This is a genomic window from Microvirga sp. CF3016, from assembly GCF_036314085.1.
Lineage (GTDB): Bacteria > Pseudomonadota > Alphaproteobacteria > Rhizobiales > Beijerinckiaceae > Microvirga.
In genome coordinates this window covers 1-114,516 of record NZ_JAYGGM010000012.1, presented here as the reverse complement: position 1 = coordinate 114,516, position 114,516 = coordinate 1, and the positions used below count along the sequence as shown (strand labels likewise).

108 protein-coding genes, 1 tRNA gene and 1 pseudogene (1 of these 110 only partly in view) are annotated in these 114,516 nt (G+C 63.3%); 25 read left to right on the top strand and 85 right to left on the bottom strand.

Annotated features, from left to right (window positions below; translation table 11 throughout):
• Both VB672_RS18255 and dusB read right to left on the bottom strand, forming a co-directional pair.
• Positions 1-8 carry the start of a two-component system sensor histidine kinase NtrB gene (locus tag VB672_RS18255; protein WP_329785708.1) on the bottom strand. It extends 1,090 nt beyond the left edge of the window, so the window shows 8 of its 1,098 coding nt (coding positions 1-8); it begins with the start codon at positions 6-8; its stop codon lies beyond the left edge, outside the window.
• A 2-nt stretch (positions 9-10) separates the two neighbouring features.
• Positions 11-1,030: a tRNA dihydrouridine synthase DusB gene (gene dusB, locus VB672_RS18250; protein WP_329785627.1), complete on the bottom strand. Its 1,020-nt coding sequence runs from the start codon at positions 1,028-1,030 to the stop codon at positions 11-13.
• 111 nt (positions 1,031-1,141) lie between these two features.
• Between dusB and VB672_RS18245 the strand changes: the two genes are divergently transcribed.
• Both VB672_RS18245 and VB672_RS18240 read left to right on the top strand, forming a co-directional pair.
• Positions 1,142-2,335: a bifunctional 2-C-methyl-D-erythritol 4-phosphate cytidylyltransferase/2-C-methyl-D-erythritol 2,4-cyclodiphosphate synthase gene (locus VB672_RS18245; RefSeq protein WP_329785626.1), complete on the top strand. Its 1,194-nt coding sequence runs from the start codon at positions 1,142-1,144 to the stop codon at positions 2,333-2,335.
• Positions 2,332-2,820, top strand: coding sequence for a CinA family protein (locus VB672_RS18240; protein ID WP_329785625.1), 489 nt, complete (start codon positions 2,332-2,334; stop codon positions 2,818-2,820). Before VB672_RS18245 ends, VB672_RS18240 begins: the two co-directional genes overlap by 4 nt.
• Here the strand turns inward: VB672_RS18240 and VB672_RS18235 are convergent, their stop codons facing one another.
• The 4 genes from VB672_RS18235 to VB672_RS18220 form a co-directional block, all read right to left on the bottom strand.
• On the bottom strand, positions 2,821-3,303 hold the full coding sequence (locus VB672_RS18235) for a type II toxin-antitoxin system RatA family toxin (RefSeq protein WP_329785624.1): 483 nt from the start codon (positions 3,301-3,303) through the stop codon (positions 2,821-2,823).
• A 2-nt stretch (positions 3,304-3,305) separates the two neighbouring features.
• The gene (locus VB672_RS18230; RefSeq protein ID WP_329785623.1) at positions 3,306-3,830 is read right to left on the bottom strand and encodes an AAA family ATPase; all 525 of its coding nucleotides are present in this window, start codon (positions 3,828-3,830) and stop codon (positions 3,306-3,308) included.
• Positions 3,831-3,858: 28 nt separating this feature from the next.
• Positions 3,859-4,818 carry a lipoyl synthase gene (gene lipA, locus VB672_RS18225; protein WP_329785622.1) on the bottom strand — a complete coding sequence of 320 codons (960 nt, stop codon included), beginning with the start codon at positions 4,816-4,818 and terminating at the stop codon, positions 3,859-3,861.
• Positions 4,819-5,094: 276 nt separating this feature from the next.
• Positions 5,095-6,372 (bottom strand): GNAT family N-acetyltransferase, encoded by a 1,278-nt coding sequence (locus tag VB672_RS18220; protein WP_329785621.1) that lies wholly within the window; start codon positions 6,370-6,372, stop codon positions 5,095-5,097.
• A 427-nt stretch (positions 6,373-6,799) separates the two neighbouring features.
• Between VB672_RS18220 and VB672_RS18215 the strand changes: the two genes are divergently transcribed.
• Positions 6,800-7,642: a calcium-binding protein gene (locus tag VB672_RS18215; RefSeq protein WP_329785620.1), complete on the top strand. Its 843-nt coding sequence runs from the start codon at positions 6,800-6,802 to the stop codon at positions 7,640-7,642.
• Between the two features lie 14 nt (positions 7,643-7,656).
• Here VB672_RS18215 and VB672_RS18210 read toward each other — a convergent pair whose 3' ends face one another.
• Both VB672_RS18210 and VB672_RS18205 read right to left on the bottom strand, forming a co-directional pair.
• Positions 7,657-8,112, bottom strand: a complete 456-nt coding sequence (locus VB672_RS18210; RefSeq protein WP_329785619.1) for a GFA family protein — start codon at positions 8,110-8,112, stop codon at positions 7,657-7,659.
• Between the two features lie 83 nt (positions 8,113-8,195).
• Positions 8,196-9,554 carry an aminotransferase-like domain-containing protein gene (locus VB672_RS18205; RefSeq protein ID WP_329785707.1) on the bottom strand — a complete coding sequence of 453 codons (1,359 nt, stop codon included), beginning with the start codon at positions 9,552-9,554 and terminating at the stop codon, positions 8,196-8,198.
• A 156-nt stretch (positions 9,555-9,710) separates the two neighbouring features.
• Here VB672_RS18205 and VB672_RS18200 point away from each other — a divergent pair, with 156 nt between their 5' ends.
• Positions 9,711-10,628 carry a DMT family transporter gene (locus tag VB672_RS18200; protein ID WP_329785618.1) on the top strand — a complete coding sequence of 306 codons (918 nt, stop codon included), beginning with the start codon at positions 9,711-9,713 and terminating at the stop codon, positions 10,626-10,628.
• A gap of 123 nt (positions 10,629-10,751) precedes the next feature.
• On the opposite strand, the gene lpdA is transcribed toward VB672_RS18200, so the two are convergent.
• The 9 genes from lpdA to eno all read right to left on the bottom strand — a co-directional run bounded on the left by lpdA (position 10,752) and on the right by eno (position 21,735).
• Entirely contained in the window at positions 10,752-12,191 is a 1,440-nt protein-coding gene (gene lpdA, locus VB672_RS18195) for a dihydrolipoyl dehydrogenase (RefSeq protein ID WP_329785617.1), read from the bottom strand.
• A gap of 4 nt (positions 12,192-12,195) precedes the next feature.
• Positions 12,196-12,585 (bottom strand): tautomerase family protein, encoded by a 390-nt coding sequence (locus VB672_RS18190; RefSeq protein ID WP_329785616.1) that lies wholly within the window; start codon positions 12,583-12,585, stop codon positions 12,196-12,198.
• 57 nt (positions 12,586-12,642) lie between these two features.
• Positions 12,643-14,070, bottom strand: coding sequence for a pyruvate dehydrogenase complex dihydrolipoamide acetyltransferase (locus VB672_RS18185; protein ID WP_329785615.1), 1,428 nt, complete (start codon positions 14,068-14,070; stop codon positions 12,643-12,645).
• A gap of 86 nt (positions 14,071-14,156) precedes the next feature.
• Complete coding sequence (locus tag VB672_RS18180) at positions 14,157-14,453, bottom strand: DUF5076 domain-containing protein (RefSeq protein ID WP_329785614.1); 297 nt, start codon at positions 14,451-14,453, stop codon at positions 14,157-14,159.
• A 4-nt stretch (positions 14,454-14,457) separates the two neighbouring features.
• The gene (locus VB672_RS18175; protein WP_329785613.1) at positions 14,458-15,912 is read right to left on the bottom strand and encodes a pyruvate dehydrogenase complex E1 component subunit beta; all 1,455 of its coding nucleotides are present in this window, start codon (positions 15,910-15,912) and stop codon (positions 14,458-14,460) included.
• Positions 15,913-15,975: 63 nt separating this feature from the next.
• Positions 15,976-16,983: a pyruvate dehydrogenase (acetyl-transferring) E1 component subunit alpha gene (gene pdhA / locus VB672_RS18170; protein ID WP_329785706.1), complete on the bottom strand. Its 1,008-nt coding sequence runs from the start codon at positions 16,981-16,983 to the stop codon at positions 15,976-15,978.
• A gap of 226 nt (positions 16,984-17,209) precedes the next feature.
• Positions 17,210-17,524, bottom strand: coding sequence for an FtsB family cell division protein (locus VB672_RS18165; RefSeq protein ID WP_329785612.1), 315 nt, complete (start codon positions 17,522-17,524; stop codon positions 17,210-17,212).
• Positions 17,525-17,704: 180 nt separating this feature from the next.
• Positions 17,705-20,239 (bottom strand): cadherin domain-containing protein, encoded by a 2,535-nt coding sequence (locus tag VB672_RS18160; RefSeq protein WP_329785611.1) that lies wholly within the window; start codon positions 20,237-20,239, stop codon positions 17,705-17,707.
• 212 nt (positions 20,240-20,451) lie between these two features.
• The gene (eno, locus tag VB672_RS18155) at positions 20,452-21,735 is read right to left on the bottom strand and encodes a phosphopyruvate hydratase (RefSeq protein WP_329785610.1); all 1,284 of its coding nucleotides are present in this window, start codon (positions 21,733-21,735) and stop codon (positions 20,452-20,454) included.
• A gap of 147 nt (positions 21,736-21,882) precedes the next feature.
• Between eno and queF the strand changes: the two genes are divergently transcribed.
• Entirely contained in the window at positions 21,883-22,332 is a 450-nt protein-coding gene (gene queF / locus VB672_RS18150) for a preQ(1) synthase (protein WP_329785609.1), read from the top strand.
• On the opposite strand, the gene VB672_RS18145 is transcribed toward queF, so the two are convergent.
• Positions 22,317-23,486, bottom strand: a complete 1,170-nt coding sequence (locus tag VB672_RS18145; protein WP_329785608.1) for an MFS transporter — start codon at positions 23,484-23,486, stop codon at positions 22,317-22,319. The two genes, queF and VB672_RS18145, sit on opposite strands and share 16 nt — an antisense overlap.
• 113 nt (positions 23,487-23,599) lie before the next feature.
• Positions 23,600-24,448 carry a 3-deoxy-8-phosphooctulonate synthase gene (gene kdsA / locus VB672_RS18140; RefSeq protein WP_329785607.1) on the bottom strand — a complete coding sequence of 283 codons (849 nt, stop codon included), beginning with the start codon at positions 24,446-24,448 and terminating at the stop codon, positions 23,600-23,602.
• Positions 24,449-24,784: 336 nt separating this feature from the next.
• On the opposite strand from kdsA, the gene VB672_RS18135 reads away from it, so the two are divergent.
• Entirely contained in the window at positions 24,785-24,985 is a 201-nt protein-coding gene (locus VB672_RS18135; RefSeq protein ID WP_329785606.1) for a transcriptional regulator, read from the top strand.
• A 36-nt stretch (positions 24,986-25,021) separates the two neighbouring features.
• On the opposite strand, the gene VB672_RS18130 is transcribed toward VB672_RS18135, so the two are convergent.
• From VB672_RS18130 to tpiA, 5 genes are all read right to left on the bottom strand, one after another.
• Positions 25,022-25,423 (bottom strand): DUF350 domain-containing protein, encoded by a 402-nt coding sequence (locus tag VB672_RS18130; protein WP_162003241.1) that lies wholly within the window; start codon positions 25,421-25,423, stop codon positions 25,022-25,024.
• Positions 25,424-25,477: 54 nt separating this feature from the next.
• Positions 25,478-26,338, bottom strand: a complete 861-nt coding sequence (locus tag VB672_RS18125; RefSeq protein ID WP_329785605.1) for a VOC family protein — start codon at positions 26,336-26,338, stop codon at positions 25,478-25,480.
• A 59-nt stretch (positions 26,339-26,397) separates the two neighbouring features.
• Positions 26,398-28,026 (bottom strand): CTP synthase, encoded by a 1,629-nt coding sequence (locus VB672_RS18120; protein ID WP_329785604.1) that lies wholly within the window; start codon positions 28,024-28,026, stop codon positions 26,398-26,400.
• A gap of 104 nt (positions 28,027-28,130) precedes the next feature.
• A complete protein-coding gene (gene secG / locus VB672_RS18115) occupies positions 28,131-28,529 on the bottom strand; it encodes a preprotein translocase subunit SecG (protein WP_329785603.1) in 399 nt (132 codons plus the stop codon).
• A gap of 120 nt (positions 28,530-28,649) precedes the next feature.
• Complete coding sequence (gene tpiA, locus VB672_RS18110; protein ID WP_329785602.1) at positions 28,650-29,417, bottom strand: triose-phosphate isomerase; 768 nt, start codon at positions 29,415-29,417, stop codon at positions 28,650-28,652.
• A gap of 147 nt (positions 29,418-29,564) precedes the next feature.
• Here tpiA and VB672_RS18105 point away from each other — a divergent pair, with 147 nt between their 5' ends.
• From VB672_RS18105 to lexA, 8 genes are all read left to right on the top strand, one after another.
• Entirely contained in the window at positions 29,565-31,448 is a 1,884-nt protein-coding gene (locus VB672_RS18105; RefSeq protein WP_329785601.1) for a SurA N-terminal domain-containing protein, read from the top strand.
• 4 nt (positions 31,449-31,452) lie between these two features.
• Positions 31,453-32,973: an anthranilate synthase component I gene (gene trpE / locus VB672_RS18100; RefSeq protein WP_329785600.1), complete on the top strand. Its 1,521-nt coding sequence runs from the start codon at positions 31,453-31,455 to the stop codon at positions 32,971-32,973.
• Positions 32,974-33,028: 55 nt separating this feature from the next.
• Positions 33,029-33,658, top strand: coding sequence for an anthranilate synthase component II (locus tag VB672_RS18095; RefSeq protein WP_329785599.1), 630 nt, complete (start codon positions 33,029-33,031; stop codon positions 33,656-33,658).
• Between the two features lie 5 nt (positions 33,659-33,663).
• On the top strand, positions 33,664-34,677 hold the full coding sequence (trpD, locus tag VB672_RS18090) for an anthranilate phosphoribosyltransferase (RefSeq protein ID WP_329785598.1): 1,014 nt from the start codon (positions 33,664-33,666) through the stop codon (positions 34,675-34,677).
• A gap of 11 nt (positions 34,678-34,688) precedes the next feature.
• Entirely contained in the window at positions 34,689-35,489 is an 801-nt protein-coding gene (trpC, locus tag VB672_RS18085; protein WP_329785597.1) for an indole-3-glycerol phosphate synthase TrpC, read from the top strand.
• Positions 35,486-35,962 carry a cyclic pyranopterin monophosphate synthase MoaC gene (moaC, locus tag VB672_RS18080; RefSeq protein ID WP_329785596.1) on the top strand — a complete coding sequence of 159 codons (477 nt, stop codon included), beginning with the start codon at positions 35,486-35,488 and terminating at the stop codon, positions 35,960-35,962. The genes trpC and moaC overlap by 4 nt, the downstream gene beginning before the upstream one ends.
• Positions 35,959-37,215 carry a molybdopterin molybdotransferase MoeA gene (locus VB672_RS18075; protein WP_329785595.1) on the top strand — a complete coding sequence of 419 codons (1,257 nt, stop codon included), beginning with the start codon at positions 35,959-35,961 and terminating at the stop codon, positions 37,213-37,215. The genes moaC and VB672_RS18075 overlap by 4 nt, the downstream gene beginning before the upstream one ends.
• 109 nt (positions 37,216-37,324) lie before the next feature.
• The gene (gene lexA, locus VB672_RS18070) at positions 37,325-38,029 is read left to right on the top strand and encodes a transcriptional repressor LexA (protein WP_329785594.1); all 705 of its coding nucleotides are present in this window, start codon (positions 37,325-37,327) and stop codon (positions 38,027-38,029) included.
• On the opposite strand, the gene VB672_RS18065 is transcribed toward lexA, so the two are convergent.
• On the bottom strand, positions 38,007-40,265 hold the full coding sequence (locus tag VB672_RS18065) for a ComEC/Rec2 family competence protein (protein ID WP_329785593.1): 2,259 nt from the start codon (positions 40,263-40,265) through the stop codon (positions 38,007-38,009). The two genes, lexA and VB672_RS18065, sit on opposite strands and share 23 nt — an antisense overlap.
• Positions 40,266-40,428: 163 nt before the next feature.
• Here VB672_RS18065 and gltX point away from each other — a divergent pair, with 163 nt between their 5' ends.
• Together gltX and gltA are read left to right on the top strand one after the other, a co-directional pair.
• A complete protein-coding gene (gene gltX / locus VB672_RS18060) occupies positions 40,429-41,859 on the top strand; it encodes a glutamate--tRNA ligase (protein ID WP_329785592.1) in 1,431 nt (476 codons plus the stop codon).
• 170 nt (positions 41,860-42,029) lie between these two features.
• Positions 42,030-43,322 carry a citrate synthase gene (gltA, locus tag VB672_RS18055; protein WP_329785591.1) on the top strand — a complete coding sequence of 431 codons (1,293 nt, stop codon included), beginning with the start codon at positions 42,030-42,032 and terminating at the stop codon, positions 43,320-43,322.
• A 202-nt stretch (positions 43,323-43,524) separates the two neighbouring features.
• Here the strand turns inward: gltA and lpxB are convergent, their stop codons facing one another.
• The 45 genes from lpxB to VB672_RS17830 form a co-directional block, all read right to left on the bottom strand.
• Entirely contained in the window at positions 43,525-44,703 is a 1,179-nt protein-coding gene (gene lpxB / locus VB672_RS18050; RefSeq protein WP_329785590.1) for a lipid-A-disaccharide synthase, read from the bottom strand.
• Positions 44,696-45,538 (bottom strand): LpxI family protein, encoded by an 843-nt coding sequence (locus VB672_RS18045; protein ID WP_329785705.1) that lies wholly within the window; start codon positions 45,536-45,538, stop codon positions 44,696-44,698. The genes lpxB and VB672_RS18045 overlap by 8 nt, the downstream gene beginning before the upstream one ends.
• A 135-nt stretch (positions 45,539-45,673) precedes the next feature.
• Positions 45,674-46,483: an acyl-ACP--UDP-N-acetylglucosamine O-acyltransferase gene (gene lpxA, locus VB672_RS18040; protein WP_329785589.1), complete on the bottom strand. Its 810-nt coding sequence runs from the start codon at positions 46,481-46,483 to the stop codon at positions 45,674-45,676.
• A complete protein-coding gene (fabZ, locus tag VB672_RS18035) occupies positions 46,483-46,947 on the bottom strand; it encodes a 3-hydroxyacyl-ACP dehydratase FabZ (RefSeq protein ID WP_329785588.1) in 465 nt (154 codons plus the stop codon). The genes lpxA and fabZ overlap by 1 nt, the downstream gene beginning before the upstream one ends.
• A gap of 40 nt (positions 46,948-46,987) precedes the next feature.
• Positions 46,988-48,052, bottom strand: coding sequence for a UDP-3-O-(3-hydroxymyristoyl)glucosamine N-acyltransferase (gene lpxD / locus VB672_RS18030; protein ID WP_329785587.1), 1,065 nt, complete (start codon positions 48,050-48,052; stop codon positions 46,988-46,990).
• 38 nt (positions 48,053-48,090) lie between these two features.
• A complete protein-coding gene (bamA, locus tag VB672_RS18025; RefSeq protein WP_329785586.1) occupies positions 48,091-50,472 on the bottom strand; it encodes an outer membrane protein assembly factor BamA in 2,382 nt (793 codons plus the stop codon).
• A gap of 166 nt (positions 50,473-50,638) precedes the next feature.
• Positions 50,639-51,802: an RIP metalloprotease RseP gene (gene rseP, locus VB672_RS18020; protein WP_329785585.1), complete on the bottom strand. Its 1,164-nt coding sequence runs from the start codon at positions 51,800-51,802 to the stop codon at positions 50,639-50,641.
• A gap of 20 nt (positions 51,803-51,822) precedes the next feature.
• Positions 51,823-53,004 carry a 1-deoxy-D-xylulose-5-phosphate reductoisomerase gene (gene dxr / locus VB672_RS18015; RefSeq protein ID WP_329785584.1) on the bottom strand — a complete coding sequence of 394 codons (1,182 nt, stop codon included), beginning with the start codon at positions 53,002-53,004 and terminating at the stop codon, positions 51,823-51,825.
• A gap of 6 nt (positions 53,005-53,010) precedes the next feature.
• A complete protein-coding gene (locus tag VB672_RS18010) occupies positions 53,011-53,793 on the bottom strand; it encodes a phosphatidate cytidylyltransferase (protein ID WP_329785583.1) in 783 nt (260 codons plus the stop codon).
• A 77-nt stretch (positions 53,794-53,870) separates the two neighbouring features.
• On the bottom strand, positions 53,871-54,578 hold the full coding sequence (locus VB672_RS18005; protein WP_329785582.1) for an isoprenyl transferase: 708 nt from the start codon (positions 54,576-54,578) through the stop codon (positions 53,871-53,873).
• A gap of 87 nt (positions 54,579-54,665) precedes the next feature.
• Positions 54,666-55,226: a ribosome recycling factor gene (frr, locus tag VB672_RS18000; RefSeq protein ID WP_329785581.1), complete on the bottom strand. Its 561-nt coding sequence runs from the start codon at positions 55,224-55,226 to the stop codon at positions 54,666-54,668.
• A 71-nt stretch (positions 55,227-55,297) separates the two neighbouring features.
• Positions 55,298-56,011, bottom strand: a complete 714-nt coding sequence (gene pyrH, locus VB672_RS17995; RefSeq protein ID WP_442932100.1) for a UMP kinase — start codon at positions 56,009-56,011, stop codon at positions 55,298-55,300.
• Between the two features lie 71 nt (positions 56,012-56,082).
• Complete coding sequence (gene tsf / locus VB672_RS17990) at positions 56,083-57,012, bottom strand: translation elongation factor Ts (RefSeq protein WP_329785580.1); 930 nt, start codon at positions 57,010-57,012, stop codon at positions 56,083-56,085.
• Between the two features lie 105 nt (positions 57,013-57,117).
• Positions 57,118-58,140, bottom strand: coding sequence for a 30S ribosomal protein S2 (locus VB672_RS17985; protein ID WP_329785579.1), 1,023 nt, complete (start codon positions 58,138-58,140; stop codon positions 57,118-57,120).
• 176 nt (positions 58,141-58,316) lie between these two features.
• On the bottom strand, positions 58,317-58,766 hold the full coding sequence (locus VB672_RS17980; RefSeq protein ID WP_329785578.1) for a GNAT family N-acetyltransferase: 450 nt from the start codon (positions 58,764-58,766) through the stop codon (positions 58,317-58,319).
• A 56-nt stretch (positions 58,767-58,822) separates the two neighbouring features.
• The gene (gene dnaE, locus VB672_RS17975) at positions 58,823-62,296 is read right to left on the bottom strand and encodes a DNA polymerase III subunit alpha (RefSeq protein WP_329785577.1); all 3,474 of its coding nucleotides are present in this window, start codon (positions 62,294-62,296) and stop codon (positions 58,823-58,825) included.
• Between the two features lie 392 nt (positions 62,297-62,688).
• A complete protein-coding gene (locus VB672_RS17970; RefSeq protein WP_329785576.1) occupies positions 62,689-63,384 on the bottom strand; it encodes an ABC transporter ATP-binding protein in 696 nt (231 codons plus the stop codon).
• 2 nt (positions 63,385-63,386) lie between these two features.
• Positions 63,387-64,676, bottom strand: a complete 1,290-nt coding sequence (locus VB672_RS17965) for a lipoprotein-releasing ABC transporter permease subunit (RefSeq protein WP_329785575.1) — start codon at positions 64,674-64,676, stop codon at positions 63,387-63,389.
• 6 nt (positions 64,677-64,682) lie between these two features.
• Positions 64,683-66,011, bottom strand: coding sequence for a proline--tRNA ligase (gene proS, locus VB672_RS17960; protein WP_329785574.1), 1,329 nt, complete (start codon positions 66,009-66,011; stop codon positions 64,683-64,685).
• Positions 66,012-66,402: 391 nt separating this feature from the next.
• Positions 66,403-66,726, bottom strand: a complete 324-nt coding sequence (locus tag VB672_RS17955; RefSeq protein WP_329785573.1) for a DUF1467 family protein — start codon at positions 66,724-66,726, stop codon at positions 66,403-66,405.
• A 22-nt stretch (positions 66,727-66,748) separates the two neighbouring features.
• On the bottom strand, positions 66,749-67,153 hold the full coding sequence (gene mce / locus VB672_RS17950; RefSeq protein ID WP_329785572.1) for a methylmalonyl-CoA epimerase: 405 nt from the start codon (positions 67,151-67,153) through the stop codon (positions 66,749-66,751).
• Between the two features lie 23 nt (positions 67,154-67,176).
• Entirely contained in the window at positions 67,177-68,850 is a 1,674-nt protein-coding gene (locus VB672_RS17945; RefSeq protein ID WP_329785571.1) for a ribonuclease J, read from the bottom strand.
• A gap of 5 nt (positions 68,851-68,855) precedes the next feature.
• Positions 68,856-69,680 carry a biotin--[acetyl-CoA-carboxylase] ligase gene (locus VB672_RS17940; protein WP_329785570.1) on the bottom strand — a complete coding sequence of 275 codons (825 nt, stop codon included), beginning with the start codon at positions 69,678-69,680 and terminating at the stop codon, positions 68,856-68,858.
• 2 nt (positions 69,681-69,682) lie between these two features.
• Positions 69,683-71,122, bottom strand: coding sequence for an NADH-quinone oxidoreductase subunit NuoN (gene nuoN / locus VB672_RS17935; protein WP_329785569.1), 1,440 nt, complete (start codon positions 71,120-71,122; stop codon positions 69,683-69,685).
• A gap of 7 nt (positions 71,123-71,129) precedes the next feature.
• Complete coding sequence (locus tag VB672_RS17930; RefSeq protein ID WP_329785568.1) at positions 71,130-72,641, bottom strand: NADH-quinone oxidoreductase subunit M; 1,512 nt, start codon at positions 72,639-72,641, stop codon at positions 71,130-71,132.
• Positions 72,641-74,683: an NADH-quinone oxidoreductase subunit L gene (gene nuoL / locus VB672_RS17925; protein WP_329785567.1), complete on the bottom strand. Its 2,043-nt coding sequence runs from the start codon at positions 74,681-74,683 to the stop codon at positions 72,641-72,643. The genes VB672_RS17930 and nuoL overlap by 1 nt, the downstream gene beginning before the upstream one ends.
• Positions 74,684-74,768: 85 nt before the next feature.
• Complete coding sequence (gene nuoK / locus VB672_RS17920; protein ID WP_114943804.1) at positions 74,769-75,077, bottom strand: NADH-quinone oxidoreductase subunit NuoK; 309 nt, start codon at positions 75,075-75,077, stop codon at positions 74,769-74,771.
• A gap of 11 nt (positions 75,078-75,088) precedes the next feature.
• Positions 75,089-75,703 carry an NADH-quinone oxidoreductase subunit J gene (locus VB672_RS17915; RefSeq protein WP_329785566.1) on the bottom strand — a complete coding sequence of 205 codons (615 nt, stop codon included), beginning with the start codon at positions 75,701-75,703 and terminating at the stop codon, positions 75,089-75,091.
• Positions 75,704-75,841: 138 nt separating this feature from the next.
• The gene (gene nuoI, locus VB672_RS17910; RefSeq protein ID WP_329785565.1) at positions 75,842-76,330 is read right to left on the bottom strand and encodes an NADH-quinone oxidoreductase subunit NuoI; all 489 of its coding nucleotides are present in this window, start codon (positions 76,328-76,330) and stop codon (positions 75,842-75,844) included.
• Between the two features lie 11 nt (positions 76,331-76,341).
• Positions 76,342-77,367, bottom strand: a complete 1,026-nt coding sequence (gene nuoH, locus VB672_RS17905; RefSeq protein ID WP_329785564.1) for an NADH-quinone oxidoreductase subunit NuoH — start codon at positions 77,365-77,367, stop codon at positions 76,342-76,344.
• A 12-nt stretch (positions 77,368-77,379) separates the two neighbouring features.
• Complete coding sequence (gene nuoG / locus VB672_RS17900; RefSeq protein WP_329785563.1) at positions 77,380-79,458, bottom strand: NADH-quinone oxidoreductase subunit NuoG; 2,079 nt, start codon at positions 79,456-79,458, stop codon at positions 77,380-77,382.
• 8 nt (positions 79,459-79,466) lie between these two features.
• Positions 79,467-80,768: an NADH-quinone oxidoreductase subunit NuoF gene (nuoF, locus tag VB672_RS17895; protein ID WP_329785562.1), complete on the bottom strand. Its 1,302-nt coding sequence runs from the start codon at positions 80,766-80,768 to the stop codon at positions 79,467-79,469.
• A gap of 14 nt (positions 80,769-80,782) precedes the next feature.
• The gene (nuoE, locus tag VB672_RS17890) at positions 80,783-81,841 is read right to left on the bottom strand and encodes an NADH-quinone oxidoreductase subunit NuoE (protein ID WP_329785561.1); all 1,059 of its coding nucleotides are present in this window, start codon (positions 81,839-81,841) and stop codon (positions 80,783-80,785) included.
• Between the two features lie 117 nt (positions 81,842-81,958).
• Positions 81,959-83,149, bottom strand: coding sequence for an NADH-quinone oxidoreductase subunit D (locus tag VB672_RS17885; RefSeq protein ID WP_329785560.1), 1,191 nt, complete (start codon positions 83,147-83,149; stop codon positions 81,959-81,961).
• A gap of 18 nt (positions 83,150-83,167) precedes the next feature.
• A complete protein-coding gene (locus tag VB672_RS17880; RefSeq protein WP_329785559.1) occupies positions 83,168-83,770 on the bottom strand; it encodes an NADH-quinone oxidoreductase subunit C in 603 nt (200 codons plus the stop codon).
• A gap of 14 nt (positions 83,771-83,784) precedes the next feature.
• The gene (locus tag VB672_RS17875) at positions 83,785-84,369 is read right to left on the bottom strand and encodes a NuoB/complex I 20 kDa subunit family protein (protein ID WP_181052763.1); all 585 of its coding nucleotides are present in this window, start codon (positions 84,367-84,369) and stop codon (positions 83,785-83,787) included.
• Positions 84,360-84,725, bottom strand: coding sequence for an NADH-quinone oxidoreductase subunit A (locus VB672_RS17870; RefSeq protein ID WP_036351452.1), 366 nt, complete (start codon positions 84,723-84,725; stop codon positions 84,360-84,362). The genes VB672_RS17875 and VB672_RS17870 overlap by 10 nt, the downstream gene beginning before the upstream one ends.
• A 173-nt stretch (positions 84,726-84,898) precedes the next feature.
• Positions 84,899-85,120: a hypothetical protein gene (locus VB672_RS17865; RefSeq protein WP_329785558.1), complete on the bottom strand. Its 222-nt coding sequence runs from the start codon at positions 85,118-85,120 to the stop codon at positions 84,899-84,901.
• A gap of 236 nt (positions 85,121-85,356) precedes the next feature.
• A tRNA-Asp gene (locus VB672_RS17860) sits at positions 85,357-85,433 on the bottom strand.
• Between the two features lie 150 nt (positions 85,434-85,583).
• Entirely contained in the window at positions 85,584-86,087 is a 504-nt protein-coding gene (locus VB672_RS17855) for a MerR family transcriptional regulator (RefSeq protein WP_329785557.1), read from the bottom strand.
• A gap of 22 nt (positions 86,088-86,109) precedes the next feature.
• Entirely contained in the window at positions 86,110-86,421 is a 312-nt protein-coding gene (locus VB672_RS17850; protein WP_009491113.1) for an integration host factor subunit alpha, read from the bottom strand.
• A 125-nt stretch (positions 86,422-86,546) separates the two neighbouring features.
• Positions 86,547-87,524, bottom strand: coding sequence for a beta-ketoacyl-ACP synthase III (locus tag VB672_RS17845; RefSeq protein ID WP_329785556.1), 978 nt, complete (start codon positions 87,522-87,524; stop codon positions 86,547-86,549).
• Positions 87,525-87,536: 12 nt separating this feature from the next.
• Positions 87,537-88,571: a phosphate acyltransferase PlsX gene (plsX, locus tag VB672_RS17840; protein ID WP_329785555.1), complete on the bottom strand. Its 1,035-nt coding sequence runs from the start codon at positions 88,569-88,571 to the stop codon at positions 87,537-87,539.
• A gap of 141 nt (positions 88,572-88,712) precedes the next feature.
• Complete coding sequence (locus VB672_RS17835) at positions 88,713-89,228, bottom strand: YceD family protein (protein ID WP_329785554.1); 516 nt, start codon at positions 89,226-89,228, stop codon at positions 88,713-88,715.
• Between the two features lie 12 nt (positions 89,229-89,240).
• Complete coding sequence (locus VB672_RS17830) at positions 89,241-89,771, bottom strand: ubiquinol-cytochrome C chaperone family protein (RefSeq protein ID WP_329785553.1); 531 nt, start codon at positions 89,769-89,771, stop codon at positions 89,241-89,243.
• Between the two features lie 102 nt (positions 89,772-89,873).
• Between VB672_RS17830 and VB672_RS17825 the strand changes: the two genes are divergently transcribed.
• A complete protein-coding gene (locus tag VB672_RS17825; RefSeq protein ID WP_329785552.1) occupies positions 89,874-90,326 on the top strand; it encodes an outer membrane protein assembly factor BamE in 453 nt (150 codons plus the stop codon).
• 120 nt (positions 90,327-90,446) lie between these two features.
• Here VB672_RS17825 and VB672_RS17820 read toward each other — a convergent pair whose 3' ends face one another.
• From VB672_RS17820 to glyA, 9 genes are all read right to left on the bottom strand, one after another.
• Positions 90,447-92,573, bottom strand: coding sequence for a sodium-translocating pyrophosphatase (locus tag VB672_RS17820; protein ID WP_329785551.1), 2,127 nt, complete (start codon positions 92,571-92,573; stop codon positions 90,447-90,449).
• 156 nt (positions 92,574-92,729) lie between these two features.
• Positions 92,730-93,959, bottom strand: a complete 1,230-nt coding sequence (locus tag VB672_RS17815; RefSeq protein ID WP_329785550.1) for an MFS transporter — start codon at positions 93,957-93,959, stop codon at positions 92,730-92,732.
• The gene (thiL, locus tag VB672_RS17810; protein WP_329785549.1) at positions 93,934-94,920 is read right to left on the bottom strand and encodes a thiamine-phosphate kinase; all 987 of its coding nucleotides are present in this window, start codon (positions 94,918-94,920) and stop codon (positions 93,934-93,936) included. The genes VB672_RS17815 and thiL overlap by 26 nt, the downstream gene beginning before the upstream one ends.
• A 150-nt stretch (positions 94,921-95,070) precedes the next feature.
• Positions 95,071-95,553: a transcription antitermination factor NusB gene (gene nusB / locus VB672_RS17805; protein WP_329785548.1), complete on the bottom strand. Its 483-nt coding sequence runs from the start codon at positions 95,551-95,553 to the stop codon at positions 95,071-95,073.
• Positions 95,554-95,555: 2 nt separating this feature from the next.
• Positions 95,556-96,044 carry a 6,7-dimethyl-8-ribityllumazine synthase gene (gene ribH, locus VB672_RS17800; protein ID WP_329785547.1) on the bottom strand — a complete coding sequence of 163 codons (489 nt, stop codon included), beginning with the start codon at positions 96,042-96,044 and terminating at the stop codon, positions 95,556-95,558.
• A 165-nt stretch (positions 96,045-96,209) separates the two neighbouring features.
• Positions 96,210-96,845: a riboflavin synthase gene (locus VB672_RS17795; RefSeq protein WP_329785546.1), complete on the bottom strand. Its 636-nt coding sequence runs from the start codon at positions 96,843-96,845 to the stop codon at positions 96,210-96,212.
• Positions 96,845-97,975, bottom strand: a complete 1,131-nt coding sequence (gene ribD / locus VB672_RS17790) for a bifunctional diaminohydroxyphosphoribosylaminopyrimidine deaminase/5-amino-6-(5-phosphoribosylamino)uracil reductase RibD (RefSeq protein WP_329785703.1) — start codon at positions 97,973-97,975, stop codon at positions 96,845-96,847. Before ribD ends, VB672_RS17795 begins: the two co-directional genes overlap by 1 nt.
• 182 nt (positions 97,976-98,157) lie before the next feature.
• The gene (gene nrdR / locus VB672_RS17785; protein WP_329785545.1) at positions 98,158-98,667 is read right to left on the bottom strand and encodes a transcriptional regulator NrdR; all 510 of its coding nucleotides are present in this window, start codon (positions 98,665-98,667) and stop codon (positions 98,158-98,160) included.
• Positions 98,668-98,682: 15 nt separating this feature from the next.
• The gene (gene glyA, locus VB672_RS17780) at positions 98,683-99,987 is read right to left on the bottom strand and encodes a serine hydroxymethyltransferase (RefSeq protein WP_329785544.1); all 1,305 of its coding nucleotides are present in this window, start codon (positions 99,985-99,987) and stop codon (positions 98,683-98,685) included.
• A 243-nt stretch (positions 99,988-100,230) separates the two neighbouring features.
• Here glyA and VB672_RS17775 point away from each other — a divergent pair, with 243 nt between their 5' ends.
• A complete protein-coding gene (locus VB672_RS17775) occupies positions 100,231-100,623 on the top strand; it encodes a GFA family protein (protein ID WP_329785543.1) in 393 nt (130 codons plus the stop codon).
• Between the two features lie 133 nt (positions 100,624-100,756).
• Here VB672_RS17775 and VB672_RS17770 read toward each other — a convergent pair whose 3' ends face one another.
• The 3 genes from VB672_RS17770 to VB672_RS17760 form a co-directional block, all read right to left on the bottom strand.
• Positions 100,757-102,028: a L,D-transpeptidase family protein gene (locus VB672_RS17770; RefSeq protein ID WP_329785542.1), complete on the bottom strand. Its 1,272-nt coding sequence runs from the start codon at positions 102,026-102,028 to the stop codon at positions 100,757-100,759.
• Between the two features lie 271 nt (positions 102,029-102,299).
• Positions 102,300-102,761 carry a DUF6163 family protein gene (locus VB672_RS17765; RefSeq protein WP_329785541.1) on the bottom strand — a complete coding sequence of 154 codons (462 nt, stop codon included), beginning with the start codon at positions 102,759-102,761 and terminating at the stop codon, positions 102,300-102,302.
• Positions 102,761-103,813: an enoyl-CoA hydratase/isomerase family protein gene (locus VB672_RS17760; RefSeq protein WP_329785540.1), complete on the bottom strand. Its 1,053-nt coding sequence runs from the start codon at positions 103,811-103,813 to the stop codon at positions 102,761-102,763. Before VB672_RS17760 ends, VB672_RS17765 begins: the two co-directional genes overlap by 1 nt.
• 316 nt (positions 103,814-104,129) lie before the next feature.
• On the opposite strand from VB672_RS17760, the gene hemB reads away from it, so the two are divergent.
• The 5 genes from hemB (at position 104,130) to VB672_RS17735 (ending at position 109,630) form a co-directional block, all read left to right on the top strand.
• Entirely contained in the window at positions 104,130-105,173 is a 1,044-nt protein-coding gene (gene hemB, locus VB672_RS17755) for a porphobilinogen synthase (protein WP_329785539.1), read from the top strand.
• A gap of 267 nt (positions 105,174-105,440) precedes the next feature.
• Complete coding sequence (locus VB672_RS17750) at positions 105,441-106,772, top strand: branched-chain amino acid ABC transporter permease (RefSeq protein WP_329785538.1); 1,332 nt, start codon at positions 105,441-105,443, stop codon at positions 106,770-106,772.
• A 29-nt stretch (positions 106,773-106,801) separates the two neighbouring features.
• The gene (locus tag VB672_RS17745) at positions 106,802-108,043 is read left to right on the top strand and encodes a threonine ammonia-lyase (protein WP_329785537.1); all 1,242 of its coding nucleotides are present in this window, start codon (positions 106,802-106,804) and stop codon (positions 108,041-108,043) included.
• A 10-nt stretch (positions 108,044-108,053) separates the two neighbouring features.
• Positions 108,054-108,536: an RDD family protein gene (locus VB672_RS17740; protein WP_329785536.1), complete on the top strand. Its 483-nt coding sequence runs from the start codon at positions 108,054-108,056 to the stop codon at positions 108,534-108,536.
• Between the two features lie 347 nt (positions 108,537-108,883).
• Positions 108,884-109,630: an arginyltransferase gene (locus VB672_RS17735; protein WP_329785535.1), complete on the top strand. Its 747-nt coding sequence runs from the start codon at positions 108,884-108,886 to the stop codon at positions 109,628-109,630.
• Between the two features lie 47 nt (positions 109,631-109,677).
• Here the strand turns inward: VB672_RS17735 and VB672_RS17730 are convergent, their stop codons facing one another.
• Positions 109,678-109,965, bottom strand: a complete 288-nt coding sequence (locus VB672_RS17730; protein WP_329785534.1) for a hypothetical protein — start codon at positions 109,963-109,965, stop codon at positions 109,678-109,680.
• A 160-nt stretch (positions 109,966-110,125) separates the two neighbouring features.
• Between VB672_RS17730 and wrbA the strand changes: the two genes are divergently transcribed.
• Complete coding sequence (gene wrbA / locus VB672_RS17725) at positions 110,126-110,806, top strand: NAD(P)H:quinone oxidoreductase (protein WP_329785533.1); 681 nt, start codon at positions 110,126-110,128, stop codon at positions 110,804-110,806.
• A gap of 131 nt (positions 110,807-110,937) precedes the next feature.
• Here the strand turns inward: wrbA and parC are convergent, their stop codons facing one another.
• Positions 110,938-113,184 (bottom strand): DNA topoisomerase IV subunit A, encoded by a 2,247-nt coding sequence (gene parC, locus VB672_RS17720; RefSeq protein ID WP_329785532.1) that lies wholly within the window; start codon positions 113,182-113,184, stop codon positions 110,938-110,940.
• A 66-nt stretch (positions 113,185-113,250) separates the two neighbouring features.
• Entirely contained in the window at positions 113,251-113,982 is a 732-nt protein-coding gene (recO, locus tag VB672_RS17715) for a DNA repair protein RecO (protein WP_329785531.1), read from the bottom strand.
• A 196-nt stretch (positions 113,983-114,178) separates the two neighbouring features.
• Between recO and VB672_RS17710 the strand changes: the two are divergent.
• Positions 114,179-114,516: pseudogene (locus tag VB672_RS17710) on the top strand (hypothetical protein); the annotation flags it as partial.

Genomic DNA, 114,516 nt, shown 5'->3' with positions numbered 1-114,516 from the left:
GACGCCATCGTCATGCCGCCTCCCGGTTCTGGCGGCTGTAGAGGGAGCGCAGCAAGGCCATCACCGTCTGGGGTTCCTCTGATGTCACGAGCGCTGTCCGGACGCTCGATGCGACCTGGAAACCCGAAGCGATGGCCGTATCCGCATAGGCCGCCAGGTGCTTGCGAGCATGGCGGATCCCAACGTTCTCGCCGTAGAGCGACAGGAGCCCGTCGTAATGCTCGATGGCAATCTCGGTCATCGCCTCCGGCGACGGATCGGGAATCGTCATACCCTGCAGGGCTGCCCCGATCTGGCCGACCAGCCAGGGCCTTCCAACGGCGGAGCGTCCGACCATCACGGCGGTGGCACCCGAGGCCGCCAGGCATCGCTTCGCATCGTCGAGCGTGGCGATGTCGCCGTTGGCAATGACAGGAATACCGACGTTTTGGACAACGGCCGCGATCGCCGTCCAGTCGGCCTGACCTTTGTAGAATTGCTGGCGGGTGCGGCCATGCACCGTAACGGCCTGCACGCCGAGGCTCTCGGCCCGGCGAGCCAGCTCCGGCGCGTTGATCGTGTCGTGATCCCAGCCGAGCCGCATCTTGACGGTCACCGGGACTTTGGCCGCTTTCACCGTCGCGGCGATGAGCCGGGCCGCATGATCGAGATTACGCATGAGCGCCGATCCGGCATAGCCGCCGATCACCCGCTTGGCCGGGCAGCCCATGTTGATGTCGATGATACGGGCCCCTGCCCCTTCGGCGACTCGGGCGGCCTCGGCCATCCAGTAGGGATCGCAGCCGGCGAGCTGAACCACATGCGGCTCGATCCCCGCCCCTTCAGCCCTCAGTTGTGCTTCCTCCGAGCCCTGGACCAGCTCGTCCGAAGCCACCATTTCGGATACGACGAGGCCAGCCCCCAGGCGCTTGGCAATGCGCCGGAAGGCGACATCCGTGACGCCGGAGAGAGGTGCGAGAATGGCTGTCGCTTCGACCTGTTCAGGCCCGATGCTGAAACCGCCACCGCCTAATTTTTGATCAAAACTCATTGTGCCTAATCAATAGCCAATTCGCTGTTCGGTGCAAGCCCCTCCCGCCGGGATTTGCCTTCTTCCTACCTCACGCTTAGGAGAGCGTCTGTCAGAGAGAGCTTGCCGCGAATGTCAGTTGCCGCCCTCATCGTTGCCGCAGGACGTGGATCAAGAGCGGGTGAAGGGATCCCGAAGCAGTACCGGGCGATCCAAGGGAAGCCGGTTCTGGCAAGAACCTTGTCGATTCTTCTCTCGCACCCTGGGATCAGCCACACCCTCGTGGTGATCCATCCGGACGACCGTAGATTCTATGAAGATACGATTCGGACGTTACCATCCCCCCCGTCGGCAATTCTGCCATGCATCCACGGCGGTACGACGAGGCAGGTTTCGGTGCGAAACGGACTTGAAGCGCTGGTCGATCTGAATCCGGAGATCGTTCTCGTTCAAGACGCAGCACGCCCTTTTACCGGCCCCGATCTCATCGACCGAGCCATCGAGGCAGGGCGGCGTTGGGGCGCGGCGGTTCCGGGAACGCCCGTCACGGACACGATCAAGGTGATCGGGGATCAATCCGAGGTGCTTTCCACGCCGGACCGTTCGAAGCTCAGGGCCGTGCAGACTCCGCAGGCCTTCAGCTTTTCCCTCCTCCTCGAGGCTCACCGGAGCGCGGCCGCTGCAAACCTGGACACGTTCACCGATGACGGGGCCTTGGCGGAATGGGCCGGTCTGCCGGTTCACGTATTCGAGGGTGAAACAGACAACATGAAGCTCACCCATCCGGCTGACTTTCGCAAAGCCGAGCGGCGTTTGAAGGGCGAAGAAATGACTTATGTGACCCGTCTCGGCACCGGATTCGACGTCCATGCCTTCGGCGAGGGCGATCATGTCTGGCTCGGCGGGATCAAGGTTCCGCATGACCGCGGGGTCGTCGCCCACTCGGACGGGGACGTGATTCTGCATGCCCTGACGGATGCGATTCTGGGTGCCCTCGCCGATGGCGACATCGGCACCCATTTCCCACCGAGCGATCCGCAATGGCTCGATGCCTCCTCTGACCGGTTCCTGGCTCATGCGGTGGACCTTGTGCGCAGCCGTGGCGGCATCGTCGATCATCTCGACACGACGCTCCTTTGCGAGAAGCCGCGGCTCGGACCGTACCGGGAGGCGATGCGGCAGAGGATTGCCGAGATCGCCGGGCTTCGCCTGGATCAGGTCTCGCTTAAGGCGACGACCACCGAAAAACTTGGCTTTACCGGCCGCCGTGAGGGCATCGCCGCCCAGGCCGCTGCAACGATCCGCCTGCCGGAGATGAGCGAATGATGACCGAGCTGACAAGCCGCGCCGCGGCGCTCCTCGACGCCTACAAGGAAAAGGGCTTGATGATCGCTACCGCCGAATCCTGCACCGGCGGGCTCGTGGCGGCGCTGCTGACGGATATTTCCGGCTCGTCGGCCGTGGTGGAGCGCGGATTCGTGACCTATTCCAACGAGGCCAAGACGGAGCTGATCGGCGTTCCGGCGGATCTGATCGCTGCCTTTGGGGCCGTGAGCGAGCCGGTGGCCCGCGCCATGGCCGAGGGAGCGCTGGCCCATTCCCGGGCGGATGTTGCAATCGGCATCACCGGCGTGGCCGGTCCGACCGGCGGGACCGACGTGAAGCCCGTCGGGCTGGTCCATTTCGGCTTGGTCCGGAAAGGCGCCGCGACGATCCACCTGGAACGGCGCTACGGGGATTTGGGTCGTGGGAATGTCCGCAGACGGGCGGTGGAGGATGCGCTGGCCCTGCTGGAGCAGGCGGCACGCTGATCAGGCGGTTCTCGCCCCGGCTTGCGCGTTCGAGGGCTCCCCATAGATCTCGTCGGCGCGCTCCTCGAAGGCTTCGGTGAATTTCCGGAAGGCCTTGTCGAAGACGCTGCCCATCAGAAGGCCGAGGGCGAAGCTCTTGAACTCGTAATTGATGTAGAATTCCACCTCGCAGCCGCCGGGCGCCTCCCGGAAGGTCCAGCGATTCTCGAGATACTTGAACGGGCCGTCCACGTATTCGACCGTAATCTTCAGGCGAGGGTCGTCGAGGGTCACGCGGGTGGTGAAGGTTTCGTTGATGGCCTTGTATCCCACGGACATGGTGGCCACGAGCGATTCGATACCCTCCCCGCTCTGGACCCGGCGCATGATCCGCAGATCCTCGCACAGGGGCAAGAACTCCGGATAGCGCTCCACATCGGCCACGAGGGCGAACATCTGGGCCGGCGTATGCTTGACGGAACGCGTGGTGCGGAAGGTCGGCATGCTCAGGCGGCCTCTTTGACGGTTGCGAGCGCGGCCTCCAGGGCCGGAATGTCGGAACGGCAGCGCAGTACGTAGACTCTCTGGTCGGGACGCAGGCGCTCCAGCATACGGATGGTCTTCGGCCGCATCGTTCGGGGATAGGACCAGATCCAGCGCATGAACGACCAGTCGAAGCGTTCCGGACCGGCGGAGCCCAGGTCCGGCCGCGGACGACCGTAGTTCTTCGCCACCCGCCAAAGCACCGCCAGCAGGCATTGCCAGCGCGGGAGGTCGAGCCAGACGATGACGGTGGAGCGCGGTACGCGGATGTCGAAGGTGCTGGCATAGTTGCCATCCATGACCCAGGCCGGTCTCGCTGCAAGCGTCCTCACCCGTTCACGCCATTCAGACCGGGAGGGCATGGTCCAGCCCGGCCCGAAATATTCCCCGTCGAGGTGGATGAGCGGCAGGCCGAGGCTTCCGGCGAGGCGACTCGCCAGGGTGCTCTTGCCCGCGCCCGGGCTGCCGATGACCAGTATCCGCTGCATGCCGCGTCCGAATGATGTCTGCCCGATTCTAGCCGAGCTTTGTCAGACGAGCCGCCTTCAGCTTGGCAAAATCCTCCCCTGCGTGATGCGAGGAGCGCGTCAGCGGGGTCGAGGAGACCAGGAGAAAACCCTTGGCATAGGCAGTGGTTTCAAAGGCCTTGAATTCGTCCGGCGTGACGAAGCGGATCACCGGATGGTGCTTCTTCGTCGGCTGGAGGTACTGGCCGATGGTCATGAAGTCCACGTCAGCCGAACGCAGATCGTCCATGAGCTGGAGCACTTCGTTCCGCTCCTCGCCCAGGCCTACCATGATCCCGGACTTGGTAAAGATGGTCGGGTCGAGCTCCTTCACCTGCTGCAGCAGGCGGATGGAGTGGAAATACCGCGCGCCCGGCCGGACCTTCAGGTACTTGGACGGCACGGTCTCCAGATTGTGGTTGAACACGTCCGGCTTGGCCGCGACCACGATTTCGAGCGCTCCGGGCTTCCGGAGGAAATCGGGGGTCAGGATCTCGATGGTGGTCTTGGGGCTCCGGGCCCGGATGGCGTGGATCACGTCGGCGAAATGCTGGGCACCCCCGTCGGCCAGGTCGTCGCGGTCCACGGAGGTGATGACCACGTGCTCCAGACCGAGCTTTTCCACCGCCTTGGCCACGCTTTCGGGCTCATTCGGGTCGAGCGCCTGTGGCAGGCCGGTCTTCACGTTACAGAAGGCGCAGGCCCGGGTGCAGGTGTCGCCCATGATCATGAAGGTGGCGTGCTTCTTCTCCCAGCACTCGCCGATATTGGGGCAGCCGGCTTCCTCGCAGACGGTTACGAGCTTGTTCTCGCGCACGATCCGGTTGGTCTCGGCCCATTTGGGCGAACCCGGCGCCTTCACGCGGATCCATTCGGGCTTACGCTGCTGCACGGGCTGATCCGGCCTATGCGCCTTTTCCGGGTGGCGAGGACGCTGATCCTTGTTGAGGAGGTCGAGAACGACGGCCATGAAGCAAAACCTTTGAGGCGAAAGGACCCTGCCCTTCCTGATCTGCCGCTGATTTAAGACTTCCGGCGCACATTCGCAAATGCCCAGATCGCGGGGCAGCGTTTCCGTTCGAGCCTCAGCTTTCCTTTGCGCATGTGGATATCGGACCGCAGCGTCGGGTTTATGGCAGCGCCAGTGACAGGATTGCATCGGTCACTCGCTACGAGAGCCTTCGTTCACGAGCGCTCACGCGGCCGTTGCGAACGATACGAGAGATAGCGCAAGGCCATTCACATGCTACCTACGATTGTCCGTCTCCTCCAGGGGGAGGCGAACTTCAGCGGCGCGTTTGGGTCTGCGGCCACCTCGGCGCCTGAACTGACGATAGAGCTTCCTGACGATCTCGGGTACCCGCGGACGGATTTGCGTCCAGTACATCTTCCGCAGCCAAATTCGCGGCAGATGAACCAGCATTGGCGTGGCTGCCCGGCGCACGAGATGTAGATCGACATACTCCTCGTCGGGCATGTGCCAGTAGGCGTGCGCCTGGGCCTTGCTCATCGGATTAAGCTCGCGCAGGTCAGCTTGGGCGAATCCGTTTCGCAGGGTGGCCTCGGTCAGGAGTGTGCCGACGCGACACTCGGCGAAGTCTTCGTTGAACGTATACCTTGGCAGCATGAGCGCTTCATTGCACCGCAGTGCCATTTGTGCGCCCACAAGAGTGTCATCGACCCAGATCAGATGCCATTCCAGCCGCTCCTGCGCGGCGAAGTTTTCGACGAGAGTCGTATGAAAGGCGAGAGAGTCCGGATTGCTGAGGATGGCACCGCCGCAGCGTCCTTTCCAACCCGAGGCCTCCAGGGAGAGGAACTGTGGGAGAAAATCGGCTTTGGCGTGAGGGCCATTTCTGATTTCAATCCGCACCTTTCCCCGCGTCTGAATTTTCCGGTGATAGCGTCTCAGATCGCTGGGCATCCTCTTGATGTTGCGTACGAAAGAATCGAAGTTTCCACTGACGTCCAGAATGGAGAAGCGGTGGCGTGCACTGGAGCGCACAAGATGCTGTGCGGGCCCATCCTGCAGCGCAGACCAGACCAGGGAGTTCTGCCGCACCGCCTGTAAATCCAGCCCGGCATGGTGCGGCTCCTGGCGGACCACCTCCTCCAGCAAAGCCTTAAGCGCCACGGCGGCGCAGTCAGGTGCCAAGGGGATGTCACCCGAGGGGGTCAGCCTGCCAGAGGTCCGCAGCAAGGGCCTTCGCGGGCCGAGAATCGGATGAGGAGTGATCACGACCGGCATCACGCCGATCAACCTGTCGCCAGCGTAAGCAAAGCAGCACATCCAGCGCCAGTGCGGCCTGAGGCCGTGCCGGAAAGTAGCCTCCACCCAGGCAGGCAGCATGGAAGCCAGTCCCTGCGGCGATTCCCAAGCCAAACGGTCCCAGGCTTCGGTATGCGGACGCAGATCATCGACGTGGCGGACGGTGATCGTGCGCACGTCTTCGAGAGGAGCTCTGGAAAAACCGTAGGTGGTTTCTTTCCTGGCTCTTTCCAGCTTCGCTCTGTCGAGCTTCATGCCTTACGCCAAAGTTGGAGCGACCAGTCAGATGGTCGATGCCAGCATGCCCTTTGGTGACAATGTACCGAACTGCGCAAAGTGGGACTACCGTGATGCGTTCGGGCTAGCCAATAAAAGTCCCGCAAATTCGGGAATAAACTCCAAATACAAACGTTTATTCTCGCTTGGGCAGAAGTCTTTATATTGCATCGCAAAAACGAAGCCATGTTAAAATTCGTCTTTATCGAAAGTGCTTTTTGGAACTACGGACCTTGTCATTATTGACGGTTAGAGCAGACCTTTTGGGGTATGCCCATTTGATTTGTATGCAATGAAGTTATTTTCATGGGACTTTATAGAAAAGCGGGGCGCAAACTTCGCAGCGTCTCCAGCATAACGATGGGAACACAGGCGGGGCTAAGCTCATCTGCTGAGGTTAGTAGTCATGAATCAGCTAAGTTGGATCGGGACGTTCAAGGTCGACACATTCGTAGATACAGGAACTCCTGGTGATCCGACGTCCGGAACACCATTCCAGGTGCAGGGCATTGCAAGTTTGGATACTTGGGGTGATGCCAACAACGTTTATACCCTAAACGGTACGGCAGACGCGGATCTGATCTATTTGGACACATCGAACACTGACACCCCGCGCCTGATCAACGTGACGCTGATCAATAGCGGCTCTGGGAACGACATCGTCGATCTGACCTCGCCTCGCTTTTACTACGGAGCGGTAACAATCGATGGAGGATCCGGCAACGATTGGTTGCTAGGAAATATCGGTCGTGACCGCCTCCTCGGCCAAGACGGACGCGATTGGATCAAGGGCTATGGCGGCAATGATCACATTGATGGCGGAAGAGATCACGACCTGCTGTACGGCGGGCGTGGAAACGACACGGTAAAAGGTTCGTCCGGCAACGACCATCTCTTCGGCGGATTGGGTAAGGACACTCTCTCGGGAGGGAGTGGATCGGACAAGTTTGTTTTTGACACCACTCCGACCAAGTCCAATACCGATACGATCACCGATTTCTCTGTGAAGTACGACAGCGTCCACTTGGAGAAAGACGTTTTCACCAAGGCTGGCGCTCTGGGGCGTCTGAAATCCAGTGCTTTCTGGAGTGGGGATTCAGCCCACGATAGAAGTGATCGGATCATCTACAACGATGACACCGGTTATCTCTACTATGATCCCGATGGTACCGGTTCGGCCTCTCAGCGAACGATTGCGAAGCTTTCGAAGAACCTCTCGATCACGGAGAAGGATTTCTTCATCGTCTAAGCTTCCATCCACCTCTATAAGGTTCTTTGAGCAAACTCTGCCGCCAGTTCCGGATAGCGATCCACTGGCGGCAGCTTTTCGAAGCTGTGCACGGCGGGCGTCGTAGCCCAGGGCAGCTTCTCGCTGGTATACGTCTCGATGAAGGGGGCGAGCCGGCCCGGGTTCTCCAGCATGGTCGAGCGGACATTGACGAACTCGTCCATGCCCTCAGGCCGTGTGAAGAGCCAACTCATGCAATGCGGGCAGAAAAAATGACGCGTCGGGCCATGCAACCCGCCGATCACCGGCTCGCCCTGCAGAATTTCGAACCTGTCGCTCGGATACAGAGCGCTCAACGAAAAGGCGCTCGCGGTCATGCGCTGGCACCCCTTGCAGTGACAGGCCATGGTGACGACGGGCGTGCCGCTGACGCTAAATTTCACCTGGCCGCACCGGCATTGTCCCTCATGGATCCCACTGCCATCCGCCATAACGACCTCCCTGCTCTGCTGTGTGGCAAGTCTGATGCGAATTGGAGGCGCCGGTCAACGTTCCTGCGCTTACCGACGAGCCTTCAGGCTGCTCCGTTCATCGCTCTGTCGAGCACCTTGAACACGCGCTCATCCACGCACTGAGCCACGTTGAAACGCATGAAATTCCCGGCCATCTGCGAGGGACTGAAGACGTTGCCGGGCGCGAGCACCACCTCTTCATGCAGGGCGCGGCGCGCCACATCGGCGGCGTCCAAGTGATCCGGCAGGCGGCACCAGAGGAGCATTCCGGCATCGGGTTCGAGCCAGGGCTCGATTCCGAGCGCCCGCAAGTGAGGGACGGTCTGTGCCCTGGCCCTGGCAAGGCGGATGCGCAGCGCGTCGAGGTATTTGCGGTAGCTGCTGCTGCCAAGGACATTGAGGATGAGTTCCTGTGACAGAGGGCTGCTTGCAAAGCCCGTCGCAATCCTCAGGTCGGTCAGCTTGTCGATCCAGTCCGGTCGCCCCGCAACATAACCGCAGCGAAACGAGGCCGAGAGCGTCTTGGAGAAGCTCCCGATCCGCACCACGTGCTCGAGACCATCGAGAGCCGCCAAACGTGGCGCCGGCTCTATCTCGAAATCGGCAAAGATATCGTCCTCGACGATGATCACGCCGTGGGCCTCGGCAAGCTTCAGGATCCTGTGGGCCGCCGAAGCCTTGAGGGATGCACCGGTCGGGTTATGAAGGCCGGAATTGGTCACGTAGAGGCGCGGTCGGTGCTCGTTAAGCGCCAACGCGAATTGCTTGAGGTCAGGTCCCTCCGGCGTAAAGGGGACACCGACGATCTTCGCTTGATGGGCGCGCAGCAGGGCCAGGAAATTGAAATAGCAAGGGTCATCGACCAGCACTGTATCACCTGGCTGAAGCAGGAGCCGGCACACGAGGTCGATCGCCTGCGTGCCTGACTCGGTGAGCAAAATCTGATCAGGACCGGCATGAGCTCCCTGCTCCGCCATGCGCCGCGACAGGAACTGGCGCAATGGCGGAAGGCCAAGCGGCGTCCCGTAATCCGTGAGTTTCGGCTGCTCCGGGGTCCGCGCAAGATGGCGAAGAGCGCGGCGAATCTCCTCCTCGGGCATCCACTCGGTCGGAAGCCAGCCACAGCCGGGTTTCAACATTGCCGGCGCTGCCTCGAGCGACTGCCGGGAGACCCAGAAGGGGTCGACGGCACGATCGAGGCGTGGCGCAAGTTCCGCGAGCGACAGAGGGGCGAGCGGTGCCGCGCAGTAGAAGCCGGAACCCGGCCGGGATCGGATGACGCCTTCCGCCGCCAGGCGATCATAGGCTTCGACGACCGTGGACTTGGACACCCGCATGTTCGCGGCAACGGAGCGGATCGACGGGAGCTTTGATCCGGGAGCCAGCGATCGGCTGGCGATCTGCGCACGGATCGCTTGCATCACGTGCGCCACCAACGTCCCGGGCGAGCGATAGGATCGAAGATCGTCCACTGTACTGCCTCGTCTACCATGACGGTTCGGCTAAACTGTATTGTACCGTCTCTGGAAAAGCCATCCCGATTGGTCGAGAAGTGTCCAGGTGGGAGGCGCGGAACCATGGACCGGACGAAGCAGGGGTGGATCAGCGGGTTTGTGGGCGTGCTGATCTTCAGCGGCTCGCTGCCGGCAACACGTTTGGCCGTGGCCGATCTCGATCCTCTGTTCCTGACGCTGGTCCGCGCCTGTCTCGCCGGATTGCTCGGAGCGGCTCTGCTTCTCGTCCTGCGGCAGAAGCGCCCCGACCGCAACGATCTCCCTGCCCTGGCGATCGTCTCGCTAGGCGTCGTCATCGGCTTTCCACTCTTGACCGCCCTGGCGCTCCGGCATGTCACCGCGGCTCACTCCATCGTGTTCGTCGGCCTCCTGCCTCTCACCACCGCGATCTTCGGGGTGCTGCGTGGGGGCGAGCGGCCGCAGCGGGCCTTTTGGATCTTCTCAGGGCTCGGAGGATGCCTAGTGGCTGGATTCGCGCTCCTTCAGGGCTTCTCGGCATCACCGGTCGGAGATCTCCTGATGCTGGGGGCGATCCTGCTGTGTGGGCTCGGCTATGCTGAGGGGGCGACGCTGTCGAGGCGGATCGGCGGCTGGCAGGTGATTTCCTGGGCGCTCGTTCTTTCCCTGCCCGTGACGGCACCCCTGACCCTCCTGACCTGGCCTTCGTCATTGAGCGGCGTGGGATTGCCTGCTTGGCTGGGCTTGGCCTATGTCTCTCTGTTCTCCATGCTCATCGGCTTCGTCTTTTGGTACCGGGGGCTCGCTTTGGGGGGCATCGCGGGCGTGGGGCAGTTACAGTTGCTGCAGCCCTTCTTCGGCCTCTTCTGGGCCGCGCTTCTTCTGCACGAGACGGTCGGGTGGTCGATGATCGTCGTCACGCTTGCCGTCATCGGATGTGTCGTGGGCGCCAAGCGTTTCGCGAAAGCAGAAGGCGCGGGCATCGCACGCATCCCGCAGGGCGAAGTGACCATCCGTTCGTGAATCTGCGGATGCCAGATGATGGCCGTTCAAGGGACAAGGGCCGGGTTCTCCACGGCCATTGCCACCCCTAACTCGCTTATTTCACCTTAGCTTCCCATGATGCTGCGGAGGCGGCGGCGTTCCTCAAATATGAATCACGCGATCATACGCGTCCATGACGCTCTCGTGCATGGTCTCGGACAGCGTCGGATGCGGGAAGACGGCGTGGATCAGGTCCTCCTCCGTGGTCTCAAGGTTCATGGCAATCACGAAGCCCTGGATCAGCTCGGTCACTTCCGCGCCGACCATATGAGCGCCGAGAAGCTGGCCGGTCTTCTTGTCGAAGATCGTCTTCACGAGGCCATCAGGTTCGCCGAGCGCGATCGCCTTGCCGTTGCCGATGAACGGGAAGCGGCCGACGCGGATGTCGTAGCCCTGCTCCTTCGCCTTGGCTTCAGTGAGGCCGACGGAGGCGATCTGCGGGTTGCAATAGGTGCAGCCCGGGATCTTGGCCTTGTCCATGGCGTGCGCGTGCAGTCCCTTGATGGTCTCGACGCAGATCACTCCCTCATGCTCCGCCTTGTGCGCCAGCATCGGCGGGCCAGCGACATCGCCGATGGCATAGACGCCGGGCACGTTGGTGCGCCCGACGCCGTCCGTGACGACAATCCCGCGATCGATCTTCACCCCGAGCTTCTCAAGACCGAGATTTTCGATGTTGCCGACGACGCCGACCGCCGAGATCATCCGCTCGGCGGTGATCGTCTGCGTGCCGCCCTTGCCGTCGTCGATGGTGGCCGTGATGGTGTTCGCGCCCTTCTCGACCTTCGTGACCGTGGCGCCCGAGAGAATTTTCATGCCCTGCTTCTCGAAGCGCTTGCGGGCAAGGGCCGCGATCTCCGCATCCTCGACCGGCAGGATCTGCGGCATCACCTCGACCACGGTCACGTCAACGCCCATGGTGCGGTAGAAGGAGGCGAATTCGATGCCGATGGCGCCGGAGCCCATCACGATGAGCGATTTCGGCATGGAAGGCGGCACCATGGCTTCGAAATAGGTCCAGATCAGCTTGCCGTCCGGCTCGATCCCGGGCAGCGCGCGCGGACGCGCCCCGGTGGCGACGATGATGTTCTTAGCCTGGTACGTGCCGGGCTCCAGCACGCCCTTCGGCGTCGGGTTTTGCGGCTGCATGGCCGGCTTCTTGGGCGCCGTGACCACCACCTCGCCGACCTTCGAGATCGCGGCCTCGCCCCAGATCACGTCGACCTTGTTCTTCTTGAGCAGCATGCCGACGCCACCGTTGAGGCGACCCGAGACGCCGCGCGAACGGTTGACGATGGCGGCCGCGTCGAAGCCGATGCCCTGTGCCGAGAGACCGTAATCCTTGGCATGCTCCATGTAGTGATAGATCTCGGCCGAGCGCAGCAGAGCCTTGGTCGGGATACAGCCCCAGTTGAGGCAGATGCCGCCGAGATGCTCGCGCTCCACGACAGCGGTCTTGAAGCCGAGCTGCGCCGCGCGGATCGCAGCCACATAGCCCCCTGGCCCGCCGCCGATGACGATGATGTCGTACTGGTTTGCCATAGTGCTAATTCCCTTGCGCGTACTGCGCGATGCCGTGACCGAAGGACCAGTTTTCCTTTTCGACTTCGATCAGGTTGATGAACACATCCTCAGGGCGGAGACCCGGGTTATCGCTCAGCCGCTCGACAATCCGCTTGAAGAGCGCCTTCTTCTGTTCGATCGTCCGCGTGTTGCTGACGGTCAGCTGGATGATGACGAGATCGTCGCTTCGCTCGATGCCGAGATAGCTTGCACCGTAGAAGAAGTTGTCGTCCTCGTGCTCGCTGATGGTGACGAAGAGGTCGTCCTCGGGAACGTTGAAGGTCTCACGCAGAGCAAGATAAACCCCGTCTGCCAAGGCCTTGCGATCGGCGGAGGATTTGCCCTTTTTGAGAGAGATGCGGATGAGCGGCATGAAGCCTCCCTATGGGCCAACAATGAATGGCCGGGACGAGCCCGGCCATGATGTCGATTAGACCAGCATCCCCATCGGGTTTTCGATGAGCTGCTTGAAGGCTGCCAGAAGTTCCGCGCCGAGCGCTCCGTCGACCACGCGGTGGTCGCAGGAGAGCGTCACGGTCATGGCCTGGACGACCGCGGGAGCGCCGTTCTTCACCACCACCCGGCTCTCGCCGGCGCCGACCGCCAGGATCGTGCCATGAGGCGGGTTGATCACGGCCTGGAAGTCCTTGATGCCGTACATGCCGAGGTTCGACACGGCCGTAGAGCCGCCGGTGTATTCCTCCGGCTTCAGGCGGCGGTTGCGGGCGCGGCCCGCCATGTCCTTCACCTCGGCCGAGATGGCGGTGAGCGTCTTGGCTTCAGCCTTGCGCACGACCGGCGTGAACAGGCCGCCCTCGATCGCGACAGCCACGCCCACGTCCGAATGCTTCATCTTCAGGATGCGATCTTCAGCCCAGACTGCATTGGCGGCCGGCACACGCTGGAGCGCAATGGCGAGCGCCTTGATGACGAAGTCGTTAACCGAGAGCTTGTAGGCAGGCTTGCCGTCCTTGTCCTTGCCGGCTGCTGCGTTGATCTGCTCGCGAAGCGCCATGAGCGCGTCGAGCTCGCAATCGAGCGACAGGTAGAAGTGCGGCACCGTCTGCTTCGACTCGACGAGGCGCTTGGCGATGGTCTTGCGCATGCCGTCGAGGGGCACCTCCTCGTAGGAGCCGGCCTCGAACATCGCCTTGACCTGATCGGCGCCCATGCTCGGCGCGAGTTGCGGTGCCGCAGGCTTCGCGGCCGGCGCAGGAGCGGCCGCTGCAGCCGGGGCGGCCGCAGGCTTTGCACCACCACCCTGGAGAGCAGCGCGAACGTCCTTCTCGACGATACGGCCATGTGGACCGGAGCCTTGGACGGATGCGATGTCGATGCCGGCGTCCTTTGCGATGCGCTTGGCGAGCGGCGAGGCGAAGACCCGGTTGCCCGTTGACTGCCCTGCCCCGTTCGGCTTGGCAGCCTGCGCCGGACCGGCCGGAGCCTGGTCGACGCGGGCATAGGACATGTGAGCTGAAGCGTCTCCTGGGATGGCGTTAGCCTGAGGTTGAGGCGCAGCCTCGGGAGCAGCTGGAGCCGGCGCTGCCTCGGCCTTGGGCGCAGGCGCCGGAGCGGCCCCGCCGGAAGCAGGAGCGGAGACGCTCTTCGGATCCTCGCCCTCGCCGGCGATCAGGGCGATGAGCTGATTGACGGGCACGTCGGCGGTGCCTTCCGGAACGACGATCTTGGCGAGAATGCCCTCGTCGACGGCTTCGACTTCCATGGTGGCCTTGTCAGTCTCGATCTCGGCGATCACGTCGCCGGATTTGACGGTGTCGCCTTCCTTCTTCAGCCACTTGGCAAGGTTGCCCTTTTCCATGGTGGGGGACAGGGCGGGCATCAGGATATTGATGGGCATGGCGTTTGGGATCCTGATCTGAAGTTAATTGCTTATGGTCGCATTCTCTGATCGGAGAAACCGGTTTCCACTTTTCCAGAGAATGATCAGTTGATGGCCTGCGTCGAGCCCGGATCCGACGGATCGTCCAGCTCGGCCTGGATACCGGCCGTGATCTCGGCCAGAGCCTCCTCCTCGGAGAACTCCGTTTCCATGGCGTAGACGCGCGCGGCGTGACGGGCGAGATCCACCAGGAGCACGCCCCAGGTGAACGGATCGTCGAAGGCGCGGCGCAGCGCGATGCTGACCGCCCCATCGACCACCGAAGCCCTCAGGATCTCGACGCCACCCTTTTCGAGCACGTCAGGCGGAACGTTAAGGGCTTCGAATTTCCGTTCAGTCATGATGTCACCTGTAGCAAACGGCCTTCGCCGCTTGCACCACTTCGGCCACTGAGGGAAGCGCGAGCTTCTCGAGATTGGCCGCGTAAGGCATCGGCACGTCCTTGCCGGTCACGCGGATCACGGGCGCATCGAGGTAATCGAACGCGTTCTCCATGATGCGCACAGCGATCTCGGCACCGACGCCCGATTGCGGGTAGCCTTCTTCCACCGTGACGCAGCGGCCCGTCTTCATGACAGAGGCCACGATGGTGTCCGTGTCCATCGGGCGGATCGTGCGCAGGTCGATGACCTCGGCCTCGATGCCTTCCTTTGCCAGCTCCTCGGCGGCCTTGAGCGCATAGGTCATGCCGATGGAGAAGGACACGATGGTGACGTCCTTACCCTGGCGATGGATGCGCGCCTTTCCGATCGGCACCGTGAAGTCATCGAGCTTCGGCACGGGGAAGGACTGGCCGTAGAGGATCTCGTTCTCCAGGAACACGACCGGGTTCGCATCGCGGATGGCGCTCTTGAGCAGGCCCTTCGCGTCGGACGCGGTGTAGGGCGACACGACCTTGAGGCCTGGGATTTGGGAGTACCAGGCCGCGAAATCCTGGCTGTGCTGCGCACCCACGCGGGCGGCCGCGCCGTTCGGGCCGCGGAACACGATGGGGGCGCCGAGCTGACCGCCGGACATGTAGAGGGTCTTGGCCGCCGAGTTGATGATCTGGTCGATCGCCTGCATGGCGAAGTTGAAGGTCATGAACTCGACGACGGGGCGCAGGCCCGTGAAGGCAGCACCGACGCCGACGCCGGCGAAGCCATGCTCGGTGATCGGCGTGTCGATCACGCGCTTGGCGCCGAATTCCTGCAGCAATCCTTGCGTCACCTTGTAGGCGCCCTGGTACTCGGCCACTTCCTCGCCCATGACGAAGACCTTATCGTCCTTGCGCATCTCCTCGGCCATGGCATCGCGGAGGGCTTCGCGAACGGTCATGGAGACCATTTCGGTGCCTTCCGGGATTTCCGCCATGGCATCATGGGCGGTGCGCGTCTGGATCACGTAAGGGGCTGCGGGCTCCGCCACCGGCTTAGCATCCGTGCCCGGAATCGAGTCGGGCGACGGCCTGTCTGCCATGCCTTCCCGCTCCATGTCGGGTGTCGGGGCGGGTTGACCGTCCGGCTTCGGAGCAGCCGGCGCCTTGGCGGACGAGGCGGCGGCGGCGGACACATCCTCACCCTCGCCGGCGAGGATCGCGATCGGGGTGTTGACGGCCACGTTGTCGGTGCCGTCGGAGACCAGGATCTTCGCGAGGACGCCCTCGTCGATCGCCTCGACCTCCATGGTCGCCTTGTCGGTCTCGATCTCGGCCAGCACATCGCCCGGCTTGACCTGATCGCCTTCTTTTTTCAGCCATTTGGCCAGTTTGCCCTGCTCCATGGTCGGCGAGAGGGCAGGCATGAGAATATCGATCGCCATTAAAAGACTCGTTTTGATTGTGGCAGCGGCGAGATTCGGGGAAAGACGGCGCCAACGCGCCGCTTAGAGGAGGATATCCGTGTAGAGCTCGGACGGATCGGGCTCCGGATCGTGCGTGGCGAACTCGGCCGCCTCGTTGACGATCTCGCGCACCTTGCTGTCGATGGCCTTCAGCTCGTCTTCCGACAGCTTCCAGCTCTCCAGCAGACGGCGGCGCACCTGCTCGATCGGATCGTACTCCTCGCGCATGCGGGTCACTTCGTCCTTCGTCCGGTACTTCGCCGGGTCGGACATGGAGTGGCCGCGATAGCGGTAGGTCTGCATCTCGAGGATGTACGGCCCTTTGCCGGAGCGGGCATATTCGATAGCGCGCTGACCGGCGGCATAGACCGCCCGGACATCCATGCCGTCCACCTGCTCGCCGGGGATGCCGAATGACAGGCCGCGCTTGGAAAAGTCCGTCTGGGCGGAAGCGCGGGTCACAGCGGTCCCCATGGCGTAGCGGTTGTTCTCGATCACGTAGACGACCGGCAGCTTCCAGAGCGCCGCCATGTTGAAGCTCTCATAGACCTGGCCCTGGTTGGCCGCGCCGTCGCCGAAATAAGTCAGGCAGACATTGCCGTTCTCGCGATAATGGTTCGCGAAAGCGATGCCGGTGCCGAGCGACACCTGAGCACCGACGATGCCGTGGCCGCCATAGAAATGCTTCTCCTTGGAGAACATGTGCATGGAGCCGCCCTTGCCTTTCGACAGGCCGCCGCGGCGTCCTGTCAATTCGGCCATGACGCCTTTCGCGTCCATGCCGCAGGCGAGCATATGACCGTGATCGCGATAGCCGGTGATCACCTGGTCGCCCTCTCTCGTCGCCATCTGCATGCCGACGACGACGGCCTCCTGGCCGATATAGAGGTGGCAGAAACCGCCGATCAGCCCCATGCCGTACATCTGGCCGGACTTCTCCTCGAAGCGCCGGATCAGAAGCATATCGTTATAAGCTGACAGGTCCTGGTTCTTGTCGAATTGTGGAGAGTTGGGAGCAGCTCCGCTCTTGGAGCCTTTGCTGGTAGTCATCTTGTTAGCCGCGCCTACACCGGCACGGCCCGCCTTGCGGGCAGCAACAGCCATCGGGTCCTCCGAAGGGTTTCCTCGACGAAAGTTGTAGCGCAGTCGGAATCGGAAATCGAGTGGGCCAAAAGGCGTTTTGCGCTGCACAATGAAACGCGCAAGTCTTTGGAGTAATTGCCCAATTGGCAATTAACTGAAATTAAGTTAAGCAGAACTTTTAAGTTATTGTTAATTATGGCCCTGTGATGATCACGAGGTCGTTCTTATGCACACGTCCTAACATTACGCGTGCTCTCTCCTCGAGCAGATCGCGGTCGATCTGATCGCTCCGAAGCAGCGCGATACGACGCTCCCAATCGGAGCGCTGGGTCTTTAAACCATCGAGCTCGGCGGAAAGTTCGGCAACCTGCGCCTCATACTTCTGTTGGGCCTCGATGCCGCGTGCACCGCTATGGGCGTGGTGCACGAAATAGGCCGCAACAGCCGCCGAGATGCTGTAGAGCACCAGCGGAATCAGAAATCGTCGTGCGCGTTTGCGGATTACCATGCCGGTGAGTCTTACAGCGGCATGGTTAAGGAGGTGTTGAAGGCAGGGTGGCGCCTTTGCCGGATCTGGGTCCGTCATTCAGCCTCAGGTCCTGGCAGTTCGTGCCAGGATGCAACAGAGTTCACGGATGCGACGGGATATCCGTCCATGCTTGCCGGCTCGGCATGGATGGACGACTGATCAGAACACGAAGAAGTCGCTCGCCGAAAGCTTGTTCAGGTCCTTGGACAAGGTGGCGAACTGGATCGCCTCCTTGGACCCGTTTCCGTCCCGATCATAGAGCAGCGCACCCGTCTTCTTGTTGTAGACGATCCGGTCGCTTGCATCATGCGCGGCCGAGCCGGCATAGAAGGCACTCTTCGCGAGCATGCCCTTCTTGGCGACTGTCGTGAAAACCGCTTTCGCCAGATGAATGGTGTCATCATTGACCGAGAAATCGATGATCTTGTCGAGATTTTGCTGCTTGTTCAGCTTGTTTGTCTTGGCCAGCTTTGCATCGAACACGAAGACGTCATTGCCCTTCCCGCCGTTCAAGGTGTCGCTTCCAAAGCCTCCGTTGAGCGTGTCGGTGCCGAGATCTCCGCCCAAACGGTCCTTGCCGCCGCCACCGACGATCTTGTCGTTTCCAGCGGTCCCGGCGGTCACCTCCGGGGAAATGTCCTGAATGGCAATTGAGAAGGTCTGATCCTTGAAATGACCGGCCTTGTCCGTGGCGCGCACGGTAACGGTGTGCATCCTCGCCTGCTCGAAGTCGATCTTGATGCCGTCGGCAACGACCACCTTCGTGCCGGAAGCATCGAGCTTGAAAAGCCCTCCGGCATCGTCCGTCAGGCTATAGGTAACGGTGTCGCCCGGATTGGGATCAACGGCCGACAATATGCCGACCAGCTCGCCGCTCGCGGCAAGCTCGGCGACAGAGGATCCGCTCAGATTCACCTGAGTTGGCGCCTCCGCGATGTCCAGTACATCGATCATAAAGGTCTGGTCCTTGAAGTGACCGGCCTTGTCCGTCGCGCGCACCACAATGGTGTGCGTTCTTGCTTGCTCGAAGTCGATCCTGGATCCATCGGCAACGACGATCTTCGTGCCGGAAGCATCGAGCTTGAAGCGTCCTCCGGCGTCCTCCGTCAGGCTGTAGGTAAACGTGTCGTCGGGATTGGCATCGAGGGCCGACAGGGTGCCGACCAGCTGTCCACTCGTGGCCAGCTCGGCCACGGAGGATCCCGTGAGCTTGACCTGCGTCGGCTTCTCGTCAGGAAGAAGCGTGACGGTGGATTCTGTCGTGTTGCCGGCGCTGTCTTCTAACGTCAGTCTGATTTCGCGCCCTCCGACCACCTCGCCGCGGTTGACGTAAATCAAGGAGCGGACAAGTTCCTGGACCAAGGCAGGCGTCGTTTCCGGGTAGAACGAGGCAATCAATTTAGGTCCAAAATCGTCAATGATGAAGCCAATCTCTACACCATTGACGAGGATGGTGTTGTCCTGCAGCTTGACCGTGCCGGTTGTGTCTATCTCTATGTGATCGAACGGGTAGGCACCGTCGATGACCTCAACTGACAGGCCCCGGAGGGAGGGGCTGTCATCGGAGAGAACGGCATTCCGCCCATGGTCCAGGAACACCGGCTTGAACGGCACGGCATAGAGACGGTCGCCGTTCAGTCCCGAGATTTGCGGCGCTTCATCGATATCCTCCCCCGTGCTGTCCTCAACGATCTTGAATCCTTGGACATGAAGTTGCTCCCGTTCTTCGTCGGTGAACGAGTCCCCGGTGAGGACGAGTTTAAGTCCAGTTTGATAGGTGAAAGTCTTGAGGGCCAAATCCTTTTCGTCAAACGTCACGACACTGCCGGCAGCCAAATGGAGCCCGATGAGCTCGATATTCGTGATGGTCTTGCCGGAAAGATCGACAGAGCCGCCGGTCATGATGAGGCTGTCATACTCTGCGTCCGGGTCGGAACCCGTCCCACCATCAATTGCCGTGACACTGGACACTTGCTGCGTTGTGAGCCGGATGGTGTCGACCCCGGTTCGGCCCACGATGGCCTCGATGTTCTTCAGTTCCGCGAGCAATCCGAAATCGAATTCGCCTCCTGTGCCGACGAGCTGCAACGTATCGTCACCGTCGTCACCGTCGAGGGAATCTCCCGCATCGAGGGCGTTCGACGAGAGCGCGAATGTATCGTCGCCCGACGTGCCCGTCCTAGTCTCGACGCCCTCCTCCAGGAACACGACCGAAGCGGGCGCCACGCGCACCGTCGTGTCGGCAATATACATATCGTCGCTGGAACTGACGGTAATGGAAATCGTGCGTTCGAAGATCGCCGTGGAATCTGAGGAATTGGTGTAAGTCAGGCAGTGGATAAGCTCCTCGACCTGGGCCGTGGTGACGTCCGGCTCGAAATCGACGATCATGAGGGTTTCATCCAGCGTCGAGACGGTGCCGATCAACGTTCCGTCGCAGAAGATTTGGACGCCCGATTCAAGGGCTCCGGACAACGTGATGTGTCCACGGCCCGCGTCGATACCTAGCTCGTCGCTTGCTTCGCCGGCCAAGCTGTTATCGACAGCGAGAGAGATCAACGGGCCTGTGGCCTCGATCGTGGCATCACCGTCCTTGTCGATGAAAACGGGTTGTTGGACGACGGTCTGGACGGCGTCTCCGTCAAGGTTGCCGATTGGAAAAGCATCGGATGGCTGATCAATGGTTGTCGACATAAATCCCCTCAATTATCTGTAAATTACCTACGAAGGCACCTGCCCAAGAGGACGGGCGTCCAATCCCCTGCCCTCATTAACACAGTATAGGTAACGTTAAAATATTGCGAATACTAGCTCCTCGACGCCTCCAGGCCTGAGAACGCAAAAAGGGGGCCGGAGCCCCCTTCTCTCGACAATGCTTTTGCGAACTCTCGTTCGTCGCAGCCGCCTTAGCGCAACGCCTTCAGGGCCGCCCGGCCCGCATATTGTGCCTGCGGACCCAGCTCCTCCTCGATCCGGATGAGCTGGTTGTATTTGGCCGTCCGGTCCGAGCGGGCGAGCGAGCCGGTCTTGATCTGCCCGCAATTGGTGGCCACGGCGAGGTCCGCGATGGTGGAATCCTCCGTCTCGCCGGAGCGGTGGGACATGACTGCGGTGTAGCCGGCGCGATGGGCCATGTCGACGGCGGCGAGCGTCTCGGTGAGCGAGCCGATCTGATTCACCTTCACCAGGAGCGAGTTGGCGACCCCCCTCTTGATGCCGTCGGAGAGCCGGCTCACGTTGGTGACGAAGAGATCGTCGCCAACGAGCTGGCACTTGGAGCCGATCAGGTCGGTCACAGCCTTCCAGCCCTCCCAATCGTCCTCTGACATGCCGTCCTCGATGGTGGCGATGGGATAGGAGGAGACGAGCTTCGCAAGATATTCGGCCTGCTGCTGCGGGTTCAGCTTCTGGCCGGTGCCTTCATAATGGTACGCGCCGTCCTTGAAGAACTCGGTCGCCGCGCAGTCGAGGCCGAGCACGATGTCCTGGCCCGGCTTGTAGCCGGCCTGCTCGATGGACTTCATGATGAAGTCAAGGGCTGCCTCGGCGGAGGGCAGGTTGGGAGCGAAGCCGCCCTCGTCGCCCACATTGGTGTTGTGGCCGGCATCTTTCAGGGCTTTTTTCAGGGTGTGGAACACCTCGGCGCCCATGCGCACGGCCTCGGCCAGGGTCGGCGCGCCGACCGGCAAGATCATGAATTCCTGGAAATCGATCGGGTTGTCCGCATGGGCGCCGCCGTTGATGATGTTCATCATCGGGACCGGCAGAACACGGGCCTGCGTGCCGCCGACATAGCGGTAAAGGGGCAGAGCCGCCGCATCGGCGGCGGCCTTGGCGACGGCCAGCGAAACGCCGAGGATGGCATTGGCGCCGAGGCGTGCCTTGTTCGGCGTTCCATCGAGCTCGATCATGGTCTCGTCGATGGCGACCTGCTCCTCCGCATCCATGCCGCCGATGGCGTCCAGGATCTCGTTGTTGACGGCATCGATGGCCTTGTTCACGCCCTTGCCGAGATAGATCGATTTGTCGCCGTCGCGCAGCTCCACCGCCTCGTGGGCACCTGTGGAAGCACCGGAGGGAACGGCGGCGCGGCCCATGGAGCCGTCTTCGAGGGTCACATCCACCTCGACCGTGGGATTGCCACGGCTGTCGAGGATCTGGCGGGCGAAAACGTCGATAATCGCTGTCATTGAGCAGGCTCCTGCTGGCTGAAGTGCGGCCGGCGCAGCCCGTCGGACGGGTGCGGCCTCAAGTCATGAATTGGCTTATTGACCGAAATGACCATGTGGGCAAGGACGGCAAGAGCTTTCCCATTAGCAATCCAAGGTCAATTCCACATGACGGAAACCACCCTCCAGCTCGGCCACGCGAGCGCCCTGCCTCAATCCCCCGAGGAGGCGCAGCTCGACCGCGTGCCCAATCCCCATCCGGACACCGATTACCTGGCGCGCTTCACCGTGCCGGAATTCACCTCCCTCTGCCCCGTCACGGGCCAGCCGGATTTCGCCATTCTGGTGATCGACTACGTGCCGGGTCCGTTTCTCGTCGAATCCAAGTCGCTGAAGCTCTACATGCACAGCTTCCGCAATCACGGCGCCTTCCATGAGGATTGCACGGTCGCCATCGGCAAGCGCCTCGCGGATCTGCTGGAGCCCCGCTACCTGCGGATCGGCGGGTATTGGTATCCGCGTGGGGGCATCCCCATCGACGTGTTCTGGCAGACTGGCGAGTTGCCGAAGAATCTGTGGCTGCCCGACCAGGGCGTGGCACCCTATCGCGCCCGCTGACCGAAGGGCTTCGTCAGGAGGAACGATGCGGTCAGGCCGACCCCGACGATGATGAGGGCGGCAATTCCCGTCGCCCCGGTCAGTCCGATCGTCCGGAGGCCGAAGCCCATCAGGACCACGCCGAGGGCCTGGCCGCAGAAGAACGAGAAGGCATGGAGCGCGACCGCAGAGGCGCGCGCGCCGGGCGCCACCTCCGTCACCTGGGCCTGGAAGGTGTTGTGGAGCATATAGAAGCCCAGGCCCATGAGCAGGAGTGCAACGGCATCGAGCCTCCAGTCGCCGCCAAGCCCCAGAACGACGAGGGCAGCCCCGGCGAAGAAGCCGCCCCCCAGGAGGATCCTGCCGATGCCGAGCCGCCTCAGCATCCAGGTCACGAGAGCGGAATAGATCAAGCCTCCGATGGCGAAGCCGCCAATGGCGAAGCCGGCTTCCGCGGCGCCTCCCCCGCCCCGCTCCTCCAGCAGCGGCGCCACATAGGGAAAGATGCCGAAGATCGCGATGGCCTCGACGAAGACGAGGCTGAACAGCGTCAGCGCCCGCGGATTGGAGAGGATGTCGCGGTATCGCAGAAGTGCACTCTGCAGATCGAACCTGCCGCCCGGCAGTGCACCCCGGAAGCCGATCGCCGTGGCCGCGAAGGCGAGGGCCACCATAGCCGTGGAGAGCGCGAAGACGCCGCGCCAACCGATCAGCTCCGCCAAAAGCCCCGCGAAGGACGATCCAGCCAACTGGCCGACGATGACCGCCACCAGATAGCGGCTAAGCGCAATCTGGCGCTGGGCCATCTCGACCCGGTCGCCGATCAGCGCGATGGAGAGCGGCACCGCTCCGCCCGCCGCTGCACCGGCAATGATGCGGAGCGTGAAGAGAGTCGCGGCGTTGGGGGCGAAGATGGAGCAGGCCAGAGCCAGGAACAGGAGCGCCAGCGCCACCTTCATTACCCGTTCCTTGCCGAGCGCATCGCCGATGGGCCCCAACACCGGCTGGATGAAGGCATAGGGCAGTGCGAAGGCTGCCGAAAGGAGCGCGATCGTTTGCGCGGTTGAGCCAAGATCCCGGGCGATGATCCCGACCATCGGTTCGACGGCACGTCCGGAGAACGTACTCGCGAAGCCGCTGGTGGCGAGGATCAGGATTAGGTTGCGGGACGACATGGCATCCTAAACGATTGAGGCCGTGAAAAGAGCACTGGCTCCTTATCACGGCCTTATCGCAGCGCGAGGAGCAGGAATGCAGACCTGCCCTCATGAAAAATCATGGAAAGACCTTAGGACGCCCTGCCCTTGGCAAGCGCGTCGAACGCCTTCAATTGCGTCAGCAAGCCTTCCAGTTCCTTCAACGGCACCATATTGGGGCCGTCGGACGGAGCCTTGTCCGGGTCCTGATGGGTTTCGATGAAGACGCCGGCTACGCCGACCGCCACGGCGGCGCGGGCCAGCACCGGCACGAATTCCCGCTGGCCGCCCGAGGTCGTGCCCATTCCGCCAGGCTGCTGGACCGAGTGGGTAGCGTCGAAGATCACCGGAGCACCCGTCTCGGCCATGATCGGCAGGGAGCGCATGTCTGAGACGAGCGTGTTGTATCCGAACGACGCGCCGCGCTCAGTGAGCATGACGTTAGGATTGCCGGCGGCCGTCACCTTGGCTACGACATTCGCCATGTCCCAAGGTGCCAGGAACTGGCCTTTCTTTATGTTGACCACACGACCGGTTTTGGCAGCGGCGACCAGGAGATCGGTCTGGCGGCAAAGGAAGGCAGGGATCTGCAGGATGTCGACCACCTCTCCCACCGGAGCGCATTGGTCCTTTTCGTGCACATCGGTGATCACCGGCAGTCCGTGCTTCTCCTTGACCTCGGCGAAGATGGTAAGCGCCCTGTCCAGCCCGATGCCGCGGGCGCTGGAGATCGAGGTCCGGTTCGCCTTGTCAAAGGACGACTTGTATACGAGGCCGAGGCCCAGTTTTCCGGTGATCTCCTTGAGCGCGGCAGCCATTTCGAGCGCGTGATCGCGGCTTTCCATGGCACAAGGCCCGGCGATAATGCTGAGCGGCAGGTGATTGCCGAAGCGGACAGAGCCGGCTTCGACGATGGCAGGATGCTGTTTGGTATTGGTCATGCACCGTCTCTAGACCTTCTGAGGCCGCAAGCAAAGCGGCTCTGCGCTTGCTCCTTCGGGGAAGGTTGGGCAGGACCGCTAGCGGTTATCACTATGAAAGTTTCTTAACCAAAGGTCTCGAAGGGCACCGTAACTAAGGAAAGGCCGGTTTACTTTAGGTCAATTCTAAAACAAAATGCTATCTGCATGAGAAGATTGAGAATTATTACCTGCAAGCACTTCTGAACGGGACCAGTCTTCATTGGGCAGCGCATGGGGGGCGCTCTAATGTCCGAACATAGCAAGATGCACGAGCTTGTGGCTCTCAGGACGGCTCTCGGCTTTACGCAAAGCAGAATGGCTCACGAAATTGAGCTGAACCTGCGCGACTACCAGTCGTTCGAATGGGGTGAGAACGAGATTCCGGATCTTTATCTCAGGGCAATCGAGCGGATCGCCATGCTCTACGCCATCCGGCACAAGAATCCGATGCTGGTGCCCTCGGCCATGCGCGCAGAAGCGCTTCAGTTCGCCCGAATGGTTGAAGCGGCTGTCTGAGCGGATTCCATTTGTCTCGTCGGCTCCAGCATATTGTCAGAACGTCATCGCGGCTGCGTTGATGATGCCGGCAGCGAGCGAAGCGGCGCCGAGGAACAGGGCTGCCGCCATTTCGCCACCGGCAATGCGCTGCGATAGGTTCGGCATCACGATCCGGACCAGCCAATATACGATGATCTGTACCGCCAGTGCCACCAGACCCCAGACGAGACAATCGACGATTGTCTGGGCGTGGACGATGGCGCTTGCAAGCGGAAGGGCGAACCCGACGAGGCTGAAGCCGAGCGCGGTTGCCGCTGAAATCACGTTCTCGCGGATCAGGGCAAACTCGTTGTGCATGGTCGCAAGCGTGTAGATCGCAAGATAAAGGCCGACCAAGGCGACGGCGAGAACGAAGAAGATCAGAAAGTCGGGCAAGCCCGCCAGAGATGAAGCCACAGTCAATCCCCCATACGATTCAATGTACCAATTGATATGGGGCTATGGTTAATATTACGTTGGCTCGAAGGCGATTGCGACCCCGAAGGCGGCGCTGGCCGGCACGATGAGCCTGCTGCCGATGTGCTGATAAGGGATTTCAGCCGAATCGAGCCACTGCGCCTGACGCTGAATATCCCCGACCCGCACCGCAAAGGCCACAAAGGACGGTCGATCGAGCTCGGCCTCGATGGAGCCGTAGATTTCGGCCGCATCGTCGGGTGTGAGGACATCGATGCGGCTCTCGCCTAGTTGGAAGGATAGGTCGTCCCCGTTCGGGCTTGCCGGCTGCACGCCAGTGAACGCCGTCAGGAAGGCCCGCAGCCGCTCCAAGTCCGATGCCACAAGGGTCACAGATGCAATCTGCGTCACCTTGTTGTCGTGGCGCTGGAATTCCGGATTCCAGAAATTCTCCGGGTAATGATGCTGGCTGACAAAGAAACCCGCCTTGGAATGCTCGGCCGAGGCAAAAGCCAGGGTGAACGCGACCTTGGTCTCGCTTCCGTCGGGCCGGCGCCCCGTGCGCTCGAAATGGAACGGCTCGAAGGATCCAATGCCCCTCTCCGCAAAGAGCACGGCATCAGCCTTCGCATCCTGGCTGTCGAGCGCCAGCATGGCCAGACCTTCGCGGTCCTTCAGGTAGTCTTGGACGAAGGCCCCAAAACTGAAGGCGCTCGCCTGATGGGGTGAGATGGCCGCCCCCTCGCCCACACTGATTAGCTCGATGAAGGAGCCTGGCAATTGGACGATCCGATTCTCGGTGCCCCAGGGGTGGCGGTTGCGCGCACCGACCTGGAAGCCGAGACGCTGATAGAAGCTCGCGGCTTGATCGAGGTCATGAACGGCAACAACGAGATGGTCGATCCGGTGGGTCATCGGCACTTTCCTGTAAGGCGCGTCCGGCATGAAACCGGACGCGACAGGTCAGATTAACATCAAACCAGCCGGCTTTGCTCCACGGCCGCGTGGATGAAGCTCTTGAAGAGCGGATGCGGTTCGAACGGACGCGACTTCAGTTCCGGGTGATACTGGACTCCGATGAACCATGGGTGGTCGTCGTATTCCACGATCTCCGGCAGAACGCCGTCCGGAGAGACGCCTGAGAAGCGCAGGCCCTTGCCTTCAAGCTGTTCGCGATAGGTCATGTTGACCTCGTAGCGGTGGCGATGACGCTCGGAGATTTCCGTGCCGCCGTAGATCTCGGCCACCTTGCTGCCGGGCTTGAGCGAAGCTTGGTAGGCACCGAGGCGCATGGTGCCGCCGAGATCGCCGCCGGACGCACGTTTCTCGAGCTCGTTGCCGCGCAGCCACTCGGTCATGAGACCGACGACCGGCTCGGATGTCGGGCCGAATTCGGTCGAGCTGGCATCCTTGATGCCGGCCAGCGAACGCGCTGCCTCGATGACCGCCATCTGCATGCCGAAGCATATGCCGAAATACGGCACCTTTCGCTCACGGGCGAAACGGGCTGCTCGGATCTTGCCCTCCGCGCCGCGCTGGCCGAAGCCGCCGGGCACCATGATGCCGTGGATGCCCTCGAGGAAGGGGGCCGGATCCTCATGCTCGAAGATTTCGCTCTCGATCCATTCCAGATTCACCTTCACCTGGTTGGCGATGCCGCCGTGGTGCAGGGCTTCGATCAGCGACTTATAGGCATCCTTGAGGCCGGTATATTTGCCGACCACCGCGATGGTGACCTCACCTTCAGGGTTGTGGACGCGCCCGGAGATGTTCGTCCAGCGGCTGAGATCTGGGGTCTTGGTGCTGTCGAGGCCGAAGGCCGCCAGGACCTCGCTGTCGAGCCCAGCCTCATGATAGGCCAGCGGGACGTCATAGATCGAGCGCGCATCGCGCGCCTCGATCACCGCCGTCTCCCGCACGTTGCAGAACAGGGCAAGCTTCCGACGCTCGTCCTTCGGGATCTCGCGATCGGTGCGGCAGAGCAGGATGTCCGGCTGGATGCCGATGGAGCGCAGCTCCGCCACCGAGTGCTGGGTCGGCTTCGTCTTCAGCTCGCCCGCCGACGGAATGAACGGCAGGAGCGTCAGGTGGACGTAGATCGCCTGTCCCCGCTCCAGATCGTTGCCGAGCTGGCGGATGGCCTCGAAGAAGGGCAGGCCTTCGATGTCGCCCACCGTGCCGCCGATCTCGACGAGGACGAAGTCGAAGCCCTCGTTGCCGGTGAGCACGAAGTCCTTGATGGCGTTGGTGACGTGCGGGATCACCTGGATGGTGGCGCCGAGATAGTCGCCGCGCCTCTCCTTGGTGATGATGTCGAGATAGATGCGCCCGGTGGTGATATTGTCGGCCTTGGTGGCCGGCACGCCGGTGAAGCGCTCGTAATGTCCGAGATCCAGATCGGTTTCAGCGCCGTCGTCGGTCACGAAGACCTCGCCGTGCTGATAGGGACTCATAGTCCCCGGATCGACGTTGAGATATGGGTCGAGCTTGCGAAGCCGAACCTTGTAACCGCGTGCTTGGAGAAGCGCTCCCAGAGCCGCCGAAGCCAGACCCTTGCCGAGCGAAGACACCACGCCGCCGGTGATGAATACGTACCGCGTCATGGACCCCTATCCATAAACATCGGGCGCCGATTCGCAATCGCGAACCGTGCCACCCGAATCCCATCCACAAAAAGAGAGGGCCGGAAGGTCCGGCCCTGGTTCACTTACTGCTGAGGCGCTGTCGGTGCTGGAGCACCGGGAGCCGCCGGCTGGTCGCCCTGGAGGCGCTGCAGCTGCTCAAGCACGTTGCCGCCCTGCGGAGCCGCGGGGGCCTGCTGGCCCGGAGCGGGCGCTGCCGGCGCGGTGCCGTCGAGGATCGAGCGCGGAGCCCGGGTCGACGTCGCCATGACGGTCAGCGCAATACTGGTCACGAAGAACAGGCCTGCCAGGATCGCCGTCGCGCGGGTCAGCGCATTGGCCTGGCCGCGGCCGGTCATGAAGCCGGAGACGCCGCCGCCACCTCCGCCGAGGCCCATGCCGCCGCCCTCGGAGCGCTGCAGCAGAACCACGCCGATCAGGGCGAGCACGATGATCAGGTGGACAATGATGAGAACTGTTTGCATCGTTTTCAAAAACCTCAAGCGGCTGCGCACAGGGCGACAGCCGCTCGCAATCCGTTCGTTGCCGCGGCCTGTAGCATAGGTGGGCGCAGGATCAAAGGCCTGCAAGCCGCCTTTTCTTGCTTAGCCGAGATAAGCCCCTGCGATGGCCAGGAAATCGGCCGCCACGAGGCTTGCACCCCCCACCAGCGCACCGTTGACGTTCTCCACCGACATCAGTTCGGCGGCGTTCGAAGGCTTTACCGAGCCGCCGTAGAGGATGCGGACCTTGGGCGCCTCGCCCTTGCCCACGAGACGGCGCAGCTCGTCCCGGACCAGGGCATGCACCTCTGCGACGTCTGCGATCGTCGGGGTCAGGCCGGTGCCGATGGCCCAGACCGGCTCATAGGCGATTACGAGATTGTGGCTGTTCGAATCGACCGGGATCGAGCCCCGCAGCTGCTTGCGCACCACTGCGAGTGTCTTGCCGGATTCGCGTTCCTCGCGGGTCTCGCCGACGCAGACGATGGCCGCGAGACCGGCCCGGTGGGCTGCGACCGCCTTGGCGCAGACGTCGACGTCTTTCTCCTTGTGGTACTGGCGGCGCTCGGAATGGCCCACGATCACATAGGTCGCACCGGCATCGGCCAGCATTTCGGCCGACAGATCGCCCGTGAAGGCGCCCGATTCCTTGGCATGGCAATCCTGGCCGCCGATGGCGACCCGGGAGCCGACGGACGCGTAGGCAAACAGGGACACGAGCGTGGCCGGCGGGCAGACCGCGAGCTCGACCTTGGCCTTGAGCCCGGGCGTGTAGCCGGCATGGATCTCGGTCAGCGCTTTGGCCGAGGTCTTCAAACCGTTCATCTTCCAGTTTCCCGCCACCAGCGGGCGCGGCCTCTCGACGCTCATTGCGGCACTCCTGTCACGCTTGTTGATCTGGCACTAGCAGAGGCTTGAGCCTTCTTTCAACCAGACTTGCCCTTTTCGTAGAGCCCCTGATCGTTTATCGGCAGGTTTAACGAATTTTTGGAAAACGGGTTCACGATGCTTCGGAACATGCGCAAGGCTGGGCAGACCCTGGTCGGCAAAATCATCGCCACCGTCTTTTTCGGTGCCTTGATCGTCAGCTTCGCCATCTGGGGCATCGGCGACATCTTCCGTGCGACGCCCGCGTCCGCGGTCGCCGAGGTGGGGAGTACCACCATCACGGTCGATCAGGTCCGCAATGCCTATACGAACGAGCTTCAGAGGCTCGGGCGTCAGTTCCGTACCGTCATCAGCCCGGAGCAGGCCAGGGCCTTCGGCCTCGACCAGCAGGTGGTCTACAATCTTGTGACCGAGGCCGTCATGGCCGAGCAGGCCAAGCAGATGGGCCTTTCGGTCTCCGACCAGCTCGTCGCCGCCTCGATCATGAACAATCCGGCTTTCAAAGGAGCCGACGGCCAGTTCAACCGGGCCCAGTTCGATCAGGCCCTGCGCAATATCGGCCTCTCCGAAGCGGGCTTCGTGCAGGAGCAGCGCTCGGCCATGGCGCGCCTTCACCTTGCCGAGGCCATTGCCGGCGACATCAACGTGCCCGTGGCGGCCAAGGAGGCCCTGCACCGATTCGCATCCGAGCGCCGGGCGGCTTCCTATATCCTTCTGACCGCAGCCATGGCAGGCGACATCCCCGCCCCTACGGCCGAGCAGCTCCAGAGCTTCTTCAACGAGCGCAAGAGCGCGTTCCGCGCGCCCGAATACCGGGCCCTGTCGGTCATGGCCCTCGATGCGGCCGCTCTCGCCAAGCCCGAGACCGTGTCCGAGGCCGATGCCCGCCAGGCCTATGAGCAGCAGAAGTCCAAGTACGGCACCCCGGAGCGCCGCACGATCCAGCAGATCACCTTCCCGTCGCAGGCTGAAGCCGAGGCCGCGGCTGCCAAGATCAAGGAAGGCACCACCTTCGAAGCCCTCGCCGGGGAGCGCAACGTCTCCCCGCAGGATCTGGAACTCGGCACCTTCACCAAGTCTGAAATGCTCGATCAGACGGTGGCGGATGCCGTCTTCGCCCTTGAGCAGGGAGCCGTCAGTGCTCCGATCGCCGGCCGTTTTGGCCCGGTGCTCGTGAGGGTCACGCAGATCCAGCCCGAGTCCGTTCGTCCCTTCGACGAGGTTGTTGCCGAACTCCGCCAGGAGGTCGCTCAACAGCGAGCCCAAGGGCAGATCGAGAAGATCCATGACGAGATCGAGGATCTGCGGGCCGGCGCCAAGCCCCTGGCGGATATCGCCAAGGAAAAGGGCCTAACCCTGGTCCAGGTCCCGGCGATCGAGGCCGGTGGCCAGGACACGGCCGGCAACCCGGTCAATCTCCCGGAGAAGGATGCCGTCGTGAAGGCGGCCTTCGCCTCTGACATCGGCGTCGACAACGAGCCCCTGCGCACCGCCACCGGCTATGTCTGGTACGACGTGACGGGCATCGAGCCCTCCCGCGAGAAGAATCTCGATGAGGTTCGCGAACAGGTTGCCGCTCAGTGGCGGGAGGATCAGGTAGCCCAGCGCCTGTCGGAGAAGGCGAACGAACTCACCGGCCGTCTCGAGAAGGGCGAAGCTATCGAAGCCGTGGCCCAGGAAGCCGGTGGGGCGGTCAAGAACGCAGCAGACCTCGCCCGCAACGCTGCAAAGGACGAGCTGACCACCGAGGCGGTGAACCGCATCTTCGCCGTGCCCGTCGGCAAGGCTGGCCATGCCGCCAATGGAACGGACGCCCGCGCGGTGTTCAAGGTCACGGCGGCCACGGTGCCGCCGCTGATCACCACGACGCAGGCGGCGCAGAACGCCCAGAACCAGCTCCAGACCGGCTTCGGCGACGATCTGATCAGCCAGTACATTGCCCAGGTTCGTCAGGATCTCGGCGTTACGATCAACCAGCAGGCGCTGCGTCGGGCCACAGGCGGCGAATCGTAGTTCCATGACGAGCACGCCCGATTTCGACACCTTCGCGACGGCCTACGAGGCCGGCGAGGCCGGCGTTTTGCGCACGACCCTCGTGGGCGATCTGCTGACCCCGGTCGCGGCCTTCCTGAAGCTGCGACATGAGCGGAAAGGGTCTGCCTTCCTGCTGGAATCCGTGGAGGGGGGCGCGACCCGCGGTCGCTTCTCCATGATCGGACTCGATCCCGATCTCGTCTGGCGCTGCCAGGACGGGGTGGCTGCCATCGACCGCCAGGCGCTGAGCCGTCGGCAGGAATTCAGGGTCGAGGAGAGGCCGCCCCTGGAGAGCCTTCGTGCGCTGATCAAGGACAGTGCCCTGCCCCTCTCCGACGACCTGCCGCCGATGGCGGCGGGGCTCTTCGGTTATCTCGGCTACGACATGGTCCGGCTCATGGAGCGGCTGCCCGAGCCCAATCCGGACGTGCTGCAGGTTCCCGACGCCATTCTCGTCCGCCCCACCGTCATGGTGGTGTTCGATGCGGTGAAGGACGAGATCTCGCTTATCACGCCTGTGCGCCCGCAGGCCGGAACCTCCGCCAAGGCGGCCTATGAGACGGCTCTCTCACGTCTCGACGAGGTCACCGCCGCCCTCGACCGCCCTCTGCCCATCGACGACCGCAGCGACCCGACCCAGATCCAATTCGAACCGCCGGTCTCGAATACGACCCCGCAGGAATTCGAGGCGATGGTCGCGAAGGCGAAGGAGTACATCCGCGCCGGCGACATCTTCCAGGTGGTGCTGTCGCAGCGGTTCGAGGCGGCCTTCCCCCTCCCCGCCTTCGCGCTCTACCGCTCCCTGCGCCGGGTCAATCCGGCTCCATTCCTCTGCTATCTCGATTTCGAGGATTTTCAGATCGTTTGCTCCTCACCGGAGATCCTGGTGCGGGTCCGCGACGGCCGGGTCACGATCCGACCCATCGCCGGAACGCGGCCGCGCGGGGCAACGGCCGCCGAGGACCGGGCCCATGCGGAAAGCCTGCTGGCCGATCAGAAGGAGCGGGCCGAGCATCTGATGCTGCTCGATCTCGGGCGCAACGATGTGGGCCGTGTGGCCGAGATGGGCTCCGTGGAGGTCACGGATTCCTTCTTTCTCGAATATTACAGCCAGGTGATGCACATCGTGTCGAACGTGGAAGGCAGGCTCGACCCGTCCTTCGATGCGCTCGACGCTCTCGTGGCCGGCTTCCCGGCCGGCACGGTCTCTGGCGCCCCGAAGGTGCGCGCCATGCAGATCATCGACGAGCTGGAGAAGGACAAGCGCGGGCCCTATGCCGGCTGCATCGGGTATTTCGGCGCCAATGGCGAGATGGACACCTGCATCGTGCTGCGCACCGCCCTGGTGAAGGATGGCCGCATGGCCGTCCAGGCCGGCGCCGGCATTGTCTATGATTCCGATCCGGCCTCCGAGCAGCAGGAATGCATCAACAAGTCCAAGGCGCTGTTCCGGGCCGCGGAAGAGGCCGTGCGCTTCGCAAGCCAGGCAAGGGTCGGACAATGAGTGCGGTAAGGCTTCCCTTGACCGGGAGCGTCGCTTACGCGAACGTCGGCGCGCTATGACCCGCGTTCTCGTCATCGACAATTACGACAGCTTCACCTGGAATCTGGTGCATCTGCTGGGCCCGCTCGCGACCTCCGTCGATGTCGTGCGCAACGATGCCATCAGCACGGACGAGGTGCTCGCCTCCCGGCCTGACGCCATCGTGCTCTCCCCGGGTCCCTGCACCCCGAACGAGGCCGGAATCTGCCTGGATCTCGTGAAGCGTGCCTCGCCCGAGATCCCGACCTTCGGCGTCTGCCTCGGGCTGCAGACGATCGGTCAGGTCTTCGGCGGCACCGTCTCGCGGGCCCCCCTGCCCATGCACGGCAAGGTCTCCGAGGTGGAGCATGGCGGCCAGGCGGTGTTCCGCGGCATCAACGGCTCGTTCAAGGCGACCCGCTACCATTCGCTCATCGTGGATCGGGAAACCTGCCCGGCCGACCTGCAGGTGACGGCGGAGACTTCGGATGGGCTGGTCATGGGGCTGTCGCACCGTTCTCTGCCGATCCACGGCGTCCAGTTCCACCCCGAGAGCATCCTGTCGGAACATGGGGTGACGATCATGCGCAACTTCTTCGAACTCGCGGCGGAATGGAACGCCAAGCACCGCACAGCCGACGCTGAAGCAGCGCCATCAGGACATTGAAAGCGATGGAATCCTTCAAATCCTACCTCGCCAAAGTCGCCACAGGCGCATCGCTGACCCGCGACGAGGCACGGGATGCCTTCGATGACCTGCTTTCCGGCGAAGTGACCCCGGCCCAGGGCGGTGCCTTCCTGATGGCGCTGCGGGTCCGCGGCGAGGCCCTTGAGGAGATCGTCGGGGCGGTGACCGCCATGCGCGGACGCATGCTGCGGGTCAATGCCCCCGAGAAGGCGGTCGACATCGTCGGCACCGGCGGCGACCACAAGGGCAGCTACAACATCTCGACGCTCGCCTCGATCATCGTGGCCTCCTGCGGCGTTCCCGTCGCCAAGCATGGCAACCGGGCGGCCTCTTCCAAGTCCGGCACGGCCGATGTGCTCTCCGCCCTCGGCGTCAAGCTCGGTCTCGATCAGGAAGGCCTGGAACACTGTCTCGAAGAGACCAAGCTCTGCTTCATGTTCGCGCAGACCCATCACGCCGCCATGCGCCACGTAGCGCCCGTGCGGGTGGAGCTCGGGACGCGCACGATCTTCAACCTGCTTGGGCCGCTGGCCAATCCGGCCGGTGCGAAGCGTCAGCTTCTCGGTGTGTTTTCAGAAGCTTGGCTCGAACCCCTCACTCAGGTCCTGAAGGAGCTCGGCTCTCAGAAAGTCTGGACCGTGCACGGCTCGGACGGTCTCGACGAGATGACCACCACCGGCCCGACTTTCGTCGTGGCTTTGGAAAACGGCGCGATCCGCCGATTCACCGTGACGCCTGAAGAGGTGGGCCTGCCGACCGTTTCCCTTGACGATCTCAGAGGCGGCGACCCGGAGCACAACGCGGCCGAACTGCGCGCCGTTCTGGACGGTGCCCGCACGCCTTATCGCGATGTGGCCCTGCTCAATGCGGCTGCCTCCCTGGTCGTTGCAGACGAGGCCGAGAATCTGCGTGACGGTCTTGACCGGGCATCAAGGGCTCTCGACAGCGGCGCCTCGAAGGCGACCCTTGAGCGTCTCGTCAAAGTCTCGAACGCTTGAGTGAACCTGCGATGGCCGACGTTCTCAGCAAGATCGAAGCCTATAAGCGCCAGGAGATCGCGGCCGCGAAAGCCGCCGTTTCGCCAAGGGAGATGGAGCGTCGCGCTCGAGCAGCCTCACCAGCCCGTGGTTTTGCAGCAGCGATCGAGCGCCATCTCGCAGGTGGCCGTCCCGCCCTGATCGCCGAGGTGAAGAAGGCGAGCCCTTCGAAGGGCTTGATCCGGGCCGATTTCGATCCTCCGAGCCTCGCAAAGGCCTATGCCGAAGGCGGCGCCACCTGCCTGTCCGTCCTAACCGACGAGCCTTCGTTCCAAGGCAAGCCCGAGTATCTGATGCAGGCTCGCGAAGCCTCGGCTTTGCCCGCCCTGCGCAAGGACTTCCTGTTCGAGCCTTACCAGGTTTACGAGGCGCGCGCCTGGGGTGCCGATTGCATCCTCGTGATCATGGCGAGCGTCACGGATGACGAGGCCCGCGCCCTGATCGATGCGGCGCACGATCTTGGCATGGACGTGCTGGTCGAGGTACATGACCGGGCGGAACTGGAGCGCGCTCTGCCCCTCGGTACCAAGCTGGTCGGCATCAACAACCGCAACCTGCGGACCTTCGAGGTGTCGCTCGGCGTCAGCGAGGAACTGGCTCCCCTGATCCCCTCCGACCGCATCGTCGTTGGGGAGAGCGGTATCTTCACCCTGTCGGACATCGAGCGGTTGTCAAAGGTGGATATTCGCACCTTCCTCGTGGGCGAAAGTCTCATGCGTCAAGCCGATGTGGCGGCAGCGACGCGAAGACTTCTCTTCGGCGAGGCCGCATGACGAAACTCACCCATCTCGATGCGACCGGCCAAGCCAGCATGGTGGACGTTTCCGACAAGAGCGTTACCAGCCGCACTGCGATTGCCGAGGGATGCGTAGTCATGCAGGCGGAAACCCTGGACCTGATCCGTCATGGCGAGGCCAAAAAGGGCGATGTTCTGGGTACTGCTCGCCTTGCCGGGATCATGGCGTCCAAGCGCACGCATGAACTCATTCCGCTCTGCCACCCTCTCCTCATCTCGAAGGTCAAGGTGGACTGCATTCTGGATGATGGCCTTCCCGGCGTGCGCGTGAGCGCCGAAGTGAAGGTGTCGGGCCAGACCGGCGTCGAGATGGAGGCCCTGACCGCCGTGTCCATCGCCTGTCTGACGATCTACGACATGGTGAAGGCGGCCGATAAGGCGATGCGGATCGAGAACATCCGCCTGCGCCGCAAGAGCGGCGGCCGCTCGGGAGATTTCGAGGCGCCATGAGCCTGATTTCGGTCGAGGACGCTCTCTCCCGGGTACTGGCAAGCGTCGAAAAGCCGGTCGGAATCGAGCATGTCCCTCTCGCCGCCTGCGCGGGCCGGACGCTCGCCGAGGATGTCGGCGCGCTGCGCGACCAACCGCCCTTCCCCGCCTCCGCCATGGACGGCTATGCGGTGCGGAGCGCCGATTGTGCAGCCGTTCCAGCAACCCTCCGTGTGGTCGGCACCAGCGCGGCCGGCAAGCGCTTCACCGGCACCCTTGGATCTATGGAGGCTGTGCGCATCTTCACCGGTGCGCCCCTTCCCGAAGGAGCAGACGCGGTGGTGCTGCAGGAGGATGCCGACAGATCCGGCGACCAGGTCACGGTGAAGGAAGCGGCCCGCTCCGGCCGACACATCAGGGCGGCAGGCCTCGACTTCCGCGCGGGTGACGTTCTGCTGCAGACAGGGCTACGTCTGGATTCCCGCCACATCGCGCTGGCGGCCGCCATGGGCTACGCGGCCCTGCCCGTTCACCGCAAGCCACGGGTCGCCATCCTGGCGACGGGCGACGAGTTGGTGCGCGCGGGCGAGCCTGTCGGCCCTGACCAGATCACCGCATCGAGCCTGCCGGCCACCATTTTGATGGTTGAGAAAGCCGGGGCCGAGGCGATTGATCTCGGGATTGCACGCGACACGCTGGAATCGCTCGATGAGGGCATTCAGGCTGCGAGAGATGCCGGCGCCGACATCCTCGTGACCCTGGGAGGCGCTTCCGTAGGCGAGCATGATCTGGTGCAGACGGCTTTAAGCCGGCACGGCATGGATCTCGGCTTCTGGCGCGTGGCCTTGCGGCCCGGAAAACCTCTGATGCACGGGCGTCTCGGGTCGACCCTGCTCTTAGGTCTGCCTGGGAACCCGGTCTCTTCCCTGGTCTGCGCCGTGCTTTTCCTGATTCCGGCAATCCGCGCTCTCCTGGCCGATCAGAAGGCGGCCGATGATCCGACGGAGGACGCGATCCTGGGAGCCGATCTTCCGCCGAACCGCGATCGTCAGGATTACATGCGTGCCTCGCTCTCGTTCCAGGATATCCCCGTAAGTCTCACCAATTGCGCTGAACGGCTGATGCTTTCCGTGGCGACACCGCACCTGCTGCAGGATTCATCCATGCTGAGCATTCTGGAGCGGTCGGACGTCCTCTTGGTTCGCCCGCCCCATGCACCTGCAGCCACGGCCGGAGAGCCTTGCCGGATCATCCGGCTCGACCGGTTTTGCTGAGCCATCTTTCAATTTTGAAATGCCCAGGCTTGCGGAACACAGCAAGAACAGCTACCTTGTTCTCGATTTGTTTCAGAATCGCTCCGCTTGGGAGCAGTAAGGGCCAGCCATGCTGACGCGTAAACAGCACGAATTGCTCCGCTTCATTCATGAGCGGCTGCGTGAAACCGGGGTTCCGCCATCCTTCGACGAGATGAAGGATGCGCTCGATCTCAAGTCCAAATCCGGCATCCACCGCCTCATCACGGCGCTCGAGGAGCGCGGCTTCATCCGCCGCCTGCCGAACCGAGCCCGAGCTCTGGAGGTGATCCGCCTGCCGGAGAGCACCAGCGGCGCCGGCAGCCAGCGGCGCTTCACGCCGAGCGTGGTCGAGGGTGGTCTTGCCGGGAAAGCCAAGGCCGCACCCCAGCCGGCATCCGATTCGCGCGACCGGGAGATGTCGATCCCCGTCATGGGCCGAATCGCCGCCGGTGTGCCGATCTCGGCAATCCAGACCCGCAGCCATTCCATCACCCTGTCTGGAGACTTCCTTGCCCAGGGCGATCATTTCGCCCTTGAGGTGCGCGGAGACTCGATGGTGGAAGCCGGCATTCTCGATGGGGATCTCGTGGTGATCCGTCGACAGGACACGGCCAATACGGGCGACATCATCGTAGCCTTGATCGATGATGAAGAGGCGACCCTGAAGCGCTTCCGTCGCCGTGGGTCGTCGATTGCCCTCGAAGCGGCCAATCAGGCCTATGAGACCCGCGTGCTCGGCCCCGATCGGGTCAAGATCCAGGGCAAGCTCGTCAGTCTGGTTCGCCGGTACTGAGATCTTCCTCTGGGAAATCCTGCTCAGGGACAGGCCGCGCCTGACGTGGCCTGCCCCGAGCAGACAATGCTTCCTCATGAGGCAAGTCGGCGCTGGACCACGACCTGATCTCGCGCCCTTTTCTCACGGAGCGCACTTCGATTGCCTCGGGATTGAACCGAAGCGTCGTTGCACCGCGCTCCTTCAACGCCTTACCGTCCCAAACGAAGCGCGCTGTGCAGCTCGATGGCGCCTCAAGCCGCGAGACAACTACCGTGGCACGACGGCAATCCTCTTCGAAGGCGGAGAAATCCTGGACGAATGCGATCCATCGTCCCCCTGTGGCTGCGACCACACAGCCGGCAGCGTCGCATCTCGCGTCCCGCCGAAGGCTTCCATCATCAACGCTTCGTGCATCCCCGTCGGCGCGTAACCATTGCTCGGCAACGAAATCCGACGGGCGTCCCACAAGCGTCAGCTGCCCACCTTTGCTGCGAATGGCTGCCCCCGCCCCGTCCCGATCGATGAAGATGTCGTAGCGATCCGGTTTGGCCGCGAAGGCCAGCCCAAGCCCAGCCGGCACCAAAGCAAGCAGGCGCAGGGAGGAAGCCGGTATGGTCAACACAATCAAGCCGACGCTCAGGGAAACAAGCGCAACGCTACTGAGGGCCGGAACGACCAGCGTCGATCCGCTGAAGCTTCCGACCCAGGCCGAGACGTTGAGCACCTGCGACACGGCCGTCCCCATGACTTGCCAGATTGGACGATCAAGGCCGAAGGGATAGGCCAGCACGCCGAGAACGGCGGATGGCATGACCACGAGCGAGACGAGCGGCAGGGCCAGTGCGTTACCGATGAGGCCGTAAGGGTTCAGGCTTTGGAAATGATAGGCGGCAAAGGGAGCCGTGCCGATGCTGGCCACAAGGGTCGTTGTGACAAGGCCGAGCATGGCCCGACCGAGCCAGAGCAAGCCTCGTTCAACGATGGTGAGCGTCCCCTCTCCCAATGGGCGCCGCTGCATCAGGGGCACGAGTGCCATCATGGCGGCAACGGCACTGAACGACATCTGAAAGCTCGGGCCGAGAAGCGCCTCGGGCTCTCGCGCAAGAACGACGAGAGCCGCCAGAGACAGATTGCGGATGCTCAAGGCAGGGCGATCCGCCAGGACCGCGCCGAACATCACAAGCGTCATGATGAGCGAGCGCTCGGTAGCGACATCGGAGCCCGAGAAGATGCAGTAGGTCGTGGCTCCGATCATTGCAGCCACGGCAGCGATTTTCTTGACCGGCCAGAGCAGAGCAAGGCCCGGCGCAAGAGCCAGGAGGGCGCGCACCAGCCAGAAGAAGGTACCTGCGGCCAGCACCATATGGAGGCCGGAGATTGACACGATGTGGTAGATGCCGGCTCCCCGCAGAACATCGTTCGCATGCTCCGGAATGAGACCGCGCTTGCCCGTCACCAGCGCGGCGCCAACCCCTCCGGCGGCACCGCCGATCGAGCTGGCGATACGCTCTGTCAGCGCATTGCGGGCCCCGTCGATGCGGGTGGCAAGCCAGAGAGACCAATCCGGCTCTGACGCTGGATCGCCCTGGCGCACCGGACCGACCAAGGAGCCCACGGCACCGATCCCCTTGAAATAGGCGTCACGAGCGAAGTCGTAGCCGCCGGGCCACGCGGCTTGAGGCGGCGGAAGCAGCCTCGCCGTCCCGGTGATCAGCCGTCCGGGCGAAAGCCCGATCCCGTCGCGCGCGGAGACCCGCACGCGCAGGGGCCGTTCGGCTTCCGCAACGTCCTTCATGTCGGTCACGCGCAGAAGCAGACGCTTGCCCTCCTCCCGGTCCTCGACCGCCTCGATGACGCCTGTGACCGGTGTGATGACGATGCGGGTGAGAGCAGGTGCCGCCACGCTCCGGGTTCGGATCACCCCGGCCGAAAAACCTGCGAAGAGCGCCGCGAGCGCGATCATGGTGCAACAGGCCGCCTGGTTCCGACGGAGAGCGATCGCCGCCGCAACGCAGAGTGTCAGGGCTGCGACAGGTGCCCACAGGGCCGGCTCGGCATCCGCTTGGAAGAACAGGATGATGCCGATCCCGAAAAAGACCGCGATCCAGGGAAAGAGCCGGCGCTGCTCGATTTCCTGAGCCATGGTCTTCGAAAGCCAATCGCGACCATCCAGGAGGTGCCACTCGATCGAGCGACCCATCGACCGCGGCAGCGCCACGGTCCGCGCAATGCTGCGCGGGATCCGATGGGACATTTCTCGGTTGTCTTCCATTGCGGCTTCGGCTTAACGCGGGTCCGGTTGCATGCTAGACGACCGCACGCCCCGACCCAAACCGCCCTGTGGATTGAGTCGGATGACGCTGCGGACGAGACAAGCCGCGCGGCCAAACGAGTTTTTCAGTCAAGGTTTTTCAGCGATGACCGTCGTCACCCGCTTCGCTCCCTCGCCGACCGGTTTCCTGCATATTGGCGGAGGGCGCACGGCCCTGTTCAATTGGCTCTATGCCAAGCGGCATGGGGGCAAGATGCTGCTGCGTATCGAAGACACGGACCGGGAACGCTCCACGGATGCCGCCATTGCGGCGATCCTGGATGGCCTGAAATGGCTGGGCCTCGATTGGGACGGAGACGTGGTCTACCAGTTCTCCCGGGCCGCGCGGCATCGCGAGGTCGCCGAGAGCCTGCTCGCTCAGGGCCGCGCGTATTACTGCTATGCCACCCAGCAGGAACTCGAGGAGATGCGCGAGACCGCCCGCAGGGAAGGCCGTCCGCTGCGCTATGACGGCCGCTGGCGCGACCGGGACCCGTCCGAGGCTCCCGAAGGCGTCAAGCCCGTCATTCGCCTCAAGGCGCCGGCCGAGGGTGAGACGGTGGTGGAGGACGAGGTGCAGGGCCGGGTCGTCTGGCAGAACAAGGACCTCGACGATCTGGTCCTCCTGCGTTCGGACGGCACGCCCACCTACATGCTCGCCGTGGTGGTGGACGATCACGACATGGACGTGACGCACGTCATCCGCGGTGACGATCATCTCACCAACGCGGCCCGCCAGACGCAAATCTATCAGGCGCTCGGCTGGGACGTGCCGAAGATGGCCCATATTCCGCTCATCCATGGTCCCGACGGAGCCAAGCTCTCCAAACGTCACGGCGCGCTCGGCGTCGAGGCCTATCGCAGCCTGGGGTACCTGCCGGAGGCCCTGCGCAACTATCTCGTGCGCCTCGGCTGGAGCCATGGCGATCAGGAGATCTTCTCCACCCAGGAAATGATCGAAGCCTTCGACCTCGGCAGCATCGGGCGCTCGCCGGCGCGTTTCGATTTCGCCAAGCTGGAGAATCTCAACGGGCATTACATGCGCCAGGCCGACGACGAGCAGCTGGTGCAGGCGCTTGAGGATCTTCTGCCGGAGCTGGAGAAGGACGAGCATCATCTAGGACGTACGTTCAAGCCGGCTTTGCGCCAGAAGCTCGTCGCTGCCATGCCGGGTTTGAAGGAGCGCGCGAAGACGCTCGTGGAGCTGCTCGACAGCGCCTATTACCTCTACGCCCAGCGACCGTTGCATCTCGACGAGAAAGCCGCAAGCCTGCTCTCCGATGGTCGCCGGCGCCTCGTCGGCGTTGCCGAGAAGCTGGAAGCCATCTCCGATTGGTCGGCTCAGGGCGTCGAGGCAGTCGTTCGTGAGCATGCGGAGGCGATCGGCGCCAAGCTCGGCCAAGTGGCACAGCCGCTCCGAGCCGCCCTGACGGGACGAGCAACCTCACCCGGTCTCTTCGACGTGATGGCCGTGCTCGGCAAAGAGGAAACCCTGTTGCGCCTGAAGGACCAAATCAAGGATGCACCTGCTGCATAGCAGGCGAATCTCGCCTTTAGACGTGCTTGCTCCGTTCCCACGGATAAGCTACCGAAGGCGCCATTATCCTACCGACCGGCAAACCTCGGTTGGGCAGCCCCGGAGGCCTTCTCCGATCTACTGGTTGCTCTAGGTTCTGCCCGGCCTCCTTTTTGAAAGGGCCATGACGCATGAGTTCCAACACCAGCACAGTGACAGTCGACGGAAAGTCCGTGGAACTGCCGGTCAAAGAAGGCACCATCGGCCCGAGCGTCATCGACATCTCGAAGCTCTACGGCCAGACGGGGATGTTCACCTACGATCCCGGCTTCACCTCGACGGCCGCCACCGAGTCCAAGATCACCTATATCGACGGCGACAAGGGTATCCTGCTCTATCGCGGCTACCCGATCGATCAACTCGCGGAGCACGGAGACTTCCTCGAGACCTGCTACCTGCTGCTCTACGGAGAGCTGCCGACCGCCGCTCAGAAGGCCGACTTCGATTACCGCGTCACGCGCCACACCATGGTGCACGACCAAATGAACCGGTTCTTCACCGGCTTCCGCCGTGATGCGCACCCGATGGCCATCATGGTCGCCTGCGTCGGCGCACTCTCGGCCTTCTATCACGACTCCACCGACATCTCCGATCCGCACCAGCGCATGATCGCTTCCATGCGCATGATCGCCAAGATGCCGACGCTGGCGGCCATGGCCTACAAGTACTCCATCGGCCAGCCCTTCGTATATCCGCAGAACGAGCTCGACTACACGTCCAACTTCCTGCGCATGTGCTTTGCGGTTCCGGCCGAAGAGTACAAGGTCAACCCGGTGCTCTCGCGGGCCCTGGACCGGATCTTCATCCTGCACGCCGACCACGAGCAGAACGCCTCGACCTCGACCGTGCGTCTGGCCGGCTCCTCGGGCGCAAACCCCTTCGCCTGCATTGCGGCCGGCATCGCCTGTCTGTGGGGTCCGGCCCATGGCGGCGCCAACGAGGCGGCCCTGAAGATGCTCGAGGAGATCGGCACGCCGGATCGTATTCCCGAGTATATCGCCAAGGCCAAGGACAAGAACGATCCGTTCCGTCTCATGGGTTTCGGCCACCGGGTCTACAAGAACTACGACCCGCGCGCCCGCATCATGCAGAAGACCACGCACGAGGTTCTCAACGAACTCGGCATCAAGGACGATCCGCTCCTCGACGTGGCTGTGGAACTCGAGCAGATTGCCCTCAAGGACGAGTACTTCATCGAGAAGAAACTCTATCCGAACATCGACTTCTATTCGGGCATCACGCTCAAGGCGATGGGCTTCCCCACCTCCATGTTCACGGTGCTGTTCGCGCTCGCCCGCACAGTCGGCTGGATCGCCCAGTGGAGCGAGATGATCGAGGATCCCTCCCAACGCATCGGTCGCCCGCGTCAGCTCTATACCGGCTCGCCGGAGCGCGACTATGTCACCGTCGCTCAGCGCGGCTGAGACAAGCTGGAACTCCAAAAATAGGAAAGGGGCCGAAAGGCCCCTTTTTCTATCGTTGAATGTTCCCACAACAGGAACATCTTTGACGTCATGGCCGAGCTTGTGCGTGACATCCCGATGATGTGAAACGCCGTGCCTTTCGCATCGAGATCATCGGCACAAGATCTGCGACGACATGAAGTGTACCTGTTCTTGACTGAATTCAGGTACGATCCTTCGACCTCAGCACCTCTTCGACAATTCTTGCTGCCCGCTCACTTGGAGCTTCCTCGCCAATCTTCATGAGAGTATCGAGCTTGCCGAAGGCCTCCAGCTGCCTCTGGCGTTCGGGAGTATCCCCGAGAAGAGGCAGGAGCGCGTCGGCGAGCTTTTCCGGCGTGCAGTCCCACTGAATAAGCTCCGGAATGACGTTCTCGCCGAGCACGAGGTTGGTCAGCACGATGGAAGGCGCCTTGATGAGATATTTCAGCACCTCCTCGATCTTCGAGACCCGGTAGGCGACCACCAAGGGCACGCCGGACAGCCCGAGTTCCAGGGTCACGGTGCCGGAGGCTGCGAGGGCCGCATCCGCCTTGCGGAACGCCGCCCATTTGGCCGCTTCGCCCTCGACGATACGCGGCTTCACGTCCCAGGATTCTGCTCGCGATCTGATCTCATCCGCGAGGTGTGAGACCGCCGGAATCGTGACCACGAACGGATGCGTGGAGCGTTCCTTCAGAAGCGTCAAAGCCTGCCCGAAAGGCCCCATGAGCCGGCTGACCTCCGAGCGGCGGCTGCCCGGCAGGACGAGCAGTTCGATCGGTTCGTCGCCCGGGTTTCCTCGTTCGCCGGGCGCAGGCCTGATCTCCGCAAGACGTTCGATCAGCGGGTGGCCGACATAGGTGGTCGGCGGCCCTCCCAGACGCTCATGCGCGGCAGGCTCGAAAGGCAGCAGGGCGAGCAGGTGATCCACGTAAGCCCGCATCTTCGGTGCACGGCCGGGGCGCCAAGCCCAGACTGAGGGACTGACATAGTCGATGATGGGAATTTCAGGCGCCCGCTGTCTGACGGCCTTGGCAACGCGGTGCGTGAAATCGGGACTGTCGATGATGACCAGCATGTCGGGCTCAGCCGCGACGATCGTGTCGACCGTGAAACGGATGCGCTTCAGGATCGACGGCAACCGCGCGATGACTGCGGAGAAACCCATCACGGCGATGTCTTCGAGCGGGAACAGGCTTCTCAGCCCCTCCCTTTCCATGGCGTGCCCGCCGACACCGCCGAAACGCAGGCGTTCGCTTCCAAACTTCGCCTTCAAGGAACGCATCAGTTTCGAGCCGAGTTGATCGCCCGATTCCTCTCCGGACACGATCCAGATGGTCAGAGGCTTAGCGTCAGCCACGGGGATCCTCCATCCAGGGCAGGTCTACTGCGATCAGGAACAGACCAAGACGGTCAGCCGTTCTCAAGGTTTTCTCCTGCTCCAGGACGAAGGTGGAGCCTGCGCCGATGGCGATGCCGGAAAGGCCTGCCTTCGCCGCCTCGACGATCGTGCGAGGTCCAATGGTTGGCATGTCGACCCTAAGATCCTGGCCGCGTTTGGCGGCCTTGATCAGCACCCCGCCCTCCTCACGACGCCGGAGGCCGAACCAGGATTGGCGCATCCTCATCACCCGGCGCATCATCCGGTCGGTGCCTTCAGGTCCCTCGATCGCCAGCACGTGCCTGCGGGCAATGACGGCACCTTGGCCGATGTCGAAGGCGGACAAGGACTTGAGAAGGTCGAGGCCGAGCGCGATAGCCTCGCGATCGTCGACACTGGGTTGCCGAGTTCCGCTCAAGGAACGAGCAGCGACGAGATTGGGAGCGAGCTCGTGGGCACCAACCACCCGGTGTCCACGCTCTTCGAGCAGCATCACGGCTCCACGCAGGACCTGATCGTCGCCCCGGGTGATGACCTCCTTCACCTCGTGCATGTTCCGCAACAGCGAATACGCGCTCAGGAGCGCGGAGAAGCCGGGACGGCGTACGGCGCCCACGAGGGACACGGCCTGCGGCCGCCATCCTTCCAGGGTGCTCATGATCATCTTAAGGTCGAGGAGATCGACGGTGGCATGCGCTCGACTGCGCAGCTCCGCGTTCGCGAAGCCGCGGAACGCCAGCACCCGCACATCCTGTCCCGTCCGCTCAAGATGGTTTACGAGTTGAATCGGAAGCTGCCCGGCGCCGGCGAGAATCGCAATTGGGCCAGCGGGCGTTGGAGCATCGGACCCAAAAGTGGACTCGCAATTTTGGGATCCGTCCGATGCTTTCTCCTTTGGTGAGCGCATCGTTGGGCGCGGAAAACCGGAACCACTTTTCCGCACGATGCGCTAACCGACCGAACTGACGGGATCCCGCGGCGTGCAGATCGCGCGGTCCTTGCCATCGCGAATGAAGTCGAGGATCTCGTGCACGAAGGGGTGGTCATCGAATTCGCCGGCTACATCCTCCACCCGCTCGGCCAACGTGCCCTCATCGGCGAACAGCAGACGATAAGCCCGGCGGATGTCGTGGATCTGCTCGCGGGTGAAGCCGCGGCGGCGCAGGCCGATGATGTTGAGGCCAGCCAGATGGGCCCTGTTGCCCATGGCCATGCCATAGGGAATGAGGTCGTTCTCCAGGCCCGACATGCCTCCGACGAACGCATGGGAGCCGACGCGCGCGAACTGGATGACCGCCGAGCCACCGCCGAAGATCACGAAATCGCCCACCGTGACATGGCCTGCCAGCATCACATTGTTCGAGAGAATGCAATCGTTCCCGACCTTTGTGTCATGACCCACGTGGGAATTGGCCAGGAAGGCGCAGCGGTCCCCGATGACGGTGCGCAGACCGCCGCCTTCGGTGCCTGGGTTCATGGTCACGCCTTCGCGGATCATGCAGTCGGCACCGATCTCAAGGGTCGACGACTCGCCCTTGTACTTCAGATCCTGCGGGATGTGGCCGATGGAGGCAAAGGGGAAGATGCGCGTCCGCGGACCGATCGTCGTTCGACCGGCAAGGGCCACGTGGCTCATCAACTGGCAGCCTTCGCCCAATTCGACCTCGGGGCCGACGGTGCAGAAAGGGCCGATCGTCACGCCCTGGCCGATCTTCGCGCCATCCTCGATGACGGCGGTCGGATGGATCACGGTTTCCATTATTCGAGCACCAGCATGGCACTGACCTCGGCTTCGCAGACGAGCGTACCGTCCACCTTCGCCTCGCCTTTGTACCACCACATGTTGCGGCGGTTGTTCAGCTTCCGCATATGGAATTCGACCCGGTCGCCGGGCTCCACCGGCTTGCGGAACTTCACCTTGTCAATCGTCATAAAAAATACCTGCTTCGGCTTCGCCTGCTCGGCCATCTTCGCCTTGACGCAGATGGCGCCCGCCGTCTGAGCCATGGCCTCGATTAGGAAAACGCCGGGGAAGATCGGACGCGAGGGAAAATGGCCCGTGAATTGTGGCTCATTGAAGGTGACATTCTTGATGCCGATGCACGATCTGTCGCCGTCGATCTCGATGATCCTGTCGACCAGGAGGAAGGGATACCGGTGCGGCAGAAGCTCCAGGATTTCCATGATATCGGCGGTTTGAAGCGTGGTGGGCGCTTCGGACATGACGTGAACTCCAGGCGGTAGTGAATGCCTTCAACGAACGTTATGAGGACGCATCGTCGTCTTTGGCGGAATCGCCCTGGGATGCAAGCTTTTTCAGGGCCGTGATCTCGCGGAACCATTCGCGCATGGGGCGAGCAGGGATACCGCCCCAGCGGGCGCCGGGCGGAACGTCGCCATTGACTCCACTGGTCGCCGCGATCTGGGCACCCATGCCGATCCGCACATGGCCCTTGACGGCGACCTGCCCCCCGAGAGCCACGTAGTCCTCGATCGTGGTGGATCCGGCGATGCCGACCTGGGCGACGATCACGCAATGACGGCCGATCACCACATTATGGGCAATCTGGACGAGGTTATCGATTTTCGTGCCTTCGCCGATTACCGTATCGCGGCTCGCACCCCGGTCCACCGTCGTGTTGGCGCCGATTTCCACATCGTCCTGGATGATGACCCGACCGACCTGCGGCACCTTGAGATGCCCTTGAGGTCCCATGGCAAAGCCAAATCCGTCCTGGCCGATACGCACGCCGGGGTGAAGAATGACCCGGTTGCCGATGAAGGCATGGGACACGGTGACATTGGCCGAGATGGAACAGTCGCGCCCGATCTTCACCTTTGGGCCTATGACCGCATGCGCCCCGATCAGCGTTCCCGATCCGATTTCTGCGTGAGGACCGATGACGGCTCCGGGATCGACCCGGACACCATGCTCCAGCCGCGCGGAGGGATGGACGAAGGAGCCGGGCGAGATCCCGGTCGACGCGAAGGACGATTCCGGCCGCATGGCCGAGGGGAACAGGAGCCCGAGCACCTGCGCGAAAACGCGATAGGCCTGCGGGGTCACGATGGCGACGGTTTCCGTTGGAACCTTCGCTGCATAGCGCGGCGTCACGAGGCAGGCGCCGGCACGGGTGGCCGCAAGAGCTCCGACATAGGCCGGGTTGTCCATATAGGCGAGATCACCAGGGCCGGCGCTTTCGAGCGGAGCAACGCCCTTAAGCAAAAGCTCCCCGTCGATGCCGTCGGGGAGCGTCGTATTCGCCATCTCCGCCACCTGACGCAACGTCAACGTCTGGCTTTGCGGAAAGAAATTGGATTCTGTCATGAACAATAAGTGAGGGCGCCATTGGGCGCCCTCCCCGATTAGAAGCGTGTGCCGCCCGAGAACCGGAAGGCCTGGGTGCGGTCTGCGCCGACCCGAACGCCGTCTCTCCAAACACCCTCTTCCTTCGAGAGTGCAAACGCGTAGTCGAAGCGGATCGGACCGAGCGGCGAGCTCCAGAGGATGGAAGCGCCGACAGAGGACCGGATCTTCTCGCTGTCGAGAACCTCGATGCAGTTCTGCGGCACGTTGGGATCCTGGGTGCAGACCGCGTCGGCCGGATCGAGGATGCTGCCACCGTTCAGGTTGAACCTAGTCGGACCTTCGTAACCAAAGAGCGTGCCGGCATCGGCGAAGACAGCGCCCTTCAGACCGAGCTCGCGCGGCAGACCCCAGATCGGGAACTGCACTTCGAGCGTGCCGCCGAAGTAGGTGGTGCCGCCGATGGCGTTGGCTCGACTGTCGAGGCTCGAAATGTCACGCGGGCCGATGCCATTGGGGGCAAAGCCGCGGACCAGCGACGGTCCCATGAAGAAGTGGTCGACAATGCGCAGATCGCCGTTGTCGCCGCCGTCGTTGTTGTCGAAGCCCATAATGTGGCCGCCCTGGACACGGGCGATACCCACCACGTCCTCGAACAGTTCACGATAATAGCGAGCGTCGCCGGTCACCCGGAAATAGCGTGAGTCGCCCCCGAGACCGGCGAAGTCGGTTTTCACTTCGGCATAGAAGCCATTGCGAGGCTCACGGATGCTGTCGAGCGTGTTGTAGTTGAACGTCAAGCCCGCGAGCGACGTGATGGTATCGCCCTGAGATTCCTTGATGGCCAGCGAAGCCTCGCCGTTGCCTTCGCAGAACTGACGGTTCGGCGAACCATTGGCATTCAGCTGTGTATAGCCCGGGATCGGAGCCGAGCAGTCGTTGAAGGGCTGATCGACATCGTTCGGAATATCCAGCGACTGCTGGTAGAGCGAATACCGTGCGGTGATCGTGAACTCTTCCGTGAACGGAAGACCCAGGCGTAGCGTACCGCCGGTCATGCGGTTTTCGTACCGCGAATACCGGGTCTGGTCGCTGAACTTCGAGAACAGGTCGATACCGGCCGACATCCGGTAGCCGAGGAAGTACGGCTCCGTGAACGAGAAGTCGACGCCGTGGGCGCGCTGACCCAGCTGGCCGGCGAGACGGACGAACTGGCCCCTGCCGAGGAAGTTGGTCTCGGTGACCGAGACTTCACCGATGAAGCCGTCAGCCGTCGAGTAGCCGCCCGAGATGGCGAACGAACCGGTGGACTGATCCTCCACATCCACGTTCACGACCACGCGGTCGGCGGACGAGCCGGGCTCGTTGGAGATGCGGACACGCTTGAAGTAGCCGAGGTTGTTCAGGCGACGCTCGGCACGGTCGACGAGAACCTGGTTGTAGGCATCGCCCTCGCCGAGCTCGAACTCGCGGCGGATCACGTAATCGCGGGTACGGCTGTTGCCGCGCACGTTGATACGCTCGATGTAGATTCGAGGACCTTCTTCGACCACATAGGCGATGTTGACCGTCCGTGTCGACGGATCGCGCGTGCCGACCGGACGCACCTGAGCAAAAGGATTGCCCTGGCGGCCCACATTGGTGGTCAGCGCCTGAACCGACTTCTCGACGGCTTCGGCGTTGTAAACCGACCCTTCGGAGGTCGCGATCCCCCGGCGCACGGCCCCGGGATCGACGCCTTCAATCCGAGGATCTACGCTCACGCTGCCGAACCGATACTGCTCGCCCTCTTCCACCGCGATGGTGATGACATAGCCGCCGGCGTTCGGGTCAAACTGCACATCGCTCGAAACGAGGCGGTAATCGGCGTAGCCGTTCTTCAGGTAGTACCGGCGGATAAGGTCCAGATCGTTCGAGAGACGGTCCGGATCGTAAACGTCGGTGCTCTTGAGGAAACTGAGGAGGTTCGTCTCAGTGGTCTGCATGACACCACGCAGACGGCTGGACGATACCTGGTTGTTCCCGACGAACCGGATCTCCTTCACGCCGGTCTTATCACCCTCGTTGATGGTGTAGACCACGTCGACCGTGCCATTCGGGAGATCCACCAGTCGGGGGGTCACCTGAGCGAGGCCCCGCCCGGAACGGCGGTACACCTCAAGGATGCGCTGGACGTCGGCATCCACCGCCGCCTGACTGTAAGGCGCGCGGGCCCGAGCCTGCAGCTGATCCTCGATCAGGGCCTTCTCGACCCTCTTGTTTCCTTCGATCACGACCCGGTTGACGACGGGTCCCTGTGCAGCCGAAGCGCGGCGATTCCCCGGGGCCACTTGCTGCGCGAAGGCGCTCTCCGCGGCAGTAATCCCAGCCATCAGCGCGCTGATTGCGACAATGGCGGTCGTGGCCGGCTTTTTCCGGCGAGGCGTGGTCGTCGACATCATCAACTGGCCCGTTCTTTATATTCTGTCCCTAGCGAGGATTGCCCCGCAGGTTGGAGACGAGTGCCCCCAACCTTATCCGTGTGGACCGCTTGTACAAACTTTCGCCGCTATTGCAAACGGCACATCCACAACAGAGTACCAATTTTTCAGGAGCGTGGCGTCCTTGTCACGATCCCTGGGCCAGAAAACTGGTGCCAAGGTGAACAAGATCATTCCAAGTGGCGAACAGCATGAGCATCGCCACCAGGGCAAACCCGATTCTGAAGCCGATTTCCTGGGCTTTTTCGCTCAAAGGACGCCCGCGAACCGCCTCAATGGCATAGAACATAAGGTGGCCGCCATCCAGCAGCGGAATGGGAAAAAGGTTAATGAGCCCGATCGAGACCGACATGAAGCCGATGAGGCTGACCAGGCTATAGACCCCTCCAATGTCGAAGGCCGTCCCAGAGGCCCGGGCAATCCCGATGGGGCCGGAGAGTTGATCGGCCGATTCCCATCCCATCACCAGGCGGCGGATGAAGTTGAGGGTCCGCTCAACGAGGTTCCAGGTTTCCACCACGGCTGCCTTAACGGCACCCCAGGGGGTATAGGTCAGCCGCTTGATCGCCGAAGGATCCCGGGAAGCCTCGACACCGAGAAGCCCGATGCGCTGTTTGCCGAAGGGACTAGTCCGCTCGACAAAGTTCGGTATTGCCGTAAGGGCAGTAGTCTGCCCGTTGCGCTCAACCGTAAAAACAAGCGGTTCACCAGCACTGGAGCTGACGATGAGCTGCATGTCGGCGAAGGTCTGGATCTGCCGGCCGTCAACGGTTAGAATCAGGTCCTTGGGTTGAAATCCGGCCTTTTCGGCCGCGCTTCCGGGCTGAACCGCCTCGATCCTGGGCTCCAGAACCTGGCGGCCATTGAAGTAGTTGAAGCCCGCAAAGATGGCGATGGCCAGAATGAAATTGGCGATAGGGCCGGCAGCCACGATGGCGGCGCGCTTGGCCACATTCTGATGGGGAAAACTGATTGCCCGCTGCTCCAAGGGCATCCGATCCAGCTGTTCCTGATCGGGAACGCTGGCCGCGTTGAGGTCGCCAACGAACTTGACGTAGCCTCCGAGGGGGATGGCGGAGATCTTCCAGCGGGTGCCCGTCCGATCGGTCCAGCCGACCAATTCGCGCCCGAAGCCGATGGAAAAGGCTGTCACCCCGACACCGCAGAGCCGGCCGACCCAGAAATGGCCGAATTCGTGGATGAACACGACTACCGTGAGAACCACGAGAAAGGAGATCAGGGTCAGGAACAGGGATCCTGTCGCGCCGCTGATCGTCGTGAGAAAGTCCATCATTGTCCCTTTCGCGGGCTTCAGAGCCGCGTCGCTCCGGCAAGCGCCGGAATGAGTATTCGTGCGGTCTGACGGGCCTCCTGATCGATGTCCAGAGCCTCCGTCACCGTCGATGGTGCTGCGATGCTTCTTCCAGAGAAAGTCGAGCAAACCTTCTCAACTATCTCTGAAACATCATAAAATGCAATTCGACCTGCCATGTAGGCCTCGACGGCGATCTCATTGGCGGCGTTCAGGATCGTCGGGATTGCCCCTCCGGCCCTGAGTGCTGCCTTGGCCAGAGATAGGCACGGGAAGCGCCCTTCGTCAGCCCGCTCGAAGCTTAATCGGCCAATCGCGGCAAGATCGAGACGGGGCAAGTCCATGGTCAGACGGGTTTCATCCCGCAGCGCATTGGCAATCGGAACCTTCATATCCGGCAGGGCAAGCCCAGCTGTGACGGCACCATCGCACCACTGGACGAGGCCATGCACGATGGCTTCGGGGTGGACAAGGACATCGAGCCGCTCTGCCCCAAGGTCGAACAGATGATGGGCCTCGATCAACTCGAGGCCCTTGTTCATCAATGTGGCCGAGTCGATGTTGATCTTGGATCCCATGGACCAGACCGGATGGGCGGAGGCCTCCTTGGCAGTGGCCTTTGCGATACGTTCCCTGCTCCATGTGCGGAAAGGACCCCCGGATGCGGTTATCACCGCCTTTTCCACATCCCTGTTGGAGCCGGCCGCGAGAGCATGTTCCAGGGCGTTATGCTCGGAATCCACCGGAATGATCGCGACGCCGAGGCGGCTAGCATCGGCCATGAAGGCACTGCCGGCACAGACGAGGCTTTCCTTGTTGGCAAGCGCAAGCCGCCTACCCGGCTTCAGTGCCGCATGAGTGGGGGCCAAACCCGCCGTTCCGCTGATGGCAGCCAGGACGATGTCTGCGTCACGCTCGACAGCCTCCAGAACGGCAGCCTCTCCTGCGCCGCTTTCGATCCCGCTCCCTGACAGGGCTTGCCTTAATGCCTCTCCCCCTCGCTCATCGGCGAGCGCGGCGAACCTGGCTCCAAGTTGCCGGGCGACTTTCCCGAGGGCTGCAGCATCCCGCCCGCCCACGACGGCTTCAACGCGCAACTCATCGCGGTGAGCGAGAACGACATCGGCAGTTGAACGGCCGATGGAGCCGGTTGCTCCGAGAATCGTGAGGGAACGGGTCATCAATGCCTATGCAGTGAGGTGAATTGTCAAAAGAACGGCCGCTACGATGAGACATACGGCCCAAAAGCCGTCCAGGCGATCCATGACGCCACCGTGGCCCGGGATGAGATGGCTCGAATCCTTGACGCTGCAATAGCGCTTGAGAGCCGATTCCCCGAGGTCTCCGATCTGGCTCGCGACCGATGCGACGATGGAGAGGATGGCTATGCCGAGAAAGCCGAAGGGCAGGCTCAGTCCATACTTCTCCCCGGCCCAGGCGACCAGGACGCCGCTCAGTCCCGCGGCAATGACGCCGCCGATGAAACCGGACCAGGTCTTCTTCGGGCTGATGGGCGGACAAAGCTTCGGACCACCCAAGGTCCGGCCAGTGAAATAGGCGGCAATATCCGTCGACCACACTACAGCGAACATCCACAGGAGACCCAAGATCCCGAGTTCGAGATGATCGCGCACAAGTGGTGGAACGAGAACGATGAGGGACGCATAGAGGAAACCCGAAGCCGACCAGATCCTGGTGGCGGTGCCCCGTGTCAGCAGCGCGCCCAATACGAGAAAGAAAAGTCCCGCCGCCATGAACAGGCCGATGTTTGCATCCGCCAGGAAGAGAACGGTCAAAGCGGTGAGGCCGAGGCCCAGAATACCCTGCACCAGGGCGCGCGGTTCCGTGCCGGTCATGCGCGTCCATTCCACCATGACGGCAATTCCAGCAGCGAGCCAGAACAGGGCAAAGGGCCAGCCGCCCCAGTAAGCCGTCAGAAGGGCGGCGGCGATCATGACGACGGCGGACATGACCCGCGTCGTCAATTCCTTGGATGAGGCTGGTTTGGGACGGGACGGCAGGGATGAACCTTGGTCTGCGACCATCATTAGCCCGCCCGGGCGCTCAAACCGCCGAAACGGCGATCGCGCCTGCAATATTCGTCGATGGCGGCCCGGAATGCCGTCTCATCGAAGTCCGGCCAGTAGCAGGGCAGGAAGACGAACTCGGAGTAGGCGGTCTGCCAGGTGAGGAAGTTCGACACCCGCTGCTCGCCCGAAGTCCGGATGACGAGATCGGGGTCTGGAATGCCATGCGTGTCCAGGGTGGCTCCAACCGTGTCCATGTCGATGTCGGCAGGATCGAGCTCTCCGTCCCTCACCTTGCGCGCAAGGGCCCGCACGGCACTCACGATCTCCTGACGCCCGCCGTAGTTAAAGGCGATGACCAGGGTCAAGCCGGTGTTCGACCGGGTGAGCTGCTCCGCCTCATCCAGCAGCAGGCGAATATCAGAAGCTAATCCGTCCCGTTCGCCAATGATCCGGACCCGGATGTTATTGGCGTGAAGCTCGGCGAGATCGTGCCGCACGAACCGCTTGAGGAGACCCATGAGGTAGGAAACCTCATCAGCTGGCCTGCGCCAATTTTCCGCCGAGAAGCTGTAGACGGTGAGGTACCGAATGCCGAGATCGGTCGCGGTTCTCACCGCACGGCGGATCGCGTCAATCCCCTTCCGATGCCCCTCGAACCGGGGCAACCCTCTCTGCGCGGCCCAACGTCCGTTCCCATCCATGATGATGGCGACATGGGTCGGCATCCCCTCGCCTGCTTCCGTACAGGCAAGGCTTGGGGCCGACCTTGTGGCTTCGCCGCTCATATTTCCGTCCTGATGCCCGCCTGACGATCAGACGTGCATGATTTCCTTTTCCTTGGTCACGAGGAGGCTGTCGATCTCGGCTACGAACTGATCGGTGGCCTTCTGAACCTGGTCCGCGTGGCGTTTCCCGTCATCCTCGCTGATCGCGCTGTCCTTCTCAAGTTTCTTGAGAAGATCGAGACCGTCGCGGCGCACATGGCGAACGGCCACGCGAGCCTCCTCGGCATATTTGTGCGCCACCTTAACCATTTCCTTGCGGCGCTGCTCGTTCATTTCCGGGATGCGCAGGCGGATGACCTGGCCCTCGGTCTGCGGGTTCAGGCCGAGATCCGATTCCCGGATCGCCTTCTCCACAGCGGCCACCATGCCCCGGTCCCAGACCTGAACGCTAAGTAGCCGCGGCTCCGGCACGTTGACCGTGGCAACTTGGGTGATCGGCATCAGGGAGCCATAAGCATCGACCTGAATGGGATCGAGAAGGTTCGGCGAGGCGCGCCCGGTGCGAAGGCTAGCCAGGTCGTTCTTGAAAGCGTTGATGGCGCCCTGCATGCGGCGCTTCACATCGGCGAGATCAAAGGTCGTGGCCATCAGATTTTGTCCTAACGCGAACTATTTAAACGGGCTTACGCTTCCCAGGGTCCAGCATCAAGGCCCTAGGATCAAGGGGCGACCACCGTCGAGGGCACTTTCCCCTGGAGAAGAGCAGTGACGGAGCTGGGGGCGTGCACGGAGCCCACGATGATCGAGAGCCTGCTCTCCCGCGCCAGGGCGAACGCTGCCGTATCCATCACCTTCAGGTCCTTGGCGATGGCCTCGTCATGGGTGAGACGATCGAATCGGACCGCATTGGGATCCTTTTTCGGATCTGCCGAGTAGACGCCATCGACCTGCGTCGCCTTCAGGACCGCGTCGCAACGCAGTTCCGCAGCGCGAAGGACGGCCGCCGTATCGGTGGTGAAGAAGGGGTTGCCGGTGCCGCCGGCCAGGACGACGACTTGGCCCTTGTCGAGGTGGTGCAGGGCCGGCTGACGGGCGTAGGTTTCGCAGATCGTCGGCATCGAGACGGCCGACATGGTCCGAGCCGGAACGCCGGCCGCGTTCAGGGCCGTCTCGATCGCGAGCGAGTTCATCACCGTCCCGAGCATGCCCATGGAATCGGCGGTGGGGCGGTCGATCCAGCCGGCGGCGCTCATGCGGGCGCCGCGGATGATGTTGCCGCCGCCGATGACGACGGCGATCTCGAAGCCGGCGCGGGTGGCCTGGGCGAGATCCTCAGCCAGCGAAGACAGGATCTGCGAGTCGAGCCAGTATCCATCGGGAGCCATCAAGGCCTCACCCGAAAGTTTCACCAGGATGCGCCGGAACGTTGCCATCGTCAGACCTTTCTTTTCGAGACCTCTCATGAAAACGGCGGCTGAAGAGCCGCCGTTTGCCTGGGTTCGATTTAGGCCTTGAGACCGGCCTGGGCGGCCACTTCCGCCGCGAAGTCCGGAGCCTCTTCCTTCTCGATGCCCTCTCCCAGAGCAAAGCGGACGAAGGCCTTGAGGGTAACCGGCTTGCCGGCTTTGGATTCGGCTTCCTTGAGGACCTGGGTTACGGTCTTCGAAGGATCGTGAACGAAAGGCTGCTCCAGGAGGGTGACTTCCTTGAAGTAGCTCTTCAAGCCGCTCTCGATGATCTTCTGCATGACATGGTCCGGCTTGCCGGCATTCTTGTCCCGCAGGATGGCGCTCTCGCGCTCGACCGTCGCCTGATCCACACCCGACGCATCGAGGGCCACCGGGTTGGTGGCTGCCACGTGCATGGCGATCTGGCGGCCGAGCGTGCCGAGAACGGTCACGTCACCCTCGGACTCAAGGGCCACCAGGACGCCGATCTTGCCGAGGCCTTCGGTCACCGCGTTGTGGACATAAGACGCAATCACGCCCTTGGACACTTCGAGCTTGGCGATCCGGCGCAGGGTCATGTTCTCGCCGATGGTGGCGATGAGCTCCTGCAGGCGATCCTTCACGGTCGTCTGCGAACCGGGGAAGTGGGCAGCCTCGAGCGATTCGATGGTGCCGTTGCCCATCAGGCCGATCTTGGCGGCTTCGCGAACGAAGGCCTGGAACTGGTCGTTGCGGGCGACGAAATCCGTCTCGGAGTTCACCTCGAGAATCGTCGCGGTATGACCGGACGACTCGACGGCCACCAGACCCTCGGCGGCCACGCGGCCAGCCTTCTTAGCGGCCTTCGACAGGCCCTTCTTGCGGAGCCAGTCAATCGCAGCCTCCATGTCGCCGTTGGTCTCGGCGAGAGCGGCTTTGCAGTCCATCATGCCGGCGCTGGTCGTCTCGCGCAGCTCTTTCACCATCGCAGCGGTGATGTTCGCCATGGCTTTTCCTTTCAAAGGTTCACGCATAGAGGGAGCCCGGCGCTCGTGGAACGCCGGGCTCGGTCAATCGTTCAAGCGGCGCTGCATGTCGCGGCGCCGTAAGGCTTACGCAGCAGCGGCTTCGATCATCGAGCGGGCCTGGTTGATCCAGCCGTCACGCTCCAGGCGACCGTTCAGCTTCAGGTCCTTGTCGAGCTGGGCGGCATCGCCCGGCTGCATGGCGGCCAGCTGCCAGTAGTGGAAGATGCCGGCCTCGTTGAGCTTCTTCTCGAGCTGCGGACCGACGCCGTTCAGCTTGGTCAAGTCATCCGGAGCACCACGCGGGGCAGCCAGACGCTCGAACTGCTCGCCTTCATAGGCGGCAACGGCCGTGTCGTTTGCCGGGAGTTCCTCGGCCATCGGGTTCTCGGACTCGCCGATATCGATGCCCATAGCGCCGGCACCACGGGAGATGCCGTCGAGAGCGGCGCGGGCGACCAGATCGCAGTAAAGCGAGATCGCGCGACCGGCGTCGTCATTGGCCGGAACCGGGAAGGTGATGCCGTCCGGATCGCAGTTCGTGTCGACGATGGCAGCCACTGGGATGCCGAGGCGCTTGGCCTCCTGGATCGCCAGCTGCTCCTTGTTGGTGTCGATGACGAAGATCAGGTCGGGCGTGCCGCCCATATCCTTGATGCCGCCGAGAGCGCGCTCGAGCTTCTCCTTCTCGCGGGCGAGCATGAGGCGCTCTTTCTTCGTGAGGCCCTGGCCGCCGCCGGCGAGGATCTCGTCGACCTTGCGCAGGCGCTGGATCGAGCCGGAGATCGTCTTCCAATTGGTCAGCATGCCGCCGAGCCAGCGGGAATTCACGTAGTACTGAGCCGAACGCTTGGCCGCATCGGCGACCGCATCGGAAGCCTGACGCTTGGTGCCGACGAAGAGCACACGACCGCCCTTGGCGACGGTGTCGCTGACGGCCTGAAGGGCGCGGTGCAGCATCGGAACCGTCTGGGCGAGGTCGATGATGTGGATGTTGTTGCGGGTGCCGAAGATGTACTGACCCATCTTCGGGTTCCAACGGTGAGCCTGGTGGCCAAAGTGCGCGCCAGCCTCAAGCAGGCTGCGCATCGAGAAATCGGGAAGCGCCATAGTCTATTCTCCGGTTAAGCCTCCGCGGAACAGTGGACCGGACTTCCGGCCACCGGGGTATCCTCATGGGCTCATGAGGGGATTCCGCGTGTGGGATAGGCGCGCATATAGGGGTAAAAGCGCGGAAATGCAAGCGGAGGATGTCAGACCTCCAGAGCGCGACTTCCCTGTCCCCTTCAGCCGGAAAATTGCTTGCGCAGGAAGAAGCGAGCGTGCCCCTGGGGCCGCTCCCCAGCCTGATTTTCTAGAATTCCGAAGGTTTCATAGCCGAGCTTTTCGTAAAAGCTCTTGGCACGCCGACTTGAGGTGTCCAGCCACGCCCCATGGCATCCCCGTTCGACGGCCGCCCCTTCGGCGAGCCTCATGATTCTGGCACCGAGACCCTGACTGCGAAGATCCTCTGAAACCCAGAGGATCTTGATGACAAGCCATCCGTACGAGGTTCCGCCGATGAGCCCGCCGACGATCACACCTTGTCCGTCGCGGGCCAGGATGCCGAAGGGGGCATAGTCGCTGGCGGGGACGTTCTGTCTCAGTGAGTCGAGGAGGTGCGCCTCGATTTCATCCGCGAATGCTTCAGGTTCAGCCTCAACCGTAAGCTGGATAGAGGCAAGGCGCTCGTTCATGGGGGCACCGATGATCCGCCGGATAATTCTTCTGCTGTAAAGCTGTTCCGAGCGGGTCAGTTCACGTGCACGTCCACGACCCCCGGCACCGCCCGGAGCGCTCCGGCGATCTGGGGGCTCGCCATGTACTTGCCGGGCAGCTTGACCTCTACCTCTCGATCCCCGTCGTCAAGGATAAGCACAAGAGAGACCTCACCCTCGCCACGAGCCTTAAGCCGCTCATAGACGCTGGGGATCGGCCGTTCGTCGCGCAGGAAGATGCGCATGCTCTTCTGGTGCTTGGCGAGCGCCTCGTCCAAGGGCTCGGCCATGCCGATACGCGCCCTCACCTCCTCGCCCTCAAGACCAGCCTGCAGCATCAGCACCACGGCGGAGCCGGGCTCCAGGACTTCCCGCAGCCGCATGAGTCCTTCCGAGAAGATGATCGCCTCGAACTGCCCGGTCTGATCCGACAGGGTGAGAATTCCCATCTTGTTGCCGGTCTTGGTGCGGCGTTCCTGTCGATCAAGAATGGTGGCCGCCACCCGTCCCACGGAGTTGCCCGCCTTGACCGAGCGGCAGAACTCGACCCAGGTCTGCACCCGCAGCTTCTTCAAAAGCTCGCCGTACTCGTCGAGGGGGTGGCCTGACAGGAAGAAACCGACGGCATCGTACTCTCGCTGCAGTCGCTCGGCGGCGGGCCAAGGATCGTAGGGGCCGATCCGCAGCTGGACATCCGCCGAGGCGACGCCGCCGAACATGTCCATCATGCCGCCGTTGGCCGCTTCGTGCGATTGTTGGGCCAGACTCATGATGGCATCGATGGACGCGCAGGCCTTGGCCCGGTCCGGCTCTAGCTCGTCGAAGGCGCCTGCTGCGATCAGATTCTCCAGCGTGCGCTTGTTGAGCATGCGGGGATTGATGCGCCGCGCAAAATCGGCGAGGTCCCTGAAGGGCTCACTCCCCCTCGCCTCCACCACGGCCTCGATGGCCTGGCGGCCCACTCCCTTCACGGCGGCGAGCGCATAGAGGATCGATCCCGTGCCCTCCGCGTCATAGACCACGTCGAACACCACGCCCGAGCGGTTGATCGAAGGCGGGATCACTTTGAAGCCGAGGCGCTGCGCTTCGCGGCGGAATTCGGCGAGCTTGTCGGTGTTGTCGAGGTCGAGGGTCATCGACGCGGCCAGGAACTCGACCGGATGATTGGCCTTGAGATAGGCCGTCTGGAACGCGACCAGCGCATAGGCCGCCGCGTGGCTCTTGTTGAAGCCGTAATCCGCGAACTTGGCGAGAAGGTCGAAAATCTCGTTTGCCTTCGCCTTGTCGAGGCCGCCCTCCTTCGCACCGGACACGAAGCGCTCGCGCTGCGCGTCCATTTCGGCCTTGATCTTCTTGCCCATGGCGCGGCGCAGCAGGTCGGCGTCGCCGAGCGAGTAGCCGGAGAGGACCTTCGCCACCTCCATCACCTGCTCCTGGTAAACGATGATGCCGAAAGTTTCGCGCAGGATTGGCTCCAGCTTGTCGTGCGGATACCAATCCCTCTTGTTGTGCTCGTCCTTGCCAAGTTTGCGCGCGCAGTAAACCGGGATGTTCGCCATAGGTCCCGGACGATAGAGCGCCACGAGGGCGATGATGTCCTCGAAGCGGTCGGTCTCCATTTCGACAAGCGCCTTGCGCATACCCGCCGATTCCACCTGGAACACACCGACCGTCTCGCCGCGCTGGAGCATCTCGTAGGTTTTGCGGTCATCGAGCGGCAGAGCCGAGAGATCAATCTCGATGCCCTTGCGTCGGATAAGATCGACTGCCGTGCGCAGAACGGTGAGGGTCTTGAGGCCGAGGAAGTCGAACTTCACGAGGCCAGCCTGCTCGACCCATTTCATGTTGAACTGGGTAACGCGCATACCGGTCTTCGGATCTCGGTAGAGAGGCACCAATTCTTGCAATGGCCGGTCGCCGATCACCACGCCGGCCGCGTGGGTCGAGGCGTGCCGATGCAGCCCTTCGAGCTTCTGCGCGATGTCCAGCATGCGCTTGACCACCGGTTCTTCGTCGATGGCGGCCTGCAGCTTCGGCTCGCCTTCGATGGCCTGCGCAAGTGTCACCGGATTGGCGGGATTCTGGGGGACCAGTTTGGTGAGCTTGTCCACCTGCCCATACGGCATTTCGAGGACGCGGCCGACGTCGCGCATCACCCCGCGGGCGAGCAGCGTACCGAAGGTGATGATCTGCGCGACCTGCTCTTCGCCATAGCGCTGCTGAACATATTCGATGACGCGCTCGCGTCCCTCGACGCAGAAGTCGATATCGAAGTCAGGCATCGAGACGCGTTCCGGGTTGAGAAAGCGTTCGAAAAGAAGGGCAAATCGCAGCGGATCGAGATCGGTAATGGTGAGCGCGTAAGCGACAAGCGAGCCGGCACCCGAACCGCGACCCGGTCCGACCGGGATGTTGTGATCCTTGGCCCACTTGATGAAGTCGGACACGATGAGGAAGTATCCCGGAAACTTCATGTTCCGGATGATGCCGATCTCATAGGCGAGACGTTCGCGGTAGTCCTGCTCGGTCAGGCCCGGCGCGGGTCCATGTGCGGCGAGGCGCTTCTCAAGTCCCTCCTCTGCCTGCCGTTTCAGTTCCTCGCCTTCATCAAGGGTCGCAGCGTCGGGGCCCGTGCCGAAATTCGGGAGGATCGGCTTGCGGGTCTTCACGCGGGTCGCGCAGCGCATGGCGATTTCGACGCTGGCCTGCAGGGCATCCGGCAGGTCAGCGAACAGCTCCATCATCTGCTGGCGGGTCTTGAAATGATGCTCCGGCGAGAGGCGCCGGCGATCGGGATTAGAGACGATCTGGCCTTCGGCGATGGCAAGAAGCGCGTCATGCGCCTCGTAATCCTTGGCTGACGAGAAGAACGGTTCGTTCGCCGCAACGATAGGCAATCCATTGCGGTCTGCCAGCGCGATGAGCTCACCTTCTATCAGGCGCTCATCCTCCAGGCCGTGGCGCTGGAGCTCCACATAGAGCTGGTGACCAAAGGCATTCTTGAGAATGTCGAGCCGCGCTTGCGCCAGGTCCTGACGCGCGCCGTTGCGCAGAGCGCAATCGAGGGGACCCGAGAAGCCGCCGGTCAGGGCGATCAGCCCCTCGCTATGGGTCGATAGTACGGGCGCCATCACCCGCGGATCCTCACCTAACGGCACGCCGAAATAGGCATGGCTCACGAGGCGCATGAGGTTGCGGTAACCTTCCTCATTCTGCGCCAGAAGCACGATATTGGACGGCTGCGGCACAACGCGGGCGACCGGATCCGGCTCCTCGAAGCAGACGGAGAGCTGAACGCCCGCGATGGGCTGGATGCCGGAGCCCGCGAGTTTTTCCGAGAACTCCAGGGCGCCGAAGAGATTGTTGGTGTCGGTAAGCGCAAGGGCCGGCTGCTTATCGGCAGCAGCGAGTTTTGCCAGTTGCGCGACCTTCAGAGCCCCCTCGAGCAGCGAGTACGAGGAATGGACATGCAGATGGACAAAACCGATATCGTGAAGAATGCGCGCCATAAAACTCTACTCATCGAACGGCACGCATAGTGGCACGATTCTTTGCTAAGGAAGCCTGACCTCCGGCCTCAAGGAGTATGTTCCTGTGAATCCCGGTGGGTTGTTGTGGATCTCGGTATCAAGCGATGGGAGAAAGGACCAGAGCCCAGATTGCCACGGCCGATCCAAATATGGCGAGAGAAGCGATTTCGGCGGTGGTCTCAAGGATGAAGCGAAGCATGGTGTGATCTCCGTGTTCCCAATATGTTCATCTTTGTTCATTGGATGTTCTGTGTAAAGCATGTGCAGAGCCCAGGCTCGGGACGGAGTCAACAAATCGTTAAGACGCAACAAGGCCCCCTTCGCCTCAGAAAGGCGGGCCGATCTATTGCTCAAAACAGAGACGTGAGGTCTTAGGGCAGTTGAACGATCAGGCCGTCGCGGATGGTTACGCGCCGATCCATGCGGGCCGCGAGATCCATGTTGTGCGTGGCGATCAGGGCGGCGAGCTTCGAGGCGCGGACAATGGCGACGAGCGTCTGGAAGACGCGATCCGCCGTGTTGGGATCGAGGTTGCCGGTCGGTTCGTCGGCCAGGAGCAGGCGTGGAGCGTTGGCGACCGCGCGGGCAATGGCAACACGTTGTTGCTCGCCGCCGGACAACTCGCCAGGACGGTGATCGAGGCGCTTGCCCAGGCCAAGGAATGTCAGAAGCTGGGTCCCGCGATCCTGGGCTTCCGCCTTTGACAGGCCGCGAATGAGTTGCGGGATGACCACGTTCTCAAGCGCCGAAAACTCCGGCAGAAGATGGTGAAACTGGTAGACGAAGCCGAGTTCCTCGCGTCGGATTCGCGTGCGCTCTTGGTCGTTCATGGCTGCGGTCGGTTTCGAACCGACGAAGACTTCGCCGCCGTCCGGCTTTTCCAGCAAGCCTGCCAGATGGAGCAGGGTCGACTTGCCAGTGCCGGACGGCGCGACAAGGGCCACGATCTCACCCGGCCAGATCGCGAGGTCCGCACCACGCAGCACCTCGAGGAAGCTGTCCCCTTGCGGGTAGCGGCGCTCGACCTTCGAGAGATACAGGGCGGGTTGGGACTGGGCTGGCGACATACTCAACCGTAACGCAGCGCTTCGACTGGATCGAGCTTCGCGGCCCGCCAGGAGGGATATAGGGTCGCGAGAAGCGACAGCACCATGGCCATGATGAGGATGGTGGCCACTTCGGTCGGATTCACTTCCGCGGGTAGACGGCTCAGGAAGTACAGTTCCGCCGGGAAAAGATTGGTGTTCGTCAGCCGTGAGATGACGTCGCGGATCGTCTCGACATTAAGCGCAAGCAGCAGCCCTAGACCGAAGCCGGCGATCGTGCCCACAATGCCGATCGAGGCGCCCGTGATCAGGAAGACTCGCATGACCGCACCCCGAGTCGCGCCCATGGTGCGCAGAATCGCGATGTCCTCCGACTTGTCCTTCACGAGCATGATCAGCCCGGAGATGATGTTGAGCGCCGCCACCAGCACAATGAGCGTGAGGATCAGGAACATCACGTTCCGTTCGACCTCCAGGGCACCGAAGAAGGTCCGGTTGCGCTGGCGCCAGTCGGTCATCAGGATCGGGCGTCCCGCTGCCTCGTCGATGGCAGCACGAGCCTCGTCCACCCTGTCGGCGTTGTCGAGATAGACCTCGATGAGCTGCACGTCGCTCTGGCGGTTGAAGTAATTTTGCGCCTCGGTCAGCGGCATGAACACGAAGGTCGAGTCGAACTCCGACATGCCGATCTCGAAGATCGCCTTGACCGGATAGCCTTTGACCCGAGGAGCCGTCCCGAAAGGTGTCGATGCGCCGCGAGGCGTGATGAGCGTGAAGGTGTCGCCGGCCTGAAGCGAAAGCGCATCGGCAAGGCGACGCCCGATGGCGACACCTTCGCCTTCCTCGAAGTTCTCGAGCGTCCCCTGACGCAGGTTCGCGGCAATATGCTCGATCTTGCGTAAGTCCTCCGGGCGGATGCCTCGCACGAGAACGCCGCTCCCGTTGTACTGCGAGGAGCCGAAGGCTTGTCCCTCCACAAGCGGGATGGCGCGCTTGACGCCCGGCACCGCGGCAATGCGGGCTGCGACCTCCGGGTAGTCGGTCAGAGGGCTCTCAAGCGGTGCCACGAAGATATGGCCGTTGATGCCGACGATCTTGTCGAGCAGCTCCTTGCGAAAGCCGTTCATGACCGAAAGCACCACGATGAGCGTGGCGACGCCAAGCATGATGCCGAGGAAGGAGAAGCCCGCAATAACTGAAACAAAGCCTTCCCTCCGCCGCGTGCGCAGGTATCGCCCGGCGAGCATCCACTCGAAGAGCGAGAAAGGCTTCGTCCCAGCCGACGCTGTCTTGGCTTTTCGTTCCTGGGCCATGACCGCTTATTTATGTGCTGTGAGGCGGGCGATCACATCATCGAGCGCGAGATGCTCGCGCTCTCCCGTGGCACGATGCTTCAACTCCACCCTACCCTCGGCAAGACCTTTCGGTCCGATCAGAACCTGCCACGGAACGCCGATGAGATCGGCGGTTGCGAACTTCCCGCCAGGACGCTCGTCCCGGTCGTCGTAAAGCACGTCGCGTCCCGCGGCTGCCAATTCGCGATAGAGCCGCTCCGATGCGCCATCTGTCGCTGCGTCACCAGCCTTCAGATTCAGGATCGCCACATCGAAGGGAGCAACGGCCTCCGGCCAGATGATGCCGTTCTCGTCGTGGCTCGCCTCGATGATCGCGGCGATCAGACGGCTGGGACCGATGCCGTATGAGCCCATATGGACCGGCTTCTCCTGCCCGTCCGGCCCCATGACCTTCGCGCCCATGGGCTCGGAATACTTGGTGCCGAAATAGAAGATGTGGCCGACTTCGATGCCGCGGGCAGACATCTTCTTGTCCTGCTGAACGGCATCGAACGCAGCAGCATCATGCATTTCGGACGTGGCTGCGTAGAGCGATGTCCATTTGTCGACCGTGGTCTGGAGTCCAGAAATATCGTCGAAATTGGTGTCAGCTGGCGGAATGTCGAAATCCAGGTAATCCGCGTGACAGAAGACCTCGCTCTCGCCGGTTGAAGCCAGGATGATGAACTCGTGGCTGAGGTTGCCTCCGATCGGACCCGTATCGGCCCGCATCGGGATCGCCTTCAGTCCCATGCGGGCGAAGGTCCGGAGATAGGCCACGAACATCTTGTTGTAGGAATGGACGGCGCCGGCCTGATCCAGATCAAAGGAATAGGCATCCTTCATCAGGAACTCGCGCGAGCGCATGACGCCGAAGCGCGGCCGCACCTCATCGCGGAACTTCCACTGGATGTGATAGAGATTCAGCGGCAGATCCTTGTAGGAGCGCACATAGCCCCGGAAGATCTCCGTGATCATTTCCTCGTTGGTCGGGCCGAACAGCATCTCGCGCTCGTGGCGGTCCTGGATGCGCAGCATCTCCTTGCCATAGGCATCATAGCGGCCAGACTCCCGCCAGAGATCGGCCGACTGGATCGTCGGCATGAGGAGTTCGACCGCACCGGAGCGGTTCTGCTCCTCGCGGACGATGGCGTTGACCTTGTTGAGGACCTTCAAGCCGAGCGGCAGCCAGGCATAAATTCCCGCGGCTTCCTGGCGGATCATGCCGGCACGCAGCATGAGGCGGTGGGAGACGATCTCCGCCTCTTTTGGCGTCTCGCGGAGAATGGGAAGGAAGTAGCGGCTCAAACGCATGGGACGCCTTTAGCTCTCGGTCAGAACAGGAAAAATCTAGCGACTCGTTTCCAGCACACAACACAGGGCCTGGGCAAAAGACAAGCTGTCATCACCTTGTCGGGCCTGCGGCGAGATGGATTAGACCAAAGATCAATACAAGAAATGCCAAAAAATGCATCAGGAAGTGCCTATAAAAGGTGACACCGCTTGGTGAGGTGACTATAAACAAAACCCTAACGTCTTGGACCTTCCAAGGTCAGAGGCTACGGTCCGAGTTTCGGGAGGAATGAAGTCCCCAGGCGCCACGAGGCGCTGGCCTGAGAAAGCCAGGGATCAAAAATTGCCAAAAGGCAGTTCAGGCAAGGCGAAAGCCTTGCTTTTCTTTTTTGCTTTCCTCCTCTTCTTGTGATTAGAGGCCGGCCAGGGGAAATATCGCCGCTACCACGACGAGGACGATGGACGCAACAAGCGTCGTCCAGATCGCCTTCTCCCGCAGGGCAGGAAGTGCTGGCGCACCAGGCTCGCTGCCTTGGACGACCTCCCCGCTTTCCACTTGGCTCCGAATCCCGAAGGGCAGGACGGCAAAGAGCAGGATCCACCAGATCACGAAGTAAAGCGCAAGGCCCCCGCTCACCCGAAGGCCAAAGGCATTGACGGCGATGGCGATGGCAATCCCTGACACGACCAAGACGATCGCGATCGTGGACCATAGCGAACCTGCAAGAGATTTCACAAAGCTTATCAACAGCTTGTCCTCAGGCCTGCTCAAGTTCGATAAGTGTGCCGTTGAAATCCTTGGGGTGCAGGAAAAGCACCGGTTTTCCGTGGGCTCCGGTCTTCGGTTCCCCCGAGCCCAGGACCCTCGCCCCGGAATTCACAAGCCGGTCCCTCGCCGAGAGGATGTCATCAACCTCGTAGCAGATATGGTGCATTCCGCCATCCGGGTTCTTCTCCAGGAAGCGGGCAATGGGCGATTCTCCACCCAAGGGTTCCAGGAGCTCGATCTTGGTATTGGGTAGAGTGATGAAAACAACCGTCACACCATGCTCTTCGAGCGACTCAGGTTCCGAGACTTCCGCTCCAAGGGTCTTACGGTAGACCTCCGAAGCAGCCGCGATGTCGCGCACGGCGATGGCAACATGATTGAGACGCCCGATCATCGGCACTCTCCCCCTTCCAGATCTTACGCCTCGATCACCAGCACGTGGCAGGCGGGTTTCTTGCCCCATTCCTGGTTCACGGCAGCACGCACGGCTCGGTGGACGGCGTTCTCGACGGCCTCCGGATCCCGCCGCTTGGCTTTTGAAAGTCCATCGAGCAGATCGGCCACGGTATCGGCAATGATGTCCGTCAGGTCCCGACCCTGCCGGTTCTTGTCCGGCAGGCCCATGGCATCGATCACCGGATCGCCGACCAGCTCGCCCCGGTCATCGATGGCAATTGCCACCGTGACGATACCGGCGAAGGCGAGCTTCCGGCGCTCCGGGAGAGCCCGCTCACCGGCTCCGATGACGATGTTGCCGTCGCGATAGAGACGGCCCGCCGGAACATTGTCAACGATCTCGGCGGGGCCGGGCGCAAGGCGGACGAGGGTTCCGTTCTTTGCCCGAACAACCTCTGGCACGCCCTGGGCCCGTGCAAATTTCGCGTGCTCGCTCAGGTGCAGAGGCTCGCCGTGCGCAGGAATTGCGATGCGCGGCCGGGTCCATTGGTACATTTGGGCCAACTCGCCCCGTCGAGGATGGCCGGACACATGGACCAGTTCCGTACGGTCAGTGATGACCTCGATGCCCTGCTCGATCAGGCTGTTGATGATCGAGCCCACACCCTTCTCGTTTCCGGGGATGGCACGGGATGAAAAGATGACCCTGTCTCCGGCGGAGAGCGCGATGTCCGGGTGCTCGTCCTGGGCGATACGGGCGAGAGCCGCGCGGGGCTCTCCCTGCGAGCCTGTGAGGATCGCAACGATCTTGTCCCGCGGTATGTATCCAAAGTTTTCCGTGGAACGGAATTCGGGCAAACCGTCGAGATAACCGCATTCTTTCGCCACTTCGACGACTCGGTCCATGGCTCGGCCGACGACCACGACCTCACGGCCACATTCGCGGGCTGCTTCCGCCACGGAGCGGATGCGTGCGACGTTGGAGGCAAAGGTGGTGACCGCCACGCGGTGAGGCGCATCCTTGATGAGCTGCGCCAAGTTCTTGGAGACATCGGATTCGCTCGGGCTTGTGCCCTCGCGGACCACATTGGTCGAATCGCAGACGAGCGCCAGCACCCCTTCGTCGCCCAGGGCGCGGAAGGCTTCTTCCGACGTCAGGCTGCCGAGGTAAGGCGTGTTGTCGAGCTTCCAGTCACCCGTGTGCACCACGAGCCCATGAGGAGTTCGGATTGCCAGAGCATTGGACTCCGGGATCGAATGCGCGACCGGCACATACTCGATGTCGAAGGGGCCGAGCTTGAGGCGCTGGCCGGGCACGATTTCCCGAAGATCCACTTTCGGGGCACCAGCCTCCGACAGGCGACGGGTCTCCAACAGGCCAATGGCGAATTTCGTGGCGTACACCGGTACGTTCAGGCGCGGCCACATTTCGACGAGGGCACCGATATGGTCCTCGTGGGCATGGGTGATGAATATGCCCAGCAGATTGTGACGTTCTTCCTCGATGAAGCGCAGATCCGGATAGACGACGTCGATGCCAGGCAGGTTCTCCTCGCCGCCGAAGCCCATGCCGCAATCGACCAGAATCCACTGCCTGTCCTCCTCGGAGCCGAAGCCGTAGAGGGCAGCATTCATGCCGATTTCGCCAAGTCCTCCGAGGGGAAGAAAGACCAATTCGTCCTGGTGGGAAGCCATTCAGTTCAAGACCTTTTCGAGCCAGTGTCAGGCTGAGCTATATCGTGCAGCAAATTGGGAAAATAAAGGTCGCCTGCATCGATGAGTTCCACCCCATCGCGACTTCTCAGCTGCAGGCGCCCGAACCGGTCGAGCCCTTGGAAGATGCCCTTCTTCTCGCCCGAAGGCAGCCGAAGTGTCACTTCCTGACCGAGGCCCGCAGCACGCTCCAGCCAAAGCTGCCGGATGGCGCCGAAGGGATCCGATGCATTCCTCCGGGCGGATATGCCCCAGGCAGTGAAAGCCCGGGCGAAAGCAGAGGACAGGGCACGCAGCACGTCAGCCTTGTCGAGCCCAGGATTGATTGTCTGCAATACCGTAGCGGGGTACGGGGTGCCGGTCGGCGCAAAAGCCACATTCACTCCAAAGCCGATCACGATGGCGAAGGGGCCGTCAGGCTTCAGACGATGACCTTCAAGCAGCAGGCCGGACACCTTGGCGCCATCGAGCAGGAGGTCGTTCGGCCACTTCAGGGCAAGACGCGGTGCACCGATGCCCGTGACCGCCTCAACCGCCTCGTGCAACGCGAGCCCGGCCACGAAGCCGAGCTGCGGTGCCGACGGCATGTCGCACGGATCGATCAGGAGCAGACTGGCATAGAGGTTGCCGGGTGGCGACGACCATTGCCGGCCATGCCGCCCCCTCCCCGCGAGTTGCTCGGCCGCGGTGATCCAGAGCCGACCTGGATCACCGGACCGGGCGGCCTGGAGGGCATCGTCATTCGTCGAGTCCGTCGCCCCAAGCGAGAGAATTCGGTAGCCGGCGGCCTCGGCCTCAGGCGACAGATGCACGATCAGAACAGGGATCGCGCCGCGGCGCCCGCTGCATTGACGATGGGAGCCGGCACCAGCCAGAACAGCAGCACCACGGCACTCGACACCACGAGGACGAAGCTCACGCCCGGGGACATGCGCTCGAACCTTTCGACCGGAGCGTCGAAATACATGACCTTGACGATGCGCAGATAATAATAGGCGCCGATCACGCTCGTCACGACGCCGATCACAGCGAGCGTCACGAGGTTCGCCTGGATAGCGGCCGCGAAGACGTAGAACTTCGCGAAGAAGCCTGCCAGAGGCGGAATACCGGCCAGCGAGAACATCATCATCGCGAGGCAGAACGCAAGTGCAGGATGGGTACGCGAGAGGCCGGACAGGTCGTCAATCGACTCGAACATCACATTGCCGCGGCGCATCGCGAGGATGATCGCGAAGGAACCCAGCGTCATGGCCAGATAGATCGCCATGTAGATGGCGACGCCCTGGACGCCGTCCGGCGTGCCGGCGGCAAGACCGATCAGGGCGTAGCCCACGTTGCCGATGGATGAATAGGCCATCAGGCGCTTCAGGTTGCGCTGACCGATGGCCGCGAAGGAACCGAGTGCCATCGAGGCAATCGAGATGAAGACGATGATCTGCTGCCACTGGATCAGAATGCCCGGGAAGGCATCGATGAAGACGCGGGTCGCCATGGCCATGCCGGCCATTTTGGGGGCGGCGGCAAAGAAGGCCGTTACAGGTGTCGGCGATCCTTCGTACACGTCCGGCGTCCACATGTGGAACGGCACCGCCGAGATCTTGAAGGCGATGCCGGCAGCGACGAAGACGAGACCGACGATGGCGCCGATGCCCACATTGCCCTGCAGAACCGTGGCGATGACCGGGAAGGACACGCTGCCAGTGAAGCCGTAGATCAGCGACGCACCGTAAAGCAGCATGCCCGAGGAGAGCGCGCCGAGCACGAAATATTTCAGACCGGCCTCGGTCGAGCGTACGTTGTCACGGTCGAAGGCCGCGATCACGTAGGACGACAGGCTGAGCAGTTCCAGACCGAGATAGAGGGCGATCAAATCGTTCGCCGAGATCACCATCATCATGCCGATTGTGGAGAGCACGATCAGGATCGGATACTCGAAGCGGTAGATCCCCTCACGGTTCATGTAGTCCAGAGAGAGGATGATGCCGCCGGCTGAGGCTAGAAGCGTCAGTGCCTTCATGAACTTGGCGAAGCCATCGACGACGAAGGAGCCGGCCATGGTCTCAACCCGCTCCGATGGGAGCATCAGGACAGCCACGAAGGTGACGGCAAGAAGTGCCAGCGCAATGATGCTCATGCCGTAGCCCGGACGTTCGCCGCGAAAAGCGCCGAACAGGACTAGGGCGAGCACGCCGACCGCCATGAGAATCTCTGGCAACATCGGACCGAAAGCGGGAATGGTGAGGGCGGGGTTCATCGTGACCTCAGTGTGCCGCGACAGCGGCCGTTTTCACGGTGGCGAGGGCAGCCTGGACGCTGTTCATGAGCGCATCCGTCGGCGCCGCGAAAGCGTCGAGGATTGGACCAGGCTGTACGCCGTAATAAAGAATGAGCAGGATGAGCGGCGCGAAGGTGACGATCTCGCGACGGTTCAGATCCTTGATGTCCTGGAGGGCCGGCTTGTCGAGTTCTCCGTAGACCACGCGCCGGTACAGCCAGAGAGCATAGGCCGCGGAGAGGATCACGCCGGTCGCGGCGAAGAACGCCACCCAGGTGTTGGAGCGGAAGGCGCCCATCAGGGTCAGGAATTCGCCGATAAAGCCGGAGGTGCCCGGGAGGGCCACGTTGGCCATCGTCAGGATGAGGAACACCACCGCATAGAGCGGCATCCGGTTCACGAGGCCGCCATAGGCTTTGATCTCGCGGGTGTGCATCCGGTCGTAGATCACGCCGACGCTCAGGAAGAGCGCACCGGAGACCAGGCCGTGGGAGATCATGGTGAACATCGCGCCCTGGATGCCCTGCTCGTTCATGCTGAACAGGCCCATGGTGACGAAACCCATATGCGCCACCGAAGAATAGGCGATGAGCTTCTTGATGTCCTCCTGCATCAGGGCCACCAGCGACGTATAGATGATCGCGATGACCGAGAGCGCGTAGACCAACGGCGCAAAATAAAGCGACGCATCGGGGAACATGGGCAGCGACACTCGGATGAAGCCGTAGCCGCCCATCTTCAGGAGGACGCCGGCCAGGATCACCGAGCCTGCCGTCGGCGCCTCCACGTGCGCGTCCGGCAGCCAGGTATGGACCGGCCACATGGGCATCTTCACCGCGAAAGACGCGAAGAAGGCAAGCCACAACCAGATTTGCAGGTTCGGCGCGAACTTGTAGGCAAGCAGCGTCGGGATGTCGGTCGTGCCGGCGGCCCAGTACATGGCCATGATGGCCAGAAGCATCAGTACGGAGCCGAGCAGCGTGTAGAGGAAGAACTTGAAGCTCGCGTAGATGCGACGCTTGCCGCCCCAGATTCCGATGATCAGGAACATCGGGATGAGGCCTGCCTCGAAGAACAGGTAGAACAGCACGAGGTCGAGGGCGCAGAACACGCCGATCATCGTGGTCTCGAGGACGAGGAAGGCGACGAAGTATTCCTTCACCCGATTCTCGATGGATTCCCACGACGCCAGGATGCAGAACGGCATCAGGAACGTGGTGAGCAGGATGAGCGGCATCGAGAAGCCGTCGACGCCGAGCTTGAAGCGGATGGTCTCGGTCAGCCACGAATGGCTTTCCACCAGCTGGAACGAAGCCGACGCGACGTCGAAACGGGCCCATGCGACGAGCGACAGGAGGAAGGTCGCAACCGTCGTGGCAAGGGCAGCCCAGCGGGCATTCGAGCGAGCAGCCTCGCTGTCGCCACGCAGGGTCAGGATGAAGGCTGCTCCGACGAGCGGCAGGATGAGAAGGCCGGAGAGGATGCCGAAGCCGAGCATTAGTGGGCTCCCCTGAAGAGATAGAAGGTCACGAGAGCCGCAACGCCGATCAGCATGGCGAAGGCATAGTGATAGACGTAGCCCGTCTGAACCCGCACGACACCGCGCGTCACGTCCAGAACGCGGGCGGAGATGCCGTCGGGCCCGAGCCCGTCGATGATCCGCTGGTCGCCCGTGCGCCAGAAGAAGCGCCCGATGGCCATGGAGGGACGAACGAAGATCGCGTCGTACAGCTCGTCGAAGTACCACTTGTTCAGCAGGAACCGGTACAGGATCGGGTGGTCGGCTGCGAGCTTCGCCGGCTGCTTGGCATCAATGATGTACATGTAGACGGCCAGCAGGAAGCCGAGAATCATCATGATGGTCGGCAGCAGCGGCACCCAACCCGGGAGATGGTGCATCTCTTCTAAGATGTGGTTCTCGGGACGAGTGAACAGAGCACCCTTCCAGAACTCCTGGTAGCCTTCGCCGATGAAAGCGCCATGGAAGACGATGCCGGCGAGAACCGCCCCAATGGCGAGCACGAGCAGAGGCAGCAGCATCACGAGCGGGCTCTCATGGGGCATGTGGGCTCCATGGTGGCCGTGCTCGTGCTGGGCATGACTTGCCGGCTCCACATCACGATTATGGTCGTCATGCTCTACGCCTTCATGGGAATGGGGAGCATGGGTATGCTGATCGTGAGGGCCGTGCCCCCAGCGTGCAGTTCCCTCGAAGGTGAGGAAGAACAGACGCCAGGAATAGAAGGAGGTCATGAAGGCGGCGACGACCGTGGCCAGGAAGGCGAAGGAGCCGGCCGAGGAGTGGGCCGCGTAGGCCGCCTCGATGATCGCATCCTTCGAATAGTAGCCCGCCGTGAACGGGAAGCCGGTGAGCGCGAGGGTGCCGACGGCCATCATCGCCGTGGTGAACGGGATGTAGCGGCGCAGTGCGCCCATGTGGCGAATGTCCTGCTCGTGGTGCATGGCATGGATGACCGAGCCGGCGCCCAAGAACAGAAGGGCCTTGAAGAAGGCGTGCGTGAACAGATGGAACACGCCGGCGCTGTAGGCGCCTACGCCAAGGCCCACGAACATGTAGCCGAGCTGCGAGCAGGTCGAATAGGCGATCACGCGCTTGATGTCGTTCTGAACCAAACCAACGGTCGCGGCGAAGAAGGCCGTGATGCCACCGATAACGGTCACTACGGCGAGCGCCGAGGGTGCATATTCGAACACCGGCGACAAGCGAGCAACCATGAAGACACCTGCCGTCACCATGGTGGCGGCATGGATCAGCGCCGAGACCGGGGTCGGACCCTCCATGGCGTCCGGCAGCCAGGTGTGCAGCAGGAACTGCGCCGACTTGCCCATCGCGCCCATGAAGAGCAGCAGGCTGGCGATGGTCAGGGCATGCCACTCGATCCCAAGGAAGGTGAAGCGTGCATTCGCAAACTCACCGACACGCGGGAAGATCGCATCAAAGGTGACGCCGTTGAACAAGACGAAGATCGTGAAGATGCCGAGCAGGAAGCCGAAATCGCCGACGCGGTTGACGATGAACGCCTTCATGGCGGCCGCGTTGGCCGAGTCTTTCTGGTACCAGAAGCCGATGAGCAGGTAGCTCGCCAATCCCACGCCTTCCCAGCCGAAGAACATCTGGACAAGGTTGTCGGCCGTCACCAGCATGAGCATGGCGAACGTGAAAAGCGACAGATAGGCGAAGAAGCGCGGACGGTGCGGGTCCTCGTGCATGTAGCCGATGGAATAGAGATGCACGAGCGCCGACACGGTGTTGACCACCACCAGCATCATGGCGGTGAGCGTGTCGATCCGGAACGCCCAATCGACCTGGAGATCACCGACCGACATCCATTGAGCGACCTGGACGCGGGTCGCGCCGTCGCCGAAGCCGACCTGGATGAAGGACACCCAGGACAGAACGGCCGCCACGAAGAGCAGAGCCGTCGTGACGATCTCGCTCGGTCGGGCACCGAGGACGCGCCCAAAGATGCCTGCGATGAGGAAGCCGACGAGCGGCAGGAAGACGATTGCGTGGTACATTGTCGTTTACTTCGCCGTTCGGGCCTGGCTCGTGGCCGCATGATCTTGATCAGAAAACCGATTCCCACTTTTCCGGATCATGCGCCTAGCCCCTCAACCTGTTGACGTCTTCGACGGCGATCGAGCCGCGATTGCGGAAGAAGACCACCAGAATGGCGAGGCCGATGGCCGCCTCTGCCGCCGCGACCGTGAGGATCAGCATGGCGAAGATCTGGCCGACGATGTCGTTCAGGTGGGTCGAGAAAGCGACCATGTTGATGTTCACGGCGAGCAGGATCAGCTCGATGGACATCAGGATGACGATCACGTTCTTCCGGTTGATGAAGATGCCGAACACCCCGAGCGTGAACAGCACGGCGGCGACGGTGAGATAGTGCCCCAGTCCGATAACCATTGCGCGCCTCCTTAGATGCCTTGACGGAAGGGAACCTTCCGCACCTCGACGGCAGTGTCCTGCGTCCGGGCGTTCTGCTTGGAAATATCCTGCCGCCGCACGCCGACCCGTTCACGCAGGGTCAGCACGATGGCGCCGATCATGGCCACCAGCAGGATCAGGCCGGCCGCCTGGAAAAAGTAGAAATAGCGGGTGTAGAGCACCTGGCCGAGAGCCTCGGTGTTGGTCATGACTTCGGGCGCTGGGATCGGGACCGCCGGCGAACGCACGAGGCCCGGGTCGACAGCATAGGCGCCGACGACCAGGATCAGCTCGAGCAGGAAGATCACGCCGATCACACCGCCGATGGGCAGGTACTGGAGAAAGCCCTGGCGGAGCGCCGCGAAGTCCACGTCGAGCATCATCACGACGAAGAGGAAGAGCACCGCGACCGCGCCGACATAGACGATGACCAGGATCATCGCCAGGAATTCGGCCCCCATCATCAGGAACAGGCCCGCCGCGTTGACGAAGGCCAGGATGAGAAAGAGCACCGACTGCACCGGATTGCGGGAAGCAATCACCATGAAGCCGGAGGCGACCGTGATCGTCGCGAACAGATAGAAGAAGGCGGCGGTAACCGTCATGCTCAACTCAAGCCGCTCAGAGCGGCCCCTTCCGACGTGGCCCCGGGGAATCCAGAGGCCTGTCTATAAAATCCGAATCCGACGGGCACAACCCGCCGGACTTCTTTGCCTCCTGCCCCGATCGGGCAAGAAGCGCTCCTACCGGTAAGGCGCGGTCTTGGCGATGTTGCGCGCGATTTCCCGCTCCCAGCGCTCCCCGTTCTCAAGAAGCTTGGCCTTGTCGTAGTAGAGCTCCTCGCGGGTCTCCACAGAGAACTCGAAGTTCGGGCCTTCCACGATGGCGTCCACCGGGCACGCCTCCTGGCACATGCCGCAATAGATGCACTTCACCATGTCGATGTCGTAGCGCGTCGTGCGGCGGGTGCCGTCGTTGCGACGCGGACCGGCCTCGATGGTGATGGCCTGGGCCGGGCAGATGGCCTCACAGAGCTTGCAGGCAATGCAGCGCTCTTCCCCATTGGGGTAGCGGCGCAGGGCGTGCTCACCGCGGAACCGAGGTCCGCGATGACCCATCTCGAAGGGGTAGTTGAGGGTCGCCTTCGGCTTGAAGAAATACTTCACCGTCAGGATGAAACCCGAGATGAACTCCTTCAGCAGGAGGGATTGGGCGATGCGGTCGAGTTGCATGCCGATCTCCTTTAGCGGACGCCCGGCGCATTGCCGGTCGCCATCAGGACAGCTGCCACGATGACGACCATGGCCAGGGAGAGCGGCAGGAAGACCTTCCAACCGAGGCGCATGAGCTGATCGTAGCGGTAGCGTGGCACCAGGGCTTTCACCATGGCGATGAGGATAAAGAGGAAGCTCGCTTTCAGGACGAACCAGATCACGCCCGGCACCCAGGTGAAGGGCGCGAACGGGATCGGCGAAAGCCAGCCGCCCAGGAACAGGATCGTGCCAAGGGCGCACATGGTCATGATGGCCACGTACTCGCCGAGCATGAACAGCAGGTACGGGGTGGAGGAGTATTCCACCATGTAGCCGGCCACGAGCTCGGATTCGGCTTCCGGCAGGTCGAAGGGCGGGCGGTTCGTCTCGGCCATGGCCGAGATGAAGAACACCACGAACATCGGAAAGAGCGGCAGCCAGTACCAGCCGAAGATGCCCAGGCGGGTATTCTGCGACTCCACGATGGCCGACAGGTTCAGGGTTCCGGCGCACATCAGCACGGTGACGATGACGAAGCCGATGGAGACCTCATAGGACACCATCTGCGCCGCGGAGCGGAGCGCGCCGAGGAATGGGTATTTCGAGTTCGAGGCCCAGCCACCCATGATGACGCCATAGACCCCGAGAGATGAGATCGCGAAGATGTAGAGGATGCCAACGTTGATGTCGGCAATCGCCCAGCCGGCATTGAGCGGAATGACTGCCCAGGCCGCGAGGGACAGGGTGCACATCACCAGCGGGGCCAGCAGGAACATGCCCTTGTTGGCGGGAGCCGGGATCACCGGCTCCTTCAGCACGAACTTGAGCAGATCGGCAAAGGACTGGAACAAGCCCCATGGGCCGACCACGTTCGGACCGCGGCGAAGCTGGACTGCCGCCCAGACCTTGCGGTCGGCATAGAGCGCATAGGCGATGAAGATGAGCAGCGCCACGAGCATGAGTAGGCTCTTGCCCAGCATGATCGCGACTGCGAGGAGGATATCTCCAAATTCCATGATCCGTTCCTCTTACTCAGCCGCCTCGAGCTTCAGCTCACGGGCGAGCGCGGAGCACTCGGCCATGACGCCGGAGGCGCGGGCAATCGGGTTCGTCAGATAGAAGTCCTTCACCGGGCTCGCGAACGGCTCGCGGCCAAGGGTGCCGCCGAGGCCGGCAAGCGCCTGAACGGCGGCAAACCCGTCGGCCGGCTGGACCGTGTCGATGGCTGCGAAGTGCGGATAATGCGCATAGAGCTTCGCCCGCAGGGCATTGAGCGAATCGAACGGCAGACGGTGACCGAGCACGTCCGAGAGAGCGCGCAGGATCGCCCAGTCCTCACGAGCCTCGCCCGGAGCGAAGGCCGCCCGGTTGGCGAGTTGCACCCGGCCCTCCGTGTTCACGTAAGTGCCGGACTTCTCGGTGTAGGTCGCAGCCGGCAGGATCACGTCGGCCCGGTGAGCGCCGCGGTCGCCATGGGTGCCCTGGTAGATCACGAAGGCGCCGGGAGCGATATCGATCTCGTCTGCGCCGAGATTGAACAGCACATCCACTTCGCCCTGCGCCATCGTCTGAGCGTTCAGGCCCCACTCGCCCGGCACGAGGCCGAGATCGAGCGCACCGACGCGGGAGGCGGCAGTATGCAGGACCGAGAAGCCGTTCCAGCCGTCCTTGACCGCGCCCACATCGCGGGCGAGCTGCGCGGCGGCCGAGAGAACGGCCAGACCGTCCGGACGGGAAAGAGCACCCTGCCCCACGATGACGAGCGGACGCTCAGCGCCGCGGAGCTTCTCAATGAAGCTGTGACGCCCGCTAGCCAGCTCAGTCAGGGTTTCGGGACCGGCGCCGAGATAATCATAGGGATAGGTCAGGTCGGCATGTTCGCCGATCATGGCGATCGGCGGCGGGGCCATGCGCCAGCGCTTGCGGATCCGCACATTGACGAGTGAAGCCTCGATGCGCGGGTTCGAGCCTACGATCAGAATCGCATCCGCATCCTCGATGCCCGTGATCGTGCTGTTGAACAGGTAGGAGGCCCGGCCGTAGACCGGCGTCAGCACCGAGCCGTCCTGGCGGGCGTCGATGTTGGTCACGCCGAGGCTCTGCATGAGCAGCTTCAGCGCATACATCTCCTCCACGGCGGCAAGATCGCCCACGATGGCGCCCACGCGCTTCGGATCCGCACCCTTCACCCGGTTGGCTATCGCGGCAAAGGCCTCCTGCCATGAGGCCGGACGCAGGCGGCCGTTTTCGCGCACGAAGGGACGATCGAGGCGCTGTAGGCGCAGACCGTCGACGATCTGGCGGGTCTTGTCGGTGATCCACTCTTCGTTCACCGCCTCGTTCACGCGCGGCAGGATACGCATGACCTCGCGTCCGCGGGAATCGACGCGTATCGAGGAGCCGACCGCATCCATCACGTCGATGGAATCGGTCTTGGTGAGCTCCCACGGACGGTAGTGGAAGGCTTCCGGCTTATGGGTGAGCGCGCCGACCGGGCAGAGATCCGCCACGTTGGCCTGCAGCTCGGATCCGAGAGCCCGCTCGAGATAGCTGGTGATCTCCATGTCCTCGCCACGCCAGAGGGCACCGAGATCCGGCACCCCCGCCACCTCGGCGGAGAAGCGCACGCAGCGGGTGCAGTGAATGCACCGATTCATGGAGGTTCGCACCAGCGGGCCGAGATACTTGTCGGTGACCGCGCGCTTGTTCTCGTGATAGCGGCTGGTGTCGACCCCGTAGGCCATGGCCTGGTCCTGCAGGTCGCACTGGCCGCCCTGGTCGCAGATCGGGCAGTCGAGCGGGTGGTTGATGAGGAGGAACTCCATCACCCCTTCCCTGGCCTTCTTCACGGTCGGCGACTTGGTGGAGATCTCCGGCGGCTCGCCGTTCGGGCCGGGACGGCAGTCGCGCACGCCCCAGGCGCAGGAGGCGACCGGCTTGGGCGCGCCCTTCACCTCGACGAGGCACATGCGGCAATTGCCGGCGATCGAGAGCCGCTCATGGTAGCAGAAACGCGGAATTTCCGCTCCCGCCGCTTCGGCGGCCTGGAGCAGGGTGTATTCCGCGGGAACGTCGACCTCGACGCCATCAACGATGATTTTCGCCATCTTCAATCTCACTCCGCCGCAATCAGGACGGATTCGGAATGCGGGTTTGCCGCGTAATCGTCGATCCGCTTCTCGATCTCGTGACGGAAGTGGCGGATCAGACCCTGAACCGGCCATGCCGCCGCGTCGCCGAGCGCGCAGATGGTGTGACCTTCGATCTGGGTCGAGACTTCGAGCAGCATGTCGATTTCGCGCTTCTGGGCGCGCCCTTCGGCCATGCGGGTGAGCACGCGCCACATCCAGCCTGTGCCCTCGCGGCAAGGGGTGCACTGGCCACAGCTCTCATGCTTGTAGAAGTACGAGATGCGGGCGATCGCGCGAACGATGTCGGTCGACTTGTCCATGACGATCACGGCGGCAGTGCCGAGGCCCGACTTCAGGTTACGCAGCGTGTCGAAATCCATATAGGCATCGGCGATCTGCTCGGCCGGAACGATCGGCACGGACGAGCCGCCGGGGATCACGCCGAGCAGGTTGTCCCAACCGCCGCGGATGCCGCCGCAATGGCGGTCGATCAGCTCACGGAAGGTGAGACCCATGGCTTCTTCCACGTTGCAGGGCTTGTTCACATGGCCCGACACGCAGAACAGCTTGGTGCCCACGTTGTTGGGGCGGCCGATGCCGGAGAACCAGGATGCCCCGCGCCGCAGGATCGTGCCGGCGACCGCGATCGACTCCACGTTGTTCACCGTGGTCGGGCAGCCGTAGAGACCCATATTGGCCGGGAACGGCGGCTTCAGGCGCGGCATGCCCTTCTTGCCCTCCATGCTCTCGATGAGAGCCGTCTCCTCGCCACAGATATAGGCGCCCGCACCGTGGTGGACGTAGAGGTCGAAGGGATACCCGTGAATGTTGTCCTTGCCGATGAGCTTGGCCTCGTAGGCCTCGTCCACCGCCCGCTGGAGAGCATGACGCTCGGCGACGTACTCTCCGCGGATATAGATGTAGGCGGCATGTGCCCCCATGGCGAAGGAGGCGATGAGGCAGCCCTCGACGAGAAGATGCGGATCGTTCCGCATGATCTCGCGGTCCTTACAGGTGCCCGGCTCGGATTCGTCCGCATTGACGACGAGGTAGTGCGGACGTCCATCCGATTGCTTGGGCATGAAGGACCACTTGAGGCCCGTTGGGAAGCCAGCGCCGCCGCGGCCGCGCAGGCCCGATGCCTTCATCTCGTTGACGATCCAGTCGCGCCCCTGTTCGAGGAGGAACTTCGTTCCGTCCCAGGCGCCGCGCATCTTCGCGGCCTTGAGGTCGGGCGAATGGAAGCCGTAGAGGTTGGTGAAGATACGATCTTTGTCCTGAAGCATTCCCGATCACTCCATCAGGACGACTTGTTGTCTTTGTCGACGATCACGTCCGGCTTGCTCTCGCTGCCGTCGCGGCGGGTCTCGGCTTGTGCAGGCGGCGTACCGGCGACCGGCGTCGTCGGGCTGCTCGGCACGGCTTCGCCCTCCTTGCTCGGGTTCGCCACGTAGGACTTGCCGCTCTGCGGGGCCGGTCTCGGCTCGGCTTCCGTATGCGACTGTCCCTTGGTGGCCGTCGACGGGTCGGCGGCTTCCTTGCGGTCGACCGGATTGATCGGCGTCTCGCCTTCCTTGGCACGCTCGGCCGGAGTATCGGCGGCAGGGCTCTCGATGGCGCGGCCTGCCGTGGGCTTGGCGGCCTTTACTTCCTGAGGAATAGAAGCCATGGCGGCTGCGGGCTCGGCCGTCTCGGCAGCCTTCGCCTGTTCCTCGAAGCGCTTGCGCCAGGCACCGACGAGTGAACCGTCGTACAAAGCCGGATCCTGAAGGGTGTTGACCGCTTCGAACGGCTCGGAACGGTTACGGCCGATCTGGGATCCGATCTTCACGGGCCGGCCGGCTGCGAGATCGTCGAGCAGCTTCTCGAAATTCTCAGTCGTCAGGTCCTCGTAATAATCGTCGTTGATCTGGACCATCGGCGCATTGGAGCAGGCTCCGAGGCACTCGACCTCGAGCCAGGAGAAGTTGCCGTCGGGTGTCACATGGTTCTGATCACCGATCCGGCGTTCCAGCACCTTCTTGATGTCGCCTGCGCCGCGCAGCACGCAGGGCGTGGTGCCGCAGAATTGGATGAAGTACTTTCCGACCGGCTCGAGATTGAACATCGTGTAGAAGGTCGCCACCTCCATCACGCGGATGACCGGCATGTCGAGCTTTGCCGCGACGGCCTCGATAGCCTTGCGAGGCAGCCAGCCACCGGCCTGCTCCTGGGCTTTGCCCAAAAGAGCGATCACGGCGGAAGCCTGCCGGCCCGGCGGATATTTGGCGATTTCCTTGTCCGCGAAAGCTTCGGTCTCTGGGGAGAGAACGAAGCTCTGGGGCTGCATGTCTTCAGGCGCGAGCTTACGAACGGCCATACACTCTTCTCCTCATCGCCATGGCCGGGCATAGAGCCCGGCCATTCGCGACTTGAACTATCTTCAGCACGCCTCAGAGAGCGTGACTTCCTGCACCGACGGCGGGGCAGGTATTCCTTAACGGTCGACCTCGCCGAACACGATGTCGAGAGAGCCCAAAACACCCGCGACGTCCGCCAGCATGTGGCCGCGGCACATGAAATCCATGCCCTGGAGATGCGCGAAGCCCGGGGCGCGGATCCTGCAGCGATAAGCCTTGTTGGTGCCGTCCGACACGAGGTAGACGCCGAACTCTCCCTTCGGAGCCTCCACGGCTGCATAGACCTCGCCCGCCGGGACGTGGAAGCCTTCCGTGTAAAGCTTGAAGTGATGAATCAGCGCTTCCATGGAGCGCTTCATGTCCTTGCGCGAAGGAGGGGCGACCTTTCCGTCGAGCGTCGTGACCGGCCCCTGCCCGTCCGGTGCCCGCAGCTTGTCGAGGCACTGGCGCATGATCCGCACGCTCTGACGCATCTCCTCCATGCGGATGACCTGGCGGTCGTAATTGTCGCCATTCTTCCCGACGGGGATGTCGAACTCCATCTCCTCGTAGCACTCGTAGGGCTGCGACTTGCGCAGGTCCCAGGCCACGCCACAGCTGCGGACGATCGGGCCCGAGAAGCCCCAGCGGAAGCAATCGTCCAGGGTGATTGTACCGATGTCGACGTTGCGCTGCTTGAAGATCCGGTTGCCGATGACGAGGGTGTCGAGATCGTCCAGAACCTGGAGGAACGGGTCGCAGAACGCTTCGATGTCGTCGATGAGCTCCGGCTGGATGTCCATGTTCACGCCGCCCGGGCGGAAGTAGTTAGCGTGCATCCGCGAGCCGGAAATCCGCTCGTAGAAGATCATCAGCTTCTCACGCTCCTCGAAGCCCCAGAGGGGCGGCGTGAGCGCACCGACATCCATGGCCTGCGTGGTCACATTGAGGAGGTGGGAGAGAAGCCGTCCGATCTCGGAGAAGAGCACCCGGATGAGCTGGGCACGCCTCGGCACCCCGATCCCGAGAAGCTTCTCGATGGCGAGGCAATAGGCATGCTCCTGGTTCATGGGAGCGACGTAGTCGAGCCGGTCGAAATAGGGATTGGCCTGAACGTAGGTCTTGTATTCGATCAGCTTCTCGGTGCCGCGATGCAGCAGGCCGATATGCGGATCGACACGCTCGACGACCTCGCCGTCGAGTTCCAGCACGAGGCGCAGCACGCCGTGCGCTGCCGGGTGCTGGGGACCGAAGTTGATCGTGAAGTTGCGGATATTGTGCTCGCCCATGGGTCGCCTCTCCGCTCCTTATGCCTTGGCCTTCTCATCGCCCGGCAGCACGTAATCCGTGCCTTCCCAGGGCGAGAGGAAATCGAAGTTGCGGAATTCCTGGCTGAGCTTCACCGGCTCGTAGACCACGCGCCCCTGGCCGTCGTCGTAGCGCACTTCGACATAGCCGGTGAGCGGGAAGTCCTTGCGCAGAGGATGGCCCTCGAACCCGTAATCGGTCAGGATCCGGCGCAGGTCCGGATGACCGGAGAACAGGATGCCGTAGAGATCGTAAGCCTCGCGCTCGTACCAGTTCGCAGCCGGCCAGAGTCCAACCAGCGAGGGGACCGGGGTCACCTCGTCCGTTTCCACCTTCACGCGGATGCGCCGGTTATGGTGAGGGGCGAGGAAGTGATAGACCACATCGAAGCGCTTTTCGCGGGCCGGATAATCGGCGCCGCAGAGATCGATGAAGCAGACGAAGCGGCACTGCGGGTCGTCCCGCAGGAAGGTCGCCACCCCGACGATGTCCTCGCGGCGAGCGACGATCGTCAGCTCGTCGAAGGCAATGGCCCAGCTTTCGATCGCCTCGCCGAGGGACGAGGTGATATGATCGCTCAGGGCTTGGAGATCAGCACTCATGCAGTGACCTTTGCTCAGCGCTCGATGGTGCCGGTCCGGCGGATCTTCTTCTGCAGAAGCAGCACCCCGTAGAGGAGCGCCTCAGCCGTCGGCGGGCAGCCCGGCACGTAGATGTCGACCGGCACGATGCGATCGCAGCCACGAACCACGGAATAGGAGTAGTGGTAATAGCCGCCGCCATTGGCGCAGGAGCCCATGGAGATGACGTAGCGGGGCTCCGGCATCTGGTCGTAGACCTTGCGGAGAGCGGGAGCCATCTTGTTGGTGAGAGTGCCGGCCACGATCATCACGTCGGACTGACGCGGCGAGGCGCGAGGCGCGAAGCCGAACCGCTCGACATCGTACCGGGGCATGGACATCTGCATCATCTCGACGGCGCAGCACGCCAGGCCGAAGGTCATCCACATGAGCGAGCCGGTGCGGGCCCAGGTGATGAGATCTTCGGTCGAGGTGACGAGGAAGCCCTTGTCGGACAACTCCTCGTTGATGGACACGAAATACGGATCCGTCGAACCAGCCGGCTTGCCCGTGTTCGGATCGATGATGCCGCGCGGGGCCGGAGCGACCAGGGTCGATTGGGTATCGGAGATCAATCCCATTCAAGGGCCCCCTTCTTCCACTCGTAAATGAAACCGACCGTCAGGACACCGAGGAAGATCATCATGGAGATGAAGCCGAACCAGCCTAGGTTCCCGAAGGTGATGGCCCAGGGGAACAGGAATGCCACTTCCAGGTCGAAGATGATGAAAAGGATTGCGACGAGGTAGAACCGCACGTCGAACTTCATGCGGGCATCGTCGAAAGCATTGAAACCGCACTCGTAGGCGGACAGTTTCTCGGTATCAGGGCGACTGTAGGCGACGATGAAGGGCGCCACGAGCAGCGCCACCCCAATCAGGAGCGACACGCCGATGAAGATTACGAGAGGCAGGTAGTCGGCGAGGAGATTCGTCATACGACACCTAGAACGAACGAAGCACGGCCGAGAGCCGGCAACCTGAAACGCATTTAGGCCCCAGAATGGCCCGATAAAAGCCCCTGCGACAACACGCTGATTGCGCGGGAGGCTTAGCTGAGTTCCCCTTCCCTGACAAGTGTTTGCACTGCCGCAAAAAGAACCATTCCAAACTAGGATGTAGCCTTTTCGGCCGTTTTCGCCGTCTTTCGGTTGGCGGTGGCCTCGACCTGGCCGATAACGATCTCCGCCTTGGGCTTGGCCCCATACTTGGCGCGAATCTGGTCGAATTCCTCCAGGGTCAGATGTTCGATCCCGATGAACACGTTCTGAGCGGCGCTGGGCCGGATCGCCTCGTCAAGCTTGGCCCTGAATGAAGATGATAGGTCGCTCATACACCTGGGCGACCTCGCCCGAGAATTCGATGACCATTTGGGCGTCACCATACGCGGTCTATCGCCCACGTCGCAATAACGCCCAGCTGCATCAAACTCCCAGGAACTGTTGGAAGAATGCGCTTGCAGCCGAAAAGTGCCGCGCTCAGGACGACAAGCCCAGCTGCGTGAGCTGCCTGCCCGATCCGGGATCATTGATCCGAACGGGACTCAAACCTGATTTTCAGAGGAGGAAGTGGCGCGGGCGACGGGGCTCGAACCCGCGACCTCCGGCGTGACAGGCCGGCACTCTAACCGACTGAGCTACGCCCGCGCATCGGACCGCCGAAGCGGTGTGGCTGGGGTTTAAAAGCGCCCCCGACCCCTGTCAAGGGTTGAATGCACTCATTTTGGAAAGCCTGCAAAAAACCCAACTGCTTAGGCGATGAGGCCCATCGGTCCGGGATGGGGTTCCTACAAAGTTTCACTCACCCGCGGGAACTTCACCCATAGTCCTGAGGGAGGAGATGACCCGGTCACACTCATAGAGGTCGTCGAGAGCCGCCTGAAGTCCGCGGATCGCCTCTGGGGTCAAGCCCGGCCGTGGAGGAGCGCAGGCTGCATCCTCTTCCTCGTATAGGTGCTTGCCGTTCGGAGCCTCAATGTCCTCGGAATTCGCCGGGAGGGTTTCGGGATGTAGCGCCGTGACGCTCTGCTCGCCGCGTCCGACACCCTGGACAAAGCGAACCCCCTCCTCCTTCAGGATCCGCTGAACCCCTTTGATCGTGTAGCCTTCCCCGTAAAGAAGCTGGCGGATGCCCTTGAGCAGATCGACATCGTCAGGACGGTAATAGCGCCGTCCGCCACCGCGCTTGAGCGGCTTGATATGGTTGAAGCGGGTTTCCCAGAAGCGCAGCACATGCTGAGGGACATCGAGGTCCTCGGCAACCTCGCTGATCGTGCGGAATGCGTCGGGGCTCTTGTCCATGACGCCGCTCGCCATAACCGGATTAATCCTCGCCTTCGAAGGTCTCACCATTGATATGCGCCTTCAAGACATTCGAAGGCTTGAACACCATCACGCGGCGAGGGTCGATCGGGACCTCGACCCCGGTCTTGGGATTGCGACCGACCCGCTCGCCTTTGCTGCGCACGATGAACGAGCCGAAGGACGAGAGCTTCACGGTCTCTCCGGCGGCCAAGCTATCGCAGATCTCCGCCAGGACCCGCTCGACCAACTCAGCCGATTCGGTCCGCGAGAGACCCACCTTCTGATAGACGGCCTCGCTCAGATCCGCTCTCGTTATCGTCTTGCCAGCCATTGAGCTCCCCAGCGCGAATGAGTTCGTTGGTCTTGTCGTCCCGGACGACGCTATGCAGATGGCTCCCTATGGTCAACCGCCAAGGTCGAAATACCGGATACCACCAGAGTCGATGCTCCCTCGGGCTACCAGCGAATTAAGGCACTTCCCCAGGTAAAGCCGCCGCCGATGGCCTCGATCATGACGAGATCCCCGTCCCTGATCCGCCCGTCCCGTCTTGCGGCATCCAGGGCGAGGGGAATCGAGGCCGCCGAGGTGTTGCCGTGCTTGTCGACGGTGATGACGACCTTCTCCGGCGCAATCCCGAGCTTGTCCGCACTCGCCGTAATGATGCGCTTGTTGGCCTGATGCGGCACGAACCACTTCAGTTCCTCGGCGCTCGTGCCCGTGGCCTTGAATGCATCCTGCACCACATCGGCCACCATGCCGACGGCGAATTTGAAGACTTCGCGCCCTTCCATCTTCAGGACGCCGGTGGTCTTCGTCGAGCCCGGCCCCCCATCGACGTAGAGCTTATCCCTGTAGCGGCCATCCGAGCGCAGGTGCGATGTCAGGACGCCGCGGTCGGCGGACGTACCCTCCCCCTCCTGGGCTTCAAGCACGATGGCCCCTGCCCCGTCGCCGAACAGAACGCAGGTGGTGCGGTCATTCCAATCGAGGATCCGGGAGAACGTCTCGGCCCCGATCACAAGAGCGCGCTTATGCGAGCCGGATTGAAGGAACTTGTCCGCTGTCGCCACGGCATAGACGAAGCCCGTGCAGACGGCCTGGAGGTCGAAAGCCGCCCCATGGGTCATGCCGATGCCGGTCTGGATCATCGTGGCGGTCGACGGAAAGGTGTAGTCGGGCGTCGAGGTGGCACAGATCACCAGATCGATGTCGTTCGCCGTGAGTCCGGCATCGGCCAGGGCCGCTTCAGCGGCCTTGATCCCCAGGACGGACGTGGTCTCGTCATCGTCGGCGATGTGACGCTCTTCGATGCCGGTCCTCTGCACGATCCACTCGTGCGAGGTCTCGACGATCCTTTCGAGGTCCTGGTTTGTCAGCTTGCGCCTCGGCAGATAGGAGCCGATGCCGCGTACGACGGAACGGGTGCGTTTCAAGATGCGCCTTCCTCAGGCCGGTTGGCCAACCGGGTCATGGTCCAGCATGCTCCGGATCGTGTTCATCAATTCAAAATGCGCCATGTCGTATGCGACGTCGATGGCGCTGGCGAAGCCGAGATCGTCCGTGCCCCCGTGGCTTTTGACGACCACCCCTTCGAGACCCAGGAAGACGCCGCCATTGACCTTCCGCGGGTCCATCTTGTCCCGAAGAGCGTTAAAAGCCTGTTTCGCGAAGAGATAGCCGATTTTCGCCATGAGGGTGCGGCTCATGGCCGAGCGCAGGTACTGGGCGATCTGCTTGGCCGTTCCCTCGGCGGTCTTCAGGGCGATATTGCCCGTGAACCCTTCGGTCACGACCACGTCGACGGTGCCCTTGCCGAGATCATCGCCTTCCACGAACCCGCGATAATCGAGGTTCGGCAGGTTCGATTCCCTCAGGATCCGGCTGGCTTCCTTGACCGCCTCGATGCCCTTGATTTCTTCCGTGCCGACGTTGAGGAGCCCGACGGTCGGGCGATCCAGGTCGAACACGATGCGCGCCATGGCGGCGCCCATGATGGCCATGTCCACCAGGTGGCCCGCATCCGCCCCGATGGTCGCGCCGACATCGAGAACGATGCTCTCGCCCCGCAGGGTCGGCCACATGCAGGCGATCGCCGGGCGCTCGATATGCGCCATGGTCTTGAGGCAGACCTTCGCGGTCGCCATCAGGGCCCCTGTATTGCCGGCGGAGACGGCCGCATCGGCCTCCCCGTCCCGGACGGCCTGAACAGCCCGCCACATGGAAGACTTGCCCCGCCCCATCCTGATGGCCTGGCTGGGCTTTTCGTCCATGGCGATGGCAATGTCCGTATGGCGCAGCTCTGTGGCCTCCTTCAGCTTGGGATGAGCATTCAGGAGAGGCGCAACAACCGTTTCATTGCCGAACATCAGGAAGCGAAGATCGGGATGGCGCTCCAAGGCCAAGGCAGCGCCCGGGATCACGATGGAAGGACCGTGATCGCCCCCCATCGCGTCAAGCGAAATACGCACCGGCTTCGGCATAAACGGTTGTTCTTTCTTTTTAAGTCATTCAACAGGGGGCGGAAAATAGCGGTTTGCGGCCTCTCCGCAACTGAATTCTGTACTTATGAGATCGGTCGGCCTGCCCGGGAGATATGCCGTAAGGATCGCTGCTGCCAGCCCTTACTTGTCGCCTTTCAGCTTGTTCAAGGCGGCGAAGGGCGAATCCTTCTCGTCCGCAGGATCCCGGTAATTGAAGTCGACACCGGGCTTGCGCGGATAGGGGTCGAGCCCGAGGGCGAGAAACTCGGCCGTGAGCGCGCCGAGGTCGATCTGGCCGTTCACGATCTCGTCCGGTGGCTCGTACTCATTGATGTCGGTGGGTGGTTCCGCCGGCATGCCGGAAGCTTCTGCAAAATCGACTTCGACCTCTTCCTCGATGGTGGAATCGAAGGGGTCGAGGGTCGTCACGCAGATCTGGGTGATCGAGGCCTTGACCACACCGGTCACATGGATGCCCTTGGCGGAAGCCTTCAGCTGGTAATCACCGGAAAGAGCCTGAATTCTCGGGAGGCCGAAATCCTGGGCCAGGGCAGCGCATTCCTCGGCAGTCGCCTCCACATGGACCTCCTGCCCTCGGGGAGGGATCTTCATGACATCGATGAGCCGCGACAGAGGTCCCACGGTTTCAGGTGTCATTGGATTGCCTCCTTACGCAAAGGTCTCGGGCTCGGGAAAGACAGGACCTGTCTCCAGAAGCGCCTCCAGGTTTATGGCCGCCAAGCCGCGATCGGCCGCCAGTGCATAACGCGCCAGGGGGACAGCCGGTGCCTCGCTGCCATAGACGTTGCGGCCCAGAGCAAGGGCCAAGCCTGCTTCGTCGGCGCCGTTGAGGGGGGTATCATAGGCATGGGCCCGCCCATAGAAGGATTCGGCGACTTTCTTCATCCGCTTGGGCACGACGGTATCCCCGACGCCCATCTCTCGGAGGGACGCATCCATGTCGCGGAAGAAGGCATCGGTCAGGTCCTTGGCGACCTCGTTGGCGGGATCGGGGAGGCCACGAAGCGCGCGCAGGGCCAGGACCATATGCAGCGACAAGGCCTCGAACCGCCCTTCCAGGGTGTCGGGGATGCCAAGTGCCGCATAGAGCCCGGGAGCGCGCGACGCTGTCGCAATTCTCTTGTAGAGGCTCGCGATCGTGGTTCGCCGGGGATCCTTGCGGAAGAGACTGAAGATCACGGCTCTGCCCTTCCAAGCTTGTCAAAATCGTAGCCTCGGGTTACGCCATCCCCATCCGTAGGCGCAAGCTCATCCGCGCCGCATTTCTGGAAGAACCGTACGATGCGTCGATATCATACTCTTTTGGTGCGCTTGGCTACTGCAACCGTTCTCGCCTCGACCGTCGCCGCCTGCACGGTGGGCGAGGAATTCCAACGCGGCTACGTGGCGGATGAGCGTGCCATCGCTCAGGTGAAGAAGGGCATGAGCGCCGATCAGGTCCTTCAGACCCTTGGAACGCCGTCCACCGTGTCCACCGTCGGCAATCGCAATTGGTATTATATCAGCCAGAAATCCCGCCGCACCCTGCAGTTCATGGGCGAGCAGGTGGTGGACCAGCAGGTGACCGCCGTCTATTTCGACAAGCGTCTGCGGGTTGAGCGCGTCGCTCTCTACGGCCTGCAGGACGGCAAGGTCTTCGACTTCATCAGCCGCACCACTCCGGCCGGCGGCGAAGAGGCCAGCTTCCTCGGCCAGATCTTCAAGGGCGTGACCAGCTTCAACCCGTTTGGCTGATCGGACGGCAAATCGAGAGTTCAGGATGGCCGGGCTTCGTCCCGGCCATTTTTCTTTGGGCCGCCATAAGAAAACCCGCGGCTCTCGCCGCGGGTCTTCAGTCTGTTCGCCTTGCTTCTTCTAAGAATGCGCAAGGATCGCAAGGAGCAGGAGGGCGATGATGTTGGTGATCTTGATCGCCGGGTTCACGGCAGGACCTGCCGTGTCCTTGTAGGGGTCGCCGACCGTATCCCCCGTCACGGACGCCTTGTGCGCGTCCGAGCCCTTGTGATGGGTCGTGCCCGAGGCATCCGTGAATCCATCCTCGAATGACTTCTTCGCATTGTCCCAGGCGCCGCCGCCCGAGGTCATGGAGATGGCGACGAACAGGCCCGTCACGATCACGCCGAGCAGCATGGCGCCCACGGCCGAGAAGGCCTCGGACTTGCCCGCCACCCAATAGACGACGAAGTAGGTCACGATCGGCGCCAGCACCGGCAGGAGCGACGGCACGATCATCTCCTTGATCGCCGCGCGGGTCAGCATGTCGACGGCGCGCCCGTAATCGGGACGATCCGTCCCGGCCATGATGCCCGGCTTTTCGCGGAACTGCCGGCGCACTTCCTCCACTACCGCGCCCGCCGCCCGGCCCACCGCCGTCATGGCGATGCCGCCGAAGAGGAACGGGATGAGGCCGCCGAACAGGAGGCCGACCACCACGTAGGGGTTGGTCAGGGAGAAGTTCGGCGCCACACCCTGGAAGTATGGATATTGCGCCGCGTTTTGCGTGAAGTAGTTCAGGTCCGAGGTATAGGCTGCGAAGAGAACCAGGGCGCCAAGGCCTGCGGACCCGATGGCGTAGCCCTTCGTGACCGCCTTCGTGGTGTTGCCGACCGCGTCGAGCGCGTCCGTGGACTTGCGGACCTCTTTCGGCAGCCCGGCCATTTCGGCGATGCCGCCGGCATTGTCGGTCACGGGGCCGAAGGCATCGAGGGCCACGATCATGCCGGCGAGAGCCAACATGGCCGTCACGGCAATCGCGATGCCGAAGAGGCCCGCGAGCTTGAAGGCCACGATGATGCCCGCGATGATGACGATGGTCGGCAGCGCCGTGGCCTCGAGCGAGACCGCCAGACCCTGGATCACGTTCGTGCCGTGGCCTGTCACCGAAGACTGGGCGATGGACCGGACGGGGCGGAAGCCGACGCCGGTGTAGTACTCGGTGATGACTACGATGAGCGCCGTGACGGCCAGGCCGATGATGGCACACCAGAACAGAGCCTGTCCCGTGAAGTCGGCCCCGGGAACCTGTCCGAATCCGATCATCTGCCAAGTGACCACGGCGATTGCCGCCGCCGAGAGGACGCCGGTCACGATCAGCCCCTTGTACAGGGCCCCCATGATGGACTCGTTCTGACCGAGCTTCACGAAGAAGCTGCCGATGATCGAGGTGACGATGCAGGCCGCGCCGATGGCCAGCGGATACAACAGCATGGTGTCCAGCGTCGCCTGGCCGGCGAAGAAGATCGCCGCGAGAACCATGGTGGCGACCACGGTCACCGCGTAGGTCTCGAACAGGTCGGCCGCCATGCCGGCGCAGTCGCCGACGTTGTCGCCTACGTTGTCCGCAATGGTGGCCGGATTGCGCGGATCGTCCTCGGGAATGCCGGCTTCGACCTTGCCCACCAGATCGCCGCCCACGTCGGCACCCTTGGTGAAGATGCCGCCGCCGAGACGGGCGAAGATCGAGATCAGCGAGGCCCCGAAGCCGAGGGCCACGAGACTGTCGATGACCACCCGGTCGGAGGGATTCAGGCCGGTGACCCGGGTGAGATAGCCGTAATAGAGCGCCACGCCCAGGAGCGCGAGGCCGGCGACCAGCATGCCGGTGACCGCACCCGCCTTGAAGGCGACGTCCAGGCCGCCGCCCAGGGACTGCGTGGCCGCCTGGGCCGTGCGGACATTGGCCCGGACCGACACGTTCATGCCGATGAAACCGGCGGCGCCGGAGAGAATGGCCCCGATGGCGAAGCCGATGGCCACACGGATGCCGAGGAAATAGGCGATGATGGCAAATAGGACGACGCCGACGATGGCAATCGTGAAATATTGCCGGCGGAGGTAAGCTTTTGCGCCTTCGGCAATCGCACCGGCGATTTCCTGCATGCGCTGAGAACCGGCGTCCCGCTTCATCACGTCGCTAATGGCCCAGAAGCCATAGGCAATCGAAAGAAGGCCGCCCAAGATGATTAGGGTGAGTGCCATCATGCCATCCTTGTTATGGGAAAGCAGAAAGCCGCACCTCAAGGCCTGTTTCTTGGCCTTGACGGGCCCCTACCCCCAGCGAACCTCATATTTGGTGGCAAAAAACTAGGCAGTCCGCAACAATCCTACCGGCACAACTCACAGGAAGGCCTTTATACTTTAAGCGGGTGCGATCGCCTTCGTCCTCTGCTGCCAAGCTAGCAGAACTAGCGCGACGGCGACGGGTGGGAAGACCAGCCAGTTGACGCTCTCCCAGCCGCCGGCGCTCAGGAGCTTGCCCGACGAGAAGGATGCGATGGCCACCGAGCCGAAGATGAGAAAGTCGTTGGCCGCCTGGACCTTGGCACGTTCCTCCGGCCGGTAGCAGTCGGTCACCAGGGCGGTGGCTCCGATGAAGCCGAAGTTCCATCCGAGTCCCAGGAGGATAAGCGCCGCCCAGAAATGCGCGATGCCGATGCCGGACAGGCCGATCAGGGCCGAAAGGGCGATCAGCACGAGACCTGCGGCTGTTACCGGCCTCTTGCCGAATCGGCCGATCAGGCGACCGGTGAAGAAGCTCGGTCCGAACATGGCCAGGATATGCCATTGGATGCCGAGGGCCGCGGCCCCAACGGAATGCCCGCAGCCGATCATCGCTAACGGAGCTGCCGTCATGATGAAGGTCATGAGGCTGTAGGACACCAGACCCGTGACCGCCGCCACGATGAACCGGGGCTGGCGCACGATCTCGATCAGGGGCCGACCGGCCGCCTTCGTCGAGGTGACGCTGATCGGAGCCGGCCGCAGGAACGACACGGCGATCATCGAGAGCAGGGCCAGGCTCGCCTGCGCCAGGAAGGCCCCCGCGAAAGGCGCCGCCTGGACCGCATCCCGGGTCCAGATCACCGTCTGGGGCCCGACGACGCCGGCCACCAGACCTCCGGTCATGACCCAGGAGATCGCCCGGGGCTTGAAGGCCTCGGAGGCGGAATCGGTGGCAGCGAAGCGGTAGCTCTGGTTGAAGGAGCCGTAGCTGCCGATGATCAGGGTCCCGAGGCAGAACAGGGCGAAGCTGAACGACGCGATCCCGAAGGCGGCCAGGCAGCCGCCGGCGAGGCCGATGCCGGCGCCAACGATGTAGCCGATGCGCCGCCCGGCTTTGCGCATCAGCATGGCGGCCGGGATGGTACCGAGCGCCAAGCCGAGGTTCAGCAGGCTGACGGGGAGCGTGGCGAGGTCCCTGTTCCATGCAAGCGCCTGACCGACGAGCCCGCCGAGGGATACGACGATGGCCGGACTCGAGCCACCCAACGCCATGGCGACCGCGAAGACCACAGCATTGTGCTTGGCGACGGCATCGCTGGAAGGCGCCTGGAGGGAAGTGTCAGAAATGCTGGTAGGAGCCGACATCGTAGCGTCTTTCGAGACCGTTCATCCGAAAGACCGGCCGGTCGTGTCCCGGGACGACTCGGCCGATGACGGACAGGGCGATGCCGACCCTATCGGCCTCTTTCCGGAAGCTGTCGAGATTCTTTTCCGGAACGGTGCAGAGAATTTCGTAGTCGTCCCCGCCGGTGAGCGCCAGATCGAGCAGGTCCGGCGAATCTGCAACCGCCTTCGCGGCCGCCGCCGAGAGCGGGACCTGATCGGCTTCGATCAAGGCACTGACGCCGCTCGCCCGCATCATCTTGGCGAGATCGCCGGCCAGACCATCCGAGACGTCCATGGCGGCGCTGGCGTGGTCGCGCAGGGCTCCTGCCAGGCGATGGCGCGGCCGCGGGTGGAGATAGCGTTCGGCCAGGTGCGCTCGGTCCTCGGGCGACAGGGATTGGGCCCAGGCCGGAGCGGAACGGAGCTTCAGGCCGAGGGCCGCATCGCCGATGGTGCCGGTGACGCAGACGAGCTCGCCGGCCCGGGCCGTCGTGCGCCGGACCATTCGGCCTGTCGGCACTTCGCCGACGGCGGTGACCGACAGGGTCAGCGGCCCCCTCGCCTTCACGGTATCGCCGCCGAGGAGGGGACAGGCGAAATCCCGGGATGCCTCGCCGAGGCCCGCTGCGAAATCGGCGAGCCAGTTCTCCGTCCAGTCGTCCGGCAGGGCGAGGCTGAGCAGAAAGCCGGCCGGTGCGGCGCCCTTAGCGGCGAGATCCGAAACGTTCACGCCGAGCGCCTTGCGGGCGATGGACCCGGGAGCATCCTCGGGCAGGAAATGGACCCGCTCCACCAACGCGTCGACGGTGAGGACGAGGTCGTGACCCGGCCTAGGGCTGAGGCGGGCGGCATCGTCCTTGAGGCCAAGGGCGCCCTCGCCAGCAATGGGGGCGAAGAAGCGCGCGATCAGGCTGTCTTCCGAGGGGCGTTGCACACTCATAGGCAGGCGCAGCTCCTTCCCTCCCCCTTGTGGGGAGGGATCGAGGGTGGGGGTGTGAGCGATAACTTATCAGGCTCTGGCGCCGGCACCCCCACCTCCAACTCCTCCCCACAAGGGGGAGGAGAGTCCCCTGACCGTTGCGAATGCGTTCTAGCGTTTCCCCTGGCCGCCGGCCTTCTTCTCGAGCTCGCCGGGGCGGACCTCGCGGGCGACCTTGTCGAGCACCGCGTTCACGAGGCCCGGCTCGTCCTCGCCGTAGAAGCCGTGGGTCACGTCCACGTATTCCGTGATGACAACACGGGCCGGCACGTCCTTGCGGAACATCAGCTCATAGCCGCCTGCGCGCAGGATGGCGCGCAGCACCGCCTCGACCCGCTTGAGTGGCCAGTCGGTGGCGAGCGCATTGTCGATCATCACGTCGATCTCGCGCTGGTTCTTGACCACGCCCGAGAGGATGTCGCGGAAGAAGGCGTTGTCCGAGGGCTGGAACTCGATGCCTTCGACCTCGCGGCCGATCCAGAAGGCTTCGAACTCGGCGAGGGCATCGAGCACGGTCTTGCCCGACACGTCCATCTGGTAGAGCGCCTGGACGGCAGCGAGGCGAGCAGCCGAGCGCTCTGCTGGCTTCGTCATGATCAGGCCTCCAGTTTCTTCTTGATGCGCAGGACGGCCAGAGCCGCATCGACTGCTCCACCGCCCTTATTCAATTCATTCACGCTCGCCCGGGTCCAGGCCTGCTGCTCATTCTCGACCGTGAGAATGCCGTTGGCTAGCGGGATGCGGCGCGCGACGGAGAGGTCCATGAGGGCGCGGGCGCTCTCGCCCGCCACGATGTCGTAATGGCCGGTCTCGCCGCGGATCACGCAGCCCAGCGCCACGACGGCGTCGTAGGGCTTGCCCGCCTTCGCGGCGGCATCGAGCGCGATCGCGATGGTGGCCGGAATTTCGAGCGCGCCGTCCAGGGTCAGCAGGTCCATGGTGGCCTGCGCCGCCTCGACGGCGAGCTGCGCACCGCGCAGAAGCTCGTCGGCGATGTCGTCGTAGAAGCGGGCCTCGACGACCAGGATGCGGGCGCCGGGGACCGGCGGACGGGGGCTTTTCGGCTTGTCGGAAGGCGCGACCATAGTGGACCGTTCTGATTCGAAAATGCCTCTGCCCTCATCCTGAGGAGCAGCGAAGCTGCGTCTCGAAGGAGGTTCCAGAGAGCACTGGAAATGCCCTCGTCCTTCGAGACGGCCGCTGCGCAGCCTCCTCAGGATGAGGGCTTTGTTGAGGAAAGTTGAAAGTCCCTACTCCGCCCGGCGCGCATCCGCAAGCCGCGCGGCATAGCGGGCCATGAGATCGACCTCGAGGTTGAGCCGGTCGCCCACCTGCCGGTCGCCCCAGGTGGTGACGGCGAGCGTGTGCGGGATGATCAGCACGGAGAACATGTCGTCGTTCACCGAGTTCACGGTGAGCGACGTGCCGTCGAGGCACACCGAACCTTTTTCCGCGATGAACGGTGCCAGCGCGTGCGGCGCCTTGATGGTGAAGCGGGCCGTCGGCCCCCAGGGATCGTCGCCGCCGGTGATCGATTCCTTGGCCACGATGGTGGCGATGCCGTCCACGTGCCCGGTCACGATATGGCCGCCGAGCTCGTCGCCGATCTTCAGGGAGCGCTCCAGATTGACCCTGGTTCCGGCCGCCCATTCGCCCACGGTGGTGCGGTCGAGCGTTTCGGCTGCGGCATCCACGTCGAACCAGCAGCCGCCCTCGCGCGGGCCGACCGCCACCACGGTCAGGCACGGCCCGCCGCAGGCGATGGAGGCGCCCAGCGCAATGGTGGCGGGGTCGTAGGACGAATGAACACGCAGGCGCTTCAGGGTTCCCTGAGCCCCCTCGGCGGTTGCGATCTCACCGAGATCGGTGACGATACCCGTAAACATCAGGGTCTCTCCCAAAACATGAAAAGATCAGGGCCGGTCTGCTCCTCGGCCCAGGCATTCAGAAAATCCATCCGGTCCTGCAGGGCCAGGCCGAGCGCCGGCACATCGCCTTGCCCCCGGGCCGAGCGGCCGGTGATCAGGACCAGTTCATCGACAAGGTCGGCCTTCGCCAGCGCATCCGCGAGTCCGGGCCCGCCTTCGCAGAAGACGCGGGTGAGCCCGCGCGTGCCGAGAAGCTGCATTGCTTCTTCCAGAGCGACATGTCCGCTCTCGTCGGCCGAAACCCGCAGAACCTCGACACCAAGCGCGGTCAGAGTCCGCTCGGCGTCGACCGGTGCATTAACGGTCGTCAGGATCCAGGTCGGAATCTCCCGTGCCCCGGCGGCTACCCGGGCGCTCGGGGGCGTTCGCAGATGAGAATCGACGACGATGCGCACCGGCGAGCGGGCCTCCAGGCCCGGCAGGCGGACGTTCAGAAGCGGATCGTCGGCGAGAACGGTGCCGACTCCGACCATGATCGCATCCGCATGGACGCGCATCAGGTGGACCTTCCCGTTGGCGATCTCGCCCGTGAGCATCAGGCGGGGCCCCTGTCGCGAGCCGGCGAACCCCTCAGTGCTGCGCGCGAGCTTCACCGTGACCGCCGGACGTCCCTTCAAGATGCGGGTGCTGTGGCCTCGATGGAGCCTGGCTCCTTCCGCAGCAAGGCAGCCGACGGCTGTCGGAATTCCCGCGCGGCCGAAGCGCTCCGGGCCCTGACCGGCAGCGAAGGGACTCGGGTCGGGCACGCCGACCACCAGCCGGCCGATTCCGGCCGCGACGATGAGATCCGTGCAGGACGGGCCGTGATGGCTGCTGCTTCGGGCGGCACAGGGCTCGAGGGTCACGTAGAGCGTAGCGCCTTTGGACCTTCCTCCAGCCGTTTCTAGGGCGATCCGTTCGGCATGGGGCCTACCGCCCGGCTGGGTGACGCCTTGGCTCAGGATGACCGGCGCTTCGCCGCTCTCGTCCACCAGCACGGCGCCGACCGAAGGGTTGGGCCAGGTGAGCCCGAGGTTGCGCTCGCCGAGCGCCACGGCCAGGCGCATGAAGCGCTCGTCTTGATGGTCTGGCGCAAGAAGCCTAAGCAGCCCTCCTCCCCCTTGTGGGGAGGAGTTGGAGGTGGGGGTGTCAGCGTGACCTTCTGACGAAACGGCGCTCACACCCCCACCCTGACCCTCCCCACAAGGGGGAGGGAAACACGCGCTACATTCTTTACCGGCCGGATCCTGAGACATCCGGTCAGGCGGCCGTCCGTTCACGCCGGGGTCGCTCATTGCTCGCTCGGCGCGCGCTTCTTCTTCGGCGGAGGCGGCAGGTCGTCCTCACCCTCCCCTTCGGCCAACTTGCCAAGGATCTCCTCGAAGTCCTTGGCCTCACGGAAGTTCTTGTAGACGGAGGCGAAGCGCACATAGGCGACGTCGTCGAGACCCTTCAGGCCCTCCATGACGAGCTCACCCACCGTCTCGCTCGGCACCTCGCCGTCGCTCATGCTCTCGAGCTGGCGCACGATGCCGTTGATCATCCGCTCCACCCGCTCCGGATCCACGGGACGCTTGCGCAGCGCGACCTCGACCGATTGCTGCAGCTTGTCCCGGTCGAACGGCACCCGCCGGCCGGAGCGCTTCAGCACCGTGAGTTCACGCAGCTGCACGCGCTCGAAGGTCGTGAAGCGGCCGCCGCAATCCGGGCAGATGCGGCGACGGCGGATGGACGAGGAATCGTCCGTGGGGCGGGAATCCTTCACCTGGGTGTCCAGGCTCCCGCAATAGGGGCAACGCATGGATCGGCCTAAACCTCAGGCGTAGATCGGGAACCGGCGCGTCAGCTCGTGGACGCGGCCCTTGACCGATTCCTCGACCGAGGCATTGGCCTCCTCGCCGTGCTTGGCGAGCCCGTCCAGGGTCTCGACGATCAGCTCGCCCACCCGCTTGAACTCGGCCACGCCGAAGCCGCGCGAGGTGGCGGCCGGCGTCCCGAGGCGGATGCCGGAGGTGACCATCGGCTTCTCGGGATCGAAGGGCACGCCGTTCTTGTTGCAGGTGATGTGGGCGCGGCCCAGAGCAGCCTCGGCCGCCTTGCCGGTGAGCTTCTTCGGGCGCAGGTCGACCAGCATCAGGTGGTTGTCCGTGCCGCCGGCCACGATGGCGTAGCCGCCGGCCAACATGGTGTCGGCCAGCACCTTGGCGTTGTCGGCCACCGAACGGGCGTAGAGCTTGAACTCGGGGCGCAGGGCCTCGCCGAAGGCAACCGCTTTCGCCGCGATCACGTGCATGAGCGGGCCGCCCTGCAGGCCAGGGAAGATCGCGGAATTCACCTTCTTGGCGATGTCCTCGTCATTGGTGAGGATCATGCCGCCGCGAGGGCCGCGCAGGGTCTTATGGGTGGTGGTGGTGACCACGTGGGCATGCGGAAACGGTGACGGATGGGCGCCGCCGGCCACGAGGCCGGCGAAGTGGGCGATGTCGACCATGAAGAAGGCCCCGACCTCGTCGGCGATCTCGCGGAAGCGGGCGAAGTCCCAGAAGCGGGAATAGGCCGAGCCGCCGGCGACGATCACCTTCGGCCTGTGGGTGCGGGCGAGTTCCGCGACCTCGTCCATGTCGATGATCTGGTCGGTCTCGCGCACCTTGTAGCTCACCACGTTGAACCACTTGCCGGACATGTTCACGGGCGAGCCGTGGGTCAGGTGGCCGCCGCAGGCGAGATCGAGCCCCATGAAGGTGTCGCCGGGCTTCATGAGGGCCATGAACACCGCCTGGTTGGCCTGGGAGCCGGAATTGGCCTGCACGTTGGCGAACCGGCAGTCGAAGAGGCGCTTGGCGCGCTCGATGGCGAGCTCCTCGGCCATGTCGACGAACTGGCAGCCGCCGTAGTAGCGGCGGCCCGGATAGCCTTCCGCGTACTTGTTGGTCATCACCGACCCTTGAGCCTCCAGGACGGCGCGGGACACGATGTTCTCGGAGGCGATCAGTTCGATCTCGTCGCGCTGGCGGCCGAGTTCGAGCCCGATGGCGCGGGCGATCTCGGGATCGCTGTCGGCGAGGCTCGCCGAGAAAAAGCTGTTGGAGAGATGGCTGCTTGCCGCTTCACTCGCGCTCATGGATAACCCTCGCCTTCCTGTGAGCCCGGCAGGAACCGGCCGCTCGATCCGAATGTGCCCAGGCCTTTATCATGGCTGGCTCAAGGGAGCCAACCCACGCTTGAGACATGCCTCCGAGGTCGTGGAATTGCAACAGCTCGAAGGAACGTCGACGCTCCAGGTCAGGACCCCCGACGGGCAATTGCCCTGACGGTGCCGGCCGTTGTAACCAATTCTACCGCTTGCTTTCCGAGGAGACGCAGCATGGACCGGTTCACCGGCGGTTGCCTGTGCGGCAACGTCCGGATCGTGGCGTCGGGTCGTCCGTACCGGGTCGGCCTGTGTCATTGTCTCGACTGCCGCAAGCATCACGGGGCCGTTTTTTCCGCCTCGGCGATCTTTCCTCAGGATGCAGTAGCGGTCGACGGCGAAACCCGCGACTATGCCGGGCGGTTCTTCTGTCCCCGCTGCGGCTCGTCCGTCTTCTCGCGCACCGCGGACGAAATCGAGGTGCACCTGGGCTCCCTGGACGCTCCCGACCAGTTGAAGCCCACCTATGAAAGCTGGACCGTCCGTCGCGAGTCCTGGCTGCCGCCGTTTCCGCTCAAGCGGCGGTACGACCGTGATCGCGACCACACGGGTCGCTCTGAGGATTAGTCGGCACGAGCAGCGCGAAGGCGCCGTCGCTCCTGCCGGCCGCGATCGGAAGAGCGCTGCGCTCCGTCGAAACGAAATCACCGGCACTGGGCCGGTGATGACGTAACGATTGGAACGGAGTTCGCTCAGAACCTCAGTTCTGCAGGAACATCTCTTCGTCCGGCTCGGTCGGGGTGCGGCTGGCGACCGGGATGGCGTTGCCGAGGCCGTCCTTGTTGTAGATGTCGTCGCGGAACTGGACGAGGCCGTCCGGGGTCGCCCAGGCCGTCATGTAGATCCAGTGGATCGGCACCGGCTGCGCCAGGCGGGCGTCGATGCGCTCGCCGGACTTGAAGGTCGCGTCGATCTGCTCGCGGGACCAGCCGGGGGTGTCCTTCAGGAGCCACTCGATGTAGTCGCGCACGTTCTGGATGCGGATGCAGCCCGAGGAGACGAAGCGGAAATCGTCGCCGAAGATGCCCTTGGAGGGCGTGTCGTGCATGTAGACCCCGTGCTGGTTCGGGATGTTGATGCGCACGAAGCCCATGGAGTTCAGGTCGCCGCCCGGATCCTGGCGGAAGCGGTAGCGGGTCGCCTCGTCCGAGAACCAGTTGATCTGGCTGGAGGGAACCTCCTGGCCGGCCGCGTTGAAGATGCGGATCCGGTTCTCGGCCAGGTAGTTCGGCTCCTTCTGCATCTTCGGGATGAGGTCCTTCTTCACCACCGAGGCGGGAGCCGTCCAGAACGGGTTGAAGTTGACCTCGACCACCTTGGAGTTCAGGAGCGGCGACTGGCGGTCGATCTTGCCGACGCCGGCGGCGTGGCGGGTGTGGACGACGCCGCCCTCCACCGTCTCCACGAGAGCGGCCGGGATGTTGGCGACAGCGTAGCGGTTGGGAAGACCGCTGCCGACGAGGGTCCGCAGGCGGGCCACGTTGATCTCGAGCTGGCGGATGCGCATCTCGACCGGCACGTTCATGGCGGCCACCGTCGGGGCCGTGATGGTCCCGGTGGAGCTGATGCCATGGCGGGCCTGGAACCGGCGGACGGCGGCCTCGACGTAGGAATCGAAGATCGGCGATTCGCCGGCGGCCTGATCGAGGTCGCCGGTGATGATGAGGCGCTGGCGCAGGGCCATGACGGCCGGGCTCTTGGAGCCGACACGCAGGCCCTGGACGCCCTGCACAGGCTGCCAGCCGCCGCGGGCCGCGATGTTGCGGTAGTACTCGATCATCTGCTCGGTGGCGGCGAGCGCCTCCGCCGACAGCATCGGGGTCGATGTGCGCTGCACGCGGGTGCGGGACACCGCCTCGTAGTTCTGCGACCACTCGGCCTGGCTCTGGGCGAACTGCTGGGCCAGGGCTCCGGTAGCCGGCGTGAAGATCAGGGCGAGCGATCCGGTCAGGAGGGTACGGCGAGAGAACATGAGCGCAGGCTCTTCCCGGTTAGATGTTGCGATCATGGGAGCAGCGGACGGGCGTCCGCAACAGCCCCCTTCCCAGCGATAAGTGCCGGGATAGAATTAAAGAACGGTATCGAAAACGAGGAACATCGGGGCCGATTTATGGCAAACCCGCCTGCCTGATGCTCCTGGTGACTCGTAAACGCCTTCGGAGCCTATGTAACTTTGAACTGTGCTCTTGAGGATACACTTCTGCGTGAGGAGCTTGGCAGAACTCGCTCGATCAGTGGTTTTCTCAATGGTTCTCTTGGGCGGCCAGCCAAGAGATGCCGAGATAAACCGCGATCAGGGTCAGGAAGAACGCCACCGTCATGACGCCGCTTGAGACGATTCCCGGGAAGAAGGCAGCCAGAATCAGGTGGCTCATGACGGCGAGCAGCCACATGATCCCGCCCCAGGTGCTGGCCATCCACAGGCCGACCGCCGCGACCAGGTCGATCAGGGCGAAGTAGATCACCGTGGCCTGGTAGCCCGTGGAGCGGGCCTCGAACTGGCCCACCGGCGTCCAGATGCCGAGGATCACCGCCCAGGCGCTCAGGCCCTTCATGATCCAGAGGATCGCCAGGACCCGCATGAACCAGGTGAGCACGAAGCTCCAGCGCATGACCGAGCTGGCGACGGGACGCTCCTCGATCCGGTCGGATAGGTATTCCCGGGCGGCCGGGGAGGATGGGGTCGGGCTGCCGTTGCGTGCCATCAGGCGACCTCCAGGTCCCGGTCGCCCAGGCTGGCAAAATGCCGCTCGATCGCCGCCGCATCCACCTCGGCCAGGGAGGCGGGCCGCCAGCGGGGCTGGTTGTCCTTGTCGATCAGGACCGCCCGCACGCCCTCGTGAAAGTCGTGGCCATCGCCGATCCGCGAAACGATGCGGAACTCGGTTCGCATGGCCTCCTCGAACTCCAGGGCCGCGCCCCGGCGCACCTGCTCGAAGGCCAGGTTCATGCTGGTGGGCGACTTCGTGCGCATCGTCGCGGCGGTCTTCGCGGCGAAGTCGGAGCCGTTTCCGGCCGCCCGGTCGAGGCGGGCCAGGATCTCGGCCACGCTCTCGCCGGAAAAGCAGGAATCGATGATCTCCCGCTCGACCTCCAGGGGAGCCGGACCAGGATCCGCAGCAACCCGGGAGAGAGTCACTTCGACCGGGTCTCCGCCGACGAGCGCCTCGCGCAGATCTTCGATGTTGCCGCTCGGCACCGCATGGGTCGCTAGGCCCAGCATCAGGGCATCGGCCCGCTTCACCCGCTCCCCCGTCAGCGCGAGATACATGCCCGTCTGCCCCGGCAGGCGCGGCAGCGCATAGGTGGCGCCCACGTCGGGGAAGAAGCCGATTCCGACCTCGGGCATGGCGAAGAGGTAGCGGTCGCCCGCCACCCGATGGGTGCCGTGCAGGGACACGCCGACCCCGCCGCCCATGCAGATCCCGTCGACGAGGGCGACGTACGGCTTCGGGTAGCGCTTGATCCGGATGTTGAGCTGGTATTCCTCGCGCCAGAAGGCGAGCGCCTCTTCGCGCCGGCCGGCCTTGAGGTCCTCCGTGAGTTGGCGAATATCGCCGCCAGCGCAGAAGGCCTTCTCGCCCGCTCCCTGGACGACGATCCGCGTCACGGCCGGGTCCTGCGTCCACGAATCGAGCGCCCGGCGCATCTCGCGCACCATGGCGAGCGTCAGGGCATTGAGCGCCTTCGGACGGTTGAGCGTGATGAGTCCCGCTTCGCCCCGCCTCTCGCAGAGCACCTCGACGCTCTCGTCCATGAAACACTCCTTCATCTCGGTCCGGCTTAAAACAAGGCTGCGGCCAGCCGTCAATGGACACGGTGTCATTCCCGGCCGAAGCGCAGCGGAGGGGAAGGGAATCCACCCGCGCGCTCGGCGCCATGGATCCTCTTCCCTCGCCTTCGGCTCGCCGAGGATGACGCTATGGTCCAGCCGTCAATGCATGGCTGGGTTGAGGCCAATTTCACATGGATCGGGCCAATGTGCGACCTCGAACCCTTTTTTAGAGCGTTTTAAATGTGCTAACCCTCTCAGGCATCGGCCGGCGCATCGAAGCCGGCTCTGGATGAGGATGATGTCGAAACTGTCGCCGTTCCCCCGCCGCACCTCGGACGAAGCTCCCACTTCCTCCCTGAACCTGTCCCACCGCCTGCGGCGCAACCGCAAGGCCGAGTGGTCGCGGCGGCTCGTGCAGGAGAACGTGCTGACCGTCAACGATCTTATCTGGCCGATCTTCCTCGTGGAGGGCACCAGCGGCCGCCACCCGGTCGCGTCCATGCCGGGCGTCGAGCGTCTCACCATCGGCGAGGCGGTGCGCGAGGCCGAGCGGGCGGCATCCCTCAAGATCCCGGCCATCGCGCTCTTTCCCTATACGGATCCCTCCTTGCGCGATCCGGCCGGGTCGGAATCCCTCAACGGCCGCAACCTGGTGTGCCGCACCGTCCGCGAGATCAAGCAAGCCGTGCCGAATATCGGCATCATCTGCGACGTGGCGCTCGATCCCTATACCAGCCATGGCCATGACGGCGTGATGGACGGCGAGCGCATCCTCAACGACGAGACCGTCGCCCTGCTCGTGCGCCAGGCGGTGCTCCAGGCCGAGGCCGGCGCCGACATCATAGCCCCGTCCGACATGATGGACGGGCGCGTGGCGGCCATCCGCGAAGGCCTCGACGCCGCCGGGTTCCAGGACGTGCAGATCATGGCCTATGCGGCGAAATACGCCTCCGCCTTCTATGGCCCGTTCCGGGACGCCATCGGCACCAGCGCGTGCCTCGTCGGCGACAAGCGCACCTATCAGATGGACCCGGCCAATTCCGACGAGGCCCTGCGCGAAGTGGCGCTCGATCTCGAGGAGGGCGCGGACATGATCATGGTCAAGCCCGGCATGCCTTATCTCGACGTCGTCCGGCGGGTGAAGGACAGCTTCGCCGTGCCAACCTTCGCCTACCAAGTCTCCGGCGAGTATGCCATGATCCAGGCCGCGGCCGGGAACGGCTGGATCGACGGAGAAAGGGCGATGATGGAGAGCCTCCTGGCCTTCAAGCGTGCAGGCGCGGACGGCATCCTCACCTACTTCGCCCCCCGGGTCGCGGAAAAGCTGAAGAACCAGGGCTGACGCTCGATCACAATTGAGGGCTCACCCCGTGTCAGGCTCATCACTCCTCAGAGACTGGCCCAGGAAGTGAGTGTGACTGAGCGGAGATCGGTCAAACACGCGCCCAGCCCTCCTCCCCCTTGTGGGGATGAGTTGGAGGTGGGGGTGCCGGCGCCAGAGCCTCATAGGTTATCGCTCACACCCCCACCCTTTTTCCCTCCCCACAATGGGGAGGGAAAAAGCGCCCCGACATTCTCCACGTGGCTCCGTACAGGCTCGATTCTTACAGTGGTGCGCTTGGCCGCCTGCCTGCTGGCCTTCAGCCTTTTGCCGGCCTGCAGCATCTCCATCGACGCCGAGCAGGCGCGGGTCTGCCGCTCCACCCTTCCGGCGCTCAATTCCGGTGCGGCGATCACCGTGGAGCGCATCCAGACAGGTCCCGTCCCGCGGAGCCTGCGGGTCGACTATCTGGCGCGGTACCCGGGCCGCCCGGTACTCGAACGCTACGCAATCTGTCAGTTCGTCGCCGAGGGGCTCTCGCCGAACAAGGCGGAGCTGACGGGTCTTGCAACCGAACTGGGCCCGGTCTCGGGCGCCAGCCTCTATCTCCTGAAGCGCTATTATCTCGAGACGCCCGAGGGAACCGCTGGCGATCCCGGCAGTCGGATCGGCGCCGACGTGCTCGAAATCCCCCGAGACGCCGCCTATTGGCTGCAGCAGATCCTGGTGAGCCTGCCGCGAACCGCCATCTATGCCCTGCTCTCCGTCGCCTTCGCGCTCGTCTTCGGCCTGAGCGGGCGGATCAATCTGGCGTTCGGGGAGCTGGCGGCGGTCGGCTCCGCCGCGACGATCGCAGGGGCGTCTATCGTGCTGAGTTCCGGCGCGAGCGCCCCCGTCCTCGGCCTGGCGGCCGGTCTCGCCGCATCGATGTTCGCAGGCGCCATCCACGGCGCCGTCGGCGGGTACTTCACCATCGGCCGGATCGTCAGCGCCAGCCCGCAGCCGAGCCTAATCGCGACGGTCGGGTTCTCGCTCTTCCTGATGGAATACCTGCGCCTCGCGCAAAGTCCGGTGACGGTCTGGCTGCCGCCGATCTGGTCGCAGGCCTGGCCCCTCGTCCGGGCGGGCGAGTTCATCGTCAGCCTGACGCCGATCACCGTGATTACGGCCGGCATCGGTCTCCTGGCGGCCCTCGGCCTCCTCTGGCTCGTTCAGGTCACGCGGTTCGGGCGGGCGTGGCGGGCTTATGCGGACGATGCCCATGCCGCGGCCCTCATGGGCGTCAACGGCCCTCGCCTCCTCGTCCAGACCCTGGCGCTCGCCGGAGCCATGGCCGGGCTCTCGGGCATGCTGATCGTCGCGCAATACGGCGGCCTCGGCTTCGCCGGTGGCTTCCAGTACGGTCTCAAGGCGCTGATCGCCGCCATCATCGGCGGCATCGGCTCCATCCCCGGCGCGATGCTCGGAGGCTTCGCCGTAGGCTTGTTCGAAACCCTCTGGTCGGCGTATCTCCCCATCGAGATACGCGATATGGCTCTTTACGCGGCCCTGGTGGTCTTTCTGATCTTTCGGCCCGGCGGCCTGCTGGGATTCAGGGATCCGACACCACGACCCGTTTAAGGGTGTACAATAAGAATCCGGAGGACCACGTGGCCGAATACGCCATCACCATCGAGGACGTGAAGCGCGCGGCGGAGACCATTCAGGGCGAGGTCCTGCGAACGCCCCTCGTGCCCGCCCCTCGCCTGTCGCAGCTCACCGGCGCGACCGTGTTCGTGAAGCACGAGAACATGCAGCCCACCGGCTCGTTCAAGGAGCGCGGCGCCGCCACCAAGCTGGAGAGCCTTGCGCCGGCCGAGCGCGGACGCGGCGTCATCGCCATGTCGGCCGGCAACCACGCCCAGGCCGTCGCCTACCATGCACGCCGCCTCGGCATCCCCGCCACCATCGTGATGCCGGAAGGCACTCCGCTGGTGAAGGCGGAGAACACCCGCTCCTACGGCGCCCGCGTCATCCTGGAAGGCGAGACGCTCTACGAATCCGCCGCCCGCGCCCGTGAGATCGCCGAACAGGAGGGGCTCGTCTTCGTCCACCCCTATGACGACCCGAAGGTCATGGCCGGCCAAGGTACGGTCGCCCTCGAAATGCTCGCCGATGCTCCCGATCTCGACCAGATCGTCGTTCCTATCGGCGGCGGCGGGCTCATCTCCGGGATCGCAGTGGCCGCGAAGGCGATCAGACCGTCCATCGAGATCGTCGGCGTGGAAGCGGCCCTCTACCCCTCCTTCCGCAATGCCATCCTGGGCGAGAACCAGCCCATCGGCGGCGCCACGCTGGCGGAAGGCATCGCGGTGAAGACCGTAGGCCAGCTGCCCCTGCCCATCGTGCGCGATCTGGTGTCCGACATCATCCCCGTCGAGGAGGCGCTGATCGAGCGCGCGGTCAATGCCTATGCGACGCTTCAGCGGACGATGGCGGAGGGCGCCGGCGCGGCCGGCCTCGCGGCCATGATGGCGGCTCCCGGGCGCTTCCAGGGCAAGCGGGTCGGGCTCGTGCTCTGCGGCGGCAACATCGACGCACGGATCCTGGCCTCCGTGATGGTGCGCGAACTGGAACGGGACGACCGGATCACGTCCTTCCGCATCACGTCCAACGACCGCCCGGGCTTCCTGGGCCGGGTGGCAAGCCTTCTCGGCAGTCTCGGGGCCAATATCCTGGAGGTTTCCCACGGCCGGTTGTTCCTGGACGTACCGGCCAAGGGCGTTTCCATCGACATCACTATCGAAACGCGGGATCGAGCACATACATTGGAGGTGTTCGAGGCCCTTGCGGCGGAGGGGCTCGCACCGCAGCGGATCGAATCCCGCAGCCTGCCCGAGACCGCCTTCTGAGGAGTGAACGATGGTCAACCAACCGTACCCGCCGACGCTGAACTATCCGTCCTACGCGCTGGACACCCGCATGACGGAAGGCGTGATCTCGCGGCGCTTCTGGGCCTATCTGATCGATCTGGTCGTGATCGCCCTCTGGGTCGTGCTGATCTCCATCGGCATCTTCTTCCTCGGGATCATCACGCTCGGTCTCGGCTGGGGGCTGTTCTTCGCCCTGCCGCTCACCGCCCTGATCTTCATCGTCTACAACGCCGTCACGATCGGCGGCGCCTCGCAGGCGACGGTGGGCATGCGCTATATGGGCCTGCGCGTGATCGACCCGCGCACCGGCAGAGGCGTCTCGCCGCTCTCGGCCGCCGTGCACGCGCTCTTCTTCTACGTCGCGATCTCGACCTTTCTGCTCTGGGCCTGCGACGTGCTCGTCGGCTTCGTCCGGGACGACCGGCGCTTCATCCGCGACCTGCTCACCGGCATGATGGTCGTGCGGGCGTAAGGGATCGGATCTCAAAACCCGCCCACGTCATCACCGGCCTTGTGCCCGTGATCCTGATCCGAAGAACGCTGTGCCTCGAACAATCGGGATGGCCCGCACCGAGTTGGCCATGACGGGGAGGATGTCATTCCCGGTCGGAGCGCAGCGAAGAGGAAGGGAATCCGCACACACGCTCATCGCCATGGATCCCCTTCCCGCCCTTCGTGCGCCGGGGATGACACTGCGGCTTGTGCCGCGCGAAATCAAACGCCTGTGACATTCGCCCTCTTTTCCTGGACGTCGCCGACACCAATGTTATCCTTGAGCGTTGACGAAGCGCTCAAGGTTTCTCCACAAGGCTTTCCCGATTGACGAGCCAGCCCCGCGACGCACCGCAATTCTATCTCACCTCCCCGTCCGCGTGCCCCTATCTGCCGGGCAAGGAGGAGCGCAAGGTCTTCACGCACATCGTGGGGCGACGCGGCCGGGAGCTGAATGAAATTCTCACTCAAGGCGGCTTCCGGCGCTCACAGACGATTGCCTACCGGCCAGCCTGCGACGCGTGCCGCGCCTGCGTGTCGGTCCGCGTGCTCGTGGACGAGTTCGAGCCCTCCGGCAACCTGAGGCGTGTTCTGAAGGACAATGCCGATCTGATCGGCAACCCGCTGCCCAACCGTCCCACATCGGAGCAATATTCGCTCTTCCGCCGCTACGTCGATACGCGCCACTCCGATGGCGGCATGGCCGACATGACGGTGCTCGACTATTCCATGATGGTCGAGGACAGCCACGTGGACACGAAGATGATCGAGTATCGCCGGCGCGGGATCGACAGCGGCCTCACCGGTCGGGGCTCGGGCGATCTGATCGCCGTCAGTCTCACGGACGAGATGAGCGACGGCCTCTCCATGGTCTATTCGTTCTACGAACCGGAGATGCTGGATCGCAGCCTCGGCACCTTCATGATCCTCGACCATATCCGCCGCGCCAAGGCCATGGGCCTGCCCTATCTCTATCTCGGCTATTGGGTCGAGGGCTCGAAGAAGATGGGATACAAGGCCCGTTTCAAGCCGCAGGAGCGGCTCATGGCGCAGGGCTGGGTGCGGGCGGACTGAGCCCGCCCTGCAGGCTCGCCGACCGGGCTTGATCCCGCGGCCATGGCTCAGCCGTTGTCTTCCGAACGTCCCTCATAGAGGCGACGGCTCTTGCTGCGCATCAGGCGGAACGTCCCCGCGTTCGGCCGACCTTTGGCCGCCGCTCCGCCCGGCTGCACCGCCTTGCCGCGCTGCATCGTCGGCTGCTGCGCCTGAGTTCCGGGCTGGGGTGCCGGCTGGGACGAACGGATCGCGTTCATCACCGACCCGAGGGGCAGCGATTGACCCATGGCCGCAGGGGCCACGAAGAGCGAGCTGCACGCGAGTCCGGCAATCCATAAAAGGCGAACGATCATCGGGTCATCCTTTCCGAAAAGGCAGTCGAAGCACTCCCTGCCTTAAAGGAAGTTCCTGGCAACCGAGCCCTCCGAACGGAGAGGCTGGATCGGATAAATTCGGAACAACCACGCCTGCCCCTTGTTCGTTGCGTAATCCTCCCGCGAACGAAGGTGCGCCATGGCCAAGATCCTGGTCCTCTACTACTCCTCCTACGGCCATATCGAGACGATGGCGCAGGCCGTCGCGGAGGGCGCCCGCTCCGTCGCCGGTGCCGAGGTCACGGTGAAGCGCGTGCCGGAACTGGTGCCGGAGGAGATCGCGCGCAAATCCGGCCTGAAGATCGACCAGGAGGCGCCGATCGCCGACCCGAACGAGCTCGGCGACTACGACGCCATCATCTTCGGCACGCCGACCCGCTACGGCAACATGGCCGCCCAGATGCGCAACTTCCTCGACCAGACCGGCGGCCTCTGGGTGAAGGGCGCGCTCATCGGCAAGGTCGGCAGCGTCTTCGCCTCGACGGCCACGCAGCATGGCGGACAGGAGACCACCATCACGTCGTTCCACACCACGCTCCTGCACCACGGCATGGTCATCGTCGGCCTGCCCTATTCCTATCCGGGCCAGACCAAGATGGACGAGGTATCCGGCGGCACGCCCTACGGGGCGACGACGCTCGCGGGCGGCGACGGCTCGCGGCAGCCGAGCGAGAACGAACTCGGCGGCGCCCGCTTCCAGGGCCGGCATGTGGCCGATATCGCAGCCCGGCTCGAACGCGGAGCGGGCGAGCGCGGCCCCGTGCCGCCGGACATGAACAACCCAACGGAGACCACGGGCGGGACGGCGGGTCAGTCGTGACGCACGTCATCACCGGCCTTGTGCCGGTGATCCCGATGGATTGAAGCGCCGCGCCCTACGGATCGGGATGCCCGGCACAAGGCCGGCCATGACGTAAGGTGGAGCCACCAGGAACGACCGCCCGTCGAGTCTCACTCTCCGAACTTGTTCGACTTCGGGAAGCCCTTCGGCGGCAGGCGGCCGGCTTCGGTGCGGTCGCCCATCCAGTCGCGCAGGTCCTCCTTGGCGACCGTCCAGGTGCGGCCGGCGGTGTCCTTCCAGGTCAGGCCCTCCTTGAGCTTGAAGACCTTGGCGTCGGAGACGCCGCCGTCCTTGTAGCGTTGGAGGCGCACGCCCTTGCCGCGGGTCATCTCCGGCACCTGCTTGGCCGGGAAGACGAGGAGCTTGCGGTTCTCGCCGATGATCGCCACGTGATCGCCCTCGGCCTCGGTGCAGACCACCATCTTGGCCGGCGCGTCGAGATTGAGGATCTGCTTGCCCTTGCGGGTGTTCGCCGTGATCTCGTCGGTGGGCACCACGAAGCCGCGCCCATCCGTGGCCGCGACCAGCAGCTTCGAGCCCGCCCTGTAGGGGAAGGCCGCGATGAAGTCGGCACCCTCCTCCAGGTCGACCATGAGGCGGATCGGATCGCCGAAGCCACGGCCTCCCGGGAGCTTGGAGGCGTCGAGGGTGAAGAAGCGCCCGTTATCCGCCGCCACGACGATCTTGGACGTGGTCTCGGCGAAAAAGGAGACCTTCAGCGCATCGTCGCCCTTGAACTGCACGCCCGAGAGATCGGCCTGGTGGCCCTTCATGGCGCGGATCCAGCCCTTCTGGGATACGATCACCGTGATCGGCTCGCGCTCGATCATGGCTTCCGCGAAGTCGATGTCGGAGGTGTCCGGCGCCTCGGCGAAGGAGGTGCGGCGCTTGCCCAGCGCGGTCTCGGGTCCGAAGGTCTTGCGGACCTCCTTGATTTCGGCGGCGATCGTCTTCCACTGCACCTTCTCGGAGCCGAGAAGCTCCTCGATCTTGGCCTTCTCGTCCTGCAGGTTCTTCTGCTCGCGCTTGAGCTCCATCTCCTCGAGCTTGCGCAGCGAACGCAGGCGCGTGTCGAGGATGGCGTTGGCCTGGACCTCGGTGAGCTTGAAGACGCGCATCAGCTCGACCTTGGGCTCGTCCTCCTCGCGGATGATCTTGATGACCCGGTCGAGGTCGAGATAGACGATGAGCAGGCCACCCAGGATCTCCAAACGCCTGTCGATGGCAGCGAGACGGAAGCCCGAGCGGCGGATCAACACCTCGCGGCGGTGGTCGAGCCATTCGCGCAGGCACTCCGCGAGGCTCAGGACCTTCGGCACCTTGCCGCCGGCGAGCACGTTCACGTTCATCGGAATGCGGCTCTCGAGCTCGGTGAGCTTGAAGAGCGATTCCATCAGGATGATCGGATCGACCGTCTTGGTCCGCGGCTCGAGCACCACGCGGATATCCTCGGCCGATTCATCGCGCACGTCGGCGAGCAGCGGCAGCTTCTTCTCCTGCAGGAGCTCGGCGATCTTCTCGATCAGGCGGGATTTCGGCACCGAGTACGGGATCTCGGTGACGACGATCTGCCAGTTGCCGCGGCCAAGGTCCTCCTTGGCCCAGCGGGCGCGCACGCGGAACGATCCGCGGCCCGTGCGATAGGTCTCGGCCATGGCGGAGGGCGTGTCGACGATGATCCCGCCGGTCGGCAGGTCCGGGCCCGGCACGAACTGCATCAGCTGCTCGGACGTGGCGTTCGGCTTCGCGATGAGATGCAGCGCCGCGTCGCAGAGTTCGGCCGCGTTGTGCGGCGGGATCGAGGTCGCCATGCCGACCGCGATGCCCTGCGAGCCGTTGGCGAGCAGGTTCGGGAAGGCCGCCGGGAGCACCACCGGCTCCTCGTTGGTCTGGTCGTAGGTCTCGCGGAAATCGACCGCGTCCTCGTCGATGCCTTCGAGCAGCAGCCGCGCGACTTCGGTCATGCGCGCCTCGGTGTAGCGCATGGCCGCCGCGTTATCGCCGTCGATATTGCCGAAATTGCCCTGCCCGTCCGCCAGCGGATAGCGCTGGGCGAAATCCTGCGCCATGCGCACCAGGGCATCGTAGATCGACTGGTCGCCATGGGGGTGGAACTGACCCATCACGTCGCCGACGATGCGGGCGCACTTCTTGGGCGCCGACCGGGGATCGAGGCGCAGCAGGCGCATGGCGTGCAGGATGCGGCGGTGGACGGGCTTCAGCCCGTCGCGCGCGTCCGGCAGCGCCCGGTGCATGATGGTGGAGAGCGCATAGGCGAGATAGCGCTCCTCCAGGGCGTCCTTGAGATTGATGTTCTCGATCTCGCCCCCTGACGGCGGATTGACCGGCTTACCCATTCGTCGAAATCCTCAATTGCGAATCGCTTCTTATCATCTGAAAAGAGAACATAACAGAAACAAAGCTCATCCGTCCCCAGCTGTGGCCAGTGCGACGAAACGCGCCCGCTCCTCCGGAGCCTTCTGTCCCTGGGGCTCGAAGACGTTGTGATGCAGGAAGAAATCGGTCAGGGCAAATCCCGCCCGGATCTCCTCCTCGCCGGGCCGGTTGGAGCGGGATTGGCCGATCAGGAAGCCCGGCAGCTTCAGGAGCCTGTCCTTGTAGGGTTCACCGGCCTCGGCGGAAACGGCCCGTCCGCTTCTCGGTGAGACATAGGTCAGGTTCCGCTCGGTCCCGGTGGCCGCGCAGGAGGTCAGGTCGAGGCCGAAGCCGAGCTCGGTCAGCATGGCGAGCTCGAACCGGACGAAGAGGGCCGGTGCGAGATCCGGATCGTCCAAGTGATCGACCAGCACGATCAGAGTCTCGTAGAGGGCGAAATGCGGGTCCCGCTCCGGGAAGTAGCGCAGCAGGTGAGCCAGCGTCGCCAGGCCGTAGAGGGCCATGGACGAGTCCATGAGGCGCGCGGCCCGCAGTTTCAGGCCCTCGACCCGGAAGGTCCCGAGATGCTCATCGAGCCTCGCGCGCCATGTCGCCTGCACGGTGTTCCCCGGCTGGAGAACCGCCTGGAGGCTCTTCGAGCGGCCGCCATGGACGAGACCGAGATGGCGCCCGTGCTCGCGGGACATCAGCTCGAGGATGACGCTCGTTTCCCCATGTTTGCGGACGCCGAGAACGACGCCTTCATCTGTCCATTGCACCGGTTCGGCTGCCTTCGGCGAGAGTGTTTCCCAAACCCCAGATGTAAGCATTCAGGCGGCATTCATCCATATTTCTCAACGATATCCGTGAACTTCTAAAATTCTGTTTCAGCACCGGAATCCCGCGTTTTCGGAACCAATCCGGCACCCTGTCATTGTCGATGACTTAACTGTACCCAACGGTGAATTGAGGATCATGAAGCTTTCCCGTCTGTTTCTTGCGAGCACCGCGCTCCCCCTGATGCTGCTCCCGGCTCACGTGTCGGCGTTCCAGCCCGCACCCGCAACGCCCCTGGTTGTCGCCCAGGCCGGGCCCGCGACCGATGAGGAGCTGCCGCCTGGAGCCCGCCAGCGGCGGCAGGGACAGGATGGCGAACGCGGCGGCCGCCCCGGACAGGAGCGCCGGCAGGGCGGACAGGACCAGGGTGCCCCCGGCGCCGCGGAGGAACGCGGTCAGCGTCCGCCGCGCGGGGCAGGCCCCGGCGGTCCGGGATCCGACGACGCCCCCGGGACTCAGCGCCCCCGCCGTGAACC

Coding starts and splice junctions, on each gene's coding strand:
- VB672_RS17850 (WP_009491113.1), bottom strand. CDS start 86,421: ATGGCTGGCAAGACGATAACGAGAGCGGATCTGAGCGAGGCCGTCTAT.
- rseP (WP_329785585.1), bottom strand. CDS start 51,802: ATGGACTTTCTCACGACGATCAGCGGCGCGACAGGATCCCTGTTCCTG.
- tpiA (WP_329785602.1), bottom strand. CDS start 29,417: ATGAGCGTCGAGAGGCCGCGCCCGCTGGTGGCGGGAAACTGGAAGATG.
- VB672_RS18010 (WP_329785583.1), bottom strand. CDS start 53,793: ATGTCCGCCGTCGTCATGATCGCCGCCGCCCTTCTGACGGCTTACTGG.
- VB672_RS18175 (WP_329785613.1), bottom strand. CDS start 15,912: ATGGCGATCGATATTCTCATGCCTGCCCTCTCGCCGACCATGGAGCAG.
- queF (WP_329785609.1), top strand. CDS start 21,883: ATGACGGAAACCACCCTCCAGCTCGGCCACGCGAGCGCCCTGCCTCAA.
- VB672_RS17865 (WP_329785558.1), bottom strand. CDS start 85,120: ATGAGCGACCTATCATCTTCATTCAGGGCCAAGCTTGACGAGGCGATC.
- VB672_RS18160 (WP_329785611.1), bottom strand. CDS start 20,239: ATGTCGACAACCATTGATCAGCCATCCGATGCTTTTCCAATCGGCAAC.
- ribH (WP_329785547.1), bottom strand. CDS start 96,044: ATGGTCGCGCCTTCCGACAAGCCGAAAAGCCCCCGTCCGCCGGTCCCC.
- trpC (WP_329785597.1), top strand. CDS start 34,689: ATGGCCGACGTTCTCAGCAAGATCGAAGCCTATAAGCGCCAGGAGATC.
- mce (WP_329785572.1), bottom strand. CDS start 67,153: ATGATCGGGCGTCTCAATCATGTTGCCATCGCCGTGCGCGACATCGCG.
- hemB (WP_329785539.1), top strand. CDS start 104,130: ATGTCGAAACTGTCGCCGTTCCCCCGCCGCACCTCGGACGAAGCTCCC.
- VB672_RS17970 (WP_329785576.1), bottom strand. CDS start 63,384: ATGTCGCCAGCCCAGTCCCAACCCGCCCTGTATCTCTCGAAGGTCGAG.
- nusB (WP_329785548.1), bottom strand. CDS start 95,553: ATGACGAAGCCAGCAGAGCGCTCGGCTGCTCGCCTCGCTGCCGTCCAG.
- VB672_RS18105 (WP_329785601.1), top strand. CDS start 29,565: ATGCGCAAGGCTGGGCAGACCCTGGTCGGCAAAATCATCGCCACCGTC.
- VB672_RS18190 (WP_329785616.1), bottom strand. CDS start 12,585: ATGCCGCTCATCCGCATCTCTCTCAAAAAGGGCAAATCCTCCGCCGAT.
- VB672_RS17775 (WP_329785543.1), top strand. CDS start 100,231: ATGGACCGGTTCACCGGCGGTTGCCTGTGCGGCAACGTCCGGATCGTG.
- VB672_RS17730 (WP_329785534.1), bottom strand. CDS start 109,965: ATGATCGTTCGCCTTTTATGGATTGCCGGACTCGCGTGCAGCTCGCTC.
- VB672_RS18095 (WP_329785599.1), top strand. CDS start 33,029: ATGACCCGCGTTCTCGTCATCGACAATTACGACAGCTTCACCTGGAAT.
- glyA (WP_329785544.1), bottom strand. CDS start 99,987: ATGAGCGCGAGTGAAGCGGCAAGCAGCCATCTCTCCAACAGCTTTTTC.
- VB672_RS17765 (WP_329785541.1), bottom strand. CDS start 102,761: ATGGCACGCAACGGCAGCCCGACCCCATCCTCCCCGGCCGCCCGGGAA.
- tsf (WP_329785580.1), bottom strand. CDS start 57,012: ATGGCGAACATCACCGCTGCGATGGTGAAAGAGCTGCGCGAGACGACC.
- nuoK (WP_114943804.1), bottom strand. CDS start 75,077: ATGGTTATCGGACTGGGGCACTATCTCACCGTCGCCGCCGTGCTGTTC.
- nrdR (WP_329785545.1), bottom strand. CDS start 98,667: ATGCGTTGCCCCTATTGCGGGAGCCTGGACACCCAGGTGAAGGATTCC.
- VB672_RS17930 (WP_329785568.1), bottom strand. CDS start 72,641: ATGCTCGGCTTCGGCATCCTCTCCGGCCTTCTCATCCTGCCGCTCGTC.
- VB672_RS18240 (WP_329785625.1), top strand. CDS start 2,332: ATGATGACCGAGCTGACAAGCCGCGCCGCGGCGCTCCTCGACGCCTAC.
- VB672_RS18200 (WP_329785618.1), top strand. CDS start 9,711: ATGGACCGGACGAAGCAGGGGTGGATCAGCGGGTTTGTGGGCGTGCTG.
- trpE (WP_329785600.1), top strand. CDS start 31,453: ATGACGAGCACGCCCGATTTCGACACCTTCGCGACGGCCTACGAGGCC.
- VB672_RS18180 (WP_329785614.1), bottom strand. CDS start 14,453: ATGACTGAACGGAAATTCGAAGCCCTTAACGTTCCGCCTGACGTGCTC.
- VB672_RS17820 (WP_329785551.1), bottom strand. CDS start 92,573: ATGATGGCACTCACCCTAATCATCTTGGGCGGCCTTCTTTCGATTGCC.
- pdhA (WP_329785706.1), bottom strand. CDS start 16,983: ATGACTACCAGCAAAGGCTCCAAGAGCGGAGCTGCTCCCAACTCTCCA.
- VB672_RS17740 (WP_329785536.1), top strand. CDS start 108,054: ATGGTCAACCAACCGTACCCGCCGACGCTGAACTATCCGTCCTACGCG.
- nuoE (WP_329785561.1), bottom strand. CDS start 81,841: ATGGCCGTTCGTAAGCTCGCGCCTGAAGACATGCAGCCCCAGAGCTTC.
- VB672_RS17915 (WP_329785566.1), bottom strand. CDS start 75,703: ATGACGGTTACCGCCGCCTTCTTCTATCTGTTCGCGACGATCACGGTC.
- VB672_RS18205 (WP_329785707.1), bottom strand. CDS start 9,554: ATGCAAGCGATCCGTGCGCAGATCGCCAGCCGATCGCTGGCTCCCGGA.
- kdsA (WP_329785607.1), bottom strand. CDS start 24,448: ATGACCAATACCAAACAGCATCCTGCCATCGTCGAAGCCGGCTCTGTC.
- moaC (WP_329785596.1), top strand. CDS start 35,486: ATGACGAAACTCACCCATCTCGATGCGACCGGCCAAGCCAGCATGGTG.
- VB672_RS17880 (WP_329785559.1), bottom strand. CDS start 83,770: ATGAGTGCTGATCTCCAAGCCCTGAGCGATCATATCACCTCGTCCCTC.
- VB672_RS17760 (WP_329785540.1), bottom strand. CDS start 103,813: ATGGACGAGAGCGTCGAGGTGCTCTGCGAGAGGCGGGGCGAAGCGGGA.
- VB672_RS18185 (WP_329785615.1), bottom strand. CDS start 14,070: ATGCCCATCAATATCCTGATGCCCGCCCTGTCCCCCACCATGGAAAAG.
- lpdA (WP_329785617.1), bottom strand. CDS start 12,191: ATGGCAAACCAGTACGACATCATCGTCATCGGCGGCGGGCCAGGGGGC.
- plsX (WP_329785555.1), bottom strand. CDS start 88,571: ATGCCGAAGCCGGTGCGTATTTCGCTTGACGCGATGGGGGGCGATCAC.
- VB672_RS18075 (WP_329785595.1), top strand. CDS start 35,959: ATGAGCCTGATTTCGGTCGAGGACGCTCTCTCCCGGGTACTGGCAAGC.
- gltA (WP_329785591.1), top strand. CDS start 42,030: ATGAGTTCCAACACCAGCACAGTGACAGTCGACGGAAAGTCCGTGGAA.
- VB672_RS18120 (WP_329785604.1), bottom strand. CDS start 28,026: ATGACGCGGTACGTATTCATCACCGGCGGCGTGGTGTCTTCGCTCGGC.
- VB672_RS17985 (WP_329785579.1), bottom strand. CDS start 58,140: ATGGCGCTTCCCGATTTCTCGATGCGCAGCCTGCTTGAGGCTGGCGCG.
- VB672_RS17835 (WP_329785554.1), bottom strand. CDS start 89,228: ATGACACCTGAAACCGTGGGACCTCTGTCGCGGCTCATCGATGTCATG.
- VB672_RS18215 (WP_329785620.1), top strand. CDS start 6,800: ATGAATCAGCTAAGTTGGATCGGGACGTTCAAGGTCGACACATTCGTA.
- nuoG (WP_329785563.1), bottom strand. CDS start 79,458: ATGGCGAAAATCATCGTTGATGGCGTCGAGGTCGACGTTCCCGCGGAA.
- VB672_RS17855 (WP_329785557.1), bottom strand. CDS start 86,087: ATGGACAAGAGCCCCGACGCATTCCGCACGATCAGCGAGGTTGCCGAG.
- VB672_RS18220 (WP_329785621.1), bottom strand. CDS start 6,372: ATGAAGCTCGACAGAGCGAAGCTGGAAAGAGCCAGGAAAGAAACCACC.
- nuoN (WP_329785569.1), bottom strand. CDS start 71,122: ATGAACCCCGCCCTCACCATTCCCGCTTTCGGTCCGATGTTGCCAGAG.
- eno (WP_329785610.1), bottom strand. CDS start 21,735: ATGACAGCGATTATCGACGTTTTCGCCCGCCAGATCCTCGACAGCCGT.
- VB672_RS18005 (WP_329785582.1), bottom strand. CDS start 54,578: ATGCCGACCCATGTCGCCATCATCATGGATGGGAACGGACGTTGGGCC.
- nuoH (WP_329785564.1), bottom strand. CDS start 77,367: ATGGAATTTGGAGATATCCTCCTCGCAGTCGCGATCATGCTGGGCAAG.
- bamA (WP_329785586.1), bottom strand. CDS start 50,472: ATGATGTCGACGACCACGCCTCGCCGGAAAAAGCCGGCCACGACCGCC.
- lpxD (WP_329785587.1), bottom strand. CDS start 48,052: ATGACAGAATCCAATTTCTTTCCGCAAAGCCAGACGTTGACGTTGCGT.
- VB672_RS18210 (WP_329785619.1), bottom strand. CDS start 8,112: ATGGCGGATGGCAGTGGGATCCATGAGGGACAATGCCGGTGCGGCCAG.
- VB672_RS18065 (WP_329785593.1), bottom strand. CDS start 40,265: ATGTCCCATCGGATCCCGCGCAGCATTGCGCGGACCGTGGCGCTGCCG.
- parC (WP_329785532.1), bottom strand. CDS start 113,184: ATGGGTAAGCCGGTCAATCCGCCGTCAGGGGGCGAGATCGAGAACATC.
- VB672_RS18145 (WP_329785608.1), bottom strand. CDS start 23,486: ATGTCGTCCCGCAACCTAATCCTGATCCTCGCCACCAGCGGCTTCGCG.
- VB672_RS17795 (WP_329785546.1), bottom strand. CDS start 96,845: ATGTTTACGGGTATCGTCACCGATCTCGGTGAGATCGCAACCGCCGAG.
- dnaE (WP_329785577.1), bottom strand. CDS start 62,296: ATGGCGCGCATTCTTCACGATATCGGTTTTGTCCATCTGCATGTCCAT.
- VB672_RS17965 (WP_329785575.1), bottom strand. CDS start 64,676: ATGGCCCAGGAACGAAAAGCCAAGACAGCGTCGGCTGGGACGAAGCCT.
- VB672_RS17875 (WP_181052763.1), bottom strand. CDS start 84,369: ATGGGATTGATCTCCGATACCCAATCGACCCTGGTCGCTCCGGCCCCG.
- lipA (WP_329785622.1), bottom strand. CDS start 4,818: ATGGCCGTCGTTCTCGACCTCCTCAACAAGGATCAGCGTCCTCGCCAC.
- VB672_RS17945 (WP_329785571.1), bottom strand. CDS start 68,850: ATGGCTTCCCACCAGGACGAATTGGTCTTTCTTCCCCTCGGAGGACTT.
- VB672_RS17825 (WP_329785552.1), top strand. CDS start 89,874: ATGCGTCGATATCATACTCTTTTGGTGCGCTTGGCTACTGCAACCGTT.
- VB672_RS17980 (WP_329785578.1), bottom strand. CDS start 58,766: ATGAACGAGCGCCTTGCCTCTATCCAGCTTACGGTTGAGGCTGAACCT.
- VB672_RS17770 (WP_329785542.1), bottom strand. CDS start 102,028: ATGTTCTCTCGCCGTACCCTCCTGACCGGATCGCTCGCCCTGATCTTC.
- VB672_RS18245 (WP_329785626.1), top strand. CDS start 1,142: ATGTCAGTTGCCGCCCTCATCGTTGCCGCAGGACGTGGATCAAGAGCG.
- fabZ (WP_329785588.1), bottom strand. CDS start 46,947: ATGTCCGAAGCGCCCACCACGCTTCAAACCGCCGATATCATGGAAATC.
- dxr (WP_329785584.1), bottom strand. CDS start 53,004: ATGACCCGTTCCCTCACGATTCTCGGAGCAACCGGCTCCATCGGCCGT.
- VB672_RS18235 (WP_329785624.1), bottom strand. CDS start 3,303: ATGCCGACCTTCCGCACCACGCGTTCCGTCAAGCATACGCCGGCCCAG.
- nuoF (WP_329785562.1), bottom strand. CDS start 80,768: ATGCTTCAGGACAAAGATCGTATCTTCACCAACCTCTACGGCTTCCAT.
- nuoL (WP_329785567.1), bottom strand. CDS start 74,683: ATGTACCACGCAATCGTCTTCCTGCCGCTCGTCGGCTTCCTCATCGCA.
- dusB (WP_329785627.1), bottom strand. CDS start 1,030: ATGAGTTTTGATCAAAAATTAGGCGGTGGCGGTTTCAGCATCGGGCCT.
- pyrH (WP_442932100.1), bottom strand. CDS start 56,011: ATGGCAACGTTCCGGCGCATCCTGGTGAAACTTTCGGGTGAGGCCTTG.
- trpD (WP_329785598.1), top strand. CDS start 33,664: ATGGAATCCTTCAAATCCTACCTCGCCAAAGTCGCCACAGGCGCATCG.
- proS (WP_329785574.1), bottom strand. CDS start 66,011: ATGCGTTTGAGCCGCTACTTCCTTCCCATTCTCCGCGAGACGCCAAAA.
- VB672_RS18230 (WP_329785623.1), bottom strand. CDS start 3,830: ATGCAGCGGATACTGGTCATCGGCAGCCCGGGCGCGGGCAAGAGCACC.
- frr (WP_329785581.1), bottom strand. CDS start 55,226: ATGGCCACGACCTTTGATCTCGCCGATGTGAAGCGCCGCATGCAGGGC.
- VB672_RS18125 (WP_329785605.1), bottom strand. CDS start 26,338: ATGACCCACCGGATCGACCATCTCGTTGTTGCCGTTCATGACCTCGAT.
- secG (WP_329785603.1), bottom strand. CDS start 28,529: ATGCAAACAGTTCTCATCATTGTCCACCTGATCATCGTGCTCGCCCTG.
- thiL (WP_329785549.1), bottom strand. CDS start 94,920: ATGAGTGTGCAACGCCCCTCGGAAGACAGCCTGATCGCGCGCTTCTTC.
- VB672_RS17885 (WP_329785560.1), bottom strand. CDS start 83,149: ATGGGCGAGCACAATATCCGCAACTTCACGATCAACTTCGGTCCCCAG.
- VB672_RS18135 (WP_329785606.1), top strand. CDS start 24,785: ATGGCTCACGAAATTGAGCTGAACCTGCGCGACTACCAGTCGTTCGAA.
- VB672_RS18165 (WP_329785612.1), bottom strand. CDS start 17,524: ATGGTAATCCGCAAACGCGCACGACGATTTCTGATTCCGCTGGTGCTC.
- VB672_RS17870 (WP_036351452.1), bottom strand. CDS start 84,725: ATGACGAATCTCCTCGCCGACTACCTGCCTCTCGTAATCTTCATCGGC.
- gltX (WP_329785592.1), top strand. CDS start 40,429: ATGACCGTCGTCACCCGCTTCGCTCCCTCGCCGACCGGTTTCCTGCAT.
- nuoI (WP_329785565.1), bottom strand. CDS start 76,330: ATGCAACTCGACCGCATCGCCCAATCCCTCCTGCTGAAGGAGTTCATC.
- lpxA (WP_329785589.1), bottom strand. CDS start 46,483: ATGGAAACCGTGATCCATCCGACCGCCGTCATCGAGGATGGCGCGAAG.
- VB672_RS17815 (WP_329785550.1), bottom strand. CDS start 93,959: ATGTCGGCTCCTACCAGCATTTCTGACACTTCCCTCCAGGCGCCTTCC.
- lexA (WP_329785594.1), top strand. CDS start 37,325: ATGCTGACGCGTAAACAGCACGAATTGCTCCGCTTCATTCATGAGCGG.
- wrbA (WP_329785533.1), top strand. CDS start 110,126: ATGGCCAAGATCCTGGTCCTCTACTACTCCTCCTACGGCCATATCGAG.